The organism is Melioribacter sp., from assembly GCF_049325435.1.
GTDB classification, from domain to species: domain Bacteria; phylum Bacteroidota; class Ignavibacteria; order Ignavibacteriales; family Melioribacteraceae; genus Melioribacter; species Melioribacter roseus.
The window spans coordinates 1-115,343 of the sequence record NZ_JBMOLD010000002.1; the positions used below are offsets into that span (position 1 = coordinate 1).

Here is a 115,343-nt window from a genome sequence, read left to right on the forward strand (position 1 = left end):
GACTGCCGATAGCTTAAACTCTTTGTCGTAGGTTCTTCTTGTTTGTCCCATCTTAGTGTTCTCCTATATTTGTTTTAATTTAAATATAGTTGCTTTTCTGTCTGTCTACAAGATGGGGGCAAGATCAGGTTGATTCAACTGCTGCAAGGATATTTGAGGCGGGATACTTGGCCAAAAAGCCAGATAGAATTTTGTATAACTTATTGTGTCCGTCAAAGGTATCATCAAGCTGAAAATTATCTTCAACAACTTTTTTATTTTCGTCAAGGATAATAAAATCAGCATATCCTTTGCTGACATCAATACCGAGATAAAAGTTTTGTTGCATAAAAGACCCTTGAATTTAATTGTGTTACAGAAATTTCAGGTAACATCAGTCTTGTAAAATACGGCTTCATTTGAGCCAAGTTATTCCTCGACTTTTACCTGAACGGAAGGAAAAAACTTAGCGACGGGCTCAAAGCCCAAGGCGCAAACCTTCTCTTCCGTCAAGGAAATAAACTTATTCATTATTTCAAAGAACTTTTTATACTTTTAACATACAAGGACGGAAAGGTCACAGTCTTTCCGAATCCGCCAACACTAATGAAGATAATATGACGCGCTGTCTTTCTGAACCCGCCAACGGCGGGTGAAGAATCTCGATGAATAATATTTTTCCCCGCCTTCAGAACCGAAGCGCCGGATAAGATACAGACAAAATGACGAAGAATAAAAAAGCATTAAATTTAAACGAGAGAGTTGATTTTTTTTTTCTAATTGTTACTATCTTGTCAAAGTAAAATTAATTAGTTTAATACGAGGGTAAAACGGGGGCAATCCGATGAAAAACCTGATAAAATCATTTCTTATTGTAGTAATACTACTTGTAAATTCCTGCAGAGAAGGAATAACCGAACCCGAACCGGGAAGAAGGGATTATGTATGGGAAAGAGATACTTTGCGCTCAGATGAATTCGGATTCCAATTACTGAGCAGCATATGGGCATCTTCGCCAAATGATGTATGGGTTGTAGGAGATGCTGCCGCACAAGCCAATAAAGTATGGCGATACGATGGGATAAAATGGAGAAATTACCATTTTGAAAAATTCATAACGCCTATTAGTATACACGGCATTTCAGGCAGCGAAGTATGGATGGTAACAACACTAAGCGAAATATGGAAGTGGAACGGATTTGAGTGGAAGAAGGATACTACAATAATACCTGAGGGATATCAAAGAATATTATTTGAAGATATCTACGGATATAAAAATGATATATATGCTGTAGGAATTGCCGAGAAAACGAACGGAGACTACACGGGTGTTATAGTTCATTACGACGGAAAGAAATGGAAGATTTTAAGTACCCCGAAAATAAAAGAATATTTTGTCAGGGTATTATTTTTAGAAAAGGGGGATATACTAATAACAGCTTATACATTTAATGACCCGCTTGAACCAGCCTGGTTGTATAAATATGAAAATGAGGAAATTACCTTAATAAGCAAAAACAAAATTGATTATTCTTTAGGAATATTGGGTAATAAATTGTATGTAAACACAGATAGAAAAGTATATGAATATACAGGCGGCGAATTAATATTATTGAAGATAGATTTATCGAATACTAATTATGCAGGTAGATTGATAGGTCGTTCTATAAATGATTTTTTCACAGAAAATAGTAATTGGAATTTAGGTCATTATAATGGTAAAAATATTGTCGATTTGTATCCAATCAATGGAAGTTTAATGGATGGCATAATCTTCGAAAAGGATGTTTTTTTTGTTTGTTATACTTTAGATAATATAAATTACATATTACATGGTAAACTAAAATAGGAGGTGAGATCAATAAAATTTATTTTCGAACTGTCTTTCTGAACCCGCCAACGGCGGGTGAAGAATCTCAATGAATAATATTTTTCCCCGCCTTCAGAACCGATGCGCCGGATAAACTGCAGACCAAATGACGAAGTATAAAAAAAGCATTAAATTTAAATGAGAGAGTTGATTTTTTTTTTCTAATTGTTATTATCTTGTCAAAGTAAAATTAATTAGTTTAATACGAGAGTAAAACGGGGGCAATCCGATGAAAAACCTGATAAAATCATTTCTTATTGTAGTAATACTACTTGTAAATTCCTGCGGAGAAGGAATAACTGAACCCGAAGCGGGAAGACGGGATTATGTATGGGAGGTGGATGAAATTAATCCGGGTTATGAATCATTATACCTGGGAAGAATCTGGGGAAGTTCTCCGAATGATGTTTGGGCGGTAGGATCAAGCAGCTGGTCTGCAACAAGTATATGGCATTATGATGGAATTAAATGGGAAACCGATTCGATTCCAAGGGCAGTTGATCCTACTGCCATATGGGGATTATCAAAGAACGAAGTTTGGTTGGGTAATTATGATTACAATAATAACATTTGGAGATATAACGGATCAAAATGGTCGTTATTTGGAAGTTATATATTAGATGGTTATGATATACTTTGTATTAACTATTTTGATGGAACGTCATCGAACAATATTTATGGCGTAGGTTTTGTAGAGTTATATGGAAAAAGTAAGTGGAAAGCTATTATAATGCATTATAATGGAACGAATTGGAGGTTTGTAGATATACCAGAATCAAAAGCGAGCTTTGAATCCGTTGCGATAGTTCCTGGTAGCGATATATTAGTAGTGGGTGGAACAATATATGATCCCAAAGGATTTATAGCAAAAGTATACTGTTGGGATGGTAAAGAATTAAAGGAAATATTTTCATCATTGGGGGGATGGACATTTGTAGTAAGACTCGGCAATGAAATATTTATTTCCCATTCTTCGCAAATTTATAAGTATTCCGATAAGAGATTAACGCTTTGGATGGATAATCGTGGTAAAGGAATAAACGGTAATATAATTTGCGGGAGAAGCAGAAATGATTTTTTTATAGGAGGTGATGAGGGGATATATCATTATAATGGAAAAGAATTTTATAATATATATAATACAGAATTAGTAGTACGTCGAGGGTATATATTTGAAAAAGATGTGTTTTTTATCGGCTTAGATTATGTAAATGGTAAAAATTATATAATACACGGCAAACTAAAATAGGAAGGGAGATCAATAAAATTTATTTTCACGCTGTCTTTCCGGGCCAGACGGAATCTGACAAAGAATCCCTTCCTTTTCTGTCTTAATGAACATAGTTCTAAGATTTTTCGTCATCCCGCCAGGGGAGGGATTCTTCAAAATGTCCGGATCATTTTTTAGTTTTTGTGACTCTGCGAATAAAGAAGGACATATCTCTCCTTTCTGTGTGCTTAATGCGACTAAAAGCATGTTTCCTTTTTCATAAATAACCCGGGCTTAAAACCGGGGCACAAAATATATATTAACTAAAAACTCCGTAACTTCCGCACCAAGAACCTGCCTGCCGTGTATTACTTCAGTACGAATTTTGTAGATCGGTAATAAAAAAATCCTCGTTAATAATTACATTTCTCGTTATTTTAAAAAGTAAATCAAATTCGTTAATTAATACGGGATTGCTATGAACTGCAGAAAACTTTTACAAATAATTTTTATCGTCGCAGTTATTCCGTTTGTCGCCGCGGCGCAGAAAAAAGACAAAGACGAAAAACGCTTTGAAATGATTTATAAAGTGGAAACAACGCCGGTAAAAAATCAGGCTAAAACCGGCACATGCTGGTCGTTTGCCACAACGTCGTTTATCGAAACCGAATTAATAAGAATGGGCAAGGGCTCGCATATCCTTTCGCCAATGTGGAACGTAAGATTTACTTATCCCTTAAAAGCCGAAAATTATATCAGATACAACGGGCTGACAAATTTCGGAATGGGTGGACAGGCGCACGACGTAATGAACGTGATCCGGCGCCATGGGATGGTTCCCGAAGAAGTTTATTCGGGTTTGAAAGAGGGCGAGAAAGAACATAATCACGCCGAAATGGACGCAGTGCTTAAATCGATTGTGAGTACGGTAGTTAAGAAAAAAGGCGGCAAGATAACTCCTGCCTGGAAGCAGTTGGTAGAAACTACGCTCGATATCTATCTGGGAGAGCCGCCTGCTGAATTTGAATACAACGGGAAAAAATATACTCCTTTGAGTTTCGTCGATTCGCTGGGGTTTAATCCCGACGATTATGTTGAATTGACGTCGTTTACCCATCATCCGTTCTACGGCAAGTTCGATCTCGAAATACCCGACAATTGGAGCAAGGATTTGTATTATAACGTTCCGATAGACGATTTGATGCGCATTATGGATTACGCGCTCGAAAACGGCTACTCGATTGCATGGGACGGCGACGTCAGCGAAAAAACTTTCGACAGGAAAAAAGGAATCGCCACTCTTCCAGTCGAAGAATCCGACAACGAAGATGAAGAGAACGATGAAGAAGAATTAATCGAAAAATCGGTTACCCAGGAAATGCGGCAGGAAACGTTCGACAATCAAACTACAACCGACGACCACTTGATGCATATAGTCGGACTCGCAAAAGACGAGAACGGAAATAAATACTACTACACAAAAAATTCGTGGGGGACCAAAGATAAAAAGTACGACGGTTACTGGTATATGTCGGAGGCATATACAAAATTAAAAGTAATTGCCATTATGGTTCATAAAGACGCAGTGCCGGATGACATCAGACCAAAATTAGGTTTTTGAATTTACCGGGAGCGGCAAAAAGCCGCTCTCTTTTATTTCGGCGGGAAACTATAGAAACTATTATTTGCATTTATAGTTTCCATCGATTATGTTTGTCGCAACCGAATAAAAGTTATATGAGCGAACGAGAAAGAATATTAAAAGCGGCTCAGGAGAAGTTTTTTCGCGAAGGCTTTAGCAAGGTCTCTATGGATATGATTGCCGCAGAACTCAAAATGAGTAAAAAAACAATTTACAAGTATTATCGTTCCAAAGACGCTCTTCTGCGCGCTTCCGTTCAAAATTTGAAAAAGAATGTCAAAAAGAATATCGGGAATATCTTAAAGGACGACCTCAGTTCAATAGAAAAAATAGCGCTTCTTGCCGACACTTTGAAATCCATGGCCGCAAACAGGATGAGCGCAAACTGGATAAACGACATTCGCGTATACAAACCGGAAATCTGGAAGGAAATAGAAGAGATGAGAACCAGGATAATTAATAAACATATTTACAGAGTCTTTATACAGGGAATTGAAGAAGGGTATATAGTCGACATTCCTCCGCAGATAATTTTAGCCGTCTTTTTGAGTTCCGTTAAATCCGTTATCAATCCCGACTTTATTCTGGAAAACAGTTTTTCGTTGAAAGAAGCCGTGGATTATACTTTTGGCGTTTTCCTGAACGGAATTCTTACGGATAAAGGTAAAGAAGTCTATAATAAAATAATTAAAAACAAACGGTCGGAAGAAAATGAAAAAGATTTTTATTCTTCTGTTGGCAGTCTTTTTATATGGCTGCAATGAAAACGGAAAAAACAGTATTGTCGAATCGGGTACCATCGAATCGACCGAAGCTCTGATAAGCTCGCAAGTTAGCGGGCGGATAATCGACTTATTAAAAGACGAAGGCGAGCGCGTCAAAAGAGGCGACACTCTCTGCATAATAGATACGACTTCCTACAAACTGCAATTGAATCAAGCCGAGGCGGCTTTGAAAATTGCGGAAGCTCAATTGTCATTGTTGAAAAACGGCGCTCGTAAAGAAGATATTAAACAAGCCGAAGAAGTTCTAAAACAGGCGGCAGCCAATTTTAATTCCGCCAAAACGGATTTCGAGAGAATCAAAAATTTATTTGACACCGGAGCCGTAAATAAAAAACAACTCGACGACGCCGAAACGCGATATCAAATTATGGCGGCTCAATACAACTCCGCCAAAGAAAATCTGACAAAACTCAAAAACATTACGAGACCCGAAGAAATTAAACAAGCCGAAGCGAATGTTGAGAAAGCAAGGGCGTCGGTTGATCTTTTGAAAAAGAGTCTGAACGACTGTTTTGTCGTTTCGCCGATTGACGGATTCGTAGTGAAAAAATTCATAGAAAAAGGCGAAACGGTAACGATGCTTTCGGCTCTCTTTAAGGTATCCGATTTGAGCAAAGTTAAAATGTCGGTTTATATACCGGAAACCGATCTGCCTAAAATTAAACTCGGGCAAAAAGTTGACGTGACGGTAGACGCTTATCCCGACAGAACATTCGAAGGCAGAATAATTTATATTTCTCCCGAGGCGGAATTTACGCCCAAAAACATTCAGACCAGAGACGAAAGAACAAAACTTGTGTTCGAAGTTAAAATCGAAATCCCGAATCCGGAGTTCGTTCTTAAAACTGGAATTCCCGCCGATGCGACAATTCAACTGGGTTCGTTTTGAATGAAAAATATTATTGAAATAAATAACTTACGTCGTAAATACGGCGAAATCGAAGCGCTCCGCGGAATTTCCTTGAGCGTAAATAAAGGAGAAATGTTCGGATTCGTTGGACCCGACGGCGCAGGTAAAACTACCGCTATTAGGATTATGTGCGGGCTTCTCAATCCCAACGAGGGAACAGTTCGGTTGTTCGAAGAGGATATTACCGAAAATAGAAATGCAATTCAAAAAAGGATCGGTTACCTTTCGCAAAAATTCAGTCTCTACGGCGACCTCACCGTCGACGAAAATATCGAATTCTTCGCCGAAATTCACAACGTATCGGATTACAAAAAAAGAAGGGACGAACTGCTCGAATTTACCAGATTGAAGCCTTTCAGAAAGCGACTTGCCGAAAAACTATCCGGCGGTATGAAACAGAAACTCGCTCTTGCATGCAGCTTGATTCATAAACCCGAAATATTGTTTCTCGACGAACCGACCACGGGAGTAGACCCGGTATCGAGGCGCGACTTCTGGAAAATACTCGCCGATTTGATCAAAGATAAAATTACCATTGTTATGGCGACGCCTTATCTGGACGAAGCGGAAAGATGCAGCCGGGTGGCGATGTTTAATAACGGCGAAATTATTGCATGCGACACTCCGGATAATATAAAAAGATCGATCGGTATGACGAGCCTGGAAATTGTATGCAAACCGATAAAAAACGCTTACGATTTATTACTTTCCGAAATAAACAACGACATCCAACTCTTCGGCGACAGAATTAACATATTGATACGAAATAAAGACGAAGTTGAAAGTATACTGAAAATATTGAATTCGGGAAATATCGAGGTCGCCGATAAAAGATTGACGGAGCCTTCGATCGAAAATGTGTTTATGTACTTGATTAAGCAACGGAAATAAGCGGGATGAGTTATAGTATAGTCGTAGAAAATTTAACGAAAAAATTCGGCGATTTTACAGCCGTAGACAACGTTTCCTTCAAAGTGGAAAAAGGGGAAATATTCGGGTTCCTTGGCGCCAACGGAGCGGGCAAGTCGACTACAATTCGAATGCTGTGCGGTTTGCTCGAGCCGACTACCGGCGATGCGGTAGTAGGCGGGTTCAGTATCGTCGAACAGCCCGATAAAGTGAAACAAAGTATCGGTTATATGTCTCAGCGCTTTTCATTGTATAACGATCTGACGATTGAAGAAAACATCGACTTTTTCGGCGGGGTATACGGACTGGAAGGAAAGCGGCTCGAAGAACGGAAAAAATGGGCTCTCGAAATTTCGGATCTTAAAGGAAAAGAAAATGTCCTTACCGGTGATTTACCGGGCGGCATTAAACAGCGCCTGGCTCTGGGCGTGGCGGTAATTCACAAACCCGAAATATTGTTTCTCGACGAACCGACCAGCGGCGTCGATCCGATTTCGAGAAGGAACTTCTGGGATTTGATTAACCGGTTTTCAGGCGAAGGCACCACCGTCCTGGTAACGACTCACTATCTGGAAGAAGCCGAATATTGCAACGATATTATTCTGATCAACGCCGGCAGATTGATCGCCGAAGGTAATCCTCAAAAACTCAAAACGGATTACCTCGACGGCAATGTTTTTGAGATCGAAACCGACGCCCCCGTCGAACTGATGGAAATACTGAAGAATGCGGAATTTGTAATCGACGTTTCTATATTCGGAAAAAAAATTCACGTAATTACGGAAAAACAATATCGAGATGCCGGGGCGATAGAAAAATACTGTAATCTGAAAGACGTTAAAGTCGACAGTATAACGCGAATTGTTCCCACTCTGGAAGACGTATTCATTCATTTACTGGAACGCGGAAGCAAACATGTTCAACAGAATTAAAGCCATAGCGATTAAGGAAACGCGGCAGCTGTTGCGCGACGTAAGGATGATGGGCGTGATTTTTCTTTTCCCTGTTTTCCTGCTCGTAGTATTCGGGTATGCCATTAATTTCGACGTGAAGCATATACAGTTGGCGGCGCTCGATAAAGACAATTCATCTGAAAGCAGAGAATTTATTAATTCTCTTTTGAGCACGGATTACTTCGATTTGGTAACGCATCTTAAATCGGACGCTGAAATCAAAGAGTATCTGGACAGAAAGAAAGCGCAGTGCATTGCGGTTATACCGCCGGATTTTTCAAAAAGGATTAACAGAAACGAAAGCGCTGAAATTCAGTTTCTTATCGACGGAGTCGACGGCAACACCGCGACGATAATTATGAATTATGTCAACGCCGCCTCTGCGGGATATTCCAATAAGCTCAATTATGAATTTCTTTCTTCGAGAGGAATTAAATTGTCCTCGCCAATTACGCTCGAGCCCCGTTTCTGGTTCAATCCAGATTTGAACTCTACGCGGTTTCTTATTCCGGGATTAATCGGAATGATATTGATAATAATTGCGGTCGTTACAATTTCGTTGTCGATTGTAAGGGAAAAAGAGCGCGGCACAATCGAACAATTGAACGTGTCTTCCATAAACATTCCCGAACTTTTAACGGGCAAAGCAATTCCATATATCGTAATTGCATTTATTAACGCCGGAGTAATATTGGCGGCGGGGTATCTGTTCTTTGGAATAGCGGTTAAAGGAAGCTATTTCTGGCTGCTGATCAGCACATTATTCTTTCTGTCGGCTTCAATCGGTATCGGAATTCTGGTCTCGGTCATAGCCGATTCGCTGCAGGTGGCTTTTCAGGTAGGAACGCTGATTTCGCTTCTTCCGTCGATGCTCTTATCGGGCTTTGTATTTCCGATCGAAAGCATGCCTTATGTTATTCGGGTCTTTTCCAATGTAACTCCGACTAAATTTTATATAGTTTGTCTTCGCTCTATACTTCTGAAGGGAGCGGGGATCGAAGTTTTCTGGGAACAGCTTTTATATATGGCGGTTTTCACGGTTATTGTTGTGATTGCCGCATCGAAAATATATTATAAAAAACAACTGAAGGAATTGAACGGTTGAACGGAAAAGGATTCGCTACGGTAATCCATTTTATAAAAAAAGAGTTCCAGCAACTTAAACGGGACCCGAAAATGTTTGCAATAGTGCTGGCAGCTCCGGTTCTGCAAACAATAATTCTGGGTTATGCCGCCACATTCGATGTGAATAATGTCGATTTTTATCTGCTCGACAGAGACAGGTCTTCCTCGAGCCGAAAATACGTGGAGAAAATCGTAAATTCCGGTTACTTCACCATGAAAGGAGCCGGCGAAAATTATGATGAGGTTGAAAACGCCATAATGAACGGAAATGCGGCGATGGGATTAATTATACCTCGCGATTTTGAAAAAGATATTGAAAACAATACGGGCGCTAAAGTTCAGGTTCTTCTCGACGGCTCGGACGGAAATAAAGGTTCTATAGCATTCGGGTATGTTCAGGCGATTACAGCCGATTATGCAAAAAACATTTTGCTGGGAAAAATCGAAAGGAACGGTATCAGATCGCCGTTAAAGTCGGTTAATGCAGAGACGAGAATCTGGTATAATCCGGAATTAAAAACGCGCGTGTTTATGGTGCCGGGAATTACCGCGTTGCTGCTTATGATTATTACAACCCTGCTTACTTCGCTTGCGATCGTAAAGGAAAAAGAATTCGGCACTCTGGAACAGTTGATTGTAACGCCGATTAAACCCTGGCAAATGATACTCGGAAAAATTTTACCGTTTACCATACTCGGATTTATAATGATACTGCTCGTCAATTCGGTTATGGTTTTTTGGTTCGGAATTCCGATAAGAGGCCGCGCGCTTTTTTTCCTGTTTGCGTCATTGCTCTTTATTCTTTCCACGTTGGGCATAGGACTTTTCATTTCTACAATTTCCAAAACGCAGCAGCAGGCAATGATGGTAACGGTTTTCGGGGTAATGATGCCGATGATTTATCTTTCGGGTTTTGTTTTTCCCATTGAAAATATGCCGAAGATAATTCAATATATCACATATATAATTCCCCTGAAATATTTTATTACTATTATACGCGGAGTTATCCTCAAAGGCATCGGCATTACCGAGCTGTGGCGGGAAACGTTGATACTGGCATCAATGGGAATTTCAATACTTTTTCTTGCATCCAAAAGATTCAACAAAAGGCTCGAATAAATTTGACATTATTGCGTCATAAATTAATATGTGGGCGCGCATTTTCAATTTAAATATATCGGGATATTTATTATATTGTTTCCTGAATAGATTCTCCAATTCGAGTTTAAAATACCATGGAAATAAAGTATATTGATTTATTTTGCGGCATAGGAGGGTTTAGGTACGCTGCCGAACAAGCCTTTAAGGAATATTCAATTAAACCGAAGTGCGTTTTTTCAAGCGATATAGATAAATACGCTCGCGAAGCATATTTTGCGAATTTTGGAGAGTATCCCGCCGGCGACATAACAAAGATTGATGAAAATGATATACCGGATCATGACGTTTTATTTGCGGGTTTCCCATGCCAACCATTCAGCATAATTGGACAAAAGAAAGGTTTTGAAGATACAAGAGGAACGTTGTTTTTTGATATAGCTAGAATTCTTTCGGCAAAAAGACCAAAAGCCTTTGTCCTTGAAAATGTAAAAATGTTGGTCGGACACGATAAAGGCAGAACGCTAAAAACTATTCTTAGAGTTCTTAGGGAGCTTGGATACTATGTCGACTATAAAGTATTAAATGCGCTAGATTATGGATTGCCTCAAAAAAGAGAGAGGGTAATAATTATTGGATATTATAAATTTATTTTATTTAGTTGGCCTCCGCCTTATCCTAAAAGACGGTCGCTCGAAGAAATTCTAGAGAAAAACGTCGATGAAAAATATTATGTGTCGGAAAGAATCAGAGAGAAAAGGTTAAATTCTCATAAGTCGGAATACAAAGTTTCTATATGGCACGAAAATAAGGCGGGTCATATAAGCTCTTATGATTATTCCTGCGCTTTAAGAGCGGGAGCCTCCCATAACTATTTGTTGGTAAATGGCGTTAGAAGACTAACTCCTCGTGAAATGCTCCGCTTACAGGGATTTCCTGAATCTTTCAAAATTGTTGTTTCTGAAGCGCAGACTCGTAAACAAGCGGGAAATGCCGTGCCTGTAAATATGATAAAGGCCGTATTGGAAGCTTTTTTGCCCCATTGGATTGAGGATTTTGCTTACGAGGAGAGCAAACAAAAATCAGAAATTGCAATACAGGGATGAATAATGAGCGATAAATCTCCCCGTCTAAGAACAGTAAATAAAGTAAAGCCCCCATATCCATTGAATAAATTTCCAAAAGATTTTGGTCGTAAACTAGGCAAAGAAATAATATATTTATTAGCCACAAAGAAAGTCCAATCTTTGGAAGGAGAGGAATGGGAACAGATATTTGCAAAATGTATTGGAGCTGAATGGAGTCCTTCGAATGTAGGTTTAGACGACGTTATTCTTCATAGCTGCGCTTGGGGCGCGAAAACAATTTATTCTAACAATCCTGAAAACCAAAAAACAGCAAGATTAATATCGGGAAGAAACTCTCCTGCGTACTCGTTCGGAGATTCGAAAATTACTAATGTTCCCCCGGATCCTCTCGGCGCAAAAATACTCGACATATGGAATGAAAGAGTATCGGCGGTGAGAGAAAAATTTAAGCATTTGCGCACTGTCGTCTTAATGAAATCTAAAAGCTTCGATGTTTTTTCGGTTTTTGAATTTGAGACAATTAGATATGAGAATGAAAAATATTATTGGAAATGGAATAAACGCGGAAACTTAGAAGGTTTTAACAAGAAAGATAACTCCCATCGTTTTACCTGGCAGCCTCACGGCTCGCAATTTACTATAATTGAAGATGTGCCTTCGAAAAGATTAATTTTAAGAATAAAAAAACCTCCCTTTATCGATTCGGATAGTTTATTAAACGCAATTGGATTTCAAGACGATTGGATAACGATCATTAATAAAAATGACTGACACTTTTTCAAAAGCAAAACGCTCTGAAATTATGCGCTCTGTTAAATCCAAAGGCAATAAGTCCACAGAGCAAAAACTTATTGAAATATTTAAGAAAAACAAGTTAAAGGGATGGCGAAGAAATTATCCATTATATGGCAAACCCGACATCGTGTTTCCTAGACTAAGAGTCGTTGTATTCGCCGACGGCTGCTTCTGGCATGGGCATAATTGTAGAAATACAAAACCGTCTGATAACGCCGAATACTGGAAAAAGAAAATTGAAAGAAATAAAAAGAGAGACAGACTTGTAACAAAAACGCTCAGAAGTAAAGGTTGGAAAGTTGTTAGATTGTGGGAATGTGAAATAAATAAAAATAAATTTTTGAGAAAAATTAATAGTATTAAAGAAGCAAAAAAAAATATTTAGCTCCGCAATAAAAAAGCGACTCGTAATAATATATTTTGTAACATTAACGTTAAAACCGTCGAAAAATTGTAATATTATAACGGCGAATTAAGTAGAGTAAGTTTGAATCCATTAACCGGAGATTAAATGAAAAAGACAGGCTATTTGTTATTGATGGTTTCACTGATTGCGGTTGTTTCCTGCAATAAAGAAAATCCGTTTGAACCCGATATCGAAGTAATAAAAAAATATGAAGTTGTTTTTGTCTCGGACAGAAACAGCGGCGGCGAAACGAGTCTGGAATTGGGCGCCAAAACCGAACTGTTTAGCGCGGGACTCGACAGCATTTCGCAAAAACGATTGACCTTTAATCAAACCTGGGATTTCGATCCGGTTTATTCGCCGGACGGCTCTAAAATTGCATTTACGGCTTACAGCAGCGAGTCAAACTCGAATATAATTTTATACGACATTGCCGCGAAAACTCAAAAAATATTGAGCGAAGGTCGCGAACCCGTTTATTCGAGGGACGGCAGTAAAATTGCGTTCCTTGACGGAGAAAGTATCGGGATTGTTAACAGTGACGGCTCAAACAAAGTTATATTGGATTTGCCGGAAGGAAAACCGCGCTCGGTTAATTTTTCGCCCGACGGCGCCCGCCTGATCTTTGTTCTGCAGAACGGCAACGCTTCCGAAATTTATTCCGTCAATATTAACGGCTCGGATTTGAATAAAATTACGGAGACAGAAGACTACGAAGTATATTGTAATTATTCGCCCGACGGATCCCGCGTTGTTTCCGTCGCTTATACAAATACGGTTGCGCAAATTTTCATAATGAATTCGGACGGGTCGAACAGAATTCGTTTGACAAATACCGAGGAATGGAACAACAAACCGCTATTTACGCCCGACGGCGGCGAAATTATTTTTGTAAGCAACAGAAACGGCAGATCCGAAATTTTCGTGATGAATTCCGACGGAAGCAATCAAAGACAGCTTGTAAGCTTTTCGGATTTTGCCGACGACCCTGTTATTTCTTCCGACGGTAAAATTGTAGCCGTTACGGTAGACAACGGATTTAAGAAGAATCTCTGGTTTTATAACAGAGAAACCGGACAACTCAACGAGATGCCCGGTTTCAATGCGAATAATTTTTCTCCGAACTTCAAACCGGTATCGGATTGAGAATCATTTTATTCTTGTGTAATCCATTTCGAACATCAATACTTCGGAGCCGTCGGGCATAACGCTGTACATTTCGAATTTATGATTGTTCTCGTCGATTATTTTTGTTACGGATTTGATTTTGGAATCCTCTCCCGAAGCCGGGTCGACTGTAGTTCCGTAATATGTGAGAGTTTTTGTATCCTGATCGAGGTTGCCCTTGAGCACGGTCACGCCGGTTCCCATATTGTCGATCCAGACGCTGATAAACTCTTTCTTGGCGTTGTCATAAGCGTCGATACCCATGCCTTCCATCGGTATTCCCATCATGTCGCTTTTAAAAGTCGATTTCAGGTATCTGCCGCCCATAATCATTTCGAATTTTGCCGTGCCTTCGCTTTTCATTTCCTGTCCGCCCTGACCTTTCATTGTCATTACGGTTTTCCAGTCGCCCGCCATTTTCGACAACATTTCGTGCATCGGACCCGGAGTCATATATTTCATCCAGGCTTCCATAGCCGCCGGGTCGTCCTGACCGTAAGAAATTCCCGATAAGAATACGATTATTGATAGAAACGAAATAATTTTTTTCATAGTATTTCCTTTCGATGTTTTTAAATGATTAATAACTTAGTCAATATATCGCTCAAAAAAAAGAAAAATAGTAGGCGTAGTATTCAATTTGAAATATAAATTGCGTATGTTATCAGCGGTTCAAAAAAGGGATTTTAGTGATGATTAAGAAGATATTTATTGCGCTTGTATTATCGGCGGCTCTTTCCTCTTGCACGGTATTAATGCTAAAGCCGGCGGATTTTTCCTGGCCGGTTGAGTCGGTTCTTAATGTGGACGAAAAGGGTTATGTGTACGAAAAACGCTATACGTTTTCAGTCAATGTAAATCCTCTCTTCTTTGAAGAAACCGGCGATTCGTCGAATACCGCCAATAAGCAGGTGAGGATTATACGGGATTCCGAAGGATACTATTATATTACTTCGCAGGGATTCAAACACGTGTATTTGTTTCTGCCGGCTGAGAGCGGAATGAAGTTATACAAAAAAATAAATATTTACGCAGATAAATTTCTTGAAAATCCGGCGATGAATCAGCGTTCGCCTTACGTCGAATTGATCGACGGACAAAACAAATTTTTGATGAACAAAACCGGTATTGTGAGGTAAAGATGAAAAGATTAATGATAGTCTTTATGTTGCTGACGGCGCTCTACAATAATTACTTTTGCCAGTCGGATTATGAAATAGTCCTGTCGTTCAAGGAAAAGTACGGACAATTGACGGATGAAATAAAAAAAGCCGGGTCGCTCGAGGCTTGCAATTCAATTTATGAACGGGCGCTGGAATTACGGGAGGAATATTTAAAACACAAGTCTTTGCTCGACGACTCGCTGTATCCGGAAAATTTCGAGTCGTCTTTAGAAAAACTTTTTAGCGCAATTTCGCTCCGTCAAAATGAATTCAGCCAAATTACCGAACTGAAAACGGAAATTGCAAACCTGAAAACCGAACTGACCGAATTGAATGAAAGGAATAAAGATTTGATTGCGAAAATAGACGCGCTCCGGCGTCAGGCGGATAAAGACGCCGCAACTATTGCCGCTCTCAATAATCTGATTGCCCAATTGAAAAGCAATCTCGAAAAAAGAGACCTGCTGATACGCGATATTATCGATTCGCTTGTTCTGGACCTTGCCAAAACTCCCGCCGCTTTGAACGAAGCCGAGAAAGCGGGCTACAGGTTAAAAATAGAAAATGCCGAATTGTTCTTTAATATAGAGAGAACTTTGACGGATAATATTCATTTTATGAGAATTACCGAACTAAAACCCGAAGACCTTGCTGAAATTAAAAAACAACAGACCGAGTTTGGTAAATTGTGGAGAAGAATATCGCCTAAACTGAGCGAGATTTATCTGGACAAGAAAGAAAAAGAAGAGCAACTGGCGAATATCAATAATCTTTTTTACGAATGGAAAAGCAGAGTCGACAAGGAAATCTGGAACTCGATTTACGTAGAATTCAGATCGAAAGAATTGCCGCTTCTTCCGTTCAATAACGGCGAGGAATTTGTATACAGCGTCAAATCGTTCGTGGAAGACGAACTAAAGAATATGGAAGTAAAAGGCAAAGACAAATCGTATGAGGTTTTTAAGACCTTTACCGATTCTGTCTATTACGATAAAGTGCTGCCGGAGTGGATTCCCGTGTTGATCGAAAACAACATGATGACCGAGGCGGATAAAGACACAATCGAAGCGCAACTGGTTGGCTGGAAAAATAAATTGGGACCCGAAGAAGAATTCAAATGGTACTACTGGGTTTTGATTTTGCTGGCGGCTGGAATAGCGGGATATTTAATATACCATAGCAGGCGCAAAACATACGGCTTGAATAATTAATCGATGTAAATTCTCGGCACGCGCGTGTTTATGTTGGTCAGTATTTCATACGGAATTGTTTCCGCCCAGCGGGCAAGGTCTTCAACAGTTATTTCGCTCTTGCCCTGTTTGCCTATTAATATAACTTCGTCTCCGTTGTACGCCGAATCGCAATCGATGTTAACCACAATTTGATCCATCGATATCGTTCCGATGACGGGGTATTTTTTTTCGTTAATTATTACGCGGGCTTTCCCCGACATTCTTCTCATATAACCGTCGCCGTATCCGACGGGAACCGTCACCGCGCGTACGTCCTTTTCCCCGATCCATTTTGAGCCGTAGCCGACGGGATGACCCGCTTTAATAACCTTAAAATAGATTACGAGAGATTTCCAGGTCAAGGCGGGTTTAACTTCGATTGTTCTTTTGATTTCCTGCGAAGGATAGACGCCGTAGAGCATTATACCGGGTCTGACCATATCCAGATTTGCCTCCGGCAATTGGAGAATTCCGCCCGAATTGGATATATGCCGAATTACAGGAGCGTAGTCGAGTCGTTCGAAATAATCGAGAGACTGCATAAATCTGTCGAATTGTAATTTCGTGTAATCGGTATTGCAAATGTCCGCATTGGCAAAATGCGAATAAATACCTTCTATCCCGATGTTCTTCAGTTTTACCGCTTCGTCGAAGAATTTGGGCGCATTGTAATAATGAACGCCGATGCGTTCCATGCCCGTGTCGATTTTCAAATGCACTTTCGCAATTGTGTTTTGCTTGCGGGCTTCGCTGTCTATCTGACGCGCTTTATCGATAGAAGAAGCCGTCATGGTAAGATTGTATTTGAGAAAAGTAGGTATCTGGTTTCCCCAGATGCCGCCGAGTACGAGTATCGGCGTCTTAATTCCCTGCTGACGAAGCAGAATTCCTTCTTCCAGAAATGCGACTCCGAGGTAATCTGCCCCTTCTTTTTCGAGTGTCTGCGCAATTTTGATTAAGCCGTGCCCGTAAGCGTTGGCTTTTAATATCGGCATTACTTTCGAAGGTTTGACCGCTTCCTTTATTCTGCGGAAATTTTCTTTTATTATTTTCAGATCGACAACCAAATGCGTCGGTCTTATTACGTCGTCCAGACTGATAACGGGGTGGTTTTCCATTATAAATTGTTTTTATTTGTAAGGTAAAAATAAGATTTCTTGTATAAAGAAAGTAACTCAAAAAGGCGAGGAAGGAAACATGGAAATACCAATGACGGAATTGATCGGCTATGTCGCTTCGGTGTTGGTAGCCGTATCGTTGATGATGAGTTCGATTGTAAAGCTCAGGATTATCAATTTTATCGGCTCGGTAATTTTTACGATTTACGGCATAATAATAAACGCTTATCCGGTGGCTCTGGTAAACGGATTTATTGCAATCGTCAACATCTACTATCTAGCTGAAATATTTTCCCGAAAAGAATACTTTGACATTCTCGAAGTAAAACACGATTCCGATTTTCTCGGATACTTTTTGAAATTTCACGAAAAGGAAATAAAGAAATATATCCCGACTTTTTCGTTCGATCCTCAACCGGACTGGACGATTATTTTCGTATTGCGAAATTCCGTTCCCGCGGGATTGGTGTGCGCGGAATACCTCCCGGGCGACGCTCTTTTGGTTAAACTGGATTATGTTATTCCGGGTTATCGCGACTTCAAAGTGGGCAGGTTCGTTTTTCAAAATTACTTCAAAAAGAAAAACATAAAGAGAATTATTAGCGAACCGGGCAACAAAGCTCATCAAAAGTATTTGAAAAAAATGGGGTTCGTTGAAACAACGGAAGGTAAATACGAACTAATTATGCAGGATTGACATTGGAGATTAAGATACTTTACGAAGATGAAAATCTGATTGCGGTCAATAAGCCGGAAGGTATAGCCGCAATTCCGGAAAACGATAAAACTGTTGCGAGTCTGTATAATTTATTGTCGGAGAAATATTCGAAGAAGATTTATATAGTTCATCGGCTCGACAAAGAGGTGAGCGGCGTAATGCTCTTTGCGTTCAACGGCGAAACCCATAGAGAATTGAGTCTTCTTTTTGAAAGCAGGAACGTTCATAAAACTTACAAAGCGCTCGTTATCGGCAAGCCCGAGTATGAAGAGGGAATCATAAACAATCCGCTGCGTCAATTCGGATCGGGTCGAATGGGCGTCGACGAAAAAAAAGGCAAACCGTCGGAAACCTATTATGAAGTATTAAATTATTACGACGTCCACACTCTCGTTAAATTGAATCCTCTTACTGGCAGACGGCATCAGCTGAGGGTTCACATGTATTCGATCGGATGTCCCATAGCGGGCGATTTGAAATACGGCAATCGCGAAATTCAAAAAAAGTATCCACGTCTTATGCTGCATGCCGAATCGATAAGTTTTGAATATGGAGGAAGAACTTTTAAGCTGAGAGCGGAAGCGCCCGATTCGTTTAGTCAAGTTCTTGAAAATATTAACGATAATTTTATTCTGTAAGCCTACATCATTTCTCTCGTTTTGCTAAATTTACAAGTCAAATAGAGGATAATTATGATAGACCCGAAAATATTTTACCGAAAGCTCGATTCTCTGCTGGCAAAAATAGGCACCGAAAAATCGGGCGAGGATTTTCTTTTTACAATCGCGCAGGAGCTCGAAAAGACTTTCGGGGAAGATTTACACATTTGTAACGGTCGCATCTATGTGGAGCAGGACGATAAGTTCGTGCTCGTATCTCCCAAAGACAACAAGAAAAATTATTTAACCGAAATTCCCGCCGACTCCGAGCCAATGCAAGCTCTGCTTAAATCGAAAACTTATATTTTCGACGATCCGAATTTTACGATCGATTCGTCGGTTTTGCTGAAAAAAGATTACAGAATACCGGCGGCTATAAGCGTCAAAAGTCCGGACAGCAGATGGATATTCGTCTTCGAATTAAAAAGCGGTTGGATACGCGAGGAAATCGAATTTTGTTTTAACGCCGTAAGAACAGTTCTGAATTATCGACTTACTTCCGAAGCCGTCAAAGACGAAATGGAGCAAGCGGTTCAAATTCAGCAGAGTTTGCTGCCCGTTAACATACCCGAAGTGGAAGGACTTCAAATTGCCGCAAGGTCGATTCCCGCCGAGTTGGTAGGCGGCGACTTTTACGATTTTTTCGATTTCGACGACGACGTGTTCGGCGTTTGCGTCGGCGACGCGAGCGGACACGGACTGCCGGCAGCTCTCCTCGTGCGCGACGTTGTTACGGGTTTGAGAATGGGTCTCGAAAAACATCTGAAAATGGTTTATACTTTCAAGAAACTTAATAACGTGATTTACAGGAGCGTCTATTCGACGAGTTTCGTTTCGCTCGTTTACGCAGAAATAGAAAAAAACGGAAATATTCTTTATGTGAATGCGGGACATCCCTCGCCTCTTATTTATGACGGTCGGGAATTCAGGGAAATGCCGTCGACCGGCCTGGTCTTCGGCGCATTGCCCGAAATTCAACTTCAACGAGGCTATGCTTACCTTAAACCGAACGACCTGATGGTGCTTTACAGCGACGGAATTATCGAAAGAAAAAACGGCAAACAAAACGACTTCGACGTTACCGGTCTTAAAAAAATTATTGAGCAACATTACGATAAAACACCGGAACAAATAATCGAAATAATTTTTGACACGCTATACGTATACGGCGGAAAAAATGATTGGGAAGACGACGCTACGGTTGTCGTAATAAGAAGAACGGCTTAAGGCTGATGAGAAAACATTACGAAGTTCTGAAAGAAAATTTAAAGGTATTCAACACAAAGAAAATTCTCGACTACGATTACACAAGTTATGTGGTTTATTCGGTAATTATGGGAGTCGTAGTCGGATTTGCAACTGTAGTATTTCACGAGTCGATCGACTTCTTTAACGAACTCTTTTTCAAACAGACGGCTAACGGTCTCTATTTTTTGGGAGCTGCGGCTGTAATAGCCTTGCCGGCGATAGGCATGTTTATTCAAAGTTTAATGATTTACGGAGCTCCCGATATTGCAAAGAATCGCGGCGTAGTCGAAGTTATTAAAGCCGTTGCAACCAAAGGCTACCGGATACCCTTGCGAAATACGATTTTTCATTTTATTGCTCCGGTTATAAGTATCGGTTCGGGCAACACTGTAGGCCCCGAAGGACCGGCGGCACAATTGGGCGGCGGATTGGCGAATAAACTTGCATATTTATTCGGTCTTTCCGAAACAAAGAAAAAAGTTTTGACCGCGGCAGGCGCCGGCGCTGCTATCGCCGCTATCTTTAACACTCCGATGGGCGGCATATTCTTTGCGCTGGAAATCGTGTTGTTAAATGAATTCTCCACGTCGACGTTTCCAGCTTTGATATTATCTTCTGTAACTTCGAGCGCCGTCTCACGCGCTTTCCTCGGAAATAAATCGATTTTCCATTTTCACACACCTCAGGTTGGGGATTATCTCAATCTGTATTATTATGCCATACTCGGAATAATTGCCGGACTGCTCTCCCTCTTTTTTATAAGATATTCAAATTCGCTTGACAGTATTATCAATAAAAAGATTTTGAAAAAAGTCCCGCGCTGGGCGCTGATGACTTTTGTCGGACTTGTTATGGGAGTTGCGGGCTATTTCTACAAAGATATCTTCGGAATCGGCTATAACGGCATCAATCATATTTTATCGAATTCGCTCGCCTGGCAGGTGGTGGCCGTTTTGTTGATATTGAAATTTTTACTTGTGCCGATGGTTTTGAACTCCGGCGGTTTCGGAGGAATTTTTGCCCCGTCGTTGTTTATGGGCGCCTGCCTGGGATTCCTCTACGGCACGGGACTGAATTATCTGCTCGGTTATCAGTTCGACACTACGGCGTTTGTATTGGTTGGAATGGGCGCGGTGCTCGGCGGAGTGAATTTCATCCCCATTTCTTCGATACTTATCATTTTCGAAATGACTAAAGACTACTCGTTCATTCTGCCTTTGATGCTCGCTGTTGTCGCAAGCACGATGATAGTTCAGATAGTATTGAAAAAATCGATACACGAGCATCATCTCGAAAAGCAAGGTTATAGAGTCTCCGCCAAAGGCGAAATTAATTTGCTTAAATCGCTGACGGCAAAACAAGTAATGAAAAGCGATATCGTATTGGTAAAGGATGATACGCCTCTGCCGGAAATAGTGAAACATCTTATTGAAAGCTCTCATAATACTTTCTATATGATCGATGAAGACGGAAAAATTACGGGCACAATTACGGAAGCCGAATTGAGACCGATAATTACGGAATACGAACATCTGAGAAACGTTCTTGTGGCAAGGGATGTGGCGTCTTCGTCTGTTACGTTAATACGCGAAGACGAAACGCTCGATTCCGTACTGAAAAAATTCGAGGCAAAAGACGCCGATGAATTCCCCGTGGTCAGCAATTCGGACGGGAATAAAATTCTCGGAACTATAAGCCGTCACGACGTTATTGCCGCTTATAACAAAGAAAGTCTTAAAACCGATATAGTAGAAGGCTTGTCGCACGAGCTTTTGACGGTATCGAAAATTAAGAAAACTCAGGTCTTTGAAGGATATTCCATACTGGAAAAAACGGCTCCTCCCGAATTTGTGGGCAAATCGCTCACCGATCTTAAAATTAGAAGCCGTTACGGACTGGAAGTGCTCGTGGTTAAGAAAACGAAGTCTCCTTTTGACGAAAATGATAAGGACGTCGTCGTGCCCGATCCGAATTATGTTATACGGGAAGGCGACGAATTGATTTTATTCGGACGGGACGATAAAATTGAAGAAGCTCTCCAATGGTAAAATTTATTCTGAACTATTTACTTGGAATTCGGCGTCTATTACGGATTGTTATAAACCGATTATTCTACGTCGCATTTATAAATTTAATACTAACATTGTGGTGTCATGTATAAAACATACATTCTTTTATTTTTTTATTTATGCCTTCTATTGACTGCATGCCAGTCCGAAACAGAATATTACAAAATAGATTGGTCGGTAAAACTCGCCTTACCCGAACCGTCTGGCCTGGCTTACGATAAATTACGTGACGAACTCTGGAGCGTCAGCGACGAAAATCACGGCATATATCAGCTGAGTACGAACGGGGAAATACTGAAAAGGGTTGAAATTCCCGACGGCGACTTGGAAGGCATTGCTTTTGTCGACGATTCTACCCTGGCGGTATTGAGCGAAGAAAGCCGTGAAGTAGTTTTCGTCTCTATAAACGGCAAGGTTATCGATAGAAAACCCGTGTTCGACAACGGCGTTTTTAACAACGGTCCGGAAGGAATAGCTTACGATGCGGATAATAAAACATATTGGGTGGCAAACGAAAAAAATCCGGCTTTGATTGTCAAATACGACAGTCTGTTTAATGAAATCGAAAGAAAAGAAATTGATTTTGTAAGAGACGTTTCAGGATTGTTTTACGACAATGTCGATAATTCTCTCTGGATGACAAGCGACGAAGACAATAAAATTCTAAAGCTCGACACCGAATTGAATATATTAAAAGCCTACGATACGAATATTAAGCAGATGGAAGGAATTGCGATAGATCATAAAAACAAAGCGATCTATATTGTATCCGACAGTGAAGAAAAATTGTACGGACTGAAACTGAAATGAAAGAAGCCGGTTGGACAAAAGATAAAGTCGTGAGTCTACTTTCGTCGAAAAGCGATGAAAAGAACAAAGCCGGAATGGCGAGATACGGCATCAACGTTGAAAAAGCATTCGGCATAAGCGTAAATGAATTGAGAGAAATAGCGAAACGGATTGGAAAGAATCACGAGCTGGCAATGGAATTGTGGGAGTCCGGCTATCGCGAAGCCCGCCATCTGGCTGTTATGATTGAAGAAGTAGATAGAGTGACCGGAACTCAAATGGACAAATGGGTAAGCGATTTCGATTCGTGGGATATATGCGACGGGACGTGCATCCATCTGTTCCGGAAAACGCCTTACGCCTACAAAAAAGTCGACGAATGGATGAAAAGCGACAAAGAGTTTGTGCGCCGCGCTGCATTTGCATTGATTGCCGCGCTTGCCGTCCACGATAAAAAAGCGGAGGACGGAAGATTCGAGGTTTATTTCAACGACATAAAACGTTGTTCGGTCGACGAAAGGAATTACGTGAAAAAAGCGGTTAACTGGGCGCTTCGTCAAATAGGGAAAAGAAATAGACGTTTGAATAAACTGGCTGTCGGAGTAGCAAAAGAACTGAAAACGTCGGATTCTAAATCCGCCGGGTGGATCGGTAGCGACGCTTTAAGAGAATTAACCAACCCGAAAGTTGTAATGCGATTTAAGTAACAAAATATGTATATTTCGCTCGCGTTGAATGCAATTGAAATCCGAAAGCGTCGCTTCGTTGATTTTGAAATTCTTTAAATTATTCTGTTACTTCCAGGTTGACTAGTTTTGCCGTTACGCCCGGAAGAACGGAGAGTTTTCTTTCGAGCTCTTCTTTCTTTTCGTCTTCTCCGACAAGTTCTAACATAATCAAGCCGCTGTCCGAACAATTTTCCAGAACGCCGTCGTGTATTCCCAGGCGCGTTTTGATCATGCAGCCCCAGGCAGTAAGAATTTGTTGCACTTTAACGGCTTCTTCTTTTCTTTTGCCAACGAGCACCAACAAAATCGACTTTTTCATAATACCTCCGTAATAATTAAATAAGACATGCGAGTGCAAATAAAATAAAAATAAAACACGAAATCAAGATTTGCATAATTATGCATAATTATGTATAATTATGCTTTGCAAAACGGAGAAATAAGTGGTTAGTGTTTCGATAGCGGGAGCCGCCGGGTATTCCGGCGCAGAATTGATTAAGTTGTTGCTGAGGCATCCCGGTGTAAAAATAGATAAACTCTTCGGGCATTCTACCGCGGGCAAGCGTATTGACGATGTGCATCCGTCCCTTAAATCAACGCTTTCGAAAGAAATCGCCTCTTTTGAAGCGGAATCTCTGGATGGAACCGACTTGTTGTTCGTAGCCCTTCCTTCCGGAGAGGCTCAGTCGATAGTTGCCGAGGCGTTTAATAAGAATATAAACGTAATCGATCTCGGCGGCGATTTCCGACTCAAAGACGTGAATATTTATAAAAAATACTATAAACACGAACACTCGACGCCGGATTTAATGCAGAAAGCGGTTTACGGTCTGCCGGAATGGAACGAAGCTGAAATTAAAAACGCAAAAATAATTGCAAATCCCGGCTGCTATCCCACAAGCGTTCTCTTGCCGTTAATTCCCTTGCTGAAAGAGAAAATCGTAAGTCCGGATTTTATTTCAATAAACTCATACAGCGGTACTTCGGGCGCGGGAAAGTCTGTAAATCTCTCGATGATTTTCAGCGAGGTAAACGAGAACGTAAGGGCATATAAAGTCGGGGTTCATCAGCACATCCCCGAGATCGACCTCTATCTCCAAAAGTTTGGCAATATCCCGATTTCCTTCACTTTTGTAACGCATCTTTTGCCGATTACCAGAGGAATTTACACGACTATTCATTGCAAAACGAATAATTCGACAGACGTTGGTAAAATCGAGAAAATCTATGAGAAATATTATTCGGATAAAACCTTCGTCAGATTGCTTGGGGAAGGAATACCGGAAATTAAAAATGTAGCTTACACCAATTTTTGTGATATCGGTTTTAGTCTTGCAGGCAACGATCTGATTATTATATCCGCAATCGACAATTTGGTAAAAGGCGCAGCGGGTCAGGCTATACAAAATTTGAATATAATTTTTGATTATGATAAAACAACGGGATTATTATGAACGAAAACAAGCATACGGAAATTATATCGGATAAAGAGATGAAATCCGGGATAACGGCTCCGATGGGATTCTTGAGCGCCGGTCTTCACTGCGGTATTAAAAGATACAAAAAAGATCTCGCTTTGATTGTGTCGGAAACGCCGGCAACCGCCGCCGCAATTTTTACCAAAAACAAAGTCCAGGCGGCGCCCGTGCTTATATCCAAAAAGCATTTGAACTCAAACGATAAATTCCGCGCAATAATAGTCAACAGCGGCAACGCAAACGCATGCACTGGCGAGCAAGGCATGAAGGATGCGGTCGAAATGGCTGCGCTGACCGCTTCAGCATTGAATATCAAACCCGAAGAAGTATTCGTTTCTTCTACCGGCGTTATAGGCGAACCTTTGCCGATGGAAAAAATAAGAGCGGGGATAGGCAAAATTGTCGATATGCTTTCGGAAGACGACTCAAACGCAGCGGCGGAAGCGATTATGACAACGGATACTTTTCCGAAATTTACTTCAGTGGAATTTGAAGCGAACGGTAAAATCGCAACCATCGGAGGAATTGCAAAAGGTTCCGGAATGATTCACCCCAATATGGCGACTATGCTGGCTTTTATTACCACCGATGCAGCCGTTGAAAAAAATTATTTTCAAAACGTTTTAAAAAAGACTGCCGACAAAACATTCAACAGAATTACCGTCGACGGCGATACGAGCACAAACGATATGGTGATTGCGTTGGCAAACGGAGTGTCGGGCGCGGAAATAAACGACGACAGCTCCGCAGCTTTTGAAACGGCTCTGTTTGAATTAATGAAAAAGCTTGCCATTGATATTGTTAAGGACGGCGAAGGCGCCACAAAATTAATCGAAATAGTTGTTGAAGGAGCTTTATCGGACGACGACGCATTGAAAGCGGCGCGCAGCGTGGCTCATTCACCTCTTGTCAAAACAGCCGTACACGGCGAGGACGCCAACTGGGGAAGAATTTTAGCCGCCGTGGGATATTCCGGCATTGAATTCAATCCGGACGATTTCGAAATATATATCAACGGCACCTGTATCCTCGGTAAAAATTACGACGTAAAACTTTCGATCGAAGAAGCCAACAAAACGCTGAAACCGAACGAGATTGAATTGTTGATAAAATTGAACGAAGGCTCGGGAAAAGCCAATTACTGGACGTGTGACCTGTCCGAAGAATACGTTAAGATCAACGGGAGTTACAGAACATGACGCTGCCAAAATTCAGAAAAGAAGACGTGCTTGTAGAAGCTCTGCCGTACATTCAGGAATTCGAAAGCAAAACTTTTGTGATTAAATACGGCGGCGCGGTTATGGAAGAGGAAAACCTTAAACAGATGGTCGCACAGGACGTGACGCTGCTCCGTAAAATCGGTATTAATATAATTGTCGTACACGGCGGCGGGAAGGAAATTACTTCGCTTTCGAATAAACTCAATCTCAAGACAAATTTTGTAAACGGGCAAAGATATACCGACGACGATACGATTGGCGTCGTTCAGATGGTGCTTGCCGGACAAATAAATAAAGATATCGTAAGAAGAATAAATATGCACGGCGGCAGGGCGGTAGGCGTAAGCGGCATCGACGGAAACTTGCTCGGCGTAAAAAAATACGAAAAAGAAGATCTGGGTCTCGTTGGCGAAATCGAAAATGTTAACGACAGATTCCTTGCAAATTTGATGAAAGACGGTTATCTGCCGGTTATCGCCCCCGTAGGAGTGGATGGCAACGGCGCCGTTTATAATGTAAACGCCGATATTGCCGCCTGTCATATTGCAGGCGCTGTTACTTCTTCCAAACTGGTGTTCATGACCGACGTCGAAGGCATTAAAGACGGCGAACGGCTGATGACGCATCTTACCCGCTCCGAAGCGCAAAAGATGATTGAAAAAGGAATCATTAACGGCGGTATGATTCCAAAAGTGGAATCCGCTTTCAGAGCGCTCGACGCAGGCGTAAAAAAAGTTCATATTATCGACGGCAGAATTCCTCACGCGCTTCTGCTCGAAATTTTTACGAAGGAAGGCGTAGGAACGGAAATAGTAGACGAATAAATAAAGGTTAACAATGGGAAAAAAGTTAGAGGAAATTCAAAAACGTCACTCGTTGATTAAATCGATTATTACTTCGCAGGAAGTTTTTAATCAGACTCAGCTCGGCAAACTTTTGAAAAGCAAAGGAATTAAAGTTACTCAGGCAACTCTTTCCAGGGATTTGAATGAATTGGGAGTGGTGCGCGTGCCGACTTCAAAAGGTCTTGTTTATCAGATAAATCAGGAAGGCGGAGAGGGCGCGCTCAAAAATTATATAGCGGAGGAAGTCCTTGCCATCGAATCGAACGAATGCCTTATACTTGTAAAAACATTTTTGGGACGCGCGCAGGGAGTAGCCGTTCAAATCGACAGGGAAAATTTGCCCGATGTGTTGGGCACTATAGCCGGCGACGATACGATTATTGTCGTGCCGAAATCCACAAAAAATATTAAAAAAGTAATCGAAGAATTAAAAACATTATTGGGAATAGAAAAATGAGCAAACAGAAAATAGTAGTGGCGTATTCCGGTGGACTCGATACTTCGGTAATGGTTCACTGGCTCAAAAAAAATTACGACGCGGAAATAATAACGTTTACGGGCAATCTGGGTCAGTCCAAAGAATTGATCGGTTTGGAGGAAAAAGCCCTTAAATCCGGCGCTTCCAAAGTCTATATCGAAGATTTAACCGAAGAATTTCTAACAGATTACGCTTTTCCGGCTCTCAGATCGGGCGCGCTTTACGAAAACGCTTATCCGATGGCAACGGCTATCGGCAGACCCTTGCTGGCTAAGGCTTTGGTCGACGTGGCTCTAAAAGAAAATGCGACTATGGTAGCTCACGGCTGCACGGGCAAAGGAAACGACCAGGTGAGATTCGAAGTTTCGGTCGGAGCCCTGGCTCCCGATCTTAAATGCATTGCGCCTTTGAGAACCTGGGAATTCAAATCCCGCGAGGAAGAAATTGAATATGCCAAGGAAAACAACATACCGGTCGCAATTACAAAAGACAATCCCTATTCGATAGACGATAATATCTGGGGAACGGCAATCGAATGCGGCATTCTAGAAGACCCGATGCAGGAACCGCCCGAAGACGCATACCTCCATACTGTATCGCCGGAGAAAGCTCCCGATTATGCCGAGACCGTTACCGTAGAATTCGAAAAAGGAATTCCAGTAAAAGTGGACGGCAAAGAATTGAGCCCGATTGAACTGGTTAATTATCTGAATGAGGTTGGCGGCAAACACGGAATCGGCAGAATCGATATGATTGAAAACCGGTTGGTCGGCATTAAATCACGCGAAGTATACGAAGCCCCCGCCGCATCGATACTCCATTTTGCGCATACGGAACTCGAAAGACTCACTCTCGATAAAGCGGTCATGCATTATAAAAGCCTCGTGTCTCATGAATTTGCCAGCCTTATTTATAACGGACTCTGGTTTACTCCGTTGAGAGAAGCGCTCCAGGCATTCGTCGACAAATCGCAGGAAAAAGTAACGGGTCTGGTTAAGATTAAACTCTATAAAGGCACAATGAGAGTTGCCGGCAGAACTTCTCCTTATTCGCTCTACGACCCGTCTCTGGCAACCTATACAATCGAAGACCAGTTCGATCATAAAGCTTCGGAAGGATTTATTAAAATTTACGGGCTGCCTTACAAAACAATCAACAGGGTAGAACAAAAAGCCAACGAAACAAACATTACGGTGTAAAATGGCTGTATGGAACGGTCGCTTCAAAAAGAGTCTGGACGAGGAAGCCTTGAAATTTTCTTCGTCGATTGAGCTCGACTCGAGAATGTATAACGAGGATATCGACGGCAGCATTTCGCATGTTAAAATGCTCGCCAAACAAAAAATAATATCGGTCGCCGAATCGAAAAAGATAATCAAAGCGATCGAAGAAATTCGAAAAGAAATTGCAAACGGCGAATATCAAATCGACTGGACAAAAGAAGACATCCATTCGGCGGTCGAGGAGCGGCTCGTTCGGAAAATAGGAGACGTCGGTAAAAAACTTCATACCGCGCGCAGCCGCAACGACCAGGTGGCTCTCGATGAAAGACTGTTCCTGAAAAAGGAAATTAATCTTACGATTAAACTGATTTCGGACCTGCAGAAATCATTATTTAAAAAAGCGGAAAAATATAAATCAGTAATTGTCCCGGGTTATACTCATTTGCAAAGAGCGCAGCCGATACTCTTTGCTCATCATCTGATTGCGTATATCGAAATGCTCGAAAGGGACAAGGAAAGATTGAAAGATTGTTTGAAACGGGGCGACAAATCTCCGCTCGGCGCGGCAGCCTTTGCGGGCACGTCGCTCCCGATCGACAGAAATTATACTGCCGAACTTCTCGGATTCAGCGGCATAGTCGACAACAGTATCGACGCCGTAAGCAGTCGGGATTTGATTATCGAATTTATTTCGGCAACGTCGATTATAATGATGAATTTGAGCAGGCTTTCGGAAGAATTTATATTGTGGAGCTCTTCGGAATTTTCGTTCGCTCAAACAGACGACGCCTATGCTACGGGCAGCAGCCTGATGCCTCAAAAGAAAAATCCGGATTTTGCCGAATTGATACGGGGCAAATCGGGAAGAGTCTTCGGAGCTTTAACGGGCATGCTGACCTTAATGAAAGGACTTCCTCTGGCTTACAACAGAGATATGCAGGAGGACAAGTATCATCTGATTACCGCGCTCGACACAACCAAAGATTGCCTGAAGATTGCCGCCAATATGATTGACCATACGGAATTCAAAGCCGACAGGTTCGAGGAAGAATTGACCGGCGATTTATCGCTTGCAACCGATTTGCTCGATTATCTTGTTCGTAAGAATGTTCCTTTTCGGGAAGCCCATCATCTTGTAGGCAAAATAGTCGCTCTCTGCGTGGAAAGAGGAATTAAGTTAAATCAACTAGAACTAAGCGAGTATAAAAAATTTTCATCCGCATTCGAAAAAGATTTGTACTCGCTCCTCCATCCCATGAGCAGTATAAAGAAAAAAATTTCAGCCGGCGGCGCTTCCCCTAAAGAAGTGAACAGAGCCCTCCGCAAATGGAAGCGAAAGCTTTCTTCCGAATAATAGCGGGATATTAAATTATCTCGGGTTTTTTGGACTCCTTTATTTTGCTTATTTTTTGGATAACAGAACAAAACGGTTGTTATTCCGTCAAAATAAGTACAAAAAATTAAAGGAGTTTTGTAATGCGATTCAAAATTATTCTATTCGGTTTATTTATCCTTTCGGGATTTATTTTAAACGTTTATGCCGAAGGAGGAGAAAAGGGATTCGATATCAATAACTTAAACAAATCCGTATCTCCCAAAGAAAATTTTTATGAATTTGCCGTGGGTAACTGGGTTAAAAACAATCCCGTACCGCCCGATCAGAGCCGCTGGGGAATGTTCAACGTTTTAATCGAAAAGAACAACGAATTGTTGCGTTCGATAGTTGAAGAAGTGGCTTCTAATCCGAATTGGGAAAAGGGCACCGCCAAACAAAAGATTGCCGACTTTTACGTTACGGCAATGGACTCGGCGCGTATCGAAAGATACGGTTACAAACCGATTCTCCCGATGTTCAACCAAATCGACAAAATAAGAAACAAAAAAGAATTAATTGAAACGGTAGCGGAATTCCATAAAACGGGCATTTCGCCCTTCTTCATTTTCTATGTGGCAAGCGACGCTAAGAGAAGCGACTTGATGGCAGCTCATATTTATCAGGGAGGAGTAGGACTTCCCGACGTCGAATATTATACCAAAGACGACGATAGATCGAAAGAAATAAGAGACAAATACGTACGGCACGTAGCCAAGATGTTCGCTCTGGCGGGAGAAGAGCAAAACGCCGGCGAATATGCAAACAAGGTTATGAAGATCGAAACCGCGCTGGCAAAGGTTTCCAATACTCGTCTGGAAAACAGAGATCCGATTAAAACATACAATAAAATGACGCTAAATGCGCTGAAGAAGACCGCGCCGGAATTTGACTGGGACAGATACTTCGAAGGACTGGGAGTTGAGAATCTGAATATTATCGTCATTCGACAGCCGGAATTCATCAAAGGCATGTCGGCTCTTGTTGACGAGGTCTCGCTCGACGATTGGAAAGTATATCTGAAATGGAATGTAATTAACGAAACCGCCGAGGCTCTCAGCGCTCCGTTTGTTATGGAAAAATTCGAATTCGAAGGCAAATTCCTGAGAGGTCAGCAGGAAATTCAACCGCGCTGGAAAAGGGTAATCAATGTAATGAACAGAACTCTCGGTCAATTGCTCGGCCAGGTTTATGTCGAAAAAGCTTTTCCGCCCGAATCGAAAGCCAAAGCCAAAGCTATCGTCGATAATCTGCTCGTCTCGATGAAAGAGAGAATTCAAAATCTCGAATGGATGAGCGACGAAACCAAAGCCAGTGCTTTGAAAAAATTGAGCACATTCGGAGTAAAAATCGGATATCCCGATAAATGGAAAGACTATTCCGAACTCGAAATTAAACGCGACTCGTATCTCAATAATTTGTTGAGAGCGTGGGAATGGGACATTAAAGACGATTTGAAAAAAATCGGTCAACCCGCCGACAAATCGGAATGGTCGATGAATCCTCAAACCGTCAACGCAATGTATTCCCCGACCAGAAACGACATCACATTCCCCGCAGGTATTTTACAGCCTCCGTTTTTTAATCCCGAGGCGGACGATGCGATCAATTACGGCGCAATGGGAGCAGTTATCGGTCACGAAATCACCCACGGCTTTGACGACCAGGGCAGAAAATATGACGAGAACGGAAATCTGAACGACTGGTGGACTGAAGAAGACAACGAAAAATTCCAGCAGAGAGCTCAAAAATTGGTCGACCTTTATAACGGTTTTGTTGTAATCGACACATTCAAAGTAAACGGAGCTTTAACGCTCGGCGAAAATATTGCGGACCTCGGCGGATTGACGGTTTCGTTTAACGCGTTCAAAAAAACCGAACAATTCAAAAAAGGAGAAAAAATAGACGGATTTACTCCGGCTCAAAGATTCTTCCTCGGATGGGCTCAGGTTTGGGCTACGAACATACGACCCGAAGCGCTGAAACTCCAGGTTAAAACCGACGTCCATTCTCCCGCAGTTCAAAGAGTCAACGGTCCTTTGATGACAATGCCGGAATTTTTCGAAGCCTACGACGTTCAGCCGGGAGACCCGATGAGAATTTCGGATGATAAAATAGTTAAAATTTGGTAAATTGATTTTAAATTTCCCGGGGGTGGAATGAATTCACTGGAAGTACGTAATCTTACCAAAAGATTCGATAAAATCGTAGCCGTCGACGGCGCCTCGTTCGAGGTGCCCGACGGCTCCATATTCGGACTGATCGGCAGAAACGGCGCCGGCAAAACAACCACTATCAGAATGATGATGGGCATTTATCTTCCCGATGAAGGCGAGGTTATTCTTAAAGGAGCCCGAGTCGGCAGGGAATTCAAAAGCAAAGTGGGATACCTGCCCGAAGAAAGAGGGCTCTACAAAAAAATGAAAGTCCTCGAAACGCTTCTCTACTTTGCGGAACTCAAAGGCAAAACGGGCAAGCAAGTTCACAGGGAAGCGGTGAGATATTTAAAATTATTCGATTTGTACGACAGACGCATGTCGAAAATAGAAGACCTTTCCAAAGGCAACCAGCAGAAAATTCAGTTTATTACCACCATACTTCACGACCCTGAATTTATTATTCTCGACGAGCCGTTTTCGGGACTCGATCCGATCAACACCAATATTTTGAAAGAAATAATTCTCGAAATGAAAAGACGGGGCAAAGTGATAATCCTTTCGACCCATCTTATCGATTATGCCGAAAAGATGTGCGACCATGTGGCAATTATCGACAAAGGGAAAATTGTGCTGAAAGGCTCAATCGAAGAGCTCAAAGCGAAATATGCAAACAGGAACGTGAGCCTCGTTTATAACGGCGATATTTCATTTCTGAAAAAACATTACGACATTGTGGAAAATATGGAAGACTTCGGCAATACGACCGGAATCAGAGTGCGGGACGCTTCGCAAATTCAGACTTTGTTGAAACTTCTGATTGACAACGGAGTGGAAATAAAAAAATTCAACGCCAACGATATTTCGCTCCACGAAATATTCGTTGAAACCGTAGGGGACGAAGTCGATTCCGAATCCCAATTTTCTTTATCGGAAAAGGAGGGCGGCAATGTTTAATTACAGAGTACTCGCTATAATAAAAAGAGAATTGAGAGAACGCCTTTTTTCGAAAGCTTTTATTACCACAACGCTGCTTATTCCCGGTCTTATTATCGTAATCTTCGGCGTTCAGGCGCTGCTCTACAGCGCCGAGAGCAAGAATCTTAATTTCGAGTTGATTACGGAAAACGAAGAATTGACGTCCGCTTTCATGACTGAATTTTCGAACGCGGATTTCGTCAAAGAAAAACATTATGTCTTTCTTTACAAAACGATGACGCGCGATGAATTTAAAAAACATCTCGAAGAGATACGAAGCAAAATTGTCGACGAGTCGCTGACCGGAGTGATATACGTCCCTTCGACAGCTCTCAAGAACAAGAAAATCGAATACTATTCGAAGTCGCCTCAAAACATTGCGCTCTCGCGAGAATTGAACGGACCGGTAAACAAAGTATTGGTCGACGCCTACTTTATGAATAAAACGCTCGATCCCGAAGAACTCGAATTTGCGCGGCGCGGAGTCGATTTTACCGGATTCAAAGTTTCCGAAGAAGAGCAAATTAAAGAAGAAGGATACGGCAATATTGTGCTGGCTTACGCTTTCACGTTTTTGTTGTATATGAGTTTGCTTATTATCGGTCAAATTACTCTGCAGTCGGTAATTGAAGAAAAGAGCAATAAGATTGTAGAGATAGTTCTTTCGTCGGTTGAGCCGAAAGAATTGATGACCGGAAAAATACTCGGCGCTTCGATTACAGGTCTTGTTCAAATGGGAATCTGGCTCTTTACGATTATGGGCGTCGTTTCCTCGTCGTGGATGACGCTTCCGGCGGATCTTGTACTCGAAATCGATACGAACGTAGTTCTTTACGTACTGGTTAATTTCTTTATCGGGTTGGTATTGTTCATCGGATTGTTTGCTACTGTCGGAGCGATATTCGACAATCCGCAGGACGCCTCGTCGGGCACGCTGCCGATTATGATGCTCATTATAATTCCGTTTTTCATTGCCTTTTCGATCATGGAAAATCCCAATAAACCTTATGCCGAAATTGCTTCCTTATTTCCTTTCTCTTCTGTTATCGTAATGCCCGCAAGGATGACGTTGATCGACGTGCCGACATGGCAGTTGATTGCCGCCATACTGATAAATATTCTTACGATAATCGCCATATTCCCCGTGGCGGGCAAAATATATCGCGTCGGCATTTTGATAACCGGCAAAAAGCCGAAATGGTCGGAAGTCTTCCGCTGGCTCAGGCAATAGCTTTTCTTACGGCAGGCGCGCTTCTAATAAGTTCGTGCGTCTGCCGGTTTTAATTTGACCCTGTCGAAGCGATTTATTAATTTGATTCCCGTAATAAATAGTCATTTCTTTGATTCTGTCCGTAGAAAAGTTTTTTAACAAATCAGTTTTATTTATCCGGAGAAAAAGATGAGCAATGTGGAAATCTATTCCGAATTGTTGAAAAAGCTAAACAAGGATTTTTCGCTCGAAGAAACGAATCTGCCCGCGCATAACGATATTGAAATGATCAGGGCTTATCTTGTCGAAAAGATCAAAGAATTGATGGCCGCCGATTTCGGAAGATTCATCAATAATTTGTACAGAATCGACGTGGACGAAGGAAAGGTGAACGAGATTCTCTATGCCAGAGACAAAGCGGCAATACCCGCCAAACTTGCCGACTTGATAATCGAACGACAGCTCCTCAGAATAAAAACCCAGATGATGTACCGCCGGGGCGAGCTTTAAAATACTTTTCCGCTTTTTTAACAATTCCCGTCTGACTATTTTAGTCCTCAAAAAATAAAATTTTGGAGCATCATGGTTAAGTCTCTTGTAAAAAAGTATCCGATTATAGATTATACGGCTATAATTATCGGTTCGGCAATAATGGCTGTGGGCATCGGGGTTTTTCTGGTGGACGCCCAGGTGGTTCCCGGCGGCGTGAGCGGTCTTGCAATGGCTTTCCACTATCTTTCGGGCAATAAAATTCCCGTCGGTATGTTGATTTGGGTTTTTAACGTTCCTTTGTTCATTTGGGGAATAAAAGAGCTCGGCAGCAAATTCGGTCTGCGCACTTTCGTCGGTTTTACGTTCAATTCGATTTTTATCGACCTTTTCAGAGGAGATATACCGGGACTCTCTTTTATCCGGCTGCAGGATACGAAACCGATACAGGATTTATACAAAAACGATTTTCTCTTTCTGATACTCATCGGCGCAGTTCTGCTGGGAATAGGACTCGGTCTCGTATTCAAATTCAAAGGCACGACCGCGGGTTCCGATATAGTCGCTTCGATATTGCACAAACGGTTCGGTATTAAACCGGGTCAGGCTATAATGATAATCGATTTTTTTGTGATTGCTTTTGCCGGAACTATAATCGAATTGAAAGATTTGTCGCCCGACCGCCCAGCTCTTACTCTCACGTTTTATGCAATATTTCTTCTGTTCGTTTCCTCCCGGCTTATCGACGCCATCATCGACGGCTTTGACTATGCCAGAGCCGCTTATGTAATTTCCGACAAGTACAATGAAATTATCGACTCGATTCTAAACGAAATGGGAAGAGGCTGCACGGCGGTCAAAACCAGAGGAGTTTACCGAAATGTGGAACGCGAAATGATTTTGACCGTAGTTCCGTTGCGCGAAGTTTCGAAATTGGTCGACCTGGTAAAAAGCATCGACCCTTCGGCGTTCGTTATCGTATATAACGTGCACGAAGTGCTCGGCGAAGGATTCAGAAGAAGGATTTGATTTATGAGTGAAATGCTCGACAAAAAGGAGATAGACAAACTTGCTTCGTCCTTTCGCGAAAGCAGAATTTTACTGTCGGCGGTCGAGCTCGATCTCTTTACAACGCTCGACGGTAAATTATTGACAAGTAAAACAATAGCGGAAGAATTGAACGCGGACGAATCTTCGCTTGAAATTTTGTTGAATGCCCTTTGCGCTCTCGGTCTGTTAAAGAAATCAAAGAACAAATATTTTTGCGCCGAAACCGCATCCAGATACCTGTCGCGCAAAAGCGGCGATTATATGGCTAATCTCCGTCATACGGCAAACCAATGGCGCCGGTGGAACAATCTTACCGGAATAGTTAAGAACGGGAGAGGCGCCGTAACTTTGAGCGGAAACGAAGCCGACAGAGAGGAATTTATTGCGGCAATGCACTACAGAGCCAAACCGCAGGCGGATATAATTTCTTATATGATCGATTTAAGCGGCGTCCGCAAAATGCTCGATATCGGCGGAGGCTCCGGCGCTTTTTCGTACGCTTTTATGAAGCGAAACCCCGAACTGAAATCCGTTATCCTCGACCTGCCCGAAATTATTCCGATTACAAAAAGATACGCTTCGGAAGAACAAATGACGGAAAGAACCGAATTTATTGAAGGCGATTTTTTAACCGCCGATTTTGGCAAAAATTACGATATGGTTTTTATCTCTTCGATAATCCACATGAACGGTAGCGGGCAAAACAAACTGTTGATAAAAAAATCAGCCGAGGCGCTCGCTCCGAACGGTTTTATCGTTATAAGGGATTGGGCGATGAACGACAATCTGACCGAACCGCCGGAAGCCGCTTTGTTTTCCGTGAACATGCTCGTCTCCACAAAAGAAGGGCGCAATTATTCAGAAAGAGAAATCGAAGAATGGTTCGATAACGCCGGCGTTCGACGGACGGAAAAAAAAGAAACCGGTTTCGGACCGTCGCTCTATATCGGATTTAAATAACGAGGGTTAAAATATGAAACGGCTTATCTCCCTGACGCTTGCCTTGTTGTTAATTAACGGCTGCAGCCGGGAAAAAACTCCCGGCAACTTTCTCGGTTCCGAATATCTGTTTGTAACTTCGCCGCCCGCAAATCTGGAATTAAGCGAGCGTCAGAAAGAATATCTGATTCTTTTCAAACACGGGTTCTCGAACGATGAAATAATAAATTATTTTAAAACGGATAAAGCCCGTTTCAACGAGGAAATCAATTTCCTCTTTTCAAACAACCTGATAAAAAAATCGGACAATAATTTTCTGCCGGCTTTCCCCGTAATTTCTTACGACGATTATAACGATATGCTGAACAAGCTCGACACTTTGATAAAAGACGTCGGTACGATTGCGCTCGACAGGCTCGAAAAAATTGAGAGCGAATACAACAAAAACAAAATGAACAGACCCTTTAAAGACGCGGCATACTATGTCGTTCGCGATTATGCGGTTATGAAAAACCTGTCCGATTTTGTTATTAAAACGGAGCCGCCCGCCAGAGGAACCGCACGATTCTATGCGGCTTTGTTCGAAAAGAAAATTTTTTCAAGCGCAGGATTAAACAACAAAAAATTCTTTAATGAAGATGAAATAAAAACCCTTGAAAGAATTGCAAAGATTACTCAAAAAGATATAACGGAATATTTCGAAAAACAGACGCCGAGACTCGTAAAATATTATCTTTCGTCGGGATTCAAAGACCAAGCCGGATTCAGAGAGTGGCTCTTCTGGTGCGGTTATGCGATTGCGGACAAAGCGACCGACTTGTTAAATAAGAACGGATATATTAATTTACCTGCGCCGGTCGATCTGGTAATGAAATGAGGCGCGTTTTGAAAAGAATATTGATCATATTATTGATGTCGCTGTCGTTTGCGGAATTTAACGCTCAGGATAAAAGAGACGTTCGGGATAAAATCGGCTTTTGCTGGAATGCCGGCGAGATGGATCGGTTCGTCGACTGGCTGAATAAAAATTCCGACGACAACGTTGATTTCAAAGGGCGTTTGATTGCAGCCGTTTCGGTTCACGACGATTATCTCTACGCCGGCAAAGTCTATCATCCGCTTTTCAAATTGATCGACGCCAAAGAGGTAATTATTCTGGGCGTTACGCATTCGACGGTCAGAAAGGAATTGGGGAGTTTCAGGAACAAGCTGATACTCGAAAATCATAAAGCGTGGACGGGAATATACAACGACGTCATTATCTCCCCGCTGCGGGAAATCATAAAGAAACGGTTGCCCCGGGATTATTATACCGTCAATAACCGCGCGCATCAAATCGAGCATTCCATCGAAGCGGTAATTCCTTTTCTCCAGTTTTATAATAAAGAAATTAAAATTACGCCTTTGATGGTTCCGGGGATGAACCGGGATACGATGGAATTAATTTCCGGGGAATTGTCGGAAATAATTGCCGGTTACATCAAAGAAAACAAACTTGTTCTCGGCAGGGATATTTTTATTCTGATATCGAACGACGCGAATCATTACGGAGTCGATTTCGACAATTATCCGTACGGACTGGACGAATCCGCTCATAACGCCGCAATTAACAACGACCTCAGAATTATAAACGATTATCTTGTGGGAGTTATCGGCAGGGAAAAGATTATCGGTCTTTACGGCGAGTTGATCGAAGGAGGAAATAAAACCACCCCGCCGCTCTGGTGCGGAAGGTATCCTCTCCTTTTCGGATTGACGACGGTCGAAAATATTGTCGATAAATTGCAACTCGGCAATCTCCACGGGGCATTGATAAAATACTCGGACACATACACGGAAAAACTTCTTCCCTTCGAAGGAAGTTCAATGGGCGCCACGGCTCCTTACTCGCTCGATCATTGGGTGGGATTCTTTACCCTTGGATTTTATATCGACGGCGGCGGAAAGTAAAACCTCATTTTTCTTTGATGGTTTTTTTCAGTTTTTCGATTTCATCTCTCAGAAAAGCGGCGCGTTCGAATTCGAGGTCTTTTGCCGCAGCGTGCATCTCTTCGGTCATCTGTTCGATCAATTCTTTCTTCTGCTCGTCGGTCATGTATTTGATTACCGGCTCGACCACTTTAAGCATTGAAGCTTCGGTCGACTCGCTCTCTTTTTTGCGGACGTCTGCAATGGAAGTCGAATTGAGAATTTCTTCGACGCTTTTATAAATGGTTTGGGGAGTGACGCCGTGTTTCTCGTTGTATTCCTGCTGTAGTTTTCTGCGGCGGTTGGTTTCGTTAATCGTTTTTCGCATCGATTCGGTAATATTGTCGGCATACATTATAACTTTTCCGTTTGCGTTACGCGCGGTTCTGCCGGCTGTTTGCATTAACGACCGTTCGCTTCTTAAGAAGCCTTCCTTGTCGGCGTCGAGAATTGCCACGAGCGAAACTTCTGGCAAATCCAGTCCTTCGCGAAGCAGGTTTACGCCCACCAGCACGTCGAAATCCCCGATGCGCAGATCGCGTATGATTTCCACTCGTTCCAACGCGTCGATATCGCTGTGGATGTAGCGCACTTTAATATTGAGTCTGTCGAGGTAGTCGGTCAAATCCTCGGCCATTTTTTTCGTAAGCGTAGTTACTAAAGTTCGTTCTCTCTTTTCGACGCGTTTTCGAATTTCGCCGATTAAATCGTCTATCTGACCGGTAACGGGACGCACTTCGATTTCCGGGTCGAGGAGTCCAGTAGGACGAATAATCTGTTCAACGTAAGATCCCCCGCTTTTCTCGAGTTCGTAATCGCCGGGCGTGGCGCTGACGTAAATTACCTGATTAACGAGATTTTCGAACTCCTCGAATTTCAAAGGACGGTTGTCGAGCGCCGAAGGGAGTCGAAAGCCGTATTCCACCAGAGTTTCTTTCCGGGAGCGGTCGCCGTTGTACATCCCTCTTATTTGAGGAATAGTAACGTGCGACTCGTCGACAATCAGAAGATAATCTTTAGGGAAATAGTCGAAAAGGCAGTAGGGACGCGAACCCGGCGGTCTGCCGTCTATATGGCGCGAATAATTTTCGATTCCCGAGCAATAACCGATTTCGCGCATCATTTCGATATCGAAACGGGTTCGTTGTTCGAGTCTCTGCGCTTCGACGTATTTTTCCTGCGACCAGAAATACTGGAGGCGTTCTTTCAATTCCTCTTCGATCGATTTGATGGCGCGGTTGATTTGCTCTTTCGTAGTTACGAAATACTTAGCCGGATAGATCGGAGCCGAGTCGACTTCTCGTATCGTGTCGCCCGTTATCGAATCGATTACGGAAATCCGTTCGATTTCGTCGCCCCAAAATTCGACTCGAATGGCTTCTTCGTATTGATAAGCCGGAATGATTTCGACAACGTCGCCGCGGGCTCTGAAAGTTCCTCTCGAAAATTCGATATCGTTTCGCGTGTAATAAATGTCGATCAGATCGCGCATCAATTTTTTACGGTTGATTTCCTGACCTTTTTTCAGGAATAAGATTTGCCGGGCGTATTCGTCTGGCGCTCCGATGCCGTAAATGCTCGAAACGCTGGCGACGATAATCACGTCGCGGCGACCTTCGATTAACGCCGTTGTGGCTTTCAGCCTCAGCCGGTCGATTTCCTCGTTGACGGAAAAATCTTTTTCAATGTAGAGGTCCCTTTTAACGACGTACGCTTCCGGCTGGTAATAATCGTAGTAACTGATAAAAAATTCGACGGCGTTATTCGGGAAAAAGGATTTGAATTCCGAATAGAGTTGAGCCGCGAGTGTTTTGTTGTGCGATATAATCAGCGTCGGTCGATTGACTTCTTTGATTACGTTGGAAATGGTATAAGTTTTCCCGCTGCCCGTTACGCCGAGCAGCACCTGGTGTTTCAGTCCCTTATTGAGACCCTCGACCAATTCCTTGATTGCCTTCGGCTGATCGCCTGAAGGCCGGTAATTGGAAACTAATTCAAAATCCATCTTTAGTTTCTTATCCTTACCTCGGCGGCGTGAAAATAGCCGTCGTGCAAATGTCCTCTCAAAGTTACTCTGTTTGTTACGTCCATGCCGGGCGGCAATGAAATCGGGCCGACGACTTTCATTTGAACGCCGGCTTTATCCTCGACGTAGAAAACCGTACCGCCCGAAGCCTGATCGACAAAGAATCCTTTGTCGTGAATTACTTTTACAATTATATCCCTGTTTACGTTGCTGTTTTTGTCGAAGTCCGAAAAGAGTCCGAGATCGTCTTTCGGACTGAAGTAAGTAAAATAAAGCGCCGCGATTACGGCGACGATCATTACGGGCAGTATTAATTTTTCTATTTTCATAAAAGCCTCTCGTTCCGTTTAAATGAATTATAAATATATAAAATCTCTTTTGAAATGGGCAAATTAGCGCGGGGAATAATTTCCAGGAACGGTTTGGTGCGGTTAATTCGCGTAAGAAATGATTATAAGCCGCGTGATTAACAAAAGCGGATAAAGAAAATCACAAATTTCATATTAACCCCGCAGAGGCGACATTATAGTAAAAAATAACGCCAGCCCCGAAACAAAACCCCGAAGGGGTGAAATGATTGTAACAAAACAACCCTGACACAAACAGAAACCCCGCAGGGGTGACATAGCAATCGCCGTAAAACATCATGTCACCCGTCCCGGGTTCTTTCTCTGTTTGATAATTCTATGTCTACAGTAATATCAACCCTCCGGGTTTATGTTTTGCCCTGTACAAATACCGGATGATAATGAAATAAGAAAAAAAATATTGAGCAAAGAAATTTTATCAAAAGTGAACCCCGGAGGGGTGAAATGATTGTAACGAGACAAACCGGACAGAAATCCAAACCCCGCAGGGGTGACATATAAGCATCGGGAAATTCTTGTTTCATTTGTTTCTGTTTTATAACTGCAACGCAACTAAAAGGAGAAGTTATCGGCAGTCGATAAGTTTTTCTTTGACATTATTGTTTAATCAAATTAAATTCAAAAAGAAACTTTTCGGTTTAAGGGGGAATATTAAAAATTTAAGTCAGCATAAAAACAAAATATTACGTAAAGAATTATGTTACCAGCAATTTTAGGACCACAGAAAATCAATGAACATACGAGTTGAATATAAAGACTCCGCAGGGACAATTACCAATAAGACACACCGTCTGACACGACTTTCTTTTGCAAAACATTTAGCAATTGCCGGACAAGGTTATGCTCCTCGTCCACAAAAACTTATTCGGACACTTGCTATGTTTTTTCATTATAGCAGTTACATTCAAAGACAAGCGTTTTACAACGACAGATTTTCAGAACCTCCTATCCAACTATCGGACCCCACTGAGAAAGGACAATTTTCAAATCTTGCAGGCAAGGCAATCGCTGATTTTTTAGCAAAGAGGATAGACAATGCGCTTTTCACAGTAAATTATGAAGCAGCAATGAAAAAAAAAGGCCTGTCAATTAAAGGTAGTCGTCCAGATTTATTAGCTTTTAATAATAACGCAACATTTGCAATTGAAGCAAAAGGTTATTCTGACGGACACGGTAATATGACAACTCACAAAACACAATCTCAAACAGGCAGAATTCCTGTTAATTTTTCTGTTGCTTGTGTTTCTTATCACCTTTACAATAATTTTCAATGTAAATATCACGACCCATATAATGACAATGTTCCTTACGATAATGAATTATTGAAAAAACTAACTCGACAATATTATAGTGGACTAGCAGAATTTTTAAATGAAAAATATTTCAACTACAGAGAAATAGAAATTCAGGGAGAAAAATTTTATGAAGTTGAATTGTCGTATAAACTTTTTGAGAAATTATTCCCTGAGGAATTTCCGTTTAGACATTTTTGGCATTTTGAAATTCTTGAATATTACAGACCTAGGATAATTCTACCCACTGCAATTAGAGATTATGCAGAAAACGGTATTACAAATGATATTAAACCATTCATTTTTGACATTAATAAAGAGCAAGAAAAGAACTTGTATATAGACAATGACAGAATTGGCTTACAAATTAGAGGATAGAAAAACGGCTGGTAACAATGTATATACAAAATAGGCTAAATAGTAGTAATTGCAAAGGTTGTAGCCCGCTTCAACATTGTAACGATTTGATAAGTTCGAAGCCCGCAATCGCCTGCTTTGCATATACTAACCGTTGACATCAATTTTAAATAATTTTTACAAAAAATTATGAACTCAGAAAAAAAAGAACATACTATATTCAGCTTTATTATCTTATGAGTGGTTATTGCTCTGTAAAGATGAAAAATATCCATTAAAAAAGATTTGGAAAATTTGAAAATATAAAAGGAGGACCAATTGTTAACGCTGGTACACTAATTTCATTTGGATATATGGTTTTTGTATTTGCGACAGAATCTAAGATATATGACGAATTTATTTTAAAAAATCTAGATATAAATGATTTTGAAATAGAGTTGGATTTATCTGAAAGTTCTGATTCAAATAAGAGTTTTATTAGAAGAATTAGAAATTCATTTGCTCACTCAAGATTATCTCTATCTGGAAAATATTTAATTTTGGAGGATGCTCCACCACAAAAGGATGTTAATTTTAGAGTTAAAATATTAACATATAAAATTGGGAATTTTATGAATAATATTTTGAAAAATTGGAATGATTTTGAGATGGCTTTAAAAATGAATGGTAATGAAAACTGATGATAATATTATGTTTGCGAGAAGGCGGGCTAATGTGCGTAACTTAGGATTTTGTGCCTTATAAAAACTTTCTTTGTGAGTAGGGCAAGTGAGGTGCAATTTAATCCCACCATTCGCAAACATTTTCCCGTAGGCAATTATTTAAATCAAACAATACGAAAAGAAGGTATTATATGACCATAAGGTATTATTTCTTATCAATAATTGGAGTATCTTTTGTTTTACATAGTTACAACTCTATTAACTCGGATAAATCCTATTTAGGTCAAAAACCCCCGGGCGACACCCCTGAATTATTTGCCCCGTCAATTATTAACACAGATAGTATAGAAATCAATACGGTTTTTAACTCTTCTTTCACTGAATTATTTTTTACGAGAATTATTGATGGAAGCTTTGTTATACATCATTCTGAATTAATTAATGGAAATTGGACTGAGCCCCGCCCCATTCAACTGTATTCTAACCAAGATGCTAAATCTGTAGCTATTGACCCTTCAATTACTCAAGATGGCAATACGATGTATTTCCTCGGTATTAGCCCTGAAGAACGCTCAAACGACTCCAAACCAAATATATACAAAAGTCAAAAAATAAATGGTGAATGGCAAATAGCCTCAAAGGTTGAATACCCTGTATCAACTGATGAATACGCAGAATCATACCCAGTAGTTGTAGCAGATGGGAGTCTATACTTTACATCCGACCGCCCAGATAGTTTTGGAAAACGTGATATTTACCGAGCTCAATATTTAGGTGACGGGAAGTTTGACACACCCGTAAATATTGGTTCAAAAGTTAATTCAGAAAAAAATGAAAGAAGTACTTATGTTTCACCGGATGAAAGCTTTTTAATCACTATGAATACTTATACTGACGAAAAAGGATTTGCTGTATCATTTAAAAAAAACAACATATGGCAAACACCTTCTTATTTTGACCTTGGCGAACCTATAGTCGAAGACTGGATTTACTTCTGTCCTTATATGTCTCCAGACGGTAAGTACTTTTTCTTTTCAAAAAGGTATAGTAATCCTCCAAATAGCGGATGGAAAGGAGTAACCAAAGGAGAGGTGTATTGGGTAAATGCTGATGTGATTTTTAATCATAAATGAAAATAAACAATTACTAATAATGGCTATAAGTAGTTGATTATACTCATCAGCGTCAGATTTCCTGCCGATTTTCAGTTTGGTGTATCCTTGCAAAATTAAGTGCAAACCCTCGCAACTACTCATAGCCGAAACTATGAGAGGTCATACTCTGACGACATAATAACCGGACAGCAGCATTATCAATTTTTAACAAGTAAAAATATAAGCGAGGAAACGACATTGAACAAAGACCAAAAACAGCTTTGGAAACTAATCCGAAAAATCAACAACTGTTGGCACAGAGGAAACCCGTTAGAACTTTCGGATTTTTTTGACCAAAATGTTGTGTTTAATAGTCCTGATTTCAAACGTCAAATCATTGGCAAAGACAACTGTATTCGGACATATATTGATTTTATGAATAACTCAAAAGTCCTCATATACAATGAGAGCAATCCGGCAGTCCAACTGTTTGCAAATACAGCCGTTGTAACTTATGACTTTGAAATGAAATACGAACAGAATAACAATACATATCACGAAACGGGAACGGATATTTTGATTTTTGAGCGCCGTCAGGGCTTGTGGAAGGTAATTTGGAGAGGACTGAGTAACTTAAAAAATATATGATAAATATTTTCGCGTTGATATGACATCATTCTGCTTCGGGAAATTATTATGTCACCCGTCCCGGGTTTTGTCTATGATTGATGATTCTGTGTCTACAGTAATGTCAACCCTCCGGGTTTATGTTTTGTTCTGAGCAATAGCCGGACAATAATGAAATAAGAAAAAAAATATTGAGCAAAGATTTTTGCCACACACAAACCTCGGAGGCGTGACATATAAGCATCGGGAAATTCTTGTTTCATTTGTTCCCGGTTTTACGTTATATAAAGGAGAAGTTATCGGCAGACGATAAGTTTTTCTTTGACATTATTGTTTAATCAAATTAAATTCAAAATGAAAAATTAATTAGTTTAATGGGAGATGTTACAAAGCTAAGTTAGTATTAAAAACGAAATTTTACGTCAAGAATTATGTTGTGTACTATGCTTAGAAATGATAAAATATTCATACTTTTGGAAAATAAAAGGAAAATAAAATGGCAACTGCAGAACAATTAAAATCTTTAATTAAATCTCATTTCAGCAATGAGCCAGAAAGATTTTATACTATAGCTCTGCAATTAGCTGCTCACGAAGCAAAAAAAGGGCATGCTGCATTAGCTCATTCTATACGTGAATTAGTTGAATTAGAACGTAAAAAAGGTGGCCCTAAAATATTAAGATTCCCGCAAGACTTAAAAGGGTTAGTATTGCCGGAGAAACCTGAAGTATCAAAAAATTCTTTAGTAATACATTCAGAATTAAAAGAGCGAATAAATTTGGTAATTCAAGAATACAGACAACAGTCTAAACTAAAATCGTTTGGGTTGAGCCATCGAAGGAAAGTTCTATTGATAGGTCCCCCTGGAACAGGAAAAACAATGACCGCAAAAGTTTTAGCATATGAATTACACCTGCCATTACATATCATTCAGGTAGATAAATTGGTTACTAAATTCATGGGCGAGACAAGTGCTAAATTACGACAGATATTTGATTTGATTGAAAAAGAACATGGAGTATATCTTTTTGATGAGTTTGATGCTATAGGTGGCGAACGGTCATTAGATAATGATGTTGGTGAGATGCGTAGAGTGCTTAATTCGTTTTTACAATTCATAGAACTTGATTCTTCAGACAGTCTTATAATTGCTGCAACTAACAATCCTAAATTACTGGATAAGGCATTGTTTAGAAGATTTGATGATGTTTTATACTATGATAAACCCAATGAAGATGAAATAAAGAAACTTATATTAAATACTTTAGGCTCGTTTAAACCTTCAAAAATTGATTGGAAATCAATATTGAATAAAAGCATATCTCTTAGTCACGCTGAAATAGTCTTGGCCTGTACAGATGCAATTAAAAAATCAATATTAGGGAACAAGAAAAAGACTACCACAAAAGTAATAATTGAAATGTTAGAGCAAAGATTGAATGCACATAAAGGAATAAATAAATAATGGATGCAAACCCTTTCAAACATATAAAATTATCAGGCCCTGATGCACATTTTAATTATACTTCTGTTCGATCTGGGGGAAAAAGCCCAAGGATACCAGAAAGAAATAGAGAACAACATGGTAACAGAATCTATCGGCAATTAGAACAAGCATGGCAAGATTCAGAGAATAAATTTTTAGTAGCTTATCCTGAAAGAGCAGGTATTTATTTAGAATTTATCAGTTCACCCGGATTTGAATTAATGATTAAAAGTCTTGAAGATTTAAGACAAGGAATAAGATTATGCAACGTACGAACCGAAATAAGAAGTATCAATAATGAAAGAGTAGAAACAACATTAGCAACTGTTTTTATTCCAAGAGGTAAAAGAAATTTCTTTTTTAGGAAAGTAGAGAAGTATTTAGAAGAGGAAACTAGTACAGGGAAACCCAGAAATGCTGATTTAATCAATTCCATAGAAGAGCTTAGAACCGCCCTTTTGATAGATTCTTTTTGGACAGATGATAGAAGATTAATACCAGATGAACAACCTGAATGGTGTGAGGTCTGGTTGAGAGGTGAGAATGAAGTTGAAGTTATTTCAAATTTTGAGTCAATTTTATCTGAACAGGAAATAAATTCAAAATCAGGTTACATAAAATTTCCTGAAAGAATTGTAAAGCTTGTTCAGGTAAATAGAGAACAGCTTCAAAAACTTTCGAGATTATCGGACGATATTGCAGAGTATAGAAAGGCAAAAGATACTGCCGAATTCTTTTTAAATTTAGAACCTTTCGAACAACAAGAATGGGTTGATGACTTATTACAACGATTATCTATTGATGAAGAATCACAAGTGACAATTTGTCTTTTGGATACAGGAGTAAATAATGGTCACCCATTAATATCACCTGTATTAGTTGATTCAGATTGTTTATCTGTTAAACCAGAATGGGACACCAATGATCATCATGGTCATGGAACACTGATGGCAGGTGTATCTGCATACAATAATTTGCAAGAACTTTTTGAAAGTTCTGATAGGGTTACCTTATACCATAGGCTAGAGTCTGTAAAAATATTGCCGCCAGTAAGACAAAATGACCCTGAACTTTGGGGAGACATTACATCACAAGCCATAAGCATTGCAGAAATCAATTCACCAGATAATAAAAGAGTTATTTGTTCGGCAGTAACTGCTTCTGATACTCGTGATAGGGGTCGACCAAGTTCATGGTCAGGTGCTATTGATAATATTACATCAGGCGCTTTTGACAATGAAAAACGACTGATAATACTTGCGGCAGGAAATATTACAGATTTTAATCAAATCACTAATTATCCTAATAATCAATTGACAGATTCGATACACGATCCCGGACAATCTTGGAATGCGTTAACTGTTGGGGCATTCACTAAATTGACAGATTTAACAGATTCTAGCCTAAATAATTACCAACCATTAGCTCAACAAAATCAGATTTCTCCTTTTACCACTTCATCATTAACTTGGGAAAGTAAATGGCCAATAAAACCGGAAGTGGTATTTGAAGGTGGAAATGTTGCTATTGATAATACTGGTATGTGGACTGAATGCAACGACTTCTCACTAATTTCAACTTATTATCGGCCCACTCACCGTCTTTTTGAACCATTTAATATGACTAGTGCTGCGACTGCACAGGCGGCACGTTTTGCTGCACGCATTCAAGCAATGTACCCGGACTATTGGCCGGAAACAATTCGAGGTTTAATTGTACATTCAGCTAATTGGCCGGAAGAGTTATTCAGGCAATTTGTTCAAAATCCTACTTCAAAAAGAGAAATACTGCAATTATTAAGAATAGCAGGATATGGCGTGCCGAATATTGACAAGGCATTATTTTGTGCTTCAAACAGCTTAACACTCATAGCCGAAGCGGAAATACAACCATTTATCAAAGAAAGAGAGGAGCACCCTAGGACAAATGAAATGCATTTATATAGACTTCCCTGGCCAACACAGGTATTGCAAGAGCTTGGGGAAGCAGAAGTTAAAATGAGAATAACCCTTTCATATTTTATTGAACCAGGTCCGGGAGAGATCGGATGGAAAGATAGATATCGTTATCCCTCTCATGGTTTAAGATTTAACATAAATTCACCAACAGAAAGTGAAGATGAGTTTATAAAAAGAATAAATAAGGCGGTAAGAGAAGATGAGTTTGATCGCCCTGATACAGAAAGCCCTTCTGACCATTGGATGATTGGACAAAATCGAGATAAAGGTTCAATACATTCAGATATCTGGCAAGGTACTGCGGTTGAACTGGCGGCATCCAATTTAATTGCAATTTATCCAAGTATAGGCTGGTGGAGAGAAAGACCATATTTAGAAAAGGTTAATAATAGAACAAGATATTCCTTAATTATCAGTATTGAAACGGAAGAACTAGATGTTGATATTTATACCCCGGTAGCAATTCAACTAGAACAACGTGTTCCAATAGAAATAAGCACAGCACACAACAATGTATAAGCGTAATGCGGCTTAAATACTAAATATGAACGATTTAACTATAAATAAACAGTTGGAGAAAATTGAAAGTGAAATGCGTCAAATACCCGCACTACGCTTATACTCAACGTTGGCAAACATTTGAAAGGACATGAATAGAGTAATCAACAAGTTTTTGGAACTATCGAGACGAACTGACTTCAAAAGGTTTCAAAATAACCTGTCATTAAAACTCTACGAACAATTTGGACTGTCATATAAAAACAACGACAATGAAGTTGTTATGGTGACTAAAATGACAAATGAGTTGAACAACAAGAATTTTGGCAATTTCATTCACATTCGAGCCTATAAAATTCATAGAGCAAAATCCTATGTAGAATTCTCTTACCGAGACAAACCGACAACCAGAGAACTTGGGGACTTAATTGTAATAAGCATCGTATCAGACAAGAAAAAGCGACTACTTCAGAAAACATCAATAATTCAAAACAAAAAAGAAAAGGACATGACATGGGACATTGACCAAGAACAATTATTTCTCCTAAAAAACTTCCCGACAATTTCCTCATCAAAAGGAATTTTCAAAACAATCAGACGCGACCTTGACTTCATTAACATGAGTAACTCACTTGGTAGCTATGGATTATTTCATTCACCGGGAGATATGATATATGCATCAGCAGTTGTAATAGCAAGTCTATATAAGAAGAATAAAATTAACTATGACGACTTTGAAAACATTGAGAGTTACTTATCAAACTCAAATACGAACCCTTTTGGGCATAATCTTTTCCATATAGAAGACATAATCTACTTCTTTGAGAAATACTATCGAAGATTTGCATTTCCTTGGTTGTTCGGTTCACATAACAATTTCTTTCTTGGACACTGCCATTTTACGAGAGACATATCGGACTTTATTAAAAATCTGACCTATTTCAACATTGGAGAATACAGCTACGTCAATGGAACAATAATAGACGAACATCTCGACAATTTTTCAAACACTGTTTTAAGGACAATCGGCTTTCAAGAATTCATTGACATTGACGCTGGTAATGAAAGAGAAATTAATAATGACATCGACATCCAAATTATCGTAACTCACATGGACGTTGGGACAGAGAAAGAATAAAAATTAAAAACGTTTGCCAACATCGGGTGTAGGTAATGGCGGCAGGTACATAAATATGAGGCATTTAGCTCACAAAAAAACATTCGGTTTCGGTGGACACTAATGTGTTCCAAAACCGCTACTACCCATACCCAGAGCTGTTGGCTGCAAGCTAAAAAATAAGTATAATGAATACGCAACAAGTAAAAAACATTATTGAATCTACTAGTGACATTGCATTTATAATAGGTAATGGAATTAATAGATATTTTGGGAATAATGCGATTTCTTGGGAAAACTTACTTCTTGAATTGTGGAACGAAAACAATGGGAATACGCAACAACAAACTTCTATACCCCGAGGCGTATCATTTACTGAATTTTATGATGCATTATTAATTAAAAACTTCACTAAAAAAGATTTTACAGCTGAGTTACAAAAAAGTGTTCAGAAAAAAATGTCTGTATGGGTACCCATTGAAAATGGTCTGAAATCAATCTTAAATAAGATTAAATCAAAAAATGCTCCAGTTTTAACTACCAATTTTGACGATTTGATTCCCAAATCACTTCATTTAGAATTCAGAAAATTAGAAGAAAAGGGATTTACCGATTTCTATCCTTGGTCTTGTTATTATAGTGATATGCAAGTAAATAATCCTTCTAAAAATTTTGGTGTTTGGTATCCAAATGGTATGATAAAATATCATAGAAGTATTAAGCTGGGACTATCTCAATATATGGGAAGTGTATCAAGAGCAAGAAAACTAATCCACAAAGATGTTGAAAGAATTGAATTTACTGGGAAAAATCAAAATTATTGGGAAGGATTTAAAACTTGGTTGCATATCATCTTTAATAACTCATTATTCATTTTTGGTTTGGGTTTAGAAGAAAGTGAAGTTTTTATACGGTGGTTACTAATAGAAAGAGCAAAATATTTCAAAAAATTTCCCAAAAGACGACATAAAGGATGGTATATAATGAAGAAAAAAGAAAAGGAAGAGATTACTGAAGGAAAGAAATTTTTCTTTAAATCAGTAGGAATTGATGTTATAGAACTAAATGAGTACAAAAATGTTTACGAAGATATTTGGGAATAAAGCCAGCTGCCAACAAAAAATATAATGCATGCCGCAATTAGTTGTAAATATGAAAGTTAATACACAAATCAAATTAGTCGTAACTTGAAAAATAATCGTTTCAAAATGCGTTGCACGCCATATTTAATCCCTTGTGCCCAATGCTACAAACATTGTTATTCATGGATACTGACATAGTACTTGATATTTTAAGATGATCTTGCCCCCATCTTGTAGTCAGTCAGAAAAACAGCTATATTTAATTAATGCAAATAAAGCAGAACAATAAGAGCATACGACAAAGAAATTAAGCTATCGACAGTAATAATGACAGCAGAGGAAATTATCTCTTGGAAATGTTGTGAAGGATATTGTAATCGGCACGGGAAATTAAGGATCAAGTTGATTAATTTATTGTACGATTTTTTGTAAAGAAGAGTTGTTTGTTTTAACTTTCAAGAATAACAAATGATTAACCTGTGGAAACGGGCAACTACATACATATCCCTAATAACACAAAGGCAAGCAATTATATTCTTTGCATGTGGGAGTTTCTGGGAGGCAGTCAATATACGGAACATATTTTACCCCAGGGAGTCGTCGAGATTGTGTTTAATCTGGCTGAGCCGATAAAAGGCAAATTGCCTAACGCTGACAGCGTAGCCCAAGCCCCGCTTTGTTTTATTCAGGGAATTCATACCCATACATTAACGGCGTATTATTCGGGCGCTCATCATCTGTTCGGCATCAGACTTCGCCCTTATACCGTGAAGGATTTTCTTAATATACTTTCGCGGGAAGCAAGTAATCAGGCAATTGACGCGGTTCTGGTAAAGCCGGAGTTTCGTAATTTATGGCATCAATTGTGCGAAGCAAAGAGCTTTCGGGAAAGGGTAATGCTGGTAGAAAACTCTTTCCGGTTTGATTCTGTTCCGGGATGTTCGCGGTCTGCCCGTATTTGTGAATTATTCTATTCAAACCAAATAGATTCATTTAAATCGGTTGATCAACTTGCCCGGGAAGTTTGTTATTCTTCACGACAACTCAGCAGAAAATCGCACGAGCTTTTTGGACTTTCGGCTGAAGAACTTATTCTTTATAAAAAATTCATGTATTCGGTGAATTTAATGCATCGCGAGAATTCCAGGTTGGTAGACATTGCGCTTCAAAGCGGATTCTATGACCAGCCCCATTTCAACAAAGTATTTAAATCCTTTACCGGACTTACGCCAAAGGAATATTATTCTCAAAAGACAAGCCTGCCATTCCATTTATTTATATAACCTCGGTAATCGGAATAAATGTCCGATTTATACAATTATTTAAGACAGACACTCCTATTTTGCATTAAAAAATGGAGTTTAATGATGTTAAAGAAGAATATAAATTCAATCAAAAGGATAACTGTCTTAAATCTGTTTGGGAAAGGATTGATTTACACAACAATCCTGATTGCCTGCTATTTGATAGTCGGATACATTTTGCACCTGGCGATCTTTCCCGAAGACAAACCTGAAGTTTCTTCTTATTTTAAACCAGGACATGTTTTTGAAAGTCAGGCTGAAGGATTCCGGCAGACAGTCGCCAGGCAGGAAAACGGACTGGTTTATTGTTATTTGGAAATTAAACCTTATGCTCCTGGCCCGCCGAAGCATATTCATACCAACTTTGACGAAACTTTTGAAATTGAAAACGGGGAACTTTCCATCTGGATTGACGGAAAGATTAAAAAAATAAAACCGGGCGAGACTGTCCGTATTCCGAAAGGAACTCCACATAAACCGTTTAACGAAACATCCGATACGATACGAGTGAAAGGCGCTTTTCCGTTTCCCGAAGGGTTCGCTTTCGGTTTGGTACAAATATACGGATTAATGGACGACGACCCGGATTTTGGCAAATTTCCTCATACAATGTTAATGGTCGCGCCGCTGTATCAGAGCGATTTTGATTCTTACCTTGCGGAAGGTCCTCCTGTTTTTATTCAAAAATTAACATCGTTTATCCTTACTCCGATTGCACGACTCATGGGATACAAAAGTTACTATAAGAAATATGACATATCTATGAAGGGGAATGATAAGGCGATTTATCTTCAAAAAAATAAATAAAACACGTAAATATAACCGCGAAGCTTTATGTCACCCGTCCCGGGTTTTTCCTCTTTTGTATGATTCTTTACATACAGTAATGTCAACCCTCCGGGTTTATGAATCGCCTGAACTAATACCGGGCGATAATGAAATAAGAATAAATATTTTATAGCAACGGAAATTTATGACCCATCAACCCCGGAGGGGTGGAATGATTGTAACAAATATCGCCAATCCGAAATCAACCCCGAAGGGGTGAAATAAGAATAACCGCAAAACCTTATGTCGCCCGTCCCGGGTTTTTTCTATGATTGATGATTCTGTGTCTACAGTAATGTCAACCCTCCGGGTTTATATTTTGTCTGAACAAATATCGGACGATAATGAAATAAAAAAAATATTTTAGAGTAACGAATTTTTATGACACCAACCCCGCAGGGGTGAAATGATTGTAACGAGACAAACCGGACAGAAATCCAAACCCCGCAGGGGTGAAATAAGAATAACCGGAAAACCTTATGTCACCCGTCCCGGGTTCTGTATCTGTTTGCTGATTCTGTGTCTACAGTAATGTCAACCCTTTGGATTTTAGATATGCGATTGACCGATTGACGACAAAAAGATAAGAGCTTCCACAATCTGTTGTATAGAGCGAATCCAAGATTTTATTCACGAAACCGCAAATAGACTTTTTATTTATTAAATTTATTATCCGCAAAATAAAGAGGTTGTAGATGGCATACAGAACTGTCATTATTTACTTGTTTTCACTCGGTCTTATTTTAGCGCAAACTCCCGACTCGTTGAAAGGGAAGTGGATTCCCGGATTGACAACGGGACTCGGCATCAATCAGGTGGCTTTCAATAATTGGGTAAAGGGAGGCGAGAATTCGATCGCCTGGACATTGTACGGCGACTTTAAATTGAAATACGGCGCAGACAAATGGAATTTCAAACATCAATTAAAAGCCGTTTACGGAAGGGCGAAAATAGGCGAAGCCACTTATAAAACTACGGAAAACGATCTATTTATGGAAGACGTCCTTTCGTATAAAGCCGGCTGGGCTGTCGACCCGTTCTTTTCGAATTCTTTGAGAACGCAGGTTACCAAAGGATACGACTACAAATTAACCGGCGCTCCCAACGTGTCGGATTTTTTCGATCCCGGTTATATTACTCAAACCTTCGGCTTCGCTTACGACAAATATTCGAACATTACCACAAGAATCGGCGTCGCATTTCAGGAGGTAATATCGAACCGATTTATTCAATATACCGACGACCCTGAAACGAGCGAAATCGAAACGTTCAAGTTCGAAACGGGATTCGAATCCGTTACGGATATGAATTTTAAGCTCGACGACAATATCGCGCTTGCAAGCAAATTGAGATTGTTCTCGCGTTTCGAAAGCCTGGATGTGTGGGACGTAAGGTGGGACAACGTAATTACCGCTAAAGTGAATAACTGGCTGAGCGTAAACTTTACTTACTTGTTGCTCTATGAAAAAGCGCAGTCGTTAAAAACGCAGACTAAAGAAGCGTTGCAAATAGGAATCACTTATTCTATTTTGTAATTATGGGAATGTTATTGACTCAAATAATTTTTCTTGCTTCGTCGTTTATTGCGGCGGTCGGACTAATTTATGTGATTTATGCCCGCGCGGGCGAAACGGTAAACACCAGGCTTTTTTTGTTGACGCTCTTTCTTATAGTCGGCTATTTGATTTCGCACACGATTCATTTTGTGTTCATGCCGTCGCACGACGTAACTCTGCTCGACCGTTCGTGCCATTCCCTGCTCCTTTTGATTATGGTTTCGATTACGTTTTTTACCATTTACTATCCTCATAAAACTCTTAAAACAAAGCTTGCGGAATTCCTGATAATAGTTCCTTCGGTAGTTTTGCTGGTAATGTTATGGAAAGGGTGGCTGGTAAGAGAATCGCACGCTCACGATTTCAGCTTCTATCCGTATTTCAGCGATCTCTATCCGCTCTACTTAATCTGGTATTTGATTTTGATTCTCTTGAATTATTACTGGATTATTTTAAAATACAAATCGACGGACAATCCCGTTTACAAAAAACAATTGATGTTGTATCTATTCGGACTTGTAATTACGAGCACGGCAACGTATATCTTCGGTTTGCTTTTACCGTGGATACTCGGCTTTTATTATCTCGTTGAAATAAGTCCGCTGGCGTTTACGGTCGGCTTCATTTTCTTTACCGCCGTAGCCGTTGGCAAATATAATATGTTTCCGGTCGCAAAGGAGAAAGTTGCGGCTTTCAGTCTTAATAAAAAAATATTTTTTGTCGCATTGATCTTCGTCCCAATTATAATTCTATTGATACAAATTCCCATCGGAAGAATAATATTCGGCGTCGAGCCGGGAAGCGAACAGATACGGTTCTTTCTCTACAGCGCGCTCGTCGGAATTATAGTAAGCGTTACTCTTTCTTTTGCATTTTCGAAAATTATCGCGCAGCCGATATCAATCTTAAAAGAAAAAGTAAACGAAATAGAACGCGGCAATTTCGACGTTAAGACCAACATCCGCTCGAACGATGAAATCGGCGAATTGTCCCGCGCTTTCGACAACATGGCTGAAACGTTGAGTAATAATATCCGCGAATTAAAAAGAAAAGAAGAAAGAATTTCCGTGCTGTTGAACGCGTTCGAAAAATCGCTTGCCGCAATTGCCATAGTCGACAAGGACTTGAAGATTATCGAAGCGAACGGACGGTTCTACGAAATTTGCGAATGCGAATTAAAATCCGGTCTGAAAGGTAAATCGATTCGCGAAGCGCAGTTCGGTTTGTCGGAAAAAACGCTCGACGAAATTATAAACGCTGTTAAACAAAAGAATATTTATCTGGGCGAGATTCGCGTAATTACCGCGAGCCGAAACGAAAAAGACCTGTTGATTTCCGTGTCGGAAAACGGCGACCCGGGCTCGGGTTATCTGTTCGTGGAAATCGATATAAGCGACAGAAAGAAATTGGAAGCCGAAATTATAAGGTCGGAAAAATTCGCTTCGCTGGGAAAGATGTCAGCCGTCCTTGCCCACGAAATTAAAACTCCGCTTACTTCGATAAAAATGAACGCCGATATTTTGAGCAAATCGCTCGATCTGACAGAAGACGAAAAAGAATCGTTTTTTATTATCAACAAGGAAATTACAAGGCTTACCAATCTGGTCAAAGAAGTTCTTCGGTTTTCGAGAGAACTGACAATTTCGAAATCGGACGCCGATATTCATTCTTTGTGCGAAGACGTTGTAAGGCAGACGATGCCGGATCAATCCGACAAAAACGTTGAGATTGTCAATAATGTTGCAAAAGTTACATTGAACGTCGACCCGGATAAATTCAAACAGGTGTTGATTAATCTTGCTCAAAATGCGCTAGACGCAATCGATAAAAACGGCAGACTCGAATTTTACTCTTCTTTCGAGGATGACCGTTTCTGCTTATACATTAAAGACAACGGAAAGGGAATCGAAGATAAAGATAGAATCTTCGATCCGTTTTACACTACCAAAGCTTCGGGAACCGGGCTCGGACTCTCGATATCAAAAAAAATAATCGAACTCCACGGCGGCGATCTTGTGCTCGTAAAATCTCAGCCGGGAGAAACAATTTTTCGAATTAAAATTCCGCATGAAAAATGAAACCCAAATTATTAATCATCGACGACGACGATTCGATTCGTCAAACGTTAACTAACTATTTCAAGAAACTCGGTTATGGAGTTTTATCCGCGCGCGACGGCAATGAAGGGCTCGAAATTTTTGAAGCCGGTTTGCCCGACCTTATTATCTCCGATATCAGAATGCCGGGTTTGTCGGGCATCGAATTTTTGCAGAAGGCAAAAGAGACCGACTCTCATGCAAAGATCATACTGATAACAGCTCACGACGATTATAAAACGACAATCGAGGCGATGCAAAAAGGCGCGTACGACTATTTCGAAAAGCCGCTCGACATCGAAAAACTAAAAATTGCGGTTGAACGCGCTTTGGAATCGAAACAGTTGAGCGAACGAATCGGCTCGATGATCGAAAAAGAAGCCGAAGAATTCAAACCCGAAAAAAGACTGATCGGCAAATCTTCTTCCATGAAAGAAATCTATAAGATAATCGGGCAGGTCTCAACAAACAGAGTGACTGTTTTGATACAGGGCGAAAGCGGCACAGGAAAGGAATTGATCGCTAAGTCGATTCATTACAGCGGCATTACGCAGAACCATCCTTTTGTAGCCGTAAATTGTACTGCAATTACCGAGTCGCTGCTGGAAAGCGAATTGTTCGGACACGAAAAAGGCGCTTTTACCGGAGCCGACAGATTGAAAAAAGGGAAATTCGAACTAGCCGGCGAGGGAACCATTTTTCTCGACGAAATTTCGGAAATGTCCCCGCATCTTCAGGTGAAATTATTGAGAGTTTTGCAGGAAAGGGAATTCGAACGCGTCGGAGGCGAAAATTTGATACCGATGAAAGCGCGTATTATTACGGCAACCAACAGAAACCTGGAGCGGCTCGTAAAGGAAGGCAAATTTCGAGAAGATCTTTATTTCAGACTGAAGGTCGTTTCGATCGACGCGCCGCCTTTAAGAGAACGGAAAGAAGATATTCCCGCGCTTGTTAATTATTTTCTCAATAAATTGAACGCCGAACTTCACAAGAACGTAAATAAAATCTCTGCTGAAGCCATGGAAGCGTTGACGGATTACGATTGGCCCGGTAACGTGCGCGAACTGGAAAATACTCTGATGCAGGCTATTGTCCTTTCTAACGATGAAGTTTTGCATAAAGAAAATCTCTTGATAAAAACCGGTCTTTACGACAATCCGAATAAACTTATATCGCTCAAGGAAATGGAAAAGAAGCATATAAAATTCGTTCTGGATCGTACCGGCTGGGACAAACCGAAAGCGGCGGAAATTCTGGGCATATCCCTGCCCACTTTATATTCGAAAATCGAAAATTACGGTTTGAACGAAAATGACGGCAAAAACTAACGCTCTCAGATTACTCGATAAACTGAACGTAGGTTACGAGACTGCGGTTTACGAATTCAGCGAAGACGAAATCGATGCCGTTTCGGTAGCCCGGAAAATAGGAGCCGAGCCGGAGCGGGTTTTTAAGACGCTCGTCGCAAAGAACGAATCCGGCGATATCTTTGTTTTTGTAATTCCCGGCAACTGTGAGATCGACCTGAAAAAAGCCGCTTCTACTGCCGGCGTCAAGAAGATTGAGCTGGTTAAAGTTAAAGAACTTCAGCCGCTAACCGGCTATATCAGAGGCGGATGTTCTCCGATCGGAATGAAAAAGCAATATGCGACGTTTATCGACGAAACGGCGCAAATGTGGGACAAAATATACGTCAGCGCCGGAGCGAGAGGGGTGCAGTTGCTGATTTCGCCCGAGAATCTGAGAGAAATTACAAATGCGGAATTCTCCGAACTAATAAAGTAGCCCTGCCGATTTATTTTCTTTTTATTGCGGTTTTTTCTTAAATTTGAAGCTCAAAAAAAGGAGATTATTTAAATGGCAAAACAACAAAGCTTTGCAGATAAAGCAAAAGCGAAAGCAAAAGCGGCTTTTGTGAATGTTAAAGTGGTTTCTACGGTTAAATCAGAAAACGGCAAATATAAATTCCAGGAAAAATTCGTAAAACTTGACGACGTTAATAAAGTAACATCTTTAAAATAAATATCTTTTTTATACCGAAATATCCTGTCGAAAGTCCGTAGTCGTATACCCGCTGTCCGGTCGAGATGAATCAGTGTCGCTAGTTATAACTAAGCATGCTGGTTCCGTTTTCGATTATCCTATTTTCTTAAATAAAACGAAAGGAGCCTGTCATGAGAAATTATAAGAGCTTTACGCTGAGGAATTGGAAGGAATTGCCGCAATTGCAAAAATTGAGCGATTACGAGAAGAAAGCCATTGAAGTTGTCGGTACGGTTCTTCCTTTCAAAACAAACAATTATGTAGTCGAGGAACTGATAGATTGGAATAATATTCCCGACGATCCGATTTTTACGTTAACGTTCCCGCGCGCGGAAATGCTGCGGCAGGAACATTATAAGGAAGTGGAGAAATTGCTCGATTCCAACGCGCCGCAGGAAGAGATAAAAGAAACGGTTAAAAACATCAGGTGGGAACTCAATCCACACCCTGCGGGACAAAAGTACAACGTGCCGAAAATTGACGGTATCGAATTAACGGGAGTTCAGCATAAGTACAGGGAAACCGTCCTGTTTTTCCCGAGTCAGGGACAAACGTGTCACGCTTACTGTACTTTCTGCTTCAGGTGGCCTCAATTTGTCGGTATGAACGAATTGAAATTCGCGATGAAAGAAACAGAATTGTTGATTAGGTACTTGAAAGAACATACCGAAGTAACCGATCTGCTTTTTACCGGCGGCGATCCGTTAATAATGAAGACTAAAATTCTCGCCTCTTATATCGATCAAATACTCGACGCCGACATCGAAAATCTTCAGACTATAAGAATCGGAACCAAAGCAATCGGCTACTGGCCATACCGCTTTATTGACGACCCCGACGCCGACGATCTGATAAGACTCTTCGAAAAGATTATTTCAAAGGGTAAGAATCTGGCAATCATGGCGCATTTCAATCATCCCGTTGAACTGAGCACTCCTGCGGCCGAAGAAGCAATAAGAAGAATCAGGGCGACGGGCGCGCAGATTAGAACGCAATCGCCGTTGTTGAGACATATTAACGACTCGTCCGAAGTATGGGCTGAAATGTGGCGCAAGCAGGTCAATTTGAACTGCATCCCTTATTACATGTTTGTGGCTCGCGATACGGGCGCTCAGGAATTCTTCGGCGTTCCGCTCGTCGAAGCGTGGAATATTTATCGAAACGCCTACAAGAATGTTAGCGGCGTTTGCCGTACGGTGAGAGGACCCAGTATGAGCGCCACTCCGGGCAAAGTTCAAATTCTCGGCGTAAGCGAAGTTAACGGCGAAAAGACAATCGTACTTAGATTTTTGCAGGGCAGAGATCCGGACTGGGTCGCCAGACCGTTCTTTGCCAAATACGACGAGAAGGCAATCTGGCTCGACCAGCTTAAACCCGCTTTCGGAGGCGATAAATTCTTCTTCGAAGATGAGCTCGAATCGATCTTTCACGAACATATCTACGACGACGAATCGGAAAATTTCGAATAACGGATAAATTGATTTGACTGTTAATCCCGGATTAATCTGCGCGCGAGATTATTCCGGGATTTTTTTTAGTATGCCACAATTGAACTAAAATACGGCATAATTACGGATAATTTAATAACTTTGACCTGTCAACTTTATAAAACTCGGATGAATAGAGAGCGGCTTACAATTCTGTTAATAATTTTTATGATTGCGCAGTTAATGCATGCGCAAAACGTTGACGTAGAAATTTACCGCAAAACCGCTCTCGAGCATATGGAAAACGGCAGATACGGCGAAGCAATCGACCAGTTAAACAAGTATATTTCCGCAGTCCCGCAAAATCCCGAAGGCTACAATTTAAGAGCTCTCTGTTTTGAACAACGCAAGCAATATGAAAACGCAGTCCTCGATTTCAGAAGAGCCATTGCGCTCGAAAAAAACAATTCCAGAAGAAACGAATATCTTAAAAATCTAAGAAGAGTTCAGGAAGTATGGTATAACATACTCAATAAAAAAATCGAAGGGCATTTGAGGGAAATTGCAATCAATCCCGACAATCCGATCAATTACCTGGAAATCGGTAAATGCTACCGCTGGATGGAAATCTGGAACAAAGCCGAAGAATGGTACGACGAATATCTGAAGCGGGACGACAATGCCTCGCCCGACGAAATTATCCGATATACCGAAATACTCGCAAAAACCGGAAGCATTAAAAAAGGCGAAACGATACTCAAGAAATACGTGGAAAGATATCCCGACGACTGGCGGCTCTGGAGCCGGTACGGTTATTTTACGATGTGGCTGGGCAAATACAGAATTGCCAAAGACGCTTTCGAAAAAGCCCTTGCGATAAAACCGTTTTTCAAAGAAGCCAGAGACGGCCTCGATATTGTTAACAGACAGGCTTACGTTACACAGCAAAATCCGCGCGCATTCGAAAAAGAATATCCGATCGACAGGTATTATCGCCTTCTCAAAAAGAGTCCTTCCGATGTGGAAATGAGGTTTAAACTCGTCGACGAATTGCTTAAAGCCAAACGAATCGAAGAAGCGTATCAACAGCTTCAAATTATCGGTTTTGCGCACAGCGACGACGAACGCTTCCAATCCAAATGGGATTATGTGGTGCAGTTCCGCGACAGTCTCTACCGGCTCAATCTCGACAGAGCGAAATCAAGACTCGAAAAAAATCCGCTCGACAAAGAGGCGCTTAAAATTCTTTCGCGCTATTACGAGTATCTTCAGTACTACGACAGCGCAATGGCTTACCTCGATAAATACTTTGAAGAAGTCCCGGACGAAGAGGACCCCGAACTTATTTTTCAGTACGCAAGAATGGCGGCGTGGAATCGCGAGTTCGACCGGGCAATCGATATTACCGACAAACTTCTGGAAAAATACCCCGACAATCTCGATTATCAATTATTCAGAGCTCAGGTTTCAATTTGGATAAAAAGAGACCTGGAGCTTGCCAAACAATATCTCAATAACGTTTTGCAGAAAAGACCAAACAGTCTGGACGCAAATATTGCAATGGGGTCTTTGATGCTGATTGAAAGAAAATTTGACGAGGCGCAAAAATACGCCGACAAAGCGCGCGGCATCGACCCAACCAACGACGAGGTTATTAAATTACAGTCGGATATCGACTGGCAAAAGTTGAGAGAAGAAGAGGAAAAACTCTACCGGATTCTGGAGAAAGGGCGCAAGGAAGTTCTCGACGGCAATTGCAAGGACGGTCTGGTTTTTTACGAAGAGTATATGTCGAAAGCCGAGCCGAATTTGCTGATACTCAAAGAATACGGCGACGTGCTTTTCTGCGCGAAAGAATATCAAAGAGCTCTCGAAGCATACAATCAGGTGCTTGACCTGGGATACAATTACGACGCCGCATTGCAGCGCGCAAAAGTTTATTATGCAATGGGCGATTCGGTAAACGCCGTACGCGCGTTTAAGGAGCTGGTAGAAGATGATTCGACGGATTTCGAAGCGCAATTGTATCTGGGCGACTCTTATCTGAAATTGGGAGAGCCCGATTCGGCGCGTAATATATATAATATGCTCCTTGAAACCTGGGACCTCGATTCCTCGAGAGTCGCAATGGTGGAACTCCGAAAGGGCTGGCTGCCGATTACCGGCATTGCGGCTATACTCGAAACGTTTCCGTATTATGTGGGAATTGCGCCCCTTTCTCAATATTATTCCGACAATATCAGTTTCAGTCTTTCCACTTTCGGAATTCGAGCCGATCTGGGAATAAATAATTATCTCTCCGCGGGATTTCTGTTCGGTTCGACACGCCTCAACTCGAATTCTCAAATCCTTGACCCGGACATAATTTCCACCTACGATTATATCGGCGCCAGAAGTTACAGAACGTTGAAGGGATTGATAACTATTCGTATTTCGAAGCGCTTTAACGTCGGCACGGGATTCGGAATAACCAATTCAGCGGGAACGTTACGGCGCGAAGAAAAAGAAGCGTTTGCAAATTTCGAAATTAAGGATACGGTTTCCGTGTCGTTTACTTATCAGAATTCCGACGGAGCTTTGATTCTCTATTCGCCCTATTTGATCGATCAGCAATATTACGCCTCGCTCTATCGTATCGGCGGATATTACATCCACAAGAACGGACTTAAAATCAGCGGGTCGTTTCAATATATTTCCGTTTCCGATATCAACGAAGGCAACGACTTGATGATACGACTCGGTAAATACGTTTACAACGATTTAATACTCGGCTACGAATATTATTACACGAATTATAGATTCAAATCGCAGTATTACTATTCGCCTCAGAATTTCGAATCGCACAGTTTCTGGCTGGACAACGAGCTCGAAAAAAAGAAGGATTTAACGGTTATACTCGGCGGAAAGATAGGATACATTCCTTTCAGTAAATTTATTGCGCTCGAAGGTCATCTCGAAGCGCTCTATCGTCCTTTGGAAAACCTTACTATCAGCGGTCGAATGGGAATGGGAAGCACATCCAGGGACGACGCGAGCTACAGATATTTTTCAACTCAGTTATCGGTTTATTGGACGGCATTTTGAGGAAAGTAAAAATGAAATATTTGTTATTGCTCTTATTCTCCCTGACCGTAATTTGTAATGCTCAGGAATACAAATTAGCGGGCGAGCCGATTCAGGGTTCCGTTATGGTCGGAACGGGAGAAAATATATCCGAAGTATATCTGGACGGCGAGCCGGTTCAGGTAGATAAAAACGGCAGATTTGTAATCGGTTTGGACAGGGATGAAAAAGGTCCGAAAACCTTGAAAATAATTTTTAAAGACGGAAGCGTAAAAACCGAGAAACTGACGGTTAAAAAACGAAAGTATAAAATCCAGCGTTTGAAAGTAAAAAGCAGATACGTCAATCCGCCGGCTGAAGAAATGGAAAGAATAGAACGGGAGTCAGAAATTATGAAAAAAGCCCGCAAAAAGATCGGACTGGTCGATTCGATGATGTTTGACGACGGATTTATTATGCCGGTTGAAGGCGGCAGAATTACGAGCCTTTTCGGCAGTCAGAGGATCTTAAACGGCGTTCCGAAAAAGCCGCACAATGGCATCGATATCGGAGGCGTGGGACGAGGCGCTCCCGTCAAAGCCGCAGCCGACGGAATTGTCGTCCTTGCGGGAAAAAATTTCTACTTCAACGGCAATTTTGTTTTGATCGACCACGGTTTGGGCTTGAATTCGATATATCTGCATCTGGATAAATTATACGTAACCGACGGACAAAAAGTGAAAAAAGGAGACGTCATTGGCGAAGTCGGTTCTACCGGTCGTTCTACCGGTCCGCATCTCCATTGGGGAGTTCAATGGTATTCAAAGAGAATCGATCCGATGAGCGTTCTTAATCTCACTTTAAATTAACCGTTCGTCAGTTCGCGGATATCGTCGATAATTTTAACTCCGGCTTTTTGCAAAACGTTTTTCGATTGATGTCCCGTAGAAAGCAGAATACAATCGGCGCCCATCGCTTTTGCCACTTCATAGTCGTGAAGCGTGTCTCCGATAAGCAGCAGCCCGCCGTTTCCGTTCCCGATTTTCTTTAACAATTCCAAACCGAGGTGGAGTTTGCCCGCTGCGTAAATATTATCGAGACCTACAATATGGCTGCAATATTTGTCGACGCCGTAATGTTTAGCCATCTCCTCGAGCGTGCGCTGGGAATAAGCGGAGAGTATCGACTGTTCGGCCGAAACGCTCCTGATTTTTTCCATTACTTCGGGTACGCCCTCGTAAAGCGAACATTCGTATTTTCTTCTTTCGTATTCGTCGATCCAGAGTTTGCCTACGACTTCGAACGGTTCTTTTTCAAAATCGAAACCGAGTTTGGCGTAATAATCCTTTACGGGAATGGTAAAAATATTTTTATATTTTTCTTTCGTAATATTTGGCAAATTCCTTTCGCTGAGGAGGCGGTTGATGATTTCGATTCCGAGATCGACGTCGTCGAGTATCGTCCCGTTCCAGTCCCAGATAATATGTCGATATTTTTCGAGCATTTTTTTAGCTGCAAAATTAGTAATTTTTGACGAATTGGTTTGTTTCGATTTAACTTTTTAAAGATTGTTCCGATAATAAACGGGATGAATTGCAGTTTTGTCGCGACGGTTGTGTTTTATGAGGAGATACGAGACGCTTATAGCTTTTAGGGATTACGAAGAGAGATGGAATACAGCTTACTTAAATATTATCGTTTGATTTTAATAACGGCGTCGGTATTATTTGCCGTTAATACGGTTACGGGACAATCGTTAGATCCTTCCAAAAGATTCAGCCAGTACGTCATAGAAAAATGGACAAACAAAGACGGACTTCCGCAGAATTCCGTTTACGGAATTATGCAATCGAAGGACGGCTTCCTCTGGTTCGGCACCGAGGAAGGATTTGTGCGATACGACGGAATTCGGTTCGAAGTATTCAGCTCCGAAAATATCGATTTGATGAACAACAACCTAGTAGTAACCATATTGCAGGATTCAAAAGGCGTTTTCTGGGCAGGCACGTTCGGGGGATTGTTAAAATATTCGGAAAAAGAAGTTAAGTTATACGATTTAAGCAAGGGTCTTTCTAACAATTCCGTCAGAGCGCTTTTCGAGGACGAATACGGAAGAATCTGGGCGGGCACATCAGACGGATTGAATATAATAGAAGGCGATTCGGTAAAAACTTACTCGGTTAACGACGGTTTGACGAACGATTATATCTATAAAATTACGGGCGATAGAAAAGGCAAAATTTATTTGGCGACCCGCACGGGAGGCGTAAATATTGCGGAATATGACCGCAATCAAGTTAAATTCAGCGCCATTACAACCGAGCATGGTTTGTCGAGTAATTTCATCCGATCGGTTTATCTGGACAGTAAAAATCAACTTTGGGTCGGCGCTTTCCAGTCGGGCATTGAATTAATTAAAGACGGGAAGCCGGTGAATTTTGAAGGCAAAGAAAAATTGAAGCGGCTTTCGGCGCTCGATTTCGAGGAAGACGAAGACGGTATAATTTATATCGGAGCCGAAAGCGGTCTTTACAGATTGAACAAAGGACGCGTCGACAGTTTTATATTATCGTCGCAGACAAATTATAACAATATTATCGACCTTTTCTTCGACAGAGAAGGCAATCTCTGGCTGGGCACTTACAGCAACGGTCTGTATAAAATTCGCGAAGGTACGTTTACCGCTTTTGCAAAAGAAGAAGGCTTGCCCGAAAATTTCGTATTGTCTGTTATTGCCGACAAGAAGGGCGTATGGGTTAGCACCCGTTCCAATAATATTACAAGAATTATCGACGGGCAGGTATCCAATTATGTATATAAATCCGACCCGGATCTAATGATACAAACTTACGCCGTAAGGAACGATACTTTATGGATGGGCACAAACAAAGGACTCTATTTTTATGTTGACGGAAAAGTTCGAAAGATAAAAAAAGAAGAATGCGACAATTGCAGTCAAATTTATGCGCTCTACGTCGATAAAAAAAATAATCTTTGGGTCGGTACGGATGGCGGCGGATTATTCTTATACGAGAGAGGGAAACTTGTTAATAAATCGGTTGACGAAAAGTCGTCGCTATTGCGCGTTAGGTTTATTACGGAAGACGACAAAGGGAATCTGCTTCTCGGAACGGCTGGAAACGGATTCATTATTTATAACGACGGCGTTTACAAATATTACGAAGAATCTAACGGATTCCCGTCAAACTTAGTGCGGCATGTAATTTATGACAAGACGGGAACGATATGGATAGCAACGAGCGGTAAAGGAATATTGAGAATTAAAAACGGAATAGTGCGACAGATAACGAGAAGAGAAGGTTTGCCGACTGATGCCGTGCATGCGATTGCGGAAGACGCGGAAGGTTTTGTCTGGGGAAGCGGCAACGGCGGTATATTCAGAGTGAGAAAATCTGAATTGAATGGAGTTGCCGACGGAAAAATCGAGTCGGTATATGCCGAAAAATTCGGTACGGAAGACGGCATGAAAAACAATGAATGCAACGGCGGAGTGCAGGGCGCCGTTGCCGTCGATTCGTCGGGCAAAATATGGTTTCCTACGATTCAGGGAGTCGTGTCGGTCGACCCCGAATCGCAACATTACAACGACTATGTGCCGCCGGTGCAAATCAGAAGAGTGCTTTTCGATTTTGAACCCTCGGAAATTTCCGCCAGTATGAAAGCTCCCGTCGGAACCTCTATAATCAGATTCGATTATATCGCTCCTTCATTCTGTAAACCGGAGAAAATAAAATATAAATATATACTCGAAGGTTACGAAAGTAACTGGAATGTGTGGGAAAACCGGAGAAGCGTAATCTATTACAACCTGGAACCCGGCGAGTATACGTTCAGAATCACATCGGCAAATAAATACGGAGTGTGGGGCAATCAGGAAGCTAAAGTTAATATCTACATACCGCCGGCAATTTATCAGACAATTTATTTCAAGATTACCGCTCCGCTCTTAATGATCGGCTTTATTTATCTAATTATTAAATGGCGCGTTAAAAAGCAGGAAAAACAAACGGCGCTGCTTGAGAGAATCGTCGAAATACGCACTGAAGAATTGAAGAACGAAATAAAGGCCAAAGAAGCGGTTCAAAAAGAGTTGAAGGAATATGCCGAAAAACTGGAAGAGCTGAACAAAACCAAAGACAAATTTTTCTCGATTATATCTCACGATCTCAGAAATCCTCTCTATTCGATCGCATCCTCTGCCGATTTCCTTATGAATAACAGAAAAGTTCTAAGCGACGGAGAAATAGACGAACTGATAAATCTGATTAAGAATTCAACCCTTCTTTTGAATAACCTGATTGAAAACCTGTTGGCTTGGGCGCGTATTCAAACGGGCAGAATCGATTACCAGAAAATAGACTTCGACATTACGGAATCGATAAATAATATTGTTGCTTTGCTGCAAACTTACGCCGGACAAAAAGAAATAACGATTGAATTTATACCCGGAGGAAAGATATATGTATTCGCGGACAAAACAGCTATCGAATCGATTCTCCTGAATTTGTTGTCGAACGCAATTAAATTTTCTTATCCGGAAGGCGTTGTTACGGTAAAAACGAAGGACTCGAACGGCGATTATCTCGAAGTTTGCGTTGAAGATAACGGCGTCGGCATTGGCAACGACGACCTGTCCAGAATATTTGATCCGAACGTCAACTATACTCAAAGGGGAACGCAGGGCGAAAAGGGCACGGGACTCGGACTTATGCTATGCAAAGAACACGTAGAAAATAACGGCGGAAAACTTTGGGTGGAAAGCGAACTCGGAAAAGGCGCTAAATTTTATTTTACCGTACCTTTAAGCAAGGAAAAACGGATAGGCCAAACGGTTTCTAACGGTTAATTAATTTTTGACTTAGGAGCAGACTTCAGTCCTTCGTAATAAATCAAGTCGGCGTCGATCGATCCGATTAATATTTTTGTTTTTACTTTTACCGGTATTTTCAGTTCGTCGTCTGTCATCCAGATTACAATAGTGCCCTCGCTTTTGAACAATCCGCCTTCTCTTATTATCGGTTCGAGAATAATGCACTTAAATTCGCCTGCGTCGACGTTAATTGTTTCTTTGCCCCGGTAAATTACGTCGAGCGGATAAACTTTGTCTTTGTAAAAATTTTCGAGCTGAATTTTATCGCCGGGCTTCATGTTCGAAAAATCATAAGTCCTGGCGTAGTAAAAAGCGGAAACGATATCGTTGACATATTTGGGAATTTCATATGAGCCTTCGGAAGTTCTGGCGATTCCCCGCCTTTGATCGAAGAAGGCCGAAAAATCGCGTGAGTATCCGCCTTCTCGAATGTGCTGTTCGAATCGCCACGGAAAGATTCCTTCGGTGTCGATGTACGTTTCGTATCTGTCTCGAACTTTGTAAAACATATCGAAAGCCGGGATGGAATTGACTTTGAAGACAACGTTGTAGACTTCTCGTCCCGCTATTTTTACGGTGCGCGGAATTGAAAACTCGGCTATTCCGGCGGTTACAAAACCGTATCTTACTTCGAATCTCAGAGTCTCGCCGGCGGCAAACGCTTTATTCTCGATTCTTCTGAATTCGCTGTTTTTGTTTTGCGAATAATGTATTTCGCCCGCCGAGAATAAAATGAAAAGAGTAAATATTAACAAGACGACATTTAATCTGTTAGTCATTGGATACGCTCAATTGATTGGCAATGGTATCGACAACTTTGTCAATATCGATGGCGCTCATACAATTTGTAATCATACATTTCTTTATTGTGCAGTTGTTGCACTCCGTCTCCGGCTTGAATACAGCCTTGTTGTCGGTATACGGTCCCCATCTCTCTGCCGAGCACGAGACGACTTTCGGATAAAAACCGACGACGAATTTATTTAACGCCGCAGCAATATGAATCGGACCCGTTGAATTCGCTATTAAAATATCCGATAAACTTATAAGAGCTATTAATTCTTTCAGATTAAAAACTCCCGCCAGATTTTTTGTTTTTTCACTAACAATCAGACGGGCGCAAAGTTCCGTTTCCGATTTGCTGCCTGTGATTAAAATCTCGGCGCCGTCAATCTGCGATAGTTTTGTAACCAATCGTTTCATATTATCGAACGGTAAATCGACGGAGCTGCCTCCGCTGCCGGGGTGAATTATAATTAATTTCGACTCCGTATCAACGTCGTTATTTTTCAGGAAAGTTTTCACTTCTTCCGAGGTCTCAGCGTCGGGGCGCAGCCCGAAATCGATATTGTCCGCGATAGTTTCGTAATTTATTCCGATGGCGTTGAGCATCGACAAATTGAATTCGAGCTCGTGCTTCTCGGCATATTTGCGGTGCTCGTAAATTTTCCTGTTGAATAAAAAAGAATACCAGCGATATCCGGTGCCCGCTCGGATTTTAATGCCGGAGAGATAAACCAGCAGAGCCAGTTCAAAAGTCGGGTGTACCAGAAAACAAGCGTCGAATTTTTTCAGAAGCTCGATGTTCTCCCCGTATAGAATCTTGCCGTTTTTTTCTTTTAGAACTAAGGTTTCGTCAATATACTTGTTGTTTTCCGCAAGGGGTCTTGTGTATTCTCTTACGAGAAAAGCAACCTGCGCGCCGGGATAAAATTTTTTAATAGCGTGCGCCATCGGAAGAGTAAGCGTGACGTCGCCGATTCTGTCCGTTCTGATAATTAATATTTTTTCTGGCGTGTTCATAATCTGGAAACGTATCGATTATTCTTAATAAAATAGCGCCATTCGAGATCGGCGGATTTTTTAATGCCGATTCTTTTGGATGCAACTATCTCTCCGGGTATGAGATTGTCTCCTTCGACAATGAAAATTATATCTTCGGTCAAAAGCAAACCGTTGTAATTTTTGTCGATGTCGAATGCTTTGCAAAATTTAGCCGGACCGTTTGTAAGGCTTAACTTTTCGCGCTCGCCGATGGCGGTTTTTCCGAAGCGGTTCATAGCCATTCGATCAATGCCTTCAAGAGGTTCTAACGCGCGTATTAAAACGGCGCACCCGTCGCCTTCGCCGCCGGTAACCACATTTGCGCAATAATGCATTCCGTATGTGAAATAAACGTACAATAATCCGCCGCCCAAAAACATTACCTCGTTTCTCTTTGTCTTTCCGTTGTAAGAATGCGCCGCCCGGTCAATCCGACCGTCGTATGCTTCCACTTCCACTATCTTTCCGGAAAGAATGCCGTTCTTCTCTTTTTTTATAAATATTTTACCGAGCAATTCGCGGGCTACGGTATGTACGTCGCGTCTGTAAAACGACAGCGGTAGTTTCTTCTGCATCGTTTCCGTCTATAATGATAACAAAATTACGAACATCTAATCTAAAATCATAAACGATTGATAATAGTAAAGTAAATGTTATATATTGAGTATGACTCAAAAGGAGAAATAATGAAACTCTTCGCAAAAATATTTATCGTAATCCTGATAGCGGGATTTATCGGAATCCAATTTATCAAAGTAGACCGCAAAAATCCTACGGTAAAAGCCGACTTGAGAGCGCCGCAGGAGGTTAAAAATATATTGAAGGAATCGTGCTACGATTGTCATTCGAACGAAACTAAATGGCCCTGGTATTCTTATATCGCGCCTCTATCGCTGCTAATCGAAAAAGACGTCGTCGAAGGCAGAAGAGAACTTAATTTTTCCGAATGGGAAACATACGACTCCAAAAAGAAAGCTTTTCTGATGAAGGAAATCTGGGAAGAAGTTGAAAACGACGAAATGCCGAAAGCCGTTTATACTTTAACCAGACCTAACGTCAGACTCGACTCTGTCAAAAAAAATATTATTAAAAAATGGACGACCGGCTATTGACGTCCGTATAATTAATGAAGCATATAATAAATTATATTGTCTTTTTTATTTGCGCGATGAATCTCAATGCTCAGACCGCAATAATAGACCGATACGTCAAAGAGTATAACCGTAAAAACCCCCTGACTCACTCGGTAATTATCTATCGAGACGGGGACGTTCTCTACGAGAACTACTTTAATAATTTTGATTCGGAAAAGTTGAATAACCTTAAGTCGGTTACCAAAAGCATTGTTTCGATCCTGATAGGCATTGCAATCGACAAAGGGCATATCGAAAGTGAGAATGTAAAAGTATCGGAGCTGCTGCCCGAATTGTTCGTTGGCGTCGGGGATAAACGCAAGTCGGAAATAACCGTTCGCGACCTGCTTACGATGTCCGCCGGATTTCAGTGGAATAATTTGGGAGGCAAAAGAAGAGGGGGATGGGACAAAAGCGTCAATCCCTCGCAATACTTAATTCAAAACGTTCCGCTTGTAAATAATCCGGGCGATAAGTGGAATTACAACAGCGGATTGTCGCATTTGCTTTCGGTAATTATCAGCAGAACGACCGGAATGAGTTCTCTCGAATTTGCCCGCAAATATCTGTTTGACCCTCTCGGCATTAAAGAAATCAAATGGTCAAAAGCCAACGACGGCGTTTACAAAGGGAATTCGGAACTCTGGATGAAACCCCGGGATTTGCTCAAGATCGGAATGTTGATGTTGAATAACGGCGTGTGGGAGAACGAATCGATCGTTAGCGCCGAATGGATTGAAAAATCGACTAAAAAATATTACGACGGATTCGAACAAATCGGCGGTTACGGATATCACTGGCATACCCGTAAATTCGGCGAGTACGATTCTTTTCTTGCCGCCGGATGGGGAGGACAGTTTTTAATCGTAATCCCGGCATTGAATACCGTAGTAGTAAATACTTCGAAATGGAACGCGCTTAGTTCCACTTACATGATTTTCGACTTAATCGATAAGTATTTGATTAACGGATATAAATAAATTTGAAAAACGAATATTATTCGCGTCTGTTAATAATTGAAGCCGCGGCGCTGACGATAATAGCGCTGATAGTTGCATTGCAACATTATCTGGTTTTCGATCCCGGGGCAAATCAAAACTACAGTCTCCTCTGGCATATTCCGTTCAATTTGTTTTACTGGCATTACTGGCTGCTGGCAACGCCTTTGGTTTTTAAGGCTGTAAAACGATTTGAAAATAAGGCGATTTACGGTAAGGCGGTTTTGTATTTTCTGCTGCCTCTGGTTATTGTCTCCTTGCATCAGGTTCTTTCGGCGATAATTATATACGGTTTTCTCGATTTTCTCGACGTGGAAACCCTGGTCTACAAAAGAATATTCAGAAGTCAGTGGGCATGGGTCGATCTTGTCGTCTATTTTGTAATCACAGTCGGCATTAATATAACAGAATCGCAAAAGAAATATCAAGCCGAGGAAATCGAATTGTGGAAGTTGAAATCCGAACTTACCGCCGCTCGTCTGAAAAGATTGAAAAATCAGTTTCACCCTCATTTTGTATTCAATACATTCAATACGATTTCAACGCTTATCTTGAAAAGAGAAAAAGAAAAAGCTGTCGAAGTTATCGAAAATATGAGGTCTTTATTCAAAAAAGCCGCCGAAGAGGGTACGAACAAATTTGTCGCTTTCGGCGAAGAAATGTCGTTCGTAAAAAGTTATTTGCAGATCGAAAAAATTCGTCTCGGCAAGCGACTGGAAGTAGAGTACGAGATAAATAAAGATGTCTCCAGCGTTTTGATTCCGCCTTTTTTACTTCAGCCCCTGGTTGAAAATTCGATTCGACACGGGATTTCTAAATCCGGAGACGACGGAGTTATAAGAATCTCAGCAAAAAGAAATAATAACAGACTTGAGATCAGAGTTGAAGACAATTGCCCGGGGAATAACGGCGTTCAAACAAAAGGCAGCGGAGTAGGTCTCAAAATAGTCGATCGCCAATTGTCTTACATCTTCAAAGACGACTATATTTTCAGCGCCGAACAAACCCAAAAAGGATTTGTGAACCGACTGTCGATTCCGATAATCGAAAAATAAAATTGAAATGAAAACAAAAACCGTTATAACAGAGAGCCAAAGTCAATCGCGCGAGATTAAATATTTTCTTCCGTTTATTTTGCTGCTCGCTATTATTGCCGGATTGAATACGCTGCAGGAATATTTTGTGTTTCATAAAACAAGACATCTTTTCTCGCTTTTTTTGTCGAATCTGATTTATAATTGGTATCTGATACTGCTCGCAATAGCCGGTTATTTTATGATTAGATCAAAGATAGAAAGACGTTTGGTTAAAGCCGCCCTGATTACAATCGTATTTACACTTTTAATTATAGCGCACCAGATTTTGCAACGCGAAACGGATCTGTTTTTTATCAATAAAGCGGATTATTCAGGTTTGTACGATATGTTGATTGTAAATCCCCAGGTTTGGACGGATTACGGACTGTGTATATTGTTTGTCGCCGCGTTTTACTCGATTCGAACGCGTAATAAAATAGTCGAAAAAGAATTAAACCTTTATAAAATGTATGAAGAGATTGCGCGCGTTGAATTAACGGATACGCATTCGAAAATTCAGCCCGAGTTGATTGATTACGCGCTTGTTAAAATTAAATTGTTAATTGTAAATTCGAAATACGAGCTTGCCGAGGAATTGTTGACAGAACTGAGCGATTATATAAGATTGATACTTTATAATGAAGAAAACAATATTGACGTCGATTCGCAGGTTTTACTTATTAAAAAGTATATTGGATTGAGAAAAATATTATACGATGAAAATATAGAGCTCGAGACGGAAGGACTAAATTTATTGCGCGAAATGAAACCGCCTTCTTATTCATTGTTCCATGCGATAAAAAAACTGCTGCAAAAGAATCGAACGACGGACGCAAACGAGAACAACAATGAAATTATTATGTTGGACGACGACAATTATCTGGAAATAAAATTGGAAAACGAAAGAATAACAATTACGAACAGTTACCGGAAGATATAACATGCCCGATATCAAAGCGATAATTATCGACGACGAAGACCACGCCCGCGAAGGGATTCTTCTTCGTTTGAAAAAGTTCGACAATATAAGCGTAGTTGCCGAATGCCGCGACGGAAAAGAAGGCATAAAGGCGATTAATAAGCACAAGCCCGAACTTGTTTTCCTCGATATTCAAATGCCCGGTATGAACGGATTCGAAATGCTCGATAAATTAAAGTCGGAAGATATGCCGGTAATTATATTCGTGACGGCGTACGACAAGTATGCTCTTAAAGCTTTCGAAGTGCATGCGGCGGATTACTTGTTGAAACCGATTAACACATCGAGATTCGAATCGGCGGTTAAGTATGCTCTCGAACAAATTGAGAATCACAATCAAAAAGAATATTCGGGCAATATCAAAGAGTTAATAAAAGAATATTTTAATTCGACCGACGGGAAAAAAGCGACCAATAAAAATTATTTGAAAAAAATTACCATAAAGAGAAAGAACGTCATTAAATTAATCGACATTGACGATATCGAATATATTGAATCGGAAGGAGATTATTTAAATATCTATGCCCGTGAGAAGAAACACCTGGAAAGGGGAAGGCTTCACGTTATCGAAAAAAAGCTCGACCCTTCGAAGTTTGTGCGGATACACAGATCGGTTATAGTTAATATCGATAAAATCGACAAACTCGTTTCCAGCGACCACGGCGATTATCTGGTTTTTCTTAAATCGGGCGTAAAATTAAAAATGAGCCGGAATTACAAAGGGATTCTGAACAAAATATCCGCATCGCTCTCATAATTTAATCGCAGAATAATCCGTTTTAACTTACGCATATGCCGCTTTGTCGAAAAAGACTTTTTTGAAAAATACTTAATCGGTAACTTTATTGGTGAATACGGTCTCAGGAGGCTATTATTAATTAAATCCAAAGGGGTGTTTATGAAAAAGAAATTTATTTTTTTACTCTTCGTTTTATTCCCTCTAATCTCCGCATTTTCACAAAGCCAATCTTATGTAGAATGGAAATGCGTGCCGCCGGACAGCCAGAATGTTTCGGTTGTTCAGGGCAATTTAATCGGATTGCCGGAAATCGGCAGCCCGGGATTCGTAGTCAGAAGTTATTCGGGAAGCAATCCGGGCCCTCTGGGAACAAACCAGAGATGGTGGCCTCACGACGGCTCTAATCCGGTGCAATGGGGAAACGAAACCGCTCCGGTCGATTCGCGATGGGTGCAGTTTGCCGTAACTCCAAAACCTAACTTTACATTTTATGCGGATTCAGTAACAATGTATCTTGGCGGCGGAGGTACGAGCTACATGCGCGCCGACGTGGTATACGATTTGAATTTCTCGTTCGACAATCCGAAAAAATTAAACGATAATCCTCTCGTGCTCGGAAACGGAAGCGATACCCTGTTTTCTTTCCGAATCAACGAAAAGGTAAACGACGGAGACACTCTCTATGTGCGAATCTATCCGTGGTACGAAGGCTCGCCCTCCACGTCCAAATATCTCTACGTACAGGATGTTATAATTTGGGGTGAAACAAAAGGCTTGACTTATCCCGCAACGGCTTCATGGCCGCTTACAAATCCCGACGAGGGGGGAACGGGATTTGGCGTTGTTACTACCGGACAGGTCGTAGCCGAAGACGAACTTTTTGTAAATACCGAAATCAACGGCTATACGGGTCCGAACAACAGCCAACGAATTCGTATGGCAAATACGAATAATACCTGGCCCGCTAATTTAACCGACCAGATCGATACTGTCTACGTTCAGTTTACCGTGGCTCCGAAAGCCGGTTATACTCTCTATGTTAATTCATTGAGTCTCGATATCGGAGCAAAAAGTTCAAGCACTTTTAAAGCAAATTTATGGTATTCGACCAACCCGGATTTCTCCAATCCCGTTAAACTCGAATATCAAACGAGCGACCAGAGCGGAAATAATTATCTGAATGCAACCGCTCTTGAAAGCTTTTCCTTCGATTTGAACGTGAAAGTATCGCCGGGCGAAAAATTTTATTTCAGAGTTTATCCGTGGAACGAAGATCCCTCGGTTAAAACCGGCAAGTATTTGTGTCTCCAAAATATTCTGATTGCAGGCGAAGTAGAGGGAAGTCCTGTCGACGGCGTCGCTCTCTGGCCTTATGAAACGGGGGAGGAATCGGAAACAACAGGACCGGTTATCGCTCTTTCTCCATTCTACAGCGGCGCAATGAAGTTCTACGGAACCACAAATTTGCCCGATCTCGAAGGCGTTGATCACACGGTTGGAGCTGTTCAAACAGTATCGAAAGAATGGCATGCCGAACCGCTTCCGACCGATTCGCTCTATTTCGGCTATGTGGTGAAACCGAAGTTCGGCGGTACTCTCTACGTAGATTCGGTCTCGTTCTATCTGGGCGGTTGGTTTTCGAGCAATTTAAGGGCGGAAGTTTATTATTCCAAAGATTCTACTTTTGCCGAAAAAACCGTATTGATTGCCGATACTTCTTTGCCCGGCAATAAAATTTCAAAATTCGGAGCTAAACTCGAAGAGACTGTAAATACGGGCGAGTCATTTTATCTGCTGATTTATCCGCATAATACAAAAGCCGAAGGCTGGGCAAAATTAATTGCAACGGACAGCGTCCGTATAATGGGAAGAGTTATCGGCGTTACCGCCGACCCGCCCGAAGTAGTTACTTCGGAAATAACCGATATATCGACTACGTTCGCAACGGGCGGGGGAAATATACCTTCGGACGGCGGAGCGGTAGTCACGCTGCGCGGCGTCTGCTGGAATACCGAAGGCGCTCCGACTGTCGACGACAATAAAACCGAAGACGGCGGGGGCTCGGGCGCGTTTGTAAGTAAATTAACCGGACTTGAACCCGGAACACAATATTATGTCCGCGCATACGCAATCAATGACGCCGGCGTAGCGTATGGAAACGAAGTGGTATTTACGACGCTCGACTCGTTAATGGTTCCGACTGTTACAACCGCGGAAGTAACGGAAATTATGACCAAAACCGCTGTAAGCGGCGGAACGGTCGAAAAGTGGGGCGGCGATACCGTAATTGTGCGCGGAGTTTGTTGGAATACAACGGGTAATCCTACAATTAACGACAACAAAACCGAAAACGGCCCGGGTCTTGGGACGTTCAAGAGTATTCTCTATCCTTTGGAACCGAATACTACATATTATGTTCGTGCTTACGCCTCAAACAGTATCGGCACAGGTTACGGAGAAGAGTTTTCGTTTACCACGCAGGAGCCGGCTCCCGACGTTACTAAGATCGTAGCGCTCGACGGCTCGGGCGATTATACCTCGGTTCAGGCGGCATTCGACGACATACCGGATTATTATACAGGCAAATACAAAATATTCGTGAAGAAGGGAGTTTATTACGAAAAACTGCTTCTCGCTTCAACAAAAGCGAATGTGATACTGGAAGGCGAAGACAGGGACAGCACAATCCTTACTTACGACGACTATGCGGGAAAAAATAATTTGGGCACGTCGAAATCTTACAGCGTGGCAATTGACGCGGACGATTTTACGGCAATTAATATCACATTCCAGAATACGATTAAAAACGACGGTTCGCACGGCAGCGGCGAGCAGGCTGTGGCATTGAGAGTAAACGGCGACCGTCAGCAGTATTACAATTGCAGACTCCTCGGTTATCAGGACACTTATTATACCTGGGGAGGCAGAGGCACCGGAAGAATCTATATGAAAGATTGTTACATAGAAGGCTCGGTCGACTTTATATTCGGCAGAGATATTGTACTGTTCGATTCCTGCGAAATTCATATTAACCGCGAAGGCGGAACTTTAACAGCCGCAAGCACCGAAGCCGTGTCGAAATTCGGTTACGTGTTCAAAGATTGCATTATCTCTGCCGATTCTATCGGCTTCGACGGAAGACCGATTACCTCTTTCATTCTGGGCAGACCGTGGCAGGATAAACCGAGAACGGTTTTCATTAACTGCTATGAACCCGAGTCGCTTAATCCGGCAGGCTGGTCCACGTGGAATGTTACGCCGGCATTATACGCAGAATACAAATGCTACGGTCCGGGATCCGACACTACCAAACGGCTTACGTCGATTTCCCGACAGCTTACGGACGAAGAAGCGAGCCAATATACCATCGAAAATATCTTCTCGAAGGATTCGCATCCGAATTTCGGTTACAACTGGATGCCGGAGATTATTACCTCGGTTGAAGAAAGCGGCATAGGCAAAAACGAAATACCTTCGGATTATTCACTTTCGCAAAATTATCCCAATCCGTTCAATCCTGAAACCAAAATCAATTATTCTCTGCCCAAGCAAAGCTCCGTCAAGTTGATTATATACGATATAACCGGACAGATAGTAAAGGTGTTGGTAAGCGGAATGCAGAATCCGGGCAATTACGAAGTCCGCTTCGACGCTTCGGGACTGGCAAGCGGAATTTATTTTTATCAGTTATTGGCAAACGACAAAATCATTACCCGTAAAATGCTGCTGCTGAAATGAATTAAACGGAAGAAAGCCCTTCTCGAAAGGGCTTTCTTTTTTTGTTTGAAATTCCGAACAAACGCCTGTGCGATTTATTCCTTAATCATACGGATTTGATTATAAAGAAAAACAAACCGTAAATTTATCATTAAAGAAATCCGAAATCTTTTGCAATTAATCTCACAAAAGGTCAGGGTCATGAAAAAAATAATTATATTTATTTCGCTTCTGCCTATTCTGGCTTATGCGCAAATTAACAGAGATACGTCTTTTACTATAAGAAGCGCTTATGAAAAAGTAAAAAAAGATTATCCGTTCGTAAAACCGGCTGAAATCAAGACGGAAGGATTGAAGATATTCAAAAACATTGTTTATTACAAAGAAGGAGAAAGAAAGCTGGCGCTCGACCTGTTTATGCCCGAAAGTCCTAAAACAAAATTGCCTCTGATCGTAATCGTGCACGGCGGCGGCTGGAGGTCGGGTCATAAGGAAATGGAACATCCGATTGCATCCCGGATCGCGCAAAAAAATTATATTACAGCAACGGTTGAATACAGACTTTCGACTGAAGCTCTTTATCCGGCGGCTATACTCGACGTCAAAAGAGCGGTTTGTTGGCTCAAAAAGAACTCCGGTGCATATAAAATCGATACGACGAAAATTGTCCTTATGGGAATGTCGGCGGGCGGACAAATTGCGGCGATGGCCGCTCTTAGCGACAATGTGGAAAAATTATCGGTTAGAGAGTGTAATATAAACGCCGCAGCATTAATTGATATCGACGGAGTTTTCGATATGACAACCCCCTCGGAAAGCGGAAAGGATACAATACCGTCCAAACCTTCGGCGGCAAAACAGTGGCTCGGTTTTACATACAAAGAAAAACCGGATTTGTGGGTCGAAGCGTCGCCTCTCGAATATGTCGACAGAGCTTCTCCGCCGATGCTTTTCGTCAACAGTTCGTTGCCGCGCTTTCATGCGGGCAGAGACGAAGCTATCGATATTTTAAACGAACACGGTATTTATTCCGAAGTCTATACGATCGAAAATACGCCGCATCCTTTCTGGCTTTTTCATCCCTGGCAGGAGCGGGTAGTCGATTGGGTCGACGGCTTTTTGAAAAAAACGCTTAACTAATCGCGCTCCTACGTCGATAATAAAATAAAAAAATTATGGAGCCTGTTTCCGGCAATAAATTTTTTCTGAGCGCGCTCTTCGCCCAGTTGAAAAACGAAACTTTGACAAACGACAAAACCGTCGCATCGACCGATTCGGCTGAAATTTCGAATACCGCCAGAGTATTCGACAAACTCGATAAGTTTTTAAACCTCGGCAGAAAGGACAGACTCGATATCGGCGATTTGAACGAAGCCGAAAAAGAAGAATTCATGAAAATGCTGGCGACGCTCATTAAACGGGGTATAGTCGGATACGAGGTTCTGGAAATTAACGGAAAACCGGAAAAGCATTATATCGTCAACCAAATCGGCAACGAAAGAACTTACGGCGCCCGACTTTACAATAAAAAAGGATATTACAGGGATTAAGCGGATAAATTTACAAGAGCGCCCGGGTCTTTTACATAACCTGCCCGGTACGCCTTCCTGACAATTCTTTGAAGGTATGTTAACGGTTTTTTTGAGTCGGAAGTAAAATTAAAATCTTTGTCCGAAACAATATAATAATCGAAGTTTTCTTTTGTCTCGGATACCACTTCGGATTCGTATTGAGAGTCCCTGTTGAAAGAGAAATATCTTTCTAATTTTTTCTTGTTGATTTTGACTGTATTGTTGAAAATTTGAGAGCCTTCCAGAGGACGGGCTATCGGCGAATTTTCCCTGAATCTCAATTCTTCCGATTTCTTGTCTTCGGATTTTTCCGATATCTTTTTGCCGGCTTTTTCGGCGGAAATATATTTTTGAAATGTCTCGTATTGAGCGTCCTTTTGGAGCTGGCTGATTGTGCGGACATTGTTTGCGTCGAGTTTGGAATTAACGTACTCGTGCAGCGGATGAATCGCTATGTAGGCGCTTACATTCATACATGGTCTCTTTCGATGATTCAATATTAAGGCTTGAAACCCTTTAAGTCAAGTCCGCGCTATGATTTAAATCAAACCGGCGCTATTTTTACTTCCGAAACATTCTTGTCTTTATCGATCGAAAAGCACTTAATGTCGTCGTCCTTTACCGAGTAAATTATATATTTCATATTAACGTCGTTGGCAAGCCGGATGTCTTCCTTCGACATGCGCGCCGGCGTTTCCGGATGAGAATGATATACCGCAATCAGACTTTCGCCTCGGCTGCGGGCGTACTTTACCGCTTGAAACTGTTCGTTCGGATCAAAAGAAAAATGCTCGTTTGACTTGTCGGTATTGGTCATTTTGATTATGTCGCTGACGACTCCGTCTTTACCGGTAAGGTATCCGCACGCTTCTATCGGATAATCTCGTTTGGCGTGTTCGGCTATCTTCTCGATAATCTTTTTAGGTATGCTTATCATGTTTATCCTTTTTCAATTACAACAAGATGTATGTCGTCCTGAAGATGTCTTATTTCGAGTATTTTATTGCCCTGTTCCTCCGCGGCGCGGGGAACGTTTTCCAACGGCTCTCCTTCTTTGAGCATAACTTCGAGTATGTCGCCGCTGGAGAGTTTTTCCAGTTCGAGTTTCGTTTTCACGAACGTCATGGGACAATGGTCTTTTGTTATGTCGAGTTTGTACCTGTTCATATGAATAATATCTCTCCGTCTTCTGATAAGTTTAAGAATTTTGCCACGCCGAGAACTTCTTTAATTTCGGGAATAAAATCTTCTTTCTTTAATCCGAGAATATTCATCGACATTTCGCAGGCGTAAAAATTTGCTTTTAATTGAATGGCTGCGTCGATAAGTTCGGCAAGAGTCGCTACGTTCCTTTTTTTCATCATTCCGGTCATAAGTTTCGGACTTATGCCTGCGAAGTTGAGACGGCTGAGCGGAAGGTTTTTGAAGCCGCCCATCAAAAAATTGAAGGCTCTCGCAAGGAAGCCTCTTCCGATTGCGCTTCTGCCTTTCTTTTGTTTTATTGTGTTTAGTCCCCAGAAAGTAAAAAACAGATTAACTTCGTAATTAACGGCGGCGGCTCCCGAGGCGATTGTAAATGCCGCAATTGCCTTGTCGAAGTCGCCGCTGAAAAGAACAATCGATATTTTCTTTTTATTTGCCATTGTTTTATTCCTTTATTTTAGATCGCAAGCGGGTTGCTCGTAATCTTTCAGTTCTTTAATTGTCGGAGTTTCCCCGCACACCGGGCAGTTTTTATTTTTTTTGAGTTTCACTTCGCGGAAACCTCCCCGGAGAGCGTTGAATGTCAAGAGGCGGTCGGTCAATAAATCTCCCGCTCCGGTCAAAAATTTAAGGGCTTCCACCGCTTGAATGCTTCCGATTACGCCCGCTACCGCGCCCAGTATCCCGGCTTCGCTGCAGGTAGGAACGACTCCTTTCGGAGGCGGTTCCTTGAAGATGCATCTGTAACACATGCTGCCGGGCACGTGTGTGAAAGTTTGACCGTCGAATCTGAGTATTCCGGCATGCGAAAATGGTTTGCCTCGCATCACGCATGCGTCGTTGATTAAAAATTTAGTCGGGAAATTGTCGGTTCCGTCTATGATAAAATCGTAATCCTCGATTATTTCCTCGATGTTCGAAGAATCGAGTCTGACTTTGTACGGAATAACTTTGACGTCCGGATTGACGCGCGATATTTTTTCGGCGGCTGACTCGACTTTCGGTTTGTCGAGGTCGTCCGTAAAGTGAATTATTTGTCGCTGCAGATTGCTTAAATCGACTATGTCGCTGTCGATAATTCCGAGAGTTCCCACTCCGGCTGCCGCCAGATAGAGAAGAATTGGAGAGCCTAAGCCGCCCGCTCCGACGACCAGCGCTTTCGACGAAAGCAGCTTCTCCTGTCCTTTCCCTCCCACTTCTTTCAAAATTATATTTCGGCTGTAGCGGTATATTTGTTCTTCCGTGAAGTTCATTTTGAATCCTTATATTTTTTCGAGAGCTGAACTGAAATCTTCGATTATATCGTTTATGTTTTCGATGCCGACGGATATTCTGAGCAATCGGGAATTAACTCCGGCGTTCGATTTTTCATCGCCGCTGCAGTTCGAATAAATAGTCGACTCGGGGTGAATTATTAAAGTTTTTGTATCGCCTATGTTAGCCAGGTTTTTTGCGTATTTCAGATTATCAATCAGATCGAAGCATTTTTCTCTGCCTTCCAGTTCGATAGTTAGCAATCCGCCGTACCTGTCCCCGAATTGCCGGAGTGCGGCTTGACGATATCTGTTGTCGTTCAAACCCGGATAATTGACCGATGTGATTTTGGGCTGTTCTCTGAAAAACTCCGCTAATTTAAGAGCGTTCGAACAATGTCTTTCCATCCGGAGAGCCAGAGTTTCCAATCCCAGTAGATGAAAAAAGACGTTTTGAGGAGCGGGAGCGAATCCCAAATGTTGATAAACTTTGGAACGCGCCGCGGCTATGAAGGCAAAAGAACCGGCTTTGCCTGCGTACGACTTGATTTTTGTCGACTGATGCGAATTCCATTTATAATTTCCCGTGTCGATTAAAACGCCGCCGACCGCCGTTCCGTTTCCGGTAATATATTTTGTGGCTGAATGAATTATGATGTCGGCGCCGAAATCTTTTGCGCGCCACAAATATGGGGTCGTTACAGTGTTGTCCACGACTAGAGGAAGATTGTATTTCCGGGCTGTCGCCGAGATTTTTTTCAAATCGTAGATTTCGAGTTTCGGATTGCTTATCGATTCAAGAAAGAGAAAACGCGTTCTTTCGGATATCGAACTTTCGATATCGTCCGCAGAATTGAAATCGGCGTATATAACTTTAACGCCGGAACTTTCCAATATTTCTTTAAAGAAAAGATAGGTGCCTCCGAAGAGCGATTTCGAAGCTACGATTTCCGAGCCGTTTTCCGCTAGAGTAAAAGCAGTCGTCGCAATAGCCGACATGCCGGAAGAGGTTGCAATTGCGCCGATTCCGCCTTCGAGCGCATTCATCCTAAGTTCGAACGCAGTTACAGTGGGATTCGAAATTCTTGAATAAACGTAGCCGAATTTCTTCCCCTGAAAAACGCACTCGATTTCGCCCGCTTTTTCGTAGGCAAACGATGCGGATTGATAAACGGGAGCGTGAGTGGCTCCGGTACTGTCTTTTATGCTACCGGCGTGTACCGCCGCGGTTTCGAAATTCAATTGCCGCCTCCGCCCATGAAATATAGAAATTCAATTACGTCGGAATCTTTCAATTCTGTTGTGTCGTATTTGTCGCGGTCTAAAATTTCGCCGTTGAGTTCTACGGAGACCATCTCGGGCATTTCAACGTCTTTTAGTTTGAGCAGTTCCGATACGGTTAATTTATCTTTCTCTATATTTTCGTTATTTCCGTTGATTGTCAGATTCATAATTTACTCCGTTGTTTTTAGAAAAAAATGGAAGCGATAAATATCGTTCTCCTGTGTCCGGAAAAATAGCCACAATTAATTTGTCCTTATTTTCGATCGATTCGGCAATTTTCAGGGCGGCGTACATCGCAGCGCCGCTCGATATTCCGGCGAGAATCCCTTCCTCTGAAATTATTCTTTTGCTCATTTCGATTGCTTCTTCGTTTTTGACCTGAATAATTTCGTCGATAATTTGAGTGTTGAGAACTTCGGGTATAAATCCCGCTCCGATGCCCTGAATCATATGAGGACCTGGCTTGCCGCCGGATAAAACGGGAGAGCCCTCCGGTTCTACGGCGACTATTTTTATTCCGGAATTCCGCGATTTGAGAACCTCCGCCACTCCGGTTATAGTGCCGCCGGTACCGACTCCCGCCACAAAAATGTCCACTTTACCGTCGGTATCGTTCCAGATTTCGAGCGCGGTCGTACGGCGGTGTATATCGGGATTGGCGGCGTTCCGGAACTGATACGGCATAAATGCGCCGGGATGCGCCCTGAGCAATTCTTCGGCTTTTTCAATTGAGCCGTTCATTCCTTTGTCGGCGGGAGTGAGAATTACTTTGGCTCCGAATAATTCGAGTATCTTTCGTCTTTCGATGCTCATGCTTTCCGGCATTGTAATTATTACTTTGTAGCCTTTAGCCGCCGCTACATACGCCAGCGCCAGCCCGGTATTTCCCGAGGTCGGTTCGATAATCAAACTCCCCGGTTTCAGAATCCCATTCTTTTCAGCCTCTTCAATCATCGCCAAACCGATTCGATCTTTTACCGAGCCGCCGGGATTGAAAGATTCGAGTTTGGCGGCCACTCGAGCGTAAGCGTTACGCGTAATTTTGTTTATGCTTACAAGCGGCGTTCTGCCCACTAATTTTGTTATGTTTTCGGCTATCTTCATATTTCAAACGTTATTGCTTGTGTGTTGTGCTTTTTGTAATCTTCCAGCAAATCGTTAAGAGTAATATTTTTTAAGTGTTTTTCCATAACCGAACGCAACCCTTCCCACATATTTTCCACAGGGCAGTATTTGTCCGACTCAGGCATTTCCGAAATCAATAAATCGCCTTCGAGCGTTTTGACTACTTCCAGCATGTTGATTTCCGAAGGGCTCCGAGACAGTAAATATCCGCCGTTGGTTCCCCTGTATGATTTTATCAAACCTGCGCCCTTAAGCGCAATTATCAGCTTACTCAGATATTTTTCTGATATTTTCTGTCTTTCCGCAATATTTTTTACTGTTACTGGTGAATTTTCCCCTGCGGATGTTTCCGAATCGGCTAATGCAATTTCGAGCAAAATTTTTACTCCGTAACGACTACGCGTTGAAAGTTTCATATATACTACCATTTTAATCTTATTGGTAGTAATTATACCGAATCCTCTGTTTAAAATCAACAGCATGTCCCTTTTTTGACTGTTATTTTCCATTGGCGCAAACCGAATTTCACCTTTTCCGTAACTTTATGACCGTCCTGCTCCAATGAGAGCGGGACGTTTTTTATCGGTTGACCGTCGTCGAGAATAATTTCGAGATATTCGCCGCCGTTAATTTCATCTAATTTCAATTTTGCCTTTACGTAATTAATCGGGCAGGCAACTCCGCTCAGATCGAGTTTATGCACGGTTGCATTAGAATTTCCTTTCATTGCGTTTTAATCTCCTTAATTGTTGATGCATTGTTGGATTTTGAGGTTCGGCTGCAAGCGTACAAACGATTTATCGCAGTCGTATACAAATTCCTTTGAATAATTAAACAGTTCGTCAATTTTATCGCCCGGACTGTTTTTCAGCTCGTAATATATGTCCTTAAGATTGCTCCAGTCGTTGCAGAGCCAATTTTTAGCGGCTATCCGATTTACGAATTCGCTGAGGATATCGTTTTCTGTTTCAGGTTCGATTCCTTCTAAAAAAACGAACATTTTTGAAGAAAGAAGTATCGATTCCAGACATTTCCGTTTGGCATCGTTAATCAATCCCGCTTTAATGTCGTCCTGAGCTTCGTAAATATTACGAATGGAATCGAACAGATTTACAGCCATTAAATCGAGAAGGCTGCCGGCGCATTCGCCCCTGCTTTCTGCTTCCATCTTATAGTTTTCGTCGAAGCCGGGTTCTTTGTATAAATCGTCGGAAGTATTGTTAGAAACGGCGTAATCTGCAAGTATTTTTCTGAAAGGTTCGAATCCCAATCTGTCGACAAACTCGTGGAATTGTTCATTCCCGTTTTTTTCTTCGTTCCAGAGCTCGACCGTTCGCGCAATAAAATTGTGAGCGTGGCGGGCGGGTATTTTTCCGATAACCTTTCCTATCTTTCCGATACGAATATTGCCGCCGAGCAGGACAACGTAATGCGGAGCGATTCCGCCGCCGCTTTTAATCGAAGCCCCGTAGAGCCCTATGTCGCCGATGTGATGCTGACCGCATGAATTTGGGCAGCCGGAAATATGAATTCGTAAACCTCCTAATTCTTCGTTGTTAAGACCGATATCACGGGCAAGATTATACGGATGGGTTACTGCAAGCCGGCACGAAAATGCTCCCGGGCAAGAGACTATATCGCGGGTCGAGCCGGAAACTTGTTTGAAAAACGATCTTTCAGCCAGGAAATTATACGCGTCGTAGATAAATTCGTTATTAATCCACGGTATTAAAATATTTTGAGCAGGCGTAAGCAAGGCATAACCGCCGCCGTAATTATCCGAAAATTCCGCCAATATGTTCAACTCCTCCGGATTCAGGTTTCCGAGTTCCGGTTTGATTAAAAGCGCGGTATAACCCTTTTGTCGCTGTTCGATTAATCCCTCGTTGAAAATATCCCAGTAGCGGTTATCCCTCAATTCAATGAATTCTTTGATAGCGGGTTCGGATATTCTTTTGTTATTCGGAAGTCCGTCGTCCCTTCCGTTTTTAGTTGGCGCAGGCAGGGGAAAGATTTCAATATATTTTTTCAGGTCTCCGCCGATGTTCCTTGTCTTTTTGAGCAATTTAAGTTCGGCAAACGTCAATTCACGGAATTTTTCGAAACCGACCCGGGAAATAAAAAATTTCATTCGGGCTTTGTTGCGGTTTTCTCTTTCGGCTTTCCCGTGTTTGTGAAAAACTCTGAGTGCCGATTCGATCAAAAGGAAAAAGTCGGCTTCGTTAATAAATTCGGTCAACAAATTAGCGGTCATCGGTACCGCTCCGAGTCCGCCTCCGGCATAAACCTTAAATCCACGTTCGCCGTTTTCGATTCGGGCAATGGCTCCGATATCGTGCATTTGTGCGTATGCAAAATCTTCGTCGCTCTCCGAAAAGGAGATCTTGAATTTGCGCGGCAGAGTTGAAGAGAGAGGATGGCGCAAAAAATAGCGCGTGCAATAGAGAGCGTATGGCACAATATCGAATATTTCGTTTGGGTTTATTCCGCTCAGATAAGAAGCGGTAATGTTGCGAATGCTGTTGCCGCACGCTTCGCGAGTTGTAATTCCGACGTTTGCCAAACGCCTGAGTAGCGCCGGTATGTTTTCAAGCGCTACGTAATGAAGTTGAATATCCTGTCGCGTGGTAATATGAGCGTGTCCAGATGCCGCGTAATCCCTCGTCAGTTCCGCTATTGTTTTCATCTGATCCGAAAGGATAAATCCGCCGGGAATTTTAATCCGCTGCATGTGCGTTCCTTCTTCGTGATGCCGGACTCCGTATGTGCCGTAAATTAAACGATAGCTTTTGAATCTTTCCGGGTGAATTTTTTTATCGAAAAAATTCCGAATGACCGTTTCGTATTCGTCGATTTCTTTGTAGATATCGTACCCGCTGTTAATATCTATTTTGTCCAAAATTGCGTTCATGGTGTTTTTCCTTTCAAACTTGTTGATTGATAAATTCGTTAACCGTGTAGCGCGGTAAAATTCGTGAGAGATTAACTACATCTCCGAAAACAATCAAAGACGGTTGAACTGCGCGAGCCGCAAGTTCCTCCAAGTCCGATAATGCGCCGATTTCAACTTTTTGATCGCGGCGTCCTGCATTGGAAATAACCGCCGCAGGCGTAAAATCGTCGACTTTCTGTTTTCTTGCCAGTTCGGAAATTTTATCCGCATAAGTGACGCCCATCAACACAACGGTCGTGTGATTTTTCCTCTTTAGTAAATCGATCCACGAATAATCGAATTCTCCTCCCTTGAGATGGCCGGTGACTATTGAAACCGAGGAAGAAAAATTACGCGACGTCGGCGGTATTCCGGCTAACAACGGAGCGGCTGTGGCCGACGATATTCCGGGTATTATTTCGACGTCGATTTTGTTGTTTATCAAATGGAGCGCTTCTTCGCTTCCGCGTCCGAATATATACGGGTCTCCGTTTTTGAGGCGTCCCACGCGTTTCCCTTCCGAGGCTAGTTTTACGAGAAGTGTATTTATCTCTTCCTGCGTCATCGAATGCGAGCCTTTCGATTTGCCGGCGTAAATTTTTTCCACTCTGCCGGGCAGGATGGAGAGTATTTCGTCCGATACTAGATTGTCGTATACAGCCGCGTCTATTCCTTCTTTTAAAATATGATAAGCTTTGACCGTAAGAAACTCGACGCCGCCGACGCCGCATCCTACAATAAATACTTTTCCGAAAAGCCGTTCGGTTTCCGACCTGGTCGATTCGACGTCGACTATGCCGCTGCTACGCTCGTTCAATTTTTTTTCCGCTAATTCTTCGAGTTTGGCGGGTAAATAATTTTTGATTCTATCCCGGACTACCTGCGTTAATGTAGGACTTGCTCCGTCGCTCGATATGGCAATTTTAAGATTATTATAGAGCAAAAGAGATGAAAAATAAAAGTCGCATTCCTGCGGCACGTCGACAGTGTTGAGCAGAAAGAAGCGTTCTTTTTTTAACTCTTTCAATTGACGATTAACTTCCGGATTGCCGGTTGCGTCGATAATTATGTCGAATCCTTCCGCGTCTTTCTTCTCGAAGGATTTTGTCAGTCTTTTGAACTCAAGATTTTGCAATTCCTCCCGGAAATGCTCTGCAATGGCGACGAAATCGACGTTGTTTTGGAGAAGTACGGATATCTTTTGACCGGCAACATTCCCTCCTCCGATGACAAGTATTTTCGGATTGCGGAGAAGCACCGGTAAAGATTTTATTTTATACATAAAAGCCTCGCTTATTGGTGATTAATGTTTATTTCCCAATGGGGGAAATATTTTGTTATCAGTTGATAGAGCTCCGATTCGAATTGCCTGAAATCGGCGGCGGATGAGGGTTCGGAATCTTTCAATTCTTCCGTTATTATGCCTCCGCCGGAAATATCGTACTCCTCAACAATTACAAATCTGCTTGTGTCCTTTATTTCGCCCTGTAAATCGAATGGAATCGGCTTGTGCGTGTTGATTATTACGCGCGCTACTTCGTGACGACTTACTTTCCCGGGATTTTCATATACAGCCAGAGATGAAGCGTCCAGAACGGTCTCGATTTTTTCGACATGCATTTCCGTCTTCAAAGCGCCGATTTTTAGTTTGTATGTTTTTCCGGCGAGAAGATCGTTTTTTCCCATCCAGAAAATATTAGCTTTGAAACGATTGCTCAGATGCGGAGGAGTCTCTTTTTTTTTGCAGATTAATTCGCCGTTCTTTACATAAAGCTCCGTATCGATCGTTATGCCGATTGCCATGCCGGCTTCCGCATGTTTTACATTGCTTCTGCCGAATATTTCAATCGACTTCACTCGGGCAGTTTTACCGGAGGGATAGAGTATAATTTCGTCGCCGACTTCGATAATTCCTGAATTAACAGCGCCGGCAATAATTCTTCGGTCGTTTCCGTTATCCGTAAATTTATAAACGCCCTGCACATACATTCTAAAATGATTTCGGGAATCGTCGTTAACTTTCCGAAAACCGTCAATTAATTCGACGATGGTTTTACCTTTGTACCACGGAGTAAGGTTTGAACGGGTAATAAGATTTATGCCGTTCCTCGCCGATACGGGCACAAATTCAATCGGATTTATTCCGATTTCCGAAAGAAATTCAGAGTAGCTTTTTTTAGTATTTTCGTATACCTCCGGATTGTAATCGACAAGGTCCATTTTGTTGATAGCCACGACAACCTGTTCGATTCCAAGGAGCGAAAGCATATATGCGTGTCTTTTCGAATTTTCGGCGATTCCTTCGTGAGCGTCGATTAATAAAATGGCGGCTTCGGCGCGGGCGGCGCCGCTTATCATATTTTTTAGGAATTCGATATGTCCCGGAGCGTCGATAATTACGTACTCGCGTTTTTTGGTTTTAAAGAAGACGCGCGCCGTATCGATCGTAATACCCTGGGCTTGTTCGTCTATAAGGGCGTCTAACAGGAATGCATATTCAAACGGTTTTGAATTCAATCGGCACGCCCGTTTTACCTGTTCTAATTTACCTTTGGGCAGCGAATTGGTATCCGCCAGAAGCCTTCCGATTAATGTGCTTTTGCCGTGGTCTACATGGCCCACAAAAACGATGTTCATTCTTTCTTTCATTGGAATAATTTTCCTTAATTTTTGTTTGTTAGCGGTTGCCGATTTCTACATATAGCCTGCTCTTCTGAGCTCTTCGAGCGTGCCTCCGCCGTCTTTATCCTGCTGTCTGCCGGCCCGCTCGGCAATATTTGCAAATTTACCCGACATCAATTCGTCTATAATATCGTCGACGTTTTTAGCTTCGGAATCGACCGGTTGAGTGCACGGGAAGCAACCGAGCGAACGGTAACGCTTGCCGCTTCCGATGTCGAAATAGAGAGATACAACGGGAATGTTTTCCCGTCGTATGTATTCCCATATGTTCAGCTCTGTCCAGTCGAGCAGCGGATGAATTCTCACGTGCGTGCCGGGCGCGAATTCGGTTTTGAACTGATTCCAGAATTCGGGCGGCTGATCGCCGATTTCCCAGTCGCTGTTTTTGTCGCGCGGCGAGAAATATCGCTCTTTCGAGCGGCTCCCCTCTTCGTCGGAACGCACTCCTACAATCACTCCGGTGTAAGCTTCTTTATTGTCGTCTTCGACGAAGGCTCCGGTTTCGTGGTCGAATTTGAGACGCTGCCATTTGGCGGAAAGCGTATTACGCAGGGCTTCGGTCTTTAATAATTTGCAGCACGTAAGTCTGTCGGCATTTCCGTCGGGAAAAGTTCTTTTGTTTTTCAACGCTTCCGAATTCTGTCCGACTATAAGATTGAACCCGAGCTCCTTTGCCATGCGGTTCCGGTATTCGATCATTTCGGGAATTTTGAATGAAGTGTCGATATGAACCAATGGAAAAGGGATATGCCCGAAAAACGCTTTGCGTGCAAGATGCAGCAGGACAGTGCTGTCTTTTCCGATCGACCAGAGCATTGCAAGATTTTTGAACTCGCGGTATGCCTCGCGGAATATATAAATACTCTGCGCTTCGAGTTTGTCGAGATAGTCCATTATTAATTCTCCTGTTGTTTTAAATGTAATCCGCATTCTTTCGTTTCGGGATGTTCCCACCACCATCTTCCGGCTCGCACGTCTTCGCCGGGATGAATGGCTCGCGTGCACGGTTCGCATCCGATGCTGCCGTATCCTTTATCATAAAGACTGTTGTACGGCACGTTATGAGTTCGAATGTAATCCCATACTTCGGCTTCGCTCCAATTGTAGAGCGGATTAACTTTTATGACTCCGTGAAGATTGTCGTATTCGACCAGTTCGGCGTCGCTGCGGGTAATCGACTGTTCTCTTCTCAAACCGGTAATCCAGATTTTAGCGTCTCTGAGCGCTCTTTCGAGAGGTTCCAGCTTTCTTACTTTGCAGCAATATTTTCGGAGTTCCACGCTTTTGTAAAAAAGATTGACGCCGTATTTGCCGGTCATCTCTTCTACTTTGTGAAAGTCGGGAAAGAAAATTTTAATATTTATTTTGTAATGCTCGCGCGTAAGTTCAATAGTTTTGTAAGTTGCTTCGTGAAGTCTGCCCGTATCTAGCGTAAATATATTCGGCTGAGTTGTTATTTTAAAAAGCATGTCGGTAATAACCTGGTCTTCGATGCTGAAGCTAGTGGAAAAGACGGCTCGATTTCCGTAGACGCCGATTATTTTCTCTAATGCGGAAAATGCGTCGAGGTTTTTCAAGCTTTCGGTTAGTTTCTTTTTCTCAGTCATTGATTGCTCCTAAATGTGATATTCCGGTTCCGATTTTTTTCCGATGTTTATTTTGTTCCATAGTCTTTCGTGCAGGAAGTAGAGAAGCATTTTCGTAAAAATTTCGATAATGCCGATCGACGCGGCAGTTTCGATGCTTCCGGTAATCAAGTAAGATATTAGCGTCGTATCGATAGTTCCCGTAACGCGCCACGAAATCGATTTAAGTATGCTTCTGTACGGTTTTTCATACATAGACTGCTCCGATTGAACGGACTTTTTCCGTCGGTTATGGAATTAATATTTTATTCGGATTTATTATTATGGGATTAACAACAACAAGCGCAGGCGCGCATCGAGGAGGGCATAAGAAGGGTGTAAGAAAGAGTTTTTGTCTGTGATGAATACTTTTCCTTTCGCCGCGATAATAATACGTTCTTCATTACTTTTTTCCTTTTTTGATTTTGTTCAAAAAAAAAGCCCTTCGACTGCGAAGGGCTTTGTATAAAAATTTTATATGCAGAAAAATTTATATCAGTCCCTCCGCCTCGAAGTAACCTGGCGCATCATACAATTGTTACAACAAATCATATTTTCTGCGGAGTAAGACATTTCTTTTGCTCTCATTTTTATGATGCGAATGTAAGGATAAAAGGACATTGTGTCAAGAGTTGATTGTTTTTTGTTGACATTTTTTTGTTAGATCACTGTTTATGGCAGGGATGTTTGTTGCAATCATTTCACCCCTTCGGGGTTTGGTTCTGCATTTGGGTTGTATGAATTACAATGATGCCACCCCTCCGGGGTTGTGATATGACTGGCTTTGATGTGTTACAATGATATCACCCCTTCGGGGTTTGTGCGTCGAAATTTATTGTTCAAAAATAATTTTTCTTTTTCGTTAGCATCTCATTATCTCTGTGTAAAACAAAAACCCGGAGGGTTGACATTATTCTATAAATGGAATTATTGAACAGTTATCGAACCCGGCACGGGTGACATAATGTTTTACGGTGATTGCTATGTCACCCCTGCGGGGTTGATTTCGGATTGGCGTTATTTGTTACATTCATTCCACCCCTTCGGGGTTTGCATGCGCATTCGGGTCGTATGCATTACAATGATGCCACCCCTTCGGGGTTGGGGTATGGCTGACTTTGATGTGTTACAATTATTTCACCCCTTCGGGGTTAATTGTTAAAATTATTTGATTGTAAAAAATATCGTTCTATTTGTATCGATAATAATAATTGATTTTTTTCATCCGGTATTAGCTCTGTGCGAAACAAAAACCCGGAGGGTTGATATTACTATAGAGAGGAGTCATTCAAGCAGATGAAGAACCCGGGACGGGTGACATAAAATTTCCGTTGTTTTTTATTCGGTCTCATGCAGGGAAAATTTCAATATTACACAAAAATTATTTATATAGATATATAAAAACCGATAATTATTTTTTGAAACAATAAGTATCCGCACGGATAAAGACAGGTTAATCAGTGGGCGAAACAAAAACCGAAGCTGTTAAAGAAAAAAAGAGCGTTGCGCTTTTGTCGGTGTTTGCCGCGCTGTTGATTACAGCGTTTAAGATAATCGTCGGCGTTATGACGGGCAGTCTCGGCATTATATCCGAAGCGCTCCACTCGGCTCTCGATTTGATTGCCGCGGGCATCACTTATCTTGCGGTTAATATTTCCGACAAGCCCGCAGACGACAAACATCATTACGGTCACGGAAAAATCGAAAACTATTCGGCGTTGATCGAAACGCTGCTTTTGTTTATTACGAGTTTCTGGATAATCTACGAAGCTCTACGGCGCTTGATTACGAACGAAGTCGAAATCGAAGTCAACGTATGGGCTTTTGTTGTGATTATAACTTCAATAATTGTCGACATATCGCGTTCGAGAGCGTTGAAAAAAGCCGCTGTCAAACATAACAGTCAGGCGCTCGAAGCCGACGCTCTCCACTTTTCCACAGATATCTGGAGTTCGACGGTCGTGCTGATCGGTTTAATCGGAGCGTCTTTTAATTTCTTTTATGCCGACGCAATTGCCGGACTCGCTGTGGCGATTATCGTATTGGGCGTGAGCTATCGTCTGGGCAAGCGTTCCTTCGACGCTTTGATCGACAGAGCGCCCGAAGGGCTTTACGAAAAAATTTACGGCATCGTAAACCGGCTGCCGGATGTAGTTAAATCGCACGATATTAAAATAAGAGAATCCGGTCCCTACAAGTTCGTCGATATCAATATTCACGTTAAAAACGACCTGAGCATAAAAGAAGCGCACGAAATATCGCACAGAGTCGAAAAAGCAATTACAAAAGAAATTAAAAATATTACGGTTATGGTGCACGCGGAACCCGAAGGGCATTCCGACTGAGGAACTTACTTATTTAGTTATACGTTATAGTTTAATTAGTTTAGTTGACCGAGAATTATTAAATTTGTCTAATAAAATAAGAGTTTAACTATTATTTAGAACAGCGAATAAACGGGATTAATTATGAGCGACAATAACAATAAAAATTTATCCGAACTCGACGAGATAGAACTACAAGAATGGCTCGAATCTCTCGAGTATGTATTGCAAACCGGCGGTCCGGAAAAAGTTAAGGAACTGCTCCACAACCTCGATACCTACGCGCATCAAAAAGGCGTGGAAATTCCATTTACCGCCAATACCCCGCATATCAATACGATACCGAAAGAAAAGGAACCGCCGTTCCCTGGCGGGCGCGAAATCGAACGGCGCATTAAAAGTCTTGTAAGATGGAACGCAATGGCTATGGTAGTACGCGCCAATAAAGAGGAAAACGGAATCGGCGGGCACATTTCCACGTTTGCTTCCGCCGCTACTTTATACGAAATCGGGTTTAATCATTTTTTCAGAGGCAAAGACGGCAATCACGACGGCGATATTATTTATTATCAGGGACATGCGGCGCCGGGAATTTATGCTCGCGCGTTCCTCGAAGGCAGATTGACGGTCGAACAACTCGAAAATTTCAGAAGGGAATTGAAACCAGGCGGCGGGCTCTCTTCGTATCCGCATCCGTGGTTGATGCCCGACTTCTGGGAATTCCCGACGGTCTCGATGGGTCTCGGACCGATTCAGGCAATTTATCAGGCGCGATTTCTTAGATATCTCGAAGACAGAGGTCTCAAAAAACCAAGCGACCAGAAAGTATGGGCTTTTATCGGCGACGGCGAAACCGACGAGCCTGAAACTCTGGGAGCCATTTCCCTTGCGGCGCGCGAAAAATTGGACAACCTTATTTTTGTTATAAATTGCAACTTGCAACGACTCGACGGTCCTGTTCGCGGCAACGGAAATATTGTTCAGGAACTCGAAGCCGTTTTCAGAGGCGCCGGCTGGAACGTTATTAAAGTTATTTGGGGCAGCGACTGGGATCCGCTCCTCGAGCAGGATAAAACGGGTCTGCTCGTCAAACGCATGAACGAAACAATCGACGGCGAATCTCAAAATTATATTACCAGAGGCGGCAAATACGTTCGCGAACATTTCTTCGGTAAATATCCCGAACTCCTTAAACTCGTCGAACATTATACCGACGAGCAATTGGAGAAGATGAAACGCGGCGGGCACGACCCCGAAAAAGTCTATGCCGCTTATAAAGCCGCCGTCGAACACAAAGACGCTCCCACCGTGATACTTGCAAAAACGGTTAAAGGATACGGACTCGGCGAAGCGGGCGAAGGCAAGAATATTACTCACCAGCAAAAGAAATTGAACGAAGAAGAACTGAGAGAATTCAGAACGCGGTTCTCAATTCCCATCAGCGACGACGAGGTTACGAAAGCGCCTTTCTATCGTCCTCCGGAAGACTCGCCGGAAATCCGTTATTTGAAAGAAAGAAGAAAAGCGCTCGGCGGTTATGTGCCCAAACGCGTTATTAAATCGCAGCCGATTAAAACTCCGCCGGAAGAATTGTTCGAAGAATTCTATAAAGGCACGGACGACAGAGAAGTTTCGACCACGATGGTTTATGTAAGAATACTTGCCAAGCTTTTGAAAGACAAAGAAATCGGTCATCTTATCGTGCCGATAGTCCCCGACGAAGCGCGTACGTTCGGTATGGAAGCGCTTTTCCGTCAGGTGGGCATTTATTCTCATGCGGGGCAATTATACGAACCCGTCGACAGCGACAGTTTGCTTTATTATAAAGAGGCTAAGGACGGACAAATACTCGAAGAGGGAATTACGGAAGCCGGCGCAATGTCTTCGTTTATTGCGGCGGGCACGGCTTATGCCGTTCACGGAATAAATACAATTCCGTTTTTCTCATTCTATTCGATGTTCGGACTGCAGCGCGTAGGCGATTTGATATGGGCCGCGGGCGACATGCGCTGCAAAGGATTTCTGCTCGGAGCCACCGCCGGAAGAACGACTCTTGCCGGCGAAGGCTTGCAGCATCAGGACGGACAAAGCCATCTGCTGGCATATCCCGTTCCGAATCTTGTAGCTTACGACCCGGCTTTTGCTTACGAGCTCGCCGTTATTATTCGCGACGGCATTTACAGAATGTACGAAAAACGCGAGGACGTTTTCTACTACATTACAATCATGAACGAGAACTATCCTCAACCTCCGATGCCCAAAGGAGTTAAAGAAGGAATTCTCAAGGGAATGTATAAATTCCGTTCGTCCAAAATGAAAGACCAGAAATTAAAAGCGCATTTGTTGGGAAGCGGAACAATCCTTAACGAAGCAATTAAAGCTGCGGATATCCTCGAGAAAAATTATAAAGTATCGACCGATATATGGAGCGTAACGAGTTATAAAAATCTCCACCTCGACGCTCAGGAAACCGAAAGATGGAATATGTTCCATCCCGACAAAAAACCGAAAACACCGTACATCTCTGAAGTTACAAAAGGCGAGTCGGGCGTATTCGTAGCGGCTTCGGATTATGTCCAGATTATCAAAGACGCTCTGGCAAAATGGCTGCCCGGGCCTCTCCATTCGCTCGGCACTTACGGATTCGGAAGAAGCGAAAGCAGAGCCTCGTTGCGCGATTTCTTCGAAGTCGACGCTAAGCATATCGTCTATGCGACTCTCTATTCGCTCTATAAAGAAAAGAAAGTTAAACTCGATTTGGTTAAAAAGGCTCAAAAAGACCTCGGTATTAATCCGGAAAAACCAAATCCGGCTAAATCGTAAAAACTATTTTTTAAATAAATTCGGTTTTTGATATGACAGTAGATTTTAAGTTGCCTCATTTAGGTGAAAATATAAATACGGCAGACGTAGTAAAAGTACTCGTTAAAGAAGGCGACCGCGTTGAAGTCGATCAGGTGATTCTGGAAATCGAAACGGATAAGGCTACGGTTGAAGTGCCTTCCGAAGTTGCCGGAATCGTAAAGAAAGTGCACGTTAAAGAAGGCGATAAAGCCGAAGTGGGTCAGCCTGTAATTACGGTTGAACAAAGCGAAGCCACGGATACGAATAAACACCCGGAGAAATCCGAAGAGAAGCAGACGCCCAGGGAAACATCAGCCGTAAATAAAGAGGAAAGCGGCATTGTGGAATTCAAAGTGCCCGTCCTAGGCGAAAATATCGAATCCGCGCAAATTGCAAAAGTGCTGGTCAAACCGGGCGATAAGATTAAAGCCGACCAGATACTGATTGAACTCGAAACTGACAAAGCGACCGTGGAAGTGCCTTCGGAATACGCAGGCGCTATTAAAGAAGTGAAAGTTAAAGACGGCGATACGGTTAAAGTCGGGCAAACGGTCTTTTTGATAGAAACGCAATCGTCGCCAGCTGTTAAGGCAGCCGCTCCGGAATCGAAACGGGAGGAAAAAGCTGAAAAATCAGTCGCTCCGCAGCAGCCTGTCAAAGAGCATACTCATATGCCGCAGGTGATCGATATACCGCGCGACATAGTTAAGAATATTGTTCCCGCTGCTCCTTCAGTCAGAAGATTTGCCCGCGAAATCGGCATCGATATTCATCAGGTGGAAGGTTCCGGTAAAGGCGGAAGAATTACCGTCGATGACGTTAAAGCATTTGCCAAGAATTTGAATCGTAAATTGCAGTCCGGTCAAATTTCCGCGCCGGGACTCGTTCAGGAGCCGATGCCCGATTTTTCCAAATGGGGCGAATTCGAACGCGTTCAAATGAACAACGTCCGCAGAAAGACCGCCGAGCATCTATCGTACGCCTGGTCGACAATTCCGCATGTAACGCAATTCGACAAGGCGGATATTACGAATCTTGAAAAAGTAAGAAAAGAATATTCGAAGAAAGTGGAAGCCGCGGGAGGCAAGCTGACAATTACAGCCATTCTGATTAAAATAGCGGCGTCGGCTTTGAAAGTATTTCCGCAGTTCAACGCCAGCGTCGATATGCAGAAGAGCGAAATTATCTATAAAAAGTATTTTAATATCGGTATAGCCGTCGATACCGACAAAGGCTTGCTCGTGCCGGTTATAAAAGACGTCGACAAAAAGAATATTGTCGAAATTTCGGTAGAGCTGGCGGAAATTTCCAAAAAAGCTCGCGACAAAAAATTAACCATCGAGGATATGCAGGGCGGCAATTTTACAATATCGAATCTCGGCGGTATCGGCGGCGCTTATTTTACTCCGATTGTTAATTCGCCCGAAGTGGCAATTCTGGGCGTTTCAAGGTCTTCTTACGAACCCGTTTATGTCGACGGCAAATTCGAGCCGCGACTGATGATGCCGCTTTCGCTGTCGTACGACCACAGAATTATCGACGGAGCCGACGGCATTCGGTTCCTCAGATGGATTGCAGAAGCTCTCGAAAATCCGTTTTTACTGACGCTTGAAGGATGATATATCATAAAAATTTTTAATAAAAAATCGGAAGTTCAATGTCTACAAAAACTCAATTAGCCGTTATTGGCGCCGGTCCAGGCGGATACGCCGCAGCTTTTCTGGCTGCCGACCTCGGTATGGAAGTAACTTTGATCGATATGGAAAAAAATCCGGGAGGCGTGTGCCTCTACAGAGGTTGCATTCCGTCGAAAGCCCTTCTTCACGTTGCCAAACTTTTGAACGAAGCGGAAGAAGCAAAGAAATGGGGAATCGATTTCGGAAAACCCAAGATCGACATAGATAAATTGAGAGAATTCAAAGACGGCGTCGTCGGAAAACTAACCGGCGGACTGGGACAATTGTCCAAACAAAGAAAAGTAAATTACATTCAGGGCAGGGCGTCGTTTGTTAATTCTACCGCATTGCTGGTCGAAAAAACCGACGGTTCGACGGAAGAGGTGGTTTTTGAAAAAGCCATATTGGCAACCGGTTCGGTGCCGGCGTCCGTTCCCGCATTTTCGATCGGTTCGGATAAGGTAATGGATTCAACCGCAGCTCTCGAATTGAAGGACGTTCCGAAAAGATTGTTGGTTGTCGGAGGCGGTTATATCGGTCTCGAACTGAGCACGGTTTATGCTTCGCTCGGCAGTAAAGTTACGGTGGTCGAAATGATGCCCGGAATTCTGCCCGGAGCCGACCGCGATATGGTTGCCGTGCTGGAAAGAAGATTGAAATCCAGGTTCGAAAATATTTATGTTAATACGAAAGTAGTCGAACTGAAGGAAACCAAAAAGGGAATTGAAGTAAAATTAGAAGGCGATAAAGTCGATAACCCCGTTCAGACTTTTGACAAAGTTCTGGTTTCGGTGGGACGTAAACCCGTAACAAAAGGATTGGGACTCGAAAACACATCCGTAAAAATTAATGAAAAAGGATTTGTCTCAGTCGACGGAACGATGAAAACAGACGACGATAAAATATACGCAATCGGAGACATTGTCGGCAATCCGATGCTGGCGCATAAAGCCGCTGCCGAAGGAAAAGTTGCAGTAGAAGCGATTATGGGCAAACGGGTAGCCTTCGAACCGAATGCAATTCCGGCCGTTGTTTTTACCGATCCGGAATTGGCTTGGGCGGGTATTACTGAAACCGAAGCTCGCGAAAAAGGAATTAAGTACGAAGTGGCTAAATTCCCCTGGGGCGCAAGCGGCAGAGCCACAACTCTCGACAGAAACGACGGTATGACTAAATTGATAATCGAACCCGAGACAGAAAGAATTATCGGAGTTGGAATTGTAGGAGTCGGCGCGGGCGATCTGATTGCCGAAGGCACGCTCGCAATCGAAATGGGCGCCAACGCAAACGACCTCGAACTCACAATCCATCCGCACCCGACATTGTCTGAAACTATGATGTTTGCCGCCGAGCTCTATTACGGAAGAGCTACTGATATGTATCGTCCCAAGAGGAAGTAGATTAGGGATTAGATTCTAGGGATTAGGGACTGGTGGATGGTGATAGATCGTGATTGGCGATCCAAAATATTTTGAATAATTAAAAGCAGCCTGCCGAATAAGCAGGCTGCTTTTTTTATCAATTCCGAAATTTAGAGGGCAATTCGATTAAAATTATTTGCTATTCACCCGCAGCAAGATCGGCAATAATTATTCATTATTGTAATCTATCAGCGTTGTTACAAGTTTGAGTCTGAAAATATCCATCTTACGCGCCAATTAAAAAATTGGGCGTAAACGTATTCAGTTGCAAGCGAATTAGCAAGAAAATTTTTTTTAGACTTTCGACAGGAATGAAAATTTCATCTTTTTCGGTTGAACGAGTCTTTCGAAGTCGGCATACGCCATTTGAATCAGTTCAGTATGCGTTCCTGCATTGAAGGCAATTTCTTCGTCTTCGGCAAGCGACTCGTCTACGTAGACGTCGAGTCCGTATAGATTTCCGAATGGCGGCATTGCTCCGACTTCGCATTCCGGAAACTTATCCATAAATTCCTGCTCGTTTGCCAATCTTACATTTTCATTTCCGAAGGCTTCGCGCAATTGATCGAAATTAACTTTGTAAGAAGCCGGCAGAACGACCATTATCATTTTGCCGTCGACTTTAACGAGCACTGTTTTTGCGAGGTTCTTTCCCTTGATATGAGCCGAAGCCGCAATCTCTTGCGCGGTAAACGCAAGGGAGTGTTTGATTGCAACATACTTAACATTGTTCTTGTCCAGGAATTCCTTTAGTTTTTTCGAAGGCATAACCACCTCCTTATTGTTTTGTGAACTCCAATGTCACGTTCTGCGTGCCGAATCCTTCAATATCCATCGTTGTACTGAATGTAAGTTTATTGCCGGATAATGTATACTCTACGGTTTCGGGAACTCCGTCCACGGTAATCGTAAGTTTCCCGTCGGCTTCCGTCCACGTGCCGGTTTCTGTGTACTGCCCGTCTGCGTCGGTATACGTAGCCTGATATGTGCCGTCTTCATTTAAGACGACTGTCATTGAATAGCCGATCGCTTCCGGCAGCAAATTCAAATCTCCCGAGCCGGTATGAATTGTAATCGCGGTTAATTTCCATGTGCCCGTTAAAGTCGGTTCCGAGGATGTCGGATTCGAATCCTCGCTGCATGCTGTAAACGTTAATAACGACAATACCAATAACGACTTTAATAAGTTCTTCATTTTTTTCTCCTGAAAAATTTATTTGAAAAAATGGGGTTCCTCTAAATGCACATTCGCAAAGTAATGAGATTATTGTTCCGTTTCAACAAAAATAATAAACGGCAAATGATTTCTTTTTTTTATTTTTCTAGCAATAAAAATTACGGCTTATGAAGTATTTCTTGGGAGCGGACGGGGGCGGCACTAAAACCAGAGCCGTTTGCATTGACGAAAAAAAGAGAATCCTGGCGCGTTTCGAAACGGGCGCTTCGAACCCCTACTCGGTTGGCTTCGTTAAATCTGCCGGGCTGCTTTCCGAATTTATTAGCGAGATTAATGAAAAATATAAATTATCGGGAGCCGTACTGGGTATTGCCGGATGTTCGAATATTAACACGGCGGCAAAATTAAAGAATAAGATTAAGAGCAGATTCAATTTCCCGATTGAAATAAAAGGCGACGTCGAAACAGCGCATTACGGCGCTTTGGCGGGCAAAGAAGGAGCTCTGTTGATTATCGGAACGGGCGCGGTTGTCTTTTTGAATACGGGCAAAGAATTTATTATAATCGGCGGATACGGAAAAGCAATCGGGGACGAAGGCGGAGCTTACTCGATAGCGAGAAAAGGATTCAACGCCATATCAAAACTTATCGACGGCAGACTGAAAGACGACGTCCTTCATGAATTGGCTGAAGAATTGGACGTTCTGCAAAGAGATAAATTAATTACTTTTGTAAACGCAGAAAATATAGCGAGGTATGCCGGACGCTTTATCGAATGCGCTAGCGGGGGAAGTAAATTTTGCATGCGAGCCATAGACGAAGAAGCGGCGGAAGTTGCCGCGTTGATTAATACCGCATTGAAAAAATATTCCGGCGGCAGTCTTCCGATTGTCTTCTCGGGAGGTTTGTCGAATAATTTATTTTATAAGCGACTGATAAAGAGTAAAATAAAAAAGATAAACGGGTTGTTGTTCAAGAATGCGCGTTACACTCCCGAATACGGAGCGGCTTTAATAGCTCTTAAATTCTTCAAGGAAACTCGATGATTGTAAAAAAAACTTTGCATAAAGAAAAGAAAAATAAAGGCGGCGCCTGGACGTGGATTCCGACGCTCTATTTTGCAGAAGGATTGCCGTATGTAATCGTAATTACGCTTTCGGTAATAATGTATAAACGCCTGGGAATTTCGAATGCCGATATAGCGCTTTATACAAGCTGGCTCTATCTGCCGTGGGTTATAAAACCGTTCTGGAGTCCGCTTATCGATTTAATACGCACCAAGCGGTTCTGGATAGTCGCCATGCAATTGGTTATCGGCGCGGGTATGGCCGGTGTGGCGCTGACAATTCCGGCTCCCGATTTCTTCAGGTTTACTCTGCTTTTCTTCTGGCTGATTGCATTCAGCTCCGCAACACACGACATAGCGGCGGACGGGTTTTATATGCACGCGCTCGACGAGGGCGAACAGAGTTTTTTCGTCGGAATCAGAAGTACGTTTTATAGGTTTGCCATCATTTTCGGACAGGGGATTTTGGTTATTCTGGCGGGGCATCTCGAAAGCACGCTTACGGTTTCGCCCGCGGAAATAAGGGTAATTTCGTCGCCCGAAAAATTTTTCGAGAATACTCTTATTATCGATTCGTCTTCTGTTAAACCGATGGAAGGTCAACTCAGAGTAATTGCACAACCTGATACTCTTGAAATAAGCACAAAGCCTCAGACAAAGCAAACTGTAGACTTTTACGTGAACTTTGTCCGAAAGATGAATATTATAAACGGTTTTTCGAAAACCGACGTCGTTGTTCCCGATACGACGGATAGTATGGAACCCGTAGGTAATATCGGTATAGTTAAGTTCATGCTTTCTAATAAGCCCGACGACGATGAAGAGATAGTTGTCAATCTTAACTATCATGAAGGCGACAGAAATTTTAATGTGATTGCGGGCAATAAACTCGTTTTCAATTCGTCAAACTGGAACAAACCCGCCTTTGCGCTCGTTCAGCTCGAGCCGTACGTAAACGAAAAAACCGAAGCCGTCTTTAAACTCGAACCCGTAAGAGCGCCTTTGGCGTGGATAATTACATTCGGACTGCTCGCGGCGCTGTTCTTTATTTTCTTCGTCTATCATAATTATGTCCTGCCGGAACCGAAGACCGACAAACCGGTTTTGTCTGCGGGACTCCAAAAAATTACGAGCGAGTTCTTCAGAACCTTTTTCAGGTTTTTCGAAAAACGAAAGATAGTCTGGATAATCGCCTTTCTGCTGCTCTACCGATTGGGCGAAGCGCAATTGATAAAAATGATCGGTCCGTTTTTCCTCGATCCTAAAAGCGCCGGCGGATTAGGACTTTCAACTTCGGACGTCGGTTTGATATACGGCACGGTAGGCGTGGCGGCGCTTGTGATTGGCGGAATTATCGGCGGTATTTTGATTTCGAAACACGGTTTGAAAAAGTTACTCTTCACAATGCTCGTCGCAATGAATATTCCGAACATCGCCTATGTTTATCTGGCCTACGCGCAACCGGATCAAATTTGGATCGTCTATATGTGCGTGGTTATTGAACAGTTCGGCTACGGCTTCGGATTCACGGCTTATATGATGTATATGATTTATGTGTCCGACGGACAATATAAAGCTTCGCATTATGCAATTACGACCGGATTTATGGCGCTCGGTATGATGATACCCGGCATGTTCAGCGGCATTATTCAGGAAGCCGTGGGTTATCAGCTTTTCTTTGTATGGGTTTGCATTGCCGCAATTCCCGCTTTTATCGCGGCTAAATTAATTCCGCTCAATCCGGCATTCGGAAAAAAAGACAGGAAATAAATTGAACGATACTATAATCGAAATTAACGGACTTACCAAAAAATTCGGGTCGCTGACAGCCGTCGATAATCTCGACCTGAAAGTTTATAAAGGAGACATATTCGGATTCCTGGGACCAAACGGCGCAGGGAAAAGCACGACGATTAGAATGTTGTTGTCGCTTATAAAACCCACGTCGGGTTCGATCAAAATTTTCGGTCTTTCCGTTAAACGCGACCGAAAGAATATAATGAGAAGAATCGGTGCCATAGTCGAAAAGCCCGACTTCTATCTCTATCTGACGGCGTATAAAAATCTTGAAATCCTTGGAAGACTCAGCGGAGCCGACATTTCCAAAAATAAAATAATGGAAATGCTCGAATTGGTGGGACTTGCTTCGAGACACAACAGTAAAGTGAAAACATTTTCCCACGGAATGAAACAAAGGTTGGGACTTGCTCAGGCGCTCCTTCACGACCCGGAATTGATTATACTCGACGAGCCGACGACGGGTTTGGACCCCCAGGGAATGAAAGAAATCCGCGAGCTGATTCTCTATCTCAGCCGAAGCAAAGGAAAAACGATTTTCCTTTCGTCGCACATCCTGCACGAAGTTGAAATGATTGCAAACAGAATGATAATTATCAACAAAGGAAAGAAAATTGTCGAAGGAAATGTGGCGGATCTTCTTCGCTCGGACAAAATGAACGTATCTTTCGAAGTTTCCGACCCGTTAAAAGCCTCGGAGATAATAAAAGAAATTGCCGAAGGCGGAGAATTTCATCCCGGATCCAATAAAATAACTCTCTCTTTGACGCAGAAGGAAATTTCGGAATTAAATAAAAAATTAGTCGAGAACGGTATTGAAGTTTATTCGATTGTTCCCGTCCGTTCCCTCGAAGAGTATTTCCTAAAAATTACGGAGGGGGCTAACAATGATTAATCTGATAAGAATAGAGCTGGTAAAAATTTTCGGCAAATGGAGAACTTATATCGGATTCATCGCGATAGGACTGCTCGTGCCGATAATTCAGACGGCGCTTTATTTCACCGGCAACGATTATATCAGTATGGTCACGAGAGGTTTTCGGGAAACGTTTATGATGGTGGGAAATTTGCTCAACGGATATTTCATCGCCAATCTGGTTTTGAATTCGCTGTTCATTCACATACCTTTTCTGATCGTATTGGTCGGAGGGGATATACTCGCGGGCGAAGCGACCGCCGGAACATACAGAATGCTGCTTGTAAGACCAGTATCGCGTTTCGAAGTGATTACGTCGAAGTTTATAGCGGGAATTATTTATGTGGTCGGCTTGATTTTATGGTTGGCTTTTCTGAGCCTGGGAGTTAGTTTGTTAATTTTCGGAACCGGAGAATTGATTACTTTCCGGGATAAATTAATCATATTCGCCTCCGACGACGTATTATGGCGCTTTGTTTATGCTTATCTCTATTCGATTCTAAGTATGACGACCGTATTTTCGCTTTCGTTTTTGTTTTCTTCTTTTGTAGAAAATGCAATCGGTCCCATAATCGGGTCGATGGCGCTGATAATAATTCTACTGATTTTATCGGCAATCCCGATTGACTTTTTCAATGCTATTCAGCCGTATTTCTTTACGACGCATATGCCAAAGTGGAGCCGTTTTTTTTCGGATGAAATTGATTATGCCGAAATTACAAAATCAGCTCTCTTTCTGGCGGGCTATACGCTTTTGTTCTTTATGACCGCCGCCGGAATTTTTATTAAAAAAGATATTCTAACCTGAGGAGGTCTAATGAGGAGCGCTATTCTTCTTCTTTTTGCCGCGTTTAACATTTTTGCTCAAAAGCAAAACGCCGAAGATATATTAAATAAAGTGATCAATAAATTCGAACAAGTCGAAGACTACGAAGTCGACCTCACTATATCAGCAGACCTGCAGATGGTAAAAATGCCCGACATGAAGTTGAAGGTTTTTTTCAAGCAGCCGGACAAACTTAAAATTTCTTCTGAAGGTTTTGCGATGGTTCCCAAAGACGGTGTTAATCTTAACCCGCTTAAATTTCTCAAAAGCGAATACAGCGCGGTTTACGTAAAAAATGAAAAAGACGAAGAAGAAAAGATTAATCTCGACGTAATCAAAATAATTCCTCTTAGCGATACGGCGGATTATATTCTCTCGACCGTATGGATAGATACGGAAAATTATCTTGTTAGAAAACTCGAGACGGTAACGAAAAGGGGCGTCAATGTTTCAAGCAAATTTTATTATAATAACACCGCTTATGCGCTGCCCTCTAAAGTGGTAGTCAGTTTTAATCAGAGCGGGGAAGTCAAGCCGGAGCAGGACGAAGAAAAACGTTTTCGCCAATCTCTCAAAGGCGTAGTAACGCTTACGTATTCCGGTTATAAAATCAATCAGGGACTGAAAGACGAATTCTTCAAATGATTATTTGGAGCTGCCTACGAGATTGAATTTAATGTCGATATTTTCGGCGACTTTATTGCCTACCAGTTGATTTTCGACGCCGAAATCGGAAAGCTTGATTCTGAAAGCGCCGCTGACCCCGATTAAATCGCCTTCTGTTATTTTCCTGGTTTCTTCGCTTTCGGGCAAATACGCTATTTCGGCGGTAACGGGAATTTCTTTGGATATACCGCGTATTGTCAACGCGCCTTTTAATACGCATCTGGTTTTATTGCCCCGGATCGAAAGAATTTTTTCGACGCCGGTCGCTTCGTATGTGATAAAAGGATATTTTTCGGAGTCGAGCCAGTTGTCGCTTTGCAAATGTTTATCGCGCAGATTAATGCCCGTTTTTATTGAATTTACGCGCAAAACAATCCTGCCATTAATTCCTTCTTTCAAATTTTGCGGATTTAACTCTGCGACTCCTGAAATTCCGTCGCCTGTGCCTGTGATATCCTCGAGCGGAGTAGCGCTGAAAAATATGATTTGATTTTTACCCGTTTCTTCATTGAAGTTAAACGTTGTTTTACCCTGCGCGTAAATAAATCCCGAAAGAAAAAATAATATAGCCAACAAGATTTTCATTTTTTATCGCCTTGTTTTGTGTGCAAATAAAACAATATTAGCGTTGACGCAGTTCACTCCTACCGTTTAAATAAAAGCCCTTTTTTTTCGATAATAACAGCGGATAACTCTATCGGAATTATAAGCGAATATGAATTTGGCCGTTATGCTAAATATTATTGCAAGACTGTTGTTTTTCGAAAGCGATATCAACGTTTTTTTGTTGATATTGCTTATCGTGGCTGGCGTGCTGGGAGTAGCTTACGCATTGAGAGTAAAAACCATAAATGAATTAAACAGGAAATTGGAAGATACCGTCCGGGAAAAAACCGCCGAGCTGATGAATCTCAACAGCCGGCTCGAAATAATGAATGCCGCCATCGACGCGGAAAAAGAGTACTTCCGCGTAACGTTCGAATCGATTGAAGACGGAGTAATTGCGCTCGATCTGGAAGGAAACGTAATCCTCGTAAACAAAGCTGCGGAAAATATTCTCGGTATCGAAGAAGAAGATATCAAAAATTATCAGCTCGTTGCTCTTTTCGAATCGATGCTTGAGGATAATGACAAGGCTAAATCAAAATATTTCGATGTGTCGGATTTTGACGAATTTATTTCGATGAAAAACGTACAGATGATTATCAACGCAAAAGACCAAAAGCGAAAAATTCTGCAGGTGAATTCCTCGGAGATAAAAGAACACGATGCCGTTCAGGGCGTTGTGTTCATATTCAAGGACAAAACCGAATTGGTCGCTATCGAAAATCAGCTTGCCGTGTCTCAAAAGATGGAATCGATAGGTCAACTTGCGGCGGGCATTGCCCACGAAATTAATACTCCGCTTCAATACGTAAGCGACAACGTAAACTTTCTGGACCACTCATTTTATTATGTTATGGAGTATACCGCGCTCCTGAAAAAAACGCTCGATGAACTCGACCCTCCCGAAAGCGTTAAGAAAAACATCGAAGACAAAGAAAAAGAATACGACCTCGAATATCTGAAAGAAGAAGTGCCGAACGCTCTGGAACAAACGCATATCGGAATACAAAGAGTAAGCAGAATTGTTCTTTCGATGAAAGACTTTGCCCATCCCGGCACAAAAGAAAAGTCGTATTACGATTTGAATCACGGCATCGAAGTAACCGCAAACATTACAAGAAATAAATGGAAATACATTGCCGACCTCGAACTGGAACTCGACCCGAAATTACCGAACGTTTATTGCAGTCTCGATCAGATTAATCAGGTAATATTGAATATGATTCTCAACAGCGTCGACGCAATCGACGAAAAGATCAAAGCCGGTCTTTATGAAAAAGGTACGATTAGAATCAAAACGGAAAACAGAGAAAAAGACGTAGAGATTGTGATCTGGGACGACGGAATCGGCATAAAGGAAGAAAATATGCACAGGGTGTTCGACCCGTTTTATACTACCAAAGAAGTGGGCAAAGGGACGGGACAAGGCTTGGCTATTTGCCACGATATTATCGTCAACAAACACAAAGGCAGAATTTTGATTAATTCCAGATATAAAGAAGGAACAAAATTTATAATCAGATTACCAAATTCAGAGGGGGCATTCTAAATGGAGCCGAAAATAATATTCGTCGACGACGAAATAAACGTGTTAAATGGTTTGAAGAGATCGCTTTACGCTTCTCAGTTCAAATGGAAAGCGTCGTTTGCTCAGAGCGGAAAAGAGGCGCTGGATTTTCTTAAATCGGAACGATGCGATATTATTATCAGCGATATAAAAATGCCCGGAATGGACGGCGGCGAATTGCTGAAAATCGTAAAGAAAAATTATCCGCATATTGTTCGCTTTGCCCTTTCGGGTTTTAACGAAGAAGAGCTTACAATTCAATCGAGCAATACGGTTCATCAATATTTTGCCAAACCGTGCAACTGGAATCTTCTGCGCGAAAAAATTGAGCCGGTAATGATACTGAGAGAATTAATCGTTAATAACGAAACGATTGAACTTATCAACAGCGGCGAGGTCGTTCCGGCGCTCCCGGAAATTTATTACAAGCTCGAAAAAGAGTTGAATTCGGAAGACATATCGATTCACCGGATCGTGAATATCATATCCAAAGATATGGCTCTAACCGCCAAAATACTTCAGCTTTCAAACTCTGCATATTTCGGCGCCGTTACGCAAATTACAAATTTGCACCAGGCGGTTACTATGCTAGGCATTAATATTATTAAATCGCTCGTCTTATACATCAACGTGTTCAATTTTGTGGATAAGAAAGAAAGGATTAAAAATTATATCGAAGAGCTCTGGAATCACAGTATTATGGTCGCTTCTTTGTCGAAACAAATAATGGAATTCTTTACTAAGGACAGGGTAAAAAGCGAAAGGGCATATATAGCCGGCATACTCCATGATCTGGGCAAAATTATTCAACTTTCGCTTTTGCTAAGAATGGGAAAAGAAAACATGTATCCGATGGAAGATAAGGAATCGAAAGAATTACTCGGGGCGAATCACTGCGAATTGGGAGCCTATCTGCTGAGTCTGTGGGGATTGCCGAAGGAAATTGTGGACGGCGTACTGCTTCACCATACAGCTCCCGTTATCGAGAGCGCCAACATGAGCGTTCACGGAGCCGTGCAGCTTGCCAATTCGCTCGCGGGTCTTAAATACGAAGACCCATACGTCCTAGACGCAATGAACTCAAACGAGCTCGTATGGGAATTAATCGAAAGTCTAAAAAACAGCGGTGGAAAGGATGAAAACACGGGTCTTACTGGTTGACGACGATGCAGTCGCGCTGGCGGGTTATAAACGAAATCTGAGGCAGCATTTCGAGGTTTATACTGCTGAAAATGCCGCAGCCGCTCTTCAGTTTATAGAAAATTCGGAGCCGTTTGCAGTCGTCGTTTCCGACTTCAAAATGCCGGGAATGGACGGCATTACATTTCTGAAAAAACTTGCGGAAACGAATCCCGACACGGCGCGTATTATTCTAACCGGTTATGCGGAACTGAAGGTCGCCGTTGACGCAGTTAATGAAGGAAGCGTATTTCGATTTCTAACCAAACCCTGCAATTCGGAACAGTTGCTGAACGCCATCAAAGCCGGGGCGCGTCAATATGAACTGATTAATTCCGAAAAAGAGCTGCTCGAAAAAACTCTTAAAGGCAGTATAAATATCTTAATCGATATACTTTCCCATTTGAATCCGCAGGTTTTTAAAAGAGCAAATAAACTCCGGAATATAGCCCATAATGTAGCCTCCGTTCTTAAAAGTGAGGAAATGTGGGAAATCGAAATGGCTGCCATTCTGATGCAAATCGGTCTGGTTGCCATACCCGATGAAATTATTACGAAAAAATATAACGGCGAATCTCTCTCCCCTGAAGAAGAGGAGCTTTATAAGTCATATATAGAAGTCAGCGGAAGCCTGCTCAAAAATATTCCCCGTCTTGAGAAAGTTGCCGAAATAATATCGGGGGGCGGCAATACTACAGCCTCTCAAATTCTTGCAGCCGTTAACGATTACGATACTTTGATTAATGAAGGGAACGAACCTGCCGACGCTCTCGAATTGATGAAAAAAAACGGCAAGTATAACGACGATATATTGGCGGCTCTCCACGCCGAAGTGGTCGGAATTTATGACGGACTTGTCATAAAAGCTATCAGATTAAACGAACTCGAAATCGGGATGGTTCTGGCGGACGATATCTGCGATTCGTACAATAAAGTATTGATTGGAAAAGGATGCGAAATATCGCAGGTGTCGTTGATTAAACTTAAGAATTACGCCAAATTCAACAAAATTATAGAACCGATAAAAATATTCGACGCGGAATGATTCTACGATGCGCTCCGGTTGTTTTTCTTCCTGAAAAAAAAGAAGAGAAACGCAGTCGATACAATTATTATTCCGCTCAGTACAAGGCTTAAGTCCAGACCCCACACGAATTTGTCGACCCACTTGCGCTCCGTCCAGCCGAATAAATCGTCTTTTGTTTCTACCAGCGCCTGAGTTTTTGTAAAAATTTCGCCTCCGTAGAAGAGCCAGATTGCGAAAGTAATTAATATTAACGAGAAGGAAATAATTATCAAATACTTCTGCTTTTTGTTCATCATTCCTCCTTTTAATTCGTTAAACAAATTTCGCATAATGGAAATTCATTGAATCTCTTATTTAAATGACTTAATTTTTCGGGTGAAAGAATAATAATTGCCGATTAAAACGGAGAAGTTTTATGAAAATACACGAATTCCAGGCGAAAGAAACCCTCAAAAAATACGGCGTGCCGGTTCAGGACGGCTATGCGATCAAAGATTTATCGGAGCTCGACAAGGCTTTGTCAAGTTTGAAAGCCGCCGGAATTAATCAGTTTGTGGTTAAATCTCAGATTCATGCCGGAGGCAGGGGAAAAGGCAAAATTTATAATGCCGACAATCGGGACGAACTTGTGCTCGAAGGCGGGGTTAAATTTACAAAAGACGAAAACAAGGTAAGAGAATACGCCGAAAAAATGCTCGGAAATATTCTCGTTACGCATCAAACCGGCCCGGAAGGCAAAAAGGTTAAAACGCTTTATATAACCGAGGGACTTGACTACAAAAAAGAATTGTACGTGGGGATTTTACTCGATCGGACGGTTTCAAAAAACGTTATAATGGTTTCAACGGAAGGCGGTGTGGAAATCGAAAAAGTCGCCGAAGAAACTCCGGAAAAAATACTGAAGGTTTGGATCGATCCAGCAATCGGATTCCAGCCTTTTCAGGCGCGAGAATTAGCCTTCGGGCTTGGCTTGAAAGGCGCCGCATTCAAGAATTTTATTCCGTTCATTATGAAACTTTATAAAGCATACGAAGAAACCGACGCTTCGTTGCTCGAAATAAATCCGTTGGTAATTACAAACGACGAAAGAATTGTCGCTTTGGACGCCAAAATGAATTTTGACGACAATGCGTTGTATCGCCACCCTGAAATAGCGGCATACAGAGACCTCGACGAGGAAGACCCGCTCGAAATCGAAGCTTCCAAATATAATCTCAATTATATAAAACTCGACGGCAATGTGGGTTGTATGGTAAACGGCGCCGGACTTGCTATGGCGACAATGGATATTATTAAACTTGCCGGCGGCGAACCGGCTAATTTCCTCGACGTCGGCGGAGGCGCTAATAAAGAAACGGTCGCCAACGGCTTTAAGATTATTCTTTCCGATCCGAATGTTAAAGCCATTTTAATAAACATTTTCGGCGGTATCGTACGATGCGACAGAGTGGCTCAGGGCGTTATCGACGCGGTTAAAGAAGTGAACGTCACCATTCCCGTCGTAGTTCGTCTCGAAGGAACTAATGCCGACATCGCGCAGGATATGCTGAAAAAATCCGGACTTAATTTCGAAGTCGCTTCTTCGTTGAAAGAAGCTGCGGAAAAAGTAACGGCGGTAATAGGTTGATTTAAAATGATCGAATTAAAAATTACAATCGAAGCGGCGCTGGCTCTGTTGCTCGACAGAATCAAAGTCGAAATGAAAATGCGGCACAAATCGAACGACATAAGCAAGTTTGCCCGCTTCGAGGACTTAAGTTACAAACACCAGATTAAAATTGTGGAAGCGGCAATATTCGATACGATATTTCTGCTTCCCGTCGATATTATTACACAAAAGTCGAATCTGTCTCTGATAATTACCGAAACGGTTAAATCGCTCTATAAAGTTTTCAGGAAAGAAGAATTTCTGCTTTATAACAAGAAACAGTCTGATAAAATCATTAACTATATTTATAATTATTTTACGACAAATCTGAAAGACGACGGATTCAAAAACAACTGACGTTTTATAGAGTCCCATATTTATGACACTCTAGGGAAAATAGAAGGATTTTATAATGGACGCTCTATTATTGGCAAGGCTGCAATTTGCGTTGACGATCGGTTTCCATTTCATATTTCCGCCGTTGAGCATCGGACTGGCATGGCTGCTTGTAATATTCGAAGCGCTTGGCTGGAAAAAGAAAGAAGAAGCCTACGTTAAAATCGGTAAATTCTTCGGTAAAATTCTCGGACTTATTTTCGCGATGGGAGTCGCTACCGGAATTGTTATGGAATTCCAGTTCGGGACAAATTGGGCGGAATATTCGAAATTTGTGGGCGACGTGTTCGGCGCGCCGTTGGCTGCAGAGGGAATTTTTGCATTCTTTATAGAATCGACATTCCTGGGACTTTATTTGTTCGGGCGCAATAAAGTTTCGAAAGGCATACATTGGTTTTCGATTTTTATGGTGGCGCTCGGAGCCACTATATCGGCGTTCTGGATTCTCGTTGCCAATTCATGGCAGCAGACGCCCGCAGGCTATGTAATCCGAAACGGCAGAGCCGAATTGACCGATTTCTGGGCTGCGGTGTTCAATCCTTCCACATTGCCGCGTTTTTTCCATACAATCGACGCATCTCTGATTAGCGGCGCGTTTCTCGTTCTCGGAATTTCGGCATACCTTATTCTGAAAGGCAAAGAAGTGGAAACCGCAAAAAAAGCTTTTAAAGTCGCTTTGATATTCGGATTGATTGTCTCGGCGCTGGAAGTTTTCCCGTTCGGACACGAACACAGCAGACAAGTGGCTTTAACGCAGCCGGAAAAGTTTGCAGCCACTCAGGGTCTTTATACTACGCAGAGCGGGGCTCCGATTGCCATCTTTGCAATCCCGGTCGACAATCCTCCGGAGCTTAAAGCTCCCATTGAAATTCCCGGACTATTAAGCTGGCTGGTATTCGGAGACATAAACGCAGAGCTGAAGGGAATTGACCAATTCCCGCAAGACGAAATTCCTCCTCTTTTCATTACTTTTGTGTCGTACCATAATATGGTGATTCTGGGTATGTATTTCATTTTTATTACCGGTATGGCGGTTTATTTGTATTGGAGAAAAAAATTGTGGGATAAGAAAATAATTTTAAAAGCGTTCGTCTGGTCGGTTCCGCTTCCCGTAATTGCATGTCAACTCGGCTGGATTACCGCCGAAGTTGGAAGGCAACCGTGGATTGTTTATAAACTGCTTAGAACATCGGAAGCGGCTTCGATTACCGTAAGCGCGGGCGAAATTCTATTTTCGATCAT

At 41.9% G+C, this 115,343-nt stretch carries 107 protein-coding genes (1 of these 107 running past the window's edge); 77 read left to right on the top strand and 30 right to left on the bottom strand.

All coding sequences use genetic code 11. The annotated features are described in order from the left end of the window. Positions 1 to 124 precede the first annotated feature (124 nt). The gene (locus ACOYVE_RS01580; RefSeq protein WP_422880618.1) at positions 125 to 328 is read right to left on the bottom strand and encodes a hypothetical protein; all 204 of its coding nucleotides are present in this window, start codon (positions 326 to 328) and stop codon (positions 125 to 127) included. A 495-nt stretch (positions 329 to 823) separates the two neighbouring features. On the opposite strand from ACOYVE_RS01580, the gene ACOYVE_RS01585 reads away from it, so the two are divergent. From ACOYVE_RS01585 to ACOYVE_RS01645, 13 genes are all read left to right on the top strand, one after another. Next, the gene (locus ACOYVE_RS01585; RefSeq protein WP_014855623.1) at positions 824 to 1,828 is read left to right on the top strand and encodes a hypothetical protein; all 1,005 of its coding nucleotides are present in this window, start codon (positions 824 to 826) and stop codon (positions 1,826 to 1,828) included. Positions 1,829 to 2,078: 250 nt separating this feature from the next. Then, on the top strand, positions 2,079 to 3,098 hold the full coding sequence (locus ACOYVE_RS01590) for a hypothetical protein (protein ID WP_014855622.1): 1,020 nt from the start codon (positions 2,079 to 2,081) through the stop codon (positions 3,096 to 3,098). Between the two features lie 439 nt (positions 3,099 to 3,537). Next, entirely contained in the window at positions 3,538 to 4,680 is a 1,143-nt protein-coding gene (locus ACOYVE_RS01595; RefSeq protein WP_014855621.1) for an aminopeptidase C, read from the top strand. A 116-nt stretch (positions 4,681 to 4,796) separates the two neighbouring features. Then, positions 4,797 to 5,465: a TetR/AcrR family transcriptional regulator gene (locus ACOYVE_RS01600; protein ID WP_014855620.1), complete on the top strand. Its 669-nt coding sequence runs from the start codon at positions 4,797 to 4,799 to the stop codon at positions 5,463 to 5,465. Beyond that, positions 5,413 to 6,375: an HlyD family secretion protein gene (locus ACOYVE_RS01605; RefSeq protein WP_014855619.1), complete on the top strand. Its 963-nt coding sequence runs from the start codon at positions 5,413 to 5,415 to the stop codon at positions 6,373 to 6,375. Before ACOYVE_RS01600 ends, ACOYVE_RS01605 begins: the two co-directional genes overlap by 53 nt. Further along, entirely contained in the window at positions 6,376 to 7,287 is a 912-nt protein-coding gene (locus ACOYVE_RS01610; RefSeq protein ID WP_014855618.1) for an ABC transporter ATP-binding protein, read from the top strand. A gap of 5 nt (positions 7,288 to 7,292) precedes the next feature. After that, a complete protein-coding gene (locus ACOYVE_RS01615) occupies positions 7,293 to 8,237 on the top strand; it encodes an ABC transporter ATP-binding protein (RefSeq protein ID WP_014855617.1) in 945 nt (314 codons plus the stop codon). Next, positions 8,221 to 9,363, top strand: coding sequence for an ABC transporter permease (locus ACOYVE_RS01620; RefSeq protein ID WP_014855616.1), 1,143 nt, complete (start codon positions 8,221 to 8,223; stop codon positions 9,361 to 9,363). Before ACOYVE_RS01615 ends, ACOYVE_RS01620 begins: the two co-directional genes overlap by 17 nt. Next, positions 9,360 to 10,502 carry an ABC transporter permease gene (locus ACOYVE_RS01625; protein WP_014855615.1) on the top strand — a complete coding sequence of 381 codons (1,143 nt, stop codon included), beginning with the start codon at positions 9,360 to 9,362 and terminating at the stop codon, positions 10,500 to 10,502. Before ACOYVE_RS01620 ends, ACOYVE_RS01625 begins: the two co-directional genes overlap by 4 nt. 116 nt (positions 10,503 to 10,618) lie before the next feature. Then, complete coding sequence (locus ACOYVE_RS01630) at positions 10,619 to 11,587, top strand: DNA cytosine methyltransferase (protein WP_014855614.1); 969 nt, start codon at positions 10,619 to 10,621, stop codon at positions 11,585 to 11,587. A gap of 3 nt (positions 11,588 to 11,590) precedes the next feature. Beyond that, entirely contained in the window at positions 11,591 to 12,340 is a 750-nt protein-coding gene (locus ACOYVE_RS01635; RefSeq protein ID WP_014855613.1) for a hypothetical protein, read from the top strand. Next, positions 12,333 to 12,749, top strand: a complete 417-nt coding sequence (locus ACOYVE_RS01640; protein WP_041355860.1) for a very short patch repair endonuclease — start codon at positions 12,333 to 12,335, stop codon at positions 12,747 to 12,749. Before ACOYVE_RS01635 ends, ACOYVE_RS01640 begins: the two co-directional genes overlap by 8 nt. A gap of 126 nt (positions 12,750 to 12,875) precedes the next feature. Then, on the top strand, positions 12,876 to 13,916 hold the full coding sequence (locus ACOYVE_RS01645) for a TolB family protein (protein WP_014855611.1): 1,041 nt from the start codon (positions 12,876 to 12,878) through the stop codon (positions 13,914 to 13,916). A gap of 3 nt (positions 13,917 to 13,919) precedes the next feature. Here ACOYVE_RS01645 and ACOYVE_RS01650 read toward each other — a convergent pair whose 3' ends face one another. Continuing rightward, entirely contained in the window at positions 13,920 to 14,489 is a 570-nt protein-coding gene (locus tag ACOYVE_RS01650) for a DUF1579 domain-containing protein (RefSeq protein WP_014855610.1), read from the bottom strand. 140 nt (positions 14,490 to 14,629) lie between these two features. On the opposite strand from ACOYVE_RS01650, the gene ACOYVE_RS01655 reads away from it, so the two are divergent. Both ACOYVE_RS01655 and ACOYVE_RS01660 read left to right on the top strand, forming a co-directional pair. Further along, entirely contained in the window at positions 14,630 to 15,076 is a 447-nt protein-coding gene (locus tag ACOYVE_RS01655; RefSeq protein ID WP_014855609.1) for a hypothetical protein, read from the top strand. Between the two features lie 2 nt (positions 15,077 to 15,078). Continuing rightward, positions 15,079 to 16,311 (top strand): hypothetical protein, encoded by a 1,233-nt coding sequence (locus tag ACOYVE_RS01660; protein WP_014855608.1) that lies wholly within the window; start codon positions 15,079 to 15,081, stop codon positions 16,309 to 16,311. Here the strand turns inward: ACOYVE_RS01660 and alr are convergent. Then, positions 16,308 to 17,450 (bottom strand): alanine racemase, encoded by a 1,143-nt coding sequence (gene alr / locus ACOYVE_RS01665; protein ID WP_422880619.1) that lies wholly within the window; start codon positions 17,448 to 17,450, stop codon positions 16,308 to 16,310. The genes ACOYVE_RS01660 and alr overlap by 4 nt on opposite strands. A 79-nt stretch (positions 17,451 to 17,529) precedes the next feature. Between alr and ACOYVE_RS01670 the strand changes: the two genes are divergently transcribed. From ACOYVE_RS01670 to ACOYVE_RS01695, 6 genes are all read left to right on the top strand, one after another. After that, positions 17,530 to 18,147 carry a hypothetical protein gene (locus ACOYVE_RS01670; RefSeq protein WP_422880620.1) on the top strand — a complete coding sequence of 206 codons (618 nt, stop codon included), beginning with the start codon at positions 17,530 to 17,532 and terminating at the stop codon, positions 18,145 to 18,147. 2 nt (positions 18,148 to 18,149) lie between these two features. Continuing rightward, complete coding sequence (locus ACOYVE_RS01675) at positions 18,150 to 18,806, top strand: RluA family pseudouridine synthase (protein WP_014855605.1); 657 nt, start codon at positions 18,150 to 18,152, stop codon at positions 18,804 to 18,806. Positions 18,807 to 18,860: 54 nt separating this feature from the next. Then, positions 18,861 to 20,054 carry a PP2C family protein-serine/threonine phosphatase gene (locus ACOYVE_RS01680; protein ID WP_422880621.1) on the top strand — a complete coding sequence of 398 codons (1,194 nt, stop codon included), beginning with the start codon at positions 18,861 to 18,863 and terminating at the stop codon, positions 20,052 to 20,054. Positions 20,055 to 20,059: 5 nt separating this feature from the next. Further along, positions 20,060 to 22,123, top strand: coding sequence for a chloride channel protein (locus ACOYVE_RS01685; RefSeq protein WP_422880622.1), 2,064 nt, complete (start codon positions 20,060 to 20,062; stop codon positions 22,121 to 22,123). Between the two features lie 105 nt (positions 22,124 to 22,228). Beyond that, the gene (locus tag ACOYVE_RS01690) at positions 22,229 to 22,954 is read left to right on the top strand and encodes an SdiA-regulated domain-containing protein (RefSeq protein ID WP_422880623.1); all 726 of its coding nucleotides are present in this window, start codon (positions 22,229 to 22,231) and stop codon (positions 22,952 to 22,954) included. After that, positions 22,951 to 23,640, top strand: a complete 690-nt coding sequence (locus ACOYVE_RS01695) for a DNA alkylation repair protein (RefSeq protein WP_422880624.1) — start codon at positions 22,951 to 22,953, stop codon at positions 23,638 to 23,640. Before ACOYVE_RS01690 ends, ACOYVE_RS01695 begins: the two co-directional genes overlap by 4 nt. A 79-nt stretch (positions 23,641 to 23,719) precedes the next feature. Here ACOYVE_RS01695 and ACOYVE_RS01700 read toward each other — a convergent pair whose 3' ends face one another. Further along, positions 23,720 to 23,980, bottom strand: coding sequence for a hypothetical protein (locus ACOYVE_RS01700; RefSeq protein ID WP_014855599.1), 261 nt, complete (start codon positions 23,978 to 23,980; stop codon positions 23,720 to 23,722). Between the two features lie 124 nt (positions 23,981 to 24,104). On the opposite strand from ACOYVE_RS01700, the gene argC reads away from it, so the two are divergent. The 14 genes from argC to amrB all read left to right on the top strand — a co-directional run bounded on the left by argC (position 24,105) and on the right by amrB (position 39,049). Next, positions 24,105 to 25,115: an N-acetyl-gamma-glutamyl-phosphate reductase gene (argC, locus tag ACOYVE_RS01705; protein ID WP_014855598.1), complete on the top strand. Its 1,011-nt coding sequence runs from the start codon at positions 24,105 to 24,107 to the stop codon at positions 25,113 to 25,115. Further along, positions 25,112 to 26,338, top strand: coding sequence for a bifunctional glutamate N-acetyltransferase/amino-acid acetyltransferase ArgJ (argJ, locus tag ACOYVE_RS01710; RefSeq protein WP_014855597.1), 1,227 nt, complete (start codon positions 25,112 to 25,114; stop codon positions 26,336 to 26,338). Before argC ends, argJ begins: the two co-directional genes overlap by 4 nt. Then, positions 26,335 to 27,183 (top strand): acetylglutamate kinase, encoded by an 849-nt coding sequence (gene argB / locus ACOYVE_RS01715; RefSeq protein WP_014855596.1) that lies wholly within the window; start codon positions 26,335 to 26,337, stop codon positions 27,181 to 27,183. The genes argJ and argB overlap by 4 nt, the downstream gene beginning before the upstream one ends. A 13-nt stretch (positions 27,184 to 27,196) precedes the next feature. After that, on the top strand, positions 27,197 to 27,661 hold the full coding sequence (argR, locus tag ACOYVE_RS01720; protein ID WP_014855595.1) for an arginine repressor: 465 nt from the start codon (positions 27,197 to 27,199) through the stop codon (positions 27,659 to 27,661). Further along, positions 27,658 to 28,881, top strand: coding sequence for an argininosuccinate synthase (locus ACOYVE_RS01725; RefSeq protein WP_014855594.1), 1,224 nt, complete (start codon positions 27,658 to 27,660; stop codon positions 28,879 to 28,881). The genes argR and ACOYVE_RS01725 overlap by 4 nt, the downstream gene beginning before the upstream one ends. Position 28,882: 1 nt before the next feature. After that, positions 28,883 to 30,259, top strand: coding sequence for an argininosuccinate lyase (gene argH, locus ACOYVE_RS01730; RefSeq protein ID WP_014855593.1), 1,377 nt, complete (start codon positions 28,883 to 28,885; stop codon positions 30,257 to 30,259). 122 nt (positions 30,260 to 30,381) lie between these two features. Beyond that, on the top strand, positions 30,382 to 32,409 hold the full coding sequence (locus ACOYVE_RS01735; protein ID WP_014855592.1) for a M13 family metallopeptidase: 2,028 nt from the start codon (positions 30,382 to 30,384) through the stop codon (positions 32,407 to 32,409). A gap of 27 nt (positions 32,410 to 32,436) precedes the next feature. Next, the gene (locus ACOYVE_RS01740; protein WP_014855591.1) at positions 32,437 to 33,390 is read left to right on the top strand and encodes an ABC transporter ATP-binding protein; all 954 of its coding nucleotides are present in this window, start codon (positions 32,437 to 32,439) and stop codon (positions 33,388 to 33,390) included. Next, positions 33,383 to 34,642 (top strand): ABC transporter permease, encoded by a 1,260-nt coding sequence (locus ACOYVE_RS01745; RefSeq protein ID WP_014855590.1) that lies wholly within the window; start codon positions 33,383 to 33,385, stop codon positions 34,640 to 34,642. The genes ACOYVE_RS01740 and ACOYVE_RS01745 overlap by 8 nt, the downstream gene beginning before the upstream one ends. A gap of 168 nt (positions 34,643 to 34,810) precedes the next feature. Beyond that, positions 34,811 to 35,131, top strand: a complete 321-nt coding sequence (locus ACOYVE_RS01750) for a hypothetical protein (RefSeq protein WP_014855589.1) — start codon at positions 34,811 to 34,813, stop codon at positions 35,129 to 35,131. A gap of 72 nt (positions 35,132 to 35,203) precedes the next feature. After that, positions 35,204 to 36,139: a YitT family protein gene (locus ACOYVE_RS01755; protein ID WP_014855588.1), complete on the top strand. Its 936-nt coding sequence runs from the start codon at positions 35,204 to 35,206 to the stop codon at positions 36,137 to 36,139. A 3-nt stretch (positions 36,140 to 36,142) separates the two neighbouring features. Next, the gene (locus tag ACOYVE_RS01760) at positions 36,143 to 37,120 is read left to right on the top strand and encodes a methyltransferase (RefSeq protein WP_014855587.1); all 978 of its coding nucleotides are present in this window, start codon (positions 36,143 to 36,145) and stop codon (positions 37,118 to 37,120) included. A gap of 13 nt (positions 37,121 to 37,133) precedes the next feature. Beyond that, a complete protein-coding gene (locus ACOYVE_RS01765) occupies positions 37,134 to 37,976 on the top strand; it encodes a hypothetical protein (protein ID WP_014855586.1) in 843 nt (280 codons plus the stop codon). Positions 37,977 to 37,984: 8 nt separating this feature from the next. Then, positions 37,985 to 39,049 (top strand): AmmeMemoRadiSam system protein B, encoded by a 1,065-nt coding sequence (gene amrB, locus ACOYVE_RS01770; RefSeq protein ID WP_226990975.1) that lies wholly within the window; start codon positions 37,985 to 37,987, stop codon positions 39,047 to 39,049. 4 nt (positions 39,050 to 39,053) lie between these two features. Here the strand turns inward: amrB and uvrB are convergent, their stop codons facing one another. Together uvrB and ACOYVE_RS01780 are read right to left on the bottom strand one after the other, a co-directional pair. Next, positions 39,054 to 41,072 carry an excinuclease ABC subunit UvrB gene (uvrB, locus tag ACOYVE_RS01775; RefSeq protein WP_014855584.1) on the bottom strand — a complete coding sequence of 673 codons (2,019 nt, stop codon included), beginning with the start codon at positions 41,070 to 41,072 and terminating at the stop codon, positions 39,054 to 39,056. 2 nt (positions 41,073 to 41,074) lie between these two features. Beyond that, positions 41,075 to 41,422 carry a hypothetical protein gene (locus ACOYVE_RS01780; RefSeq protein WP_014855583.1) on the bottom strand — a complete coding sequence of 116 codons (348 nt, stop codon included), beginning with the start codon at positions 41,420 to 41,422 and terminating at the stop codon, positions 41,075 to 41,077. Between the two features lie 770 nt (positions 41,423 to 42,192). Between ACOYVE_RS01780 and ACOYVE_RS01785 the strand changes: the two genes are divergently transcribed. From ACOYVE_RS01785 to ACOYVE_RS01870, 18 genes are all read left to right on the top strand, one after another. Then, a complete protein-coding gene (locus tag ACOYVE_RS01785; protein WP_014855582.1) occupies positions 42,193 to 43,131 on the top strand; it encodes a hypothetical protein in 939 nt (312 codons plus the stop codon). Positions 43,132 to 43,463: 332 nt separating this feature from the next. Continuing rightward, on the top strand, positions 43,464 to 43,790 hold the full coding sequence (locus ACOYVE_RS01790) for a hypothetical protein (RefSeq protein WP_041355853.1): 327 nt from the start codon (positions 43,464 to 43,466) through the stop codon (positions 43,788 to 43,790). A 173-nt stretch (positions 43,791 to 43,963) separates the two neighbouring features. Beyond that, positions 43,964 to 44,905, top strand: a complete 942-nt coding sequence (locus ACOYVE_RS01795; protein ID WP_014855581.1) for a PD40 domain-containing protein — start codon at positions 43,964 to 43,966, stop codon at positions 44,903 to 44,905. Positions 44,906 to 45,124: 219 nt separating this feature from the next. Further along, positions 45,125 to 45,514, top strand: a complete 390-nt coding sequence (locus ACOYVE_RS01800; RefSeq protein ID WP_041355851.1) for a nuclear transport factor 2 family protein — start codon at positions 45,125 to 45,127, stop codon at positions 45,512 to 45,514. Between the two features lie 475 nt (positions 45,515 to 45,989). Then, a complete protein-coding gene (locus ACOYVE_RS01805) occupies positions 45,990 to 46,958 on the top strand; it encodes an AAA family ATPase (protein WP_014855580.1) in 969 nt (322 codons plus the stop codon). Beyond that, entirely contained in the window at positions 46,958 to 49,456 is a 2,499-nt protein-coding gene (locus tag ACOYVE_RS01810) for a S8 family peptidase (protein WP_014855579.1), read from the top strand. The genes ACOYVE_RS01805 and ACOYVE_RS01810 overlap by 1 nt, the downstream gene beginning before the upstream one ends. 274 nt (positions 49,457 to 49,730) lie before the next feature. Next, on the top strand, positions 49,731 to 50,573 hold the full coding sequence (locus tag ACOYVE_RS01815) for a hypothetical protein (RefSeq protein WP_157867301.1): 843 nt from the start codon (positions 49,731 to 49,733) through the stop codon (positions 50,571 to 50,573). 167 nt (positions 50,574 to 50,740) lie between these two features. Next, a complete protein-coding gene (locus ACOYVE_RS01820; RefSeq protein WP_014855577.1) occupies positions 50,741 to 51,655 on the top strand; it encodes an SIR2 family protein in 915 nt (304 codons plus the stop codon). A 458-nt stretch (positions 51,656 to 52,113) separates the two neighbouring features. Beyond that, complete coding sequence (locus tag ACOYVE_RS01825; RefSeq protein WP_157867300.1) at positions 52,114 to 52,917, top strand: helix-turn-helix transcriptional regulator; 804 nt, start codon at positions 52,114 to 52,116, stop codon at positions 52,915 to 52,917. An 81-nt stretch (positions 52,918 to 52,998) separates the two neighbouring features. Continuing rightward, positions 52,999 to 53,745: a cupin domain-containing protein gene (locus tag ACOYVE_RS01830; RefSeq protein ID WP_157867299.1), complete on the top strand. Its 747-nt coding sequence runs from the start codon at positions 52,999 to 53,001 to the stop codon at positions 53,743 to 53,745. Between the two features lie 716 nt (positions 53,746 to 54,461). Next, a complete protein-coding gene (locus tag ACOYVE_RS01835) occupies positions 54,462 to 55,301 on the top strand; it encodes a DUF3078 domain-containing protein (protein ID WP_014855574.1) in 840 nt (279 codons plus the stop codon). Between the two features lie 14 nt (positions 55,302 to 55,315). Further along, positions 55,316 to 57,400 (top strand): sensor histidine kinase, encoded by a 2,085-nt coding sequence (locus ACOYVE_RS01840; RefSeq protein WP_162098594.1) that lies wholly within the window; start codon positions 55,316 to 55,318, stop codon positions 57,398 to 57,400. After that, complete coding sequence (locus ACOYVE_RS01845) at positions 57,397 to 58,749, top strand: sigma-54-dependent transcriptional regulator (RefSeq protein ID WP_014855572.1); 1,353 nt, start codon at positions 57,397 to 57,399, stop codon at positions 58,747 to 58,749. Before ACOYVE_RS01840 ends, ACOYVE_RS01845 begins: the two co-directional genes overlap by 4 nt. After that, complete coding sequence (ybaK, locus tag ACOYVE_RS01850; protein ID WP_014855571.1) at positions 58,733 to 59,206, top strand: Cys-tRNA(Pro) deacylase; 474 nt, start codon at positions 58,733 to 58,735, stop codon at positions 59,204 to 59,206. Before ACOYVE_RS01845 ends, ybaK begins: the two co-directional genes overlap by 17 nt. 72 nt (positions 59,207 to 59,278) lie before the next feature. Beyond that, on the top strand, positions 59,279 to 59,443 hold the full coding sequence (locus tag ACOYVE_RS01855; protein WP_014855570.1) for a hypothetical protein: 165 nt from the start codon (positions 59,279 to 59,281) through the stop codon (positions 59,441 to 59,443). 152 nt (positions 59,444 to 59,595) lie between these two features. Next, positions 59,596 to 60,933, top strand: coding sequence for a KamA family radical SAM protein (locus ACOYVE_RS01860; RefSeq protein WP_014855569.1), 1,338 nt, complete (start codon positions 59,596 to 59,598; stop codon positions 60,931 to 60,933). A gap of 186 nt (positions 60,934 to 61,119) precedes the next feature. Continuing rightward, complete coding sequence (locus tag ACOYVE_RS01865; protein ID WP_041355849.1) at positions 61,120 to 63,975, top strand: tetratricopeptide repeat protein; 2,856 nt, start codon at positions 61,120 to 61,122, stop codon at positions 63,973 to 63,975. A gap of 11 nt (positions 63,976 to 63,986) precedes the next feature. Continuing rightward, a complete protein-coding gene (locus tag ACOYVE_RS01870) occupies positions 63,987 to 64,802 on the top strand; it encodes a M23 family metallopeptidase (RefSeq protein WP_014855567.1) in 816 nt (271 codons plus the stop codon). Here the strand turns inward: ACOYVE_RS01870 and ACOYVE_RS01875 are convergent. Continuing rightward, on the bottom strand, positions 64,799 to 65,437 hold the full coding sequence (locus ACOYVE_RS01875) for an HAD family hydrolase (protein WP_014855566.1): 639 nt from the start codon (positions 65,435 to 65,437) through the stop codon (positions 64,799 to 64,801). The genes ACOYVE_RS01870 and ACOYVE_RS01875 overlap by 4 nt on opposite strands. Positions 65,438 to 65,602: 165 nt before the next feature. Between ACOYVE_RS01875 and ACOYVE_RS01880 the strand changes: the two genes are divergently transcribed. Next, positions 65,603 to 68,800 carry a ligand-binding sensor domain-containing protein gene (locus ACOYVE_RS01880; protein WP_014855565.1) on the top strand — a complete coding sequence of 1,066 codons (3,198 nt, stop codon included), beginning with the start codon at positions 65,603 to 65,605 and terminating at the stop codon, positions 68,798 to 68,800. Here ACOYVE_RS01880 and ACOYVE_RS01885 read toward each other — a convergent pair. The 3 genes from ACOYVE_RS01885 to ACOYVE_RS01895 are packed head-to-tail and all read right to left on the bottom strand — an operon-like array spanning position 68,797 to position 71,223. Continuing rightward, complete coding sequence (locus tag ACOYVE_RS01885; RefSeq protein ID WP_014855564.1) at positions 68,797 to 69,603, bottom strand: DUF3108 domain-containing protein; 807 nt, start codon at positions 69,601 to 69,603, stop codon at positions 68,797 to 68,799. The genes ACOYVE_RS01880 and ACOYVE_RS01885 overlap by 4 nt on opposite strands. After that, the gene (locus ACOYVE_RS01890; RefSeq protein ID WP_014855563.1) at positions 69,596 to 70,627 is read right to left on the bottom strand and encodes a glycosyltransferase family 9 protein; all 1,032 of its coding nucleotides are present in this window, start codon (positions 70,625 to 70,627) and stop codon (positions 69,596 to 69,598) included. Before ACOYVE_RS01890 ends, ACOYVE_RS01885 begins: the two co-directional genes overlap by 8 nt. Continuing rightward, positions 70,624 to 71,223, bottom strand: a complete 600-nt coding sequence (locus ACOYVE_RS01895; protein ID WP_014855562.1) for a DNA-3-methyladenine glycosylase — start codon at positions 71,221 to 71,223, stop codon at positions 70,624 to 70,626. The genes ACOYVE_RS01890 and ACOYVE_RS01895 overlap by 4 nt, the downstream gene beginning before the upstream one ends. A 111-nt stretch (positions 71,224 to 71,334) precedes the next feature. Here ACOYVE_RS01895 and ACOYVE_RS01900 point away from each other — a divergent pair, with 111 nt between their 5' ends. From ACOYVE_RS01900 to ACOYVE_RS01935, 8 genes are all read left to right on the top strand, one after another. Then, positions 71,335 to 71,760 (top strand): heme-binding domain-containing protein, encoded by a 426-nt coding sequence (locus ACOYVE_RS01900; protein WP_014855561.1) that lies wholly within the window; start codon positions 71,335 to 71,337, stop codon positions 71,758 to 71,760. Between the two features lie 14 nt (positions 71,761 to 71,774). Next, a complete protein-coding gene (locus tag ACOYVE_RS01905) occupies positions 71,775 to 72,761 on the top strand; it encodes a serine hydrolase domain-containing protein (RefSeq protein WP_014855560.1) in 987 nt (328 codons plus the stop codon). A 2-nt stretch (positions 72,762 to 72,763) separates the two neighbouring features. Continuing rightward, positions 72,764 to 73,834 carry a sensor histidine kinase gene (locus tag ACOYVE_RS01910; protein ID WP_014855559.1) on the top strand — a complete coding sequence of 357 codons (1,071 nt, stop codon included), beginning with the start codon at positions 72,764 to 72,766 and terminating at the stop codon, positions 73,832 to 73,834. Positions 73,835 to 73,841: 7 nt separating this feature from the next. Next, a complete protein-coding gene (locus ACOYVE_RS01915) occupies positions 73,842 to 74,795 on the top strand; it encodes a histidine kinase (RefSeq protein WP_014855558.1) in 954 nt (317 codons plus the stop codon). 1 nt (position 74,796) lies between these two features. Continuing rightward, positions 74,797 to 75,591, top strand: coding sequence for a LytR/AlgR family response regulator transcription factor (locus tag ACOYVE_RS01920; RefSeq protein WP_014855557.1), 795 nt, complete (start codon positions 74,797 to 74,799; stop codon positions 75,589 to 75,591). A gap of 141 nt (positions 75,592 to 75,732) precedes the next feature. After that, positions 75,733 to 79,311 (top strand): pectinesterase family protein, encoded by a 3,579-nt coding sequence (locus ACOYVE_RS01925; protein WP_014855556.1) that lies wholly within the window; start codon positions 75,733 to 75,735, stop codon positions 79,309 to 79,311. A 180-nt stretch (positions 79,312 to 79,491) separates the two neighbouring features. Further along, complete coding sequence (locus ACOYVE_RS01930) at positions 79,492 to 80,430, top strand: alpha/beta hydrolase (RefSeq protein WP_014855555.1); 939 nt, start codon at positions 79,492 to 79,494, stop codon at positions 80,428 to 80,430. 35 nt (positions 80,431 to 80,465) lie between these two features. Then, positions 80,466 to 80,840: a hypothetical protein gene (locus ACOYVE_RS01935; protein ID WP_014855554.1), complete on the top strand. Its 375-nt coding sequence runs from the start codon at positions 80,466 to 80,468 to the stop codon at positions 80,838 to 80,840. On the opposite strand, the gene ACOYVE_RS01940 is transcribed toward ACOYVE_RS01935, so the two are convergent. The 16 genes from ACOYVE_RS01940 to ACOYVE_RS02015 all read right to left on the bottom strand — a co-directional run bounded on the left by ACOYVE_RS01940 (position 80,837) and on the right by ACOYVE_RS02015 (position 93,181). Further along, on the bottom strand, positions 80,837 to 81,334 hold the full coding sequence (locus ACOYVE_RS01940; protein WP_014855553.1) for a hypothetical protein: 498 nt from the start codon (positions 81,332 to 81,334) through the stop codon (positions 80,837 to 80,839). The two genes, ACOYVE_RS01935 and ACOYVE_RS01940, sit on opposite strands and share 4 nt — an antisense overlap. Before the next feature lie 71 nt (positions 81,335 to 81,405). After that, positions 81,406 to 81,798 (bottom strand): Mov34/MPN/PAD-1 family protein, encoded by a 393-nt coding sequence (locus ACOYVE_RS01945; protein ID WP_014855552.1) that lies wholly within the window; start codon positions 81,796 to 81,798, stop codon positions 81,406 to 81,408. 2 nt (positions 81,799 to 81,800) lie between these two features. Next, positions 81,801 to 82,028, bottom strand: a complete 228-nt coding sequence (locus tag ACOYVE_RS01950) for a sulfurtransferase TusA family protein (RefSeq protein WP_014855551.1) — start codon at positions 82,026 to 82,028, stop codon at positions 81,801 to 81,803. Further along, entirely contained in the window at positions 82,025 to 82,504 is a 480-nt protein-coding gene (locus ACOYVE_RS01955; protein WP_014855550.1) for a DsrE/DsrF/DrsH-like family protein, read from the bottom strand. The genes ACOYVE_RS01950 and ACOYVE_RS01955 overlap by 4 nt, the downstream gene beginning before the upstream one ends. A 12-nt stretch (positions 82,505 to 82,516) precedes the next feature. Continuing rightward, positions 82,517 to 83,317 (bottom strand): HesA/MoeB/ThiF family protein, encoded by an 801-nt coding sequence (locus ACOYVE_RS01960; protein ID WP_014855549.1) that lies wholly within the window; start codon positions 83,315 to 83,317, stop codon positions 82,517 to 82,519. Between the two features lie 9 nt (positions 83,318 to 83,326). Next, on the bottom strand, positions 83,327 to 84,559 hold the full coding sequence (locus ACOYVE_RS01965; protein ID WP_014855548.1) for an O-acetylhomoserine aminocarboxypropyltransferase/cysteine synthase family protein: 1,233 nt from the start codon (positions 84,557 to 84,559) through the stop codon (positions 83,327 to 83,329). Beyond that, the gene (gene thiS / locus ACOYVE_RS01970) at positions 84,556 to 84,768 is read right to left on the bottom strand and encodes a sulfur carrier protein ThiS (protein WP_014855547.1); all 213 of its coding nucleotides are present in this window, start codon (positions 84,766 to 84,768) and stop codon (positions 84,556 to 84,558) included. The genes ACOYVE_RS01965 and thiS overlap by 4 nt, the downstream gene beginning before the upstream one ends. Continuing rightward, entirely contained in the window at positions 84,743 to 85,705 is a 963-nt protein-coding gene (cysK, locus tag ACOYVE_RS01975) for a cysteine synthase A (protein ID WP_014855546.1), read from the bottom strand. The genes thiS and cysK overlap by 26 nt, the downstream gene beginning before the upstream one ends. Next, complete coding sequence (locus ACOYVE_RS01980; protein WP_081489454.1) at positions 85,702 to 86,235, bottom strand: RrF2 family transcriptional regulator; 534 nt, start codon at positions 86,233 to 86,235, stop codon at positions 85,702 to 85,704. Before ACOYVE_RS01980 ends, cysK begins: the two co-directional genes overlap by 4 nt. Further along, positions 86,199 to 86,453, bottom strand: coding sequence for a sulfurtransferase TusA family protein (locus tag ACOYVE_RS01985; RefSeq protein WP_014855544.1), 255 nt, complete (start codon positions 86,451 to 86,453; stop codon positions 86,199 to 86,201). The genes ACOYVE_RS01980 and ACOYVE_RS01985 overlap by 37 nt, the downstream gene beginning before the upstream one ends. Before the next feature lie 15 nt (positions 86,454 to 86,468). Beyond that, on the bottom strand, positions 86,469 to 88,637 hold the full coding sequence (locus tag ACOYVE_RS01990) for a nitrite/sulfite reductase (protein WP_422880625.1): 2,169 nt from the start codon (positions 88,635 to 88,637) through the stop codon (positions 86,469 to 86,471). A gap of 13 nt (positions 88,638 to 88,650) precedes the next feature. Next, positions 88,651 to 89,940: a uroporphyrinogen-III C-methyltransferase gene (gene cobA / locus ACOYVE_RS01995; RefSeq protein ID WP_014855542.1), complete on the bottom strand. Its 1,290-nt coding sequence runs from the start codon at positions 89,938 to 89,940 to the stop codon at positions 88,651 to 88,653. Between the two features lie 11 nt (positions 89,941 to 89,951). After that, positions 89,952 to 91,307 (bottom strand): sulfate adenylyltransferase subunit 1, encoded by a 1,356-nt coding sequence (locus tag ACOYVE_RS02000; RefSeq protein ID WP_014855541.1) that lies wholly within the window; start codon positions 91,305 to 91,307, stop codon positions 89,952 to 89,954. A gap of 45 nt (positions 91,308 to 91,352) precedes the next feature. After that, positions 91,353 to 92,234 (bottom strand): sulfate adenylyltransferase subunit CysD, encoded by an 882-nt coding sequence (gene cysD / locus ACOYVE_RS02005; RefSeq protein WP_014855540.1) that lies wholly within the window; start codon positions 92,232 to 92,234, stop codon positions 91,353 to 91,355. A 2-nt stretch (positions 92,235 to 92,236) separates the two neighbouring features. After that, on the bottom strand, positions 92,237 to 92,947 hold the full coding sequence (locus tag ACOYVE_RS02010; RefSeq protein ID WP_014855539.1) for a phosphoadenylyl-sulfate reductase: 711 nt from the start codon (positions 92,945 to 92,947) through the stop codon (positions 92,237 to 92,239). 9 nt (positions 92,948 to 92,956) lie between these two features. Continuing rightward, positions 92,957 to 93,181 carry a DUF2061 domain-containing protein gene (locus tag ACOYVE_RS02015; protein WP_014855538.1) on the bottom strand — a complete coding sequence of 75 codons (225 nt, stop codon included), beginning with the start codon at positions 93,179 to 93,181 and terminating at the stop codon, positions 92,957 to 92,959. A gap of 1,244 nt (positions 93,182 to 94,425) precedes the next feature. Here ACOYVE_RS02015 and ACOYVE_RS02020 point away from each other — a divergent pair. The 4 genes from ACOYVE_RS02020 to lpdA all read left to right on the top strand — a co-directional run bounded on the left by ACOYVE_RS02020 (position 94,426) and on the right by lpdA (position 101,209). Next, positions 94,426 to 95,310, top strand: a complete 885-nt coding sequence (locus ACOYVE_RS02020) for a cation diffusion facilitator family transporter (protein ID WP_422880626.1) — start codon at positions 94,426 to 94,428, stop codon at positions 95,308 to 95,310. Between the two features lie 123 nt (positions 95,311 to 95,433). Then, positions 95,434 to 98,112: a pyruvate dehydrogenase (acetyl-transferring), homodimeric type gene (aceE, locus tag ACOYVE_RS02025; protein ID WP_422880627.1), complete on the top strand. Its 2,679-nt coding sequence runs from the start codon at positions 95,434 to 95,436 to the stop codon at positions 98,110 to 98,112. Positions 98,113 to 98,144: 32 nt separating this feature from the next. Further along, positions 98,145 to 99,752, top strand: coding sequence for a dihydrolipoyllysine-residue acetyltransferase (locus tag ACOYVE_RS02030; RefSeq protein ID WP_422880628.1), 1,608 nt, complete (start codon positions 98,145 to 98,147; stop codon positions 99,750 to 99,752). Between the two features lie 38 nt (positions 99,753 to 99,790). After that, on the top strand, positions 99,791 to 101,209 hold the full coding sequence (gene lpdA, locus ACOYVE_RS02035) for a dihydrolipoyl dehydrogenase (RefSeq protein WP_014855534.1): 1,419 nt from the start codon (positions 99,791 to 99,793) through the stop codon (positions 101,207 to 101,209). Between the two features lie 315 nt (positions 101,210 to 101,524). Here lpdA and ACOYVE_RS02040 read toward each other — a convergent pair whose 3' ends face one another. Both ACOYVE_RS02040 and ACOYVE_RS02045 read right to left on the bottom strand, forming a co-directional pair. Further along, positions 101,525 to 101,998, bottom strand: a complete 474-nt coding sequence (locus tag ACOYVE_RS02040; protein WP_014855533.1) for an aminoacyl-tRNA deacylase — start codon at positions 101,996 to 101,998, stop codon at positions 101,525 to 101,527. Positions 101,999 to 102,008: 10 nt separating this feature from the next. Continuing rightward, positions 102,009 to 102,425 (bottom strand): lipocalin family protein, encoded by a 417-nt coding sequence (locus tag ACOYVE_RS02045; protein ID WP_014855532.1) that lies wholly within the window; start codon positions 102,423 to 102,425, stop codon positions 102,009 to 102,011. 149 nt (positions 102,426 to 102,574) lie between these two features. Between ACOYVE_RS02045 and ACOYVE_RS02050 the strand changes: the two genes are divergently transcribed. The 5 genes from ACOYVE_RS02050 to ACOYVE_RS02070 are packed head-to-tail and all read left to right on the top strand — an operon-like array spanning position 102,575 to position 107,657. After that, a complete protein-coding gene (locus ACOYVE_RS02050) occupies positions 102,575 to 103,453 on the top strand; it encodes an N-acetylglucosamine kinase (protein ID WP_422880629.1) in 879 nt (292 codons plus the stop codon). Continuing rightward, positions 103,450 to 105,243: an MFS transporter gene (locus ACOYVE_RS02055; RefSeq protein WP_422880630.1), complete on the top strand. Its 1,794-nt coding sequence runs from the start codon at positions 103,450 to 103,452 to the stop codon at positions 105,241 to 105,243. Before ACOYVE_RS02050 ends, ACOYVE_RS02055 begins: the two co-directional genes overlap by 4 nt. Before the next feature lies 1 nt (position 105,244). Continuing rightward, positions 105,245 to 106,165: an ABC transporter ATP-binding protein gene (locus tag ACOYVE_RS02060; protein WP_014855529.1), complete on the top strand. Its 921-nt coding sequence runs from the start codon at positions 105,245 to 105,247 to the stop codon at positions 106,163 to 106,165. After that, a complete protein-coding gene (locus tag ACOYVE_RS02065; RefSeq protein ID WP_014855528.1) occupies positions 106,158 to 106,994 on the top strand; it encodes an ABC transporter permease in 837 nt (278 codons plus the stop codon). Before ACOYVE_RS02060 ends, ACOYVE_RS02065 begins: the two co-directional genes overlap by 8 nt. 9 nt (positions 106,995 to 107,003) lie before the next feature. Beyond that, entirely contained in the window at positions 107,004 to 107,657 is a 654-nt protein-coding gene (locus ACOYVE_RS02070; RefSeq protein WP_422880631.1) for a LolA family protein, read from the top strand. Here the strand turns inward: ACOYVE_RS02070 and ACOYVE_RS02075 are convergent, their stop codons facing one another. Further along, on the bottom strand, positions 107,658 to 108,263 hold the full coding sequence (locus ACOYVE_RS02075; RefSeq protein ID WP_014855526.1) for a YceI family protein: 606 nt from the start codon (positions 108,261 to 108,263) through the stop codon (positions 107,658 to 107,660). A 130-nt stretch (positions 108,264 to 108,393) separates the two neighbouring features. Here ACOYVE_RS02075 and ACOYVE_RS02080 point away from each other — a divergent pair, with 130 nt between their 5' ends. From ACOYVE_RS02080 to ACOYVE_RS02090, 3 genes are read left to right on the top strand one after another with little or no spacing between them, the layout of a single operon-like run. Beyond that, entirely contained in the window at positions 108,394 to 109,833 is a 1,440-nt protein-coding gene (locus tag ACOYVE_RS02080; RefSeq protein WP_014855525.1) for an ATP-binding protein, read from the top strand. After that, on the top strand, positions 109,834 to 111,012 hold the full coding sequence (locus ACOYVE_RS02085; RefSeq protein ID WP_422880632.1) for an HDOD domain-containing protein: 1,179 nt from the start codon (positions 109,834 to 109,836) through the stop codon (positions 111,010 to 111,012). It abuts the gene before it with no gap. Then, positions 110,987 to 112,075: an HD domain-containing phosphohydrolase gene (locus ACOYVE_RS02090; RefSeq protein WP_422880633.1), complete on the top strand. Its 1,089-nt coding sequence runs from the start codon at positions 110,987 to 110,989 to the stop codon at positions 112,073 to 112,075. The genes ACOYVE_RS02085 and ACOYVE_RS02090 overlap by 26 nt, the downstream gene beginning before the upstream one ends. A gap of 2 nt (positions 112,076 to 112,077) precedes the next feature. Here the strand turns inward: ACOYVE_RS02090 and ACOYVE_RS02095 are convergent, their stop codons facing one another. Next, complete coding sequence (locus tag ACOYVE_RS02095) at positions 112,078 to 112,353, bottom strand: LPXTG cell wall anchor domain-containing protein (protein WP_422880634.1); 276 nt, start codon at positions 112,351 to 112,353, stop codon at positions 112,078 to 112,080. 119 nt (positions 112,354 to 112,472) lie between these two features. Between ACOYVE_RS02095 and sucC the strand changes: the two genes are divergently transcribed. The 3 genes in view from sucC to ACOYVE_RS02110 are tightly spaced (at most 55 nt apart) and all read left to right on the top strand, a layout consistent with a single transcriptional unit that may run on beyond the window. Continuing rightward, positions 112,473 to 113,684, top strand: a complete 1,212-nt coding sequence (gene sucC, locus ACOYVE_RS02100) for an ADP-forming succinate--CoA ligase subunit beta (protein ID WP_422880635.1) — start codon at positions 112,473 to 112,475, stop codon at positions 113,682 to 113,684. Between the two features lie 6 nt (positions 113,685 to 113,690). Further along, positions 113,691 to 114,062 (top strand): hypothetical protein, encoded by a 372-nt coding sequence (locus ACOYVE_RS02105; protein ID WP_422880636.1) that lies wholly within the window; start codon positions 113,691 to 113,693, stop codon positions 114,060 to 114,062. Between the two features lie 55 nt (positions 114,063 to 114,117). Next, a protein-coding gene (locus ACOYVE_RS02110; protein ID WP_422880637.1) for a cytochrome ubiquinol oxidase subunit I crosses the window boundary here: on the top strand, positions 114,118 to 115,343 show its 5' portion. 109 nt of this gene lie beyond the right edge of the window; 1,226 of the gene's 1,335 nt are visible here — the first part of the coding sequence; the start codon lies at positions 114,118 to 114,120; its stop codon lies off the right edge, out of view.

What these genes read in the sequence shown, in the direction of transcription:
- ACOYVE_RS01580 (WP_422880618.1), bottom strand. Translation starts at nt 328, where the DNA reads ATGCAACAAAACTTTTATCTCGGTATTGATGTCAGCAAAGGATATGCT.
- ACOYVE_RS01585 (WP_014855623.1), top strand. Translation starts at nt 824, where the DNA reads ATGAAAAACCTGATAAAATCATTTCTTATTGTAGTAATACTACTTGTA.
- ACOYVE_RS01590 (WP_014855622.1), top strand. Translation starts at nt 2,079, where the DNA reads ATGAAAAACCTGATAAAATCATTTCTTATTGTAGTAATACTACTTGTA.
- ACOYVE_RS01595 (WP_014855621.1), top strand. Translation starts at nt 3,538, where the DNA reads ATGAACTGCAGAAAACTTTTACAAATAATTTTTATCGTCGCAGTTATT.
- ACOYVE_RS01600 (WP_014855620.1), top strand. Translation starts at nt 4,797, where the DNA reads ATGAGCGAACGAGAAAGAATATTAAAAGCGGCTCAGGAGAAGTTTTTT.
- ACOYVE_RS01605 (WP_014855619.1), top strand. Translation starts at nt 5,413, where the DNA reads ATGAAAAAGATTTTTATTCTTCTGTTGGCAGTCTTTTTATATGGCTGC.
- ACOYVE_RS01610 (WP_014855618.1), top strand. Translation starts at nt 6,376, where the DNA reads ATGAAAAATATTATTGAAATAAATAACTTACGTCGTAAATACGGCGAA.
- ACOYVE_RS01615 (WP_014855617.1), top strand. Translation starts at nt 7,293, where the DNA reads ATGAGTTATAGTATAGTCGTAGAAAATTTAACGAAAAAATTCGGCGAT.
- ACOYVE_RS01620 (WP_014855616.1), top strand. Translation starts at nt 8,221, where the DNA reads ATGTTCAACAGAATTAAAGCCATAGCGATTAAGGAAACGCGGCAGCTG.
- ACOYVE_RS01630 (WP_014855614.1), top strand. Translation starts at nt 10,619, where the DNA reads ATGGAAATAAAGTATATTGATTTATTTTGCGGCATAGGAGGGTTTAGG.
- ACOYVE_RS01635 (WP_014855613.1), top strand. Translation starts at nt 11,591, where the DNA reads ATGAGCGATAAATCTCCCCGTCTAAGAACAGTAAATAAAGTAAAGCCC.
- ACOYVE_RS01640 (WP_041355860.1), top strand. Translation starts at nt 12,333, where the DNA reads ATGACTGACACTTTTTCAAAAGCAAAACGCTCTGAAATTATGCGCTCT.
- ACOYVE_RS01645 (WP_014855611.1), top strand. Translation starts at nt 12,876, where the DNA reads ATGAAAAAGACAGGCTATTTGTTATTGATGGTTTCACTGATTGCGGTT.
- ACOYVE_RS01650 (WP_014855610.1), bottom strand. Translation starts at nt 14,489, where the DNA reads ATGAAAAAAATTATTTCGTTTCTATCAATAATCGTATTCTTATCGGGA.
- ACOYVE_RS01655 (WP_014855609.1), top strand. Translation starts at nt 14,630, where the DNA reads ATGATTAAGAAGATATTTATTGCGCTTGTATTATCGGCGGCTCTTTCC.
- ACOYVE_RS01660 (WP_014855608.1), top strand. Translation starts at nt 15,079, where the DNA reads ATGAAAAGATTAATGATAGTCTTTATGTTGCTGACGGCGCTCTACAAT.
- alr (WP_422880619.1), bottom strand. Translation starts at nt 17,450, where the DNA reads ATGGAAAACCACCCCGTTATCAGTCTGGACGACGTAATAAGACCGACG.
- ACOYVE_RS01670 (WP_422880620.1), top strand. Translation starts at nt 17,530, where the DNA reads ATGGAAATACCAATGACGGAATTGATCGGCTATGTCGCTTCGGTGTTG.
- ACOYVE_RS01680 (WP_422880621.1), top strand. Translation starts at nt 18,861, where the DNA reads ATGATAGACCCGAAAATATTTTACCGAAAGCTCGATTCTCTGCTGGCA.
- ACOYVE_RS01685 (WP_422880622.1), top strand. Translation starts at nt 20,060, where the DNA reads ATGAGAAAACATTACGAAGTTCTGAAAGAAAATTTAAAGGTATTCAAC.
- ACOYVE_RS01690 (WP_422880623.1), top strand. Translation starts at nt 22,229, where the DNA reads ATGTATAAAACATACATTCTTTTATTTTTTTATTTATGCCTTCTATTG.
- ACOYVE_RS01695 (WP_422880624.1), top strand. Translation starts at nt 22,951, where the DNA reads ATGAAAGAAGCCGGTTGGACAAAAGATAAAGTCGTGAGTCTACTTTCG.
- ACOYVE_RS01700 (WP_014855599.1), bottom strand. Translation starts at nt 23,980, where the DNA reads ATGAAAAAGTCGATTTTGTTGGTGCTCGTTGGCAAAAGAAAAGAAGAA.
- argJ (WP_014855597.1), top strand. Translation starts at nt 25,112, where the DNA reads ATGAACGAAAACAAGCATACGGAAATTATATCGGATAAAGAGATGAAA.
- argB (WP_014855596.1), top strand. Translation starts at nt 26,335, where the DNA reads ATGACGCTGCCAAAATTCAGAAAAGAAGACGTGCTTGTAGAAGCTCTG.
- argR (WP_014855595.1), top strand. Translation starts at nt 27,197, where the DNA reads ATGGGAAAAAAGTTAGAGGAAATTCAAAAACGTCACTCGTTGATTAAA.
- ACOYVE_RS01725 (WP_014855594.1), top strand. Translation starts at nt 27,658, where the DNA reads ATGAGCAAACAGAAAATAGTAGTGGCGTATTCCGGTGGACTCGATACT.
- argH (WP_014855593.1), top strand. Translation starts at nt 28,883, where the DNA reads ATGGCTGTATGGAACGGTCGCTTCAAAAAGAGTCTGGACGAGGAAGCC.
- ACOYVE_RS01735 (WP_014855592.1), top strand. Translation starts at nt 30,382, where the DNA reads ATGCGATTCAAAATTATTCTATTCGGTTTATTTATCCTTTCGGGATTT.
- ACOYVE_RS01740 (WP_014855591.1), top strand. Translation starts at nt 32,437, where the DNA reads ATGAATTCACTGGAAGTACGTAATCTTACCAAAAGATTCGATAAAATC.
- ACOYVE_RS01745 (WP_014855590.1), top strand. Translation starts at nt 33,383, where the DNA reads ATGTTTAATTACAGAGTACTCGCTATAATAAAAAGAGAATTGAGAGAA.
- ACOYVE_RS01750 (WP_014855589.1), top strand. Translation starts at nt 34,811, where the DNA reads ATGAGCAATGTGGAAATCTATTCCGAATTGTTGAAAAAGCTAAACAAG.
- ACOYVE_RS01755 (WP_014855588.1), top strand. Translation starts at nt 35,204, where the DNA reads ATGGTTAAGTCTCTTGTAAAAAAGTATCCGATTATAGATTATACGGCT.
- ACOYVE_RS01760 (WP_014855587.1), top strand. Translation starts at nt 36,143, where the DNA reads ATGAGTGAAATGCTCGACAAAAAGGAGATAGACAAACTTGCTTCGTCC.
- ACOYVE_RS01765 (WP_014855586.1), top strand. Translation starts at nt 37,134, where the DNA reads ATGAAACGGCTTATCTCCCTGACGCTTGCCTTGTTGTTAATTAACGGC.
- uvrB (WP_014855584.1), bottom strand. Translation starts at nt 41,072, where the DNA reads ATGGATTTTGAATTAGTTTCCAATTACCGGCCTTCAGGCGATCAGCCG.
- ACOYVE_RS01780 (WP_014855583.1), bottom strand. Translation starts at nt 41,422, where the DNA reads ATGAAAATAGAAAAATTAATACTGCCCGTAATGATCGTCGCCGTAATC.
- ACOYVE_RS01785 (WP_014855582.1), top strand. Translation starts at nt 42,193, where the DNA reads ATGAACATACGAGTTGAATATAAAGACTCCGCAGGGACAATTACCAAT.
- ACOYVE_RS01790 (WP_041355853.1), top strand. Translation starts at nt 43,464, where the DNA reads ATGGTTTTTGTATTTGCGACAGAATCTAAGATATATGACGAATTTATT.
- ACOYVE_RS01795 (WP_014855581.1), top strand. Translation starts at nt 43,964, where the DNA reads ATGACCATAAGGTATTATTTCTTATCAATAATTGGAGTATCTTTTGTT.
- ACOYVE_RS01805 (WP_014855580.1), top strand. Translation starts at nt 45,990, where the DNA reads ATGGCAACTGCAGAACAATTAAAATCTTTAATTAAATCTCATTTCAGC.
- ACOYVE_RS01810 (WP_014855579.1), top strand. Translation starts at nt 46,958, where the DNA reads ATGGATGCAAACCCTTTCAAACATATAAAATTATCAGGCCCTGATGCA.
- ACOYVE_RS01815 (WP_157867301.1), top strand. Translation starts at nt 49,731, where the DNA reads ATGACAAATGAGTTGAACAACAAGAATTTTGGCAATTTCATTCACATT.
- ACOYVE_RS01820 (WP_014855577.1), top strand. Translation starts at nt 50,741, where the DNA reads ATGAATACGCAACAAGTAAAAAACATTATTGAATCTACTAGTGACATT.
- ACOYVE_RS01830 (WP_157867299.1), top strand. Translation starts at nt 52,999, where the DNA reads ATGATGTTAAAGAAGAATATAAATTCAATCAAAAGGATAACTGTCTTA.
- ACOYVE_RS01835 (WP_014855574.1), top strand. Translation starts at nt 54,462, where the DNA reads ATGGCATACAGAACTGTCATTATTTACTTGTTTTCACTCGGTCTTATT.
- ACOYVE_RS01845 (WP_014855572.1), top strand. Translation starts at nt 57,397, where the DNA reads ATGAAACCCAAATTATTAATCATCGACGACGACGATTCGATTCGTCAA.
- ybaK (WP_014855571.1), top strand. Translation starts at nt 58,733, where the DNA reads ATGACGGCAAAAACTAACGCTCTCAGATTACTCGATAAACTGAACGTA.
- ACOYVE_RS01855 (WP_014855570.1), top strand. Translation starts at nt 59,279, where the DNA reads ATGGCAAAACAACAAAGCTTTGCAGATAAAGCAAAAGCGAAAGCAAAA.
- ACOYVE_RS01860 (WP_014855569.1), top strand. Translation starts at nt 59,596, where the DNA reads ATGAGAAATTATAAGAGCTTTACGCTGAGGAATTGGAAGGAATTGCCG.
- ACOYVE_RS01865 (WP_041355849.1), top strand. Translation starts at nt 61,120, where the DNA reads ATGATTGCGCAGTTAATGCATGCGCAAAACGTTGACGTAGAAATTTAC.
- ACOYVE_RS01870 (WP_014855567.1), top strand. Translation starts at nt 63,987, where the DNA reads ATGAAATATTTGTTATTGCTCTTATTCTCCCTGACCGTAATTTGTAAT.
- ACOYVE_RS01875 (WP_014855566.1), bottom strand. Translation starts at nt 65,437, where the DNA reads ATGCTCGAAAAATATCGACATATTATCTGGGACTGGAACGGGACGATA.
- ACOYVE_RS01880 (WP_014855565.1), top strand. Translation starts at nt 65,603, where the DNA reads ATGGAATACAGCTTACTTAAATATTATCGTTTGATTTTAATAACGGCG.
- ACOYVE_RS01885 (WP_014855564.1), bottom strand. Translation starts at nt 69,603, where the DNA reads ATGACTAACAGATTAAATGTCGTCTTGTTAATATTTACTCTTTTCATT.
- ACOYVE_RS01890 (WP_014855563.1), bottom strand. Translation starts at nt 70,627, where the DNA reads ATGAACACGCCAGAAAAAATATTAATTATCAGAACGGACAGAATCGGC.
- ACOYVE_RS01895 (WP_014855562.1), bottom strand. Translation starts at nt 71,223, where the DNA reads ATGCAGAAGAAACTACCGCTGTCGTTTTACAGACGCGACGTACATACC.
- ACOYVE_RS01900 (WP_014855561.1), top strand. Translation starts at nt 71,335, where the DNA reads ATGAAACTCTTCGCAAAAATATTTATCGTAATCCTGATAGCGGGATTT.
- ACOYVE_RS01905 (WP_014855560.1), top strand. Translation starts at nt 71,775, where the DNA reads ATGAAGCATATAATAAATTATATTGTCTTTTTTATTTGCGCGATGAAT.
- ACOYVE_RS01915 (WP_014855558.1), top strand. Translation starts at nt 73,842, where the DNA reads ATGAAAACAAAAACCGTTATAACAGAGAGCCAAAGTCAATCGCGCGAG.
- ACOYVE_RS01920 (WP_014855557.1), top strand. Translation starts at nt 74,797, where the DNA reads ATGCCCGATATCAAAGCGATAATTATCGACGACGAAGACCACGCCCGC.
- ACOYVE_RS01925 (WP_014855556.1), top strand. Translation starts at nt 75,733, where the DNA reads ATGAAAAAGAAATTTATTTTTTTACTCTTCGTTTTATTCCCTCTAATC.
- ACOYVE_RS01930 (WP_014855555.1), top strand. Translation starts at nt 79,492, where the DNA reads ATGAAAAAAATAATTATATTTATTTCGCTTCTGCCTATTCTGGCTTAT.
- ACOYVE_RS01935 (WP_014855554.1), top strand. Translation starts at nt 80,466, where the DNA reads ATGGAGCCTGTTTCCGGCAATAAATTTTTTCTGAGCGCGCTCTTCGCC.
- ACOYVE_RS01940 (WP_014855553.1), bottom strand. Translation starts at nt 81,334, where the DNA reads ATGAATGTAAGCGCCTACATAGCGATTCATCCGCTGCACGAGTACGTT.
- ACOYVE_RS01945 (WP_014855552.1), bottom strand. Translation starts at nt 81,798, where the DNA reads ATGATAAGCATACCTAAAAAGATTATCGAGAAGATAGCCGAACACGCC.
- ACOYVE_RS01950 (WP_014855551.1), bottom strand. Translation starts at nt 82,028, where the DNA reads ATGAACAGGTACAAACTCGACATAACAAAAGACCATTGTCCCATGACG.
- ACOYVE_RS01955 (WP_014855550.1), bottom strand. Translation starts at nt 82,504, where the DNA reads ATGGCAAATAAAAAGAAAATATCGATTGTTCTTTTCAGCGGCGACTTC.
- ACOYVE_RS01960 (WP_014855549.1), bottom strand. Translation starts at nt 83,317, where the DNA reads ATGAACTTCACGGAAGAACAAATATACCGCTACAGCCGAAATATAATT.
- thiS (WP_014855547.1), bottom strand. Translation starts at nt 84,768, where the DNA reads ATGAATCTGACAATCAACGGAAATAACGAAAATATAGAGAAAGATAAA.
- cysK (WP_014855546.1), bottom strand. Translation starts at nt 85,705, where the DNA reads ATGAAGATAGCCGAAAACATAACAAAATTAGTGGGCAGAACGCCGCTT.
- ACOYVE_RS01980 (WP_081489454.1), bottom strand. Translation starts at nt 86,235, where the DNA reads ATGGAAAATAACAGTCAAAAAAGGGACATGCTGTTGATTTTAAACAGA.
- ACOYVE_RS01985 (WP_014855544.1), bottom strand. Translation starts at nt 86,453, where the DNA reads ATGAAAGGAAATTCTAATGCAACCGTGCATAAACTCGATCTGAGCGGA.
- ACOYVE_RS01990 (WP_422880625.1), bottom strand. Translation starts at nt 88,637, where the DNA reads ATGAACGCAATTTTGGACAAAATAGATATTAACAGCGGGTACGATATC.
- cobA (WP_014855542.1), bottom strand. Translation starts at nt 89,940, where the DNA reads ATGTATAAAATAAAATCTTTACCGGTGCTTCTCCGCAATCCGAAAATA.
- ACOYVE_RS02000 (WP_014855541.1), bottom strand. Translation starts at nt 91,307, where the DNA reads ATGAAAGAAAGAATGAACATCGTTTTTGTGGGCCATGTAGACCACGGC.
- cysD (WP_014855540.1), bottom strand. Translation starts at nt 92,234, where the DNA reads ATGGACTATCTCGACAAACTCGAAGCGCAGAGTATTTATATATTCCGC.
- ACOYVE_RS02010 (WP_014855539.1), bottom strand. Translation starts at nt 92,947, where the DNA reads ATGACTGAGAAAAAGAAACTAACCGAAAGCTTGAAAAACCTCGACGCA.
- ACOYVE_RS02015 (WP_014855538.1), bottom strand. Translation starts at nt 93,181, where the DNA reads ATGTATGAAAAACCGTACAGAAGCATACTTAAATCGATTTCGTGGCGC.
- aceE (WP_422880627.1), top strand. Translation starts at nt 95,434, where the DNA reads ATGAGCGACAATAACAATAAAAATTTATCCGAACTCGACGAGATAGAA.
- ACOYVE_RS02030 (WP_422880628.1), top strand. Translation starts at nt 98,145, where the DNA reads ATGACAGTAGATTTTAAGTTGCCTCATTTAGGTGAAAATATAAATACG.
- lpdA (WP_014855534.1), top strand. Translation starts at nt 99,791, where the DNA reads ATGTCTACAAAAACTCAATTAGCCGTTATTGGCGCCGGTCCAGGCGGA.
- ACOYVE_RS02040 (WP_014855533.1), bottom strand. Translation starts at nt 101,998, where the DNA reads ATGCCTTCGAAAAAACTAAAGGAATTCCTGGACAAGAACAATGTTAAG.
- ACOYVE_RS02045 (WP_014855532.1), bottom strand. Translation starts at nt 102,425, where the DNA reads ATGAAGAACTTATTAAAGTCGTTATTGGTATTGTCGTTATTAACGTTT.
- ACOYVE_RS02050 (WP_422880629.1), top strand. Translation starts at nt 102,575, where the DNA reads ATGAAGTATTTCTTGGGAGCGGACGGGGGCGGCACTAAAACCAGAGCC.
- ACOYVE_RS02055 (WP_422880630.1), top strand. Translation starts at nt 103,450, where the DNA reads ATGATTGTAAAAAAAACTTTGCATAAAGAAAAGAAAAATAAAGGCGGC.
- ACOYVE_RS02065 (WP_014855528.1), top strand. Translation starts at nt 106,158, where the DNA reads ATGATTAATCTGATAAGAATAGAGCTGGTAAAAATTTTCGGCAAATGG.
- ACOYVE_RS02070 (WP_422880631.1), top strand. Translation starts at nt 107,004, where the DNA reads ATGAGGAGCGCTATTCTTCTTCTTTTTGCCGCGTTTAACATTTTTGCT.
- ACOYVE_RS02075 (WP_014855526.1), bottom strand. Translation starts at nt 108,263, where the DNA reads ATGAAAATCTTGTTGGCTATATTATTTTTTCTTTCGGGATTTATTTAC.
- ACOYVE_RS02080 (WP_014855525.1), top strand. Translation starts at nt 108,394, where the DNA reads ATGAATTTGGCCGTTATGCTAAATATTATTGCAAGACTGTTGTTTTTC.
- ACOYVE_RS02085 (WP_422880632.1), top strand. Translation starts at nt 109,834, where the DNA reads ATGGAGCCGAAAATAATATTCGTCGACGACGAAATAAACGTGTTAAAT.
- ACOYVE_RS02090 (WP_422880633.1), top strand. Translation starts at nt 110,987, where the DNA reads ATGAAAACACGGGTCTTACTGGTTGACGACGATGCAGTCGCGCTGGCG.
- ACOYVE_RS02095 (WP_422880634.1), bottom strand. Translation starts at nt 112,353, where the DNA reads ATGATGAACAAAAAGCAGAAGTATTTGATAATTATTTCCTTCTCGTTA.
- sucC (WP_422880635.1), top strand. Translation starts at nt 112,473, where the DNA reads ATGAAAATACACGAATTCCAGGCGAAAGAAACCCTCAAAAAATACGGC.
- ACOYVE_RS02105 (WP_422880636.1), top strand. Translation starts at nt 113,691, where the DNA reads ATGATCGAATTAAAAATTACAATCGAAGCGGCGCTGGCTCTGTTGCTC.